The sequence below is a fragment of the Leclercia sp. UBA5958 genome (genome assembly GCF_002430365.1).
GTDB classification, from domain to species: Bacteria; Pseudomonadota; Gammaproteobacteria; order Enterobacterales; family Enterobacteriaceae; genus Enterobacter; species Enterobacter pneumoniae.
The window spans coordinates 285,303-397,868 of sequence record NZ_DJCE01000004.1 but is presented as its reverse complement, the minus strand read 5'-3'; the positions used below and the strand labels follow the sequence as shown (position 1 = coordinate 397,868).

The window sequence follows — 112,566 nt, the reverse complement described above, 5'->3', positions numbered from 1 at the left end:
GTAGTTCATCATCGCCGGGATACGCCCGCGTGAGACCGCCCCGAAAATCACCGCGGCGCTGATCCCGGCGTTCGGTAGCATCAGGCCAATTTTTTCGCCCTGCTGGCTGTATTTATCCAGGATGCGGCCCACGAACAGGGTTTTGGTCAGCAGTTTGCGATAGGTATCCGGCGCGAAATTGATGTCTTCAATACAATTCTTCTTCGCCCCATAACGATACTGGGCCGAGAGCAGTGATTCATACAGCGTTTCGCGCGGACGCACCGCCATGCGTGCTTCCATCATGATTTGGTGCAACATCTCACCAGCAATTTTGCGGCGATCGCGGGCGCGGGGCGCTTCAGGCATCGGCAAATGAGTAGGCGGCAGAATATGCAGGCTAATACGCGGGAAAAGGCGCTGTTTCACCAACCCTTTCAGACGGCTGAAATAGGTCAGCTCCGCCCCTTCAATACGCAGCGGTACCACGGTTGCCCCGGATTTAGCCGCCACAAACCCCGCGCCGTCATAAATTTTCATCAGCGAGCCGGTAATAGAGATGCGCCCTTCGGGGAAGATCACCACCGGGCGACCCTGCTCAATCAGACGCACCAGATGTTTGATCATCATCGGTTTGGTGGGGTCGAGCGGCACGAAGTCGATCACTTTGGTGAGCCAGCGCATGTACCACTGTTGGCTAACGGAGGTATAGACGGCAAATACGGGGCGCACCGGCAAAAACAGCGCCAGTAAAATACCATCAATAAATGAGACGTGGTTCGGTGTGATCAGTACGCGCTCGGCGCGAAGCGCCTGAGTATCGCCCGTGAGGCGGATGCGGAAAAGAATACGGAAGAGTGTGCGAAAAAACCCAAAAAGCATTTCAACTCCCTTTGCCCTGACAATGTATGGGATGACTATAAATTGTGGCAGATTACACGAGAAGTGCGGCAGGGGCGACAGCTATATCCGGACAAAAAAAAACCTGCGCATCTGCGCAGGTTGGTGCAAGAGATGAGTACGCAGTACGTACCAAGAATTCTCACCAATCAATACCTCTGGGATCTTGATTGTGGCTGTTGGGCACGGGCTTCGCCAGCGTGAAAACGCAAGCGAATGAGCCTAAGTGCAACCAGGTGTGAATATTTCCGCCGCCTGTTACATATTGAGTTACAAGCAAAAAAAAACCTGCGTAAGAACGCAGGCTGGTGTAACGCGGTTCATCAACTGACGTTGATTCCACCTATCAATACCTCTGGGATCCTGAATGTAGCAAGGGGGGCCGGACGCCAGCCAGCGAACAATCGCAACAGCCTGCGCCAAAGTGTAAGCAAAGATTCATAATCACACGCTCCTGAAACGCCTTGCCGTGTAACGATTACACTGTTTTCGTTGATAACTCCTGCTTTTGTGATCGCCACGATTTTCCCAGGCTTGAATAGACCTCGCTTTTCCGCAACACTGTTAGGTGTGTAAACGCTTACCCAATACTGAAGGTGTTAAATGGCGACAATTAAGGATGTGGCCCGGCTGGCTGGAGTATCTGTCGCCACTGTCTCGCGCGTTATCAATGACTCCCCGAAAGCCAGCGAGGCCTCTCGTCAGGCGGTACTGACGGCGATGGAGTCCCTCAACTATCACCCTAATGCCAATGCCCGCGCCCTTGCTCAGCAGTCTACCGACACCGTCGGTCTGGTGGTGGGCGATGTCTCCGATCCGTTCTTTGGTGCCATGGTGAAAGCCGTGGAACAGGTTGCCTACCAGACCGGTAATTTCCTGCTGATTGGCAACGGCTACCACAGCGAGCAAAAGGAGCGCCAGGCCATTGAACAACTTATTCGCCATCGCTGCGCGGCGCTGGTGGTGCACGCCAAAGTATTGCCCGATGAAGAGCTCATTCATTTGATGAAGCAGATCCCCGGCATGGTGATTATCAACCGCATCATCCCGGGCTATGAGAAGCGCTGCGTGGCGCTGGACGACCGCTACGGCGCCTGGCTCGCTACCCGCCACCTTATTCAACAAGGCCATACGCGCATCGGCTATCTCTGCTCTAACCATCAAATTTCAGACGCTGACGATCGTCTGCAAGGCTATTACGACGCGCTGCGTGAAAACGGCCTGCCCTGCAATGATCGGCTGGTCACGTACGGCGAGCCCGATGAGAGCGGCGGGGAGCAGGCGATGACCGAGCTGCTGGGACGCGGACGTAATTTTAGCGCGGTGGCCTGTTATAACGACTCGATGGCCGCCGGGGCGATGGGGGTGCTGAACGATAATGGCGTTGAGGTGCCGGGCGAGATCTCGCTGATTGGTTTCGACGACATTTTAATATCGCGCTATGTGCGGCCAAGGCTGACCACCGTGCGCTATCCGATTGTTACCATGGCAACCCAGGCTGCAGAGCTGGCCCTTTCCCTTGCTGAGAAACGCCAGCCGCCAGAAATCACCCATGTCTTTAGCCCGACGCTGGTGCGCCGTCACTCCGTTACGCCACCCGCCGAGGCGGTGAGCGAATAACGGTAGAGGTGCACCGTTTTGTCCGGGTACTCCAGCCCATCGCCGATATACTGCCAGCCGTAACGTTCGTAAAAGTCACGGCAGGCAGACCAGAGATGCAGCTCGTGATACCCGGCCTCTGTCGCCCAACGTCTTACATAATCCTGTAGTTGTCCCGCCAGCCCTTGTCCGCGTGCGGCTTCATCCACATACAGCGCTGCCAGCCAGGGGTAAAGATCCTGACGGCTAATCAGATCGCAGCGCCAGAGCCCCACCGTGCCCAGCAGACGCTCGCCGTCGGTGGCGATAAAGGTCAGCGGCAGTGCCCCGGGCGTTTGGCTGTGCTGGACGATACTGGCGAAGAACGCCTGCGGTAATCCCTCACCAAAGGCCTGCCACAACCACTGCGCGACCTGCCCCGCGTGCTGGGGGGCGGCGTACAGAGGCTGAATAGTCATACCAGCTTGCCCTGGAAAAGGGGCACCGATTCAAACAGATAGCCGTCAAAATCCGGTGCGTCTTCGTCAGAAAGCTCCAGCAGGCTCTTTTTGACGTTTTCCAGATGCTGAAACATGGCCTGCCAGGCGCCCATCACGTCGCGGCGACGCAATGCCGCCAGGATCGTCTGCCGATCCCCGAGCCACTTCAGACGATAGGCGCGACTGGCAATATGCACATTAAATTGTTGCCACAGTGGACTGCTGTCCATGTGGTGCCAGACGCTTTCGACCGTTGCCAGCAGCATCTGGTTTTGCGTGGCGCCCGCCAGCACCAGGTGGAACATCTTATTGTTGTCCTGGCTATTATCGTTAGCCGCAATCGCCCGCTGCTCCTGCTCAATGATCCGCCGCAGGTTGTCGATATCGGCGCGGGTGGCCATTTTAGCGGCGAAAGCGGCGATATTGCTTTCGAGTAACTGCCGGGCCTGCAGGATTTCAAACGGGCCGACGTCGCTATTGAGGAAACGCTCTTCTTCGTTTTCGTGCTCTTCCGGTATGCGCATCACATACACGCCAGACCCCTGGCGAATATCCACCGTCCCCTGTAGTTCAAGCATCAGCAGCGCTTCACGGACGATGGTACGGCTCACCCCATAGGTTTCCGCGATATTACGCTCCGGCGGCAGGCGCGATCCCACGGGATAGTGCCCCTGGATGATCTGCAGGCGCAGATCCTCGCCAATCTCCTGGTACTGCTTCTTTTCCGCCGGGACGACAGCCTTATCCACGTTATCACCTGTACTCTTTGTTAATGCGTCGGCCGGGCATCCTCCCGGCCAGTTTGTGCGCTATGTTACCAGAACTGGCACGCTCTTCGCCTACTTCCATTCTTCGTCGAGAGTGAGCGCCAGCACACGCTCATCACGTAGCTGTCGGAACCAACTCGCCGACTTCTTGGGCCGCCGGGCGCGCTGATTATCGAGATCGATCTCAATCAGACCGTAGCGGTTTTTAAAGGCATTCATTGGCGAGACATTATCGGTAAACGCCCACAGCATGTAGCCGTGACAGTTCGCTCCCTCTTCCCGCGCCAGTAGCGTGTAATAAAGATGTTCGCTGATGAACGTGATCCGGTAATCATCTTCTATGACTCCGTCACGGTTGCGGAACTGACTCTCGTTCTCGACCCCCATCCCGCTTTCGGCAACGAACCACGGGATGTTGCGATAGTCGTTTTTGATGCGCATTGCCATGTCATAAATAATGCGCGGATAAATCTCCCAGCCGCGGGATTTATTCATGCGCCGCCCCGGCAGCTCAAAAGGCTCGTAATAATAGGCCGGATGGAAAGGTGTCTCAGGATGCCAGGCCCTGGAGGGCGCCTTAACCCGGTGCGGGTAGTAAAGGTTGATGCCCAGCTCATCGACGGTGTTATCCGCAATTAGCGCCAGCTCCTGCTCATTGTATTCCCACTGCACATCGTGCTGTGCCAGTAGGGAGAACAGCGCCTGCGGGTAACGCCCGTGAACCAGCGGATCGAGAAAGACCCGGTTGTAGAAGAGATCGTAAATTTCTGCCGCCCGCACGTCATGCGCTGCGCGTGAGCGCGGATAGGTCACCTCCGGGTTGAGTATGCAGCCCACGCTTCCGCTGTAGCCTTTTTCGCGAAACAGTTTCACCACCTTTGCCGTCGCCAGCACTTTGTGATGGTTCCACTGCATCCAGGTGCCGGTGTTCTGCTCGTAGGGCCAGCGCAGCGCATCCAGATAGACGCGGGTCTGTACAACGATCGGCTCGTTAAAGGTGAACCAACGCTTCACGACCTTGTGATAACGGGCGAAGACCTGCTCTGCATAACGGGTGAAGAGCTCCACCACATGCTTCGATCCCCAGCCGCCGTAGGTCTCCAGCAGGGTGCCAGGCAGTTCGTAATGTTCGAGGCAGATCATCGGCTCAATGCCCTGGCGATGCATCTCGGCGAACAGTTCATCGTACCAGGCGGCGTAGGTCTCATCGACCACGGCGTTTTCATAGTCGATTAAAAAGCGCGACCAGTTGATGGACGTGCGGTAATGGGTCAGTCCCGCCTGTTTCATCAGCGCCACGTCTTCCCTGAAGCGGTTGATGAAGTCGGTGGCCACCGCCGGGCCATAGCCGTTATGCCAGACGTGGCGATCATTTTTGTACCAGAGGTCAATCCAGGAGTCTTGTCCCTCTCGCTTGCCGCTCCAGCCTTCAGTCTGCCAGGCGGAGGCCGCCGCCCCCAGGATAAAATCCTGAGGGATGCTAATGCGTTTTATGCTCATGAAATCCTCATGCGTTATGGGTCGCCTGCTGGTTCTGGGCCTGCTGTGCGGCAATCTCTGCGCGGCGGGAGGCGATTTTCACAAAGGGCAGATAAATAAGTATCGCGGTCACAATGCAGATCAGCTGGGTGATCACCGCCCCCATCGAGCCCGCCGTGGAGAGCCAGGCGTTAATCAGCGGCGGCGTCGTCCAGGGCACCATCACCACGGCTTTGCCGGCAAAACCGGTTACGGTGGCGAAATAGCCGATAGAGCCCGTCACCAGTGGGGTGATGATGAACGGGATCGCCAGAATCGGGTTGAGCATGATTGGCATACCGAAGATCACCGGTTCGTTGATATTGAAAATGCCCGGGCCAATCGAGAGCTTGGCGATCTCTTTCATCTCTTTACGTTTGGTGGCGATCATCACCGCGATCAGCAGCCCGATCGTCAGGCCGGAGCCGCCGATGCTCATATAGACATCCCAGAACGGCATGGTAATGATATTGGGTACCTCTTTGCCCTGCTCAAACGCGCTCATGTTAACCGTGATAGCCCCCAGCAGAAGCGGCTCGCGGATCGGTTTGATCATCTGGTTGCCATGAATGCCGATCACCCAGAACAGCTGGGCCACAAACATCAGCAGCAGAATGCCCGGCAGGCTTTGCACCACGCGTTCAAGCGGCTGTTGCACCACCTGATAAACCGCATCGTACAGATACATACCGGTCAACTGATGGAAGACAAAGCCGAAAGTGGCAATAGAGGTGGTGGTGATGATCGCCGGGATCAGCGCAGAAAAAGAGGCAGAAACGTTAGGCGGTACGGTGTCGGGCATTTTGATCTTCAGCCCGGGACGGGTCTCCAGCCAGCAATAGATCTCTACCGACAGAATCGCGATAAACATGCCGAGGAACAGGCTGCGGGTGTCAGAGAATTGGCGCAGCAGTACATCTTTCACCACGTGCATTTCACCATCCACCAGCATCTCTACCGTCGTTGGCGTAACGCAAATAAAGCAGATGACCGCCAGCAGCCCTGGAAAGAGCGATTTAATGCCGTTGATCCGCCCCAGTTCGACACCGATCAGGAACACAGCGCCGATATTCAGGAAGTTAAGGGTGGCGTAGTTAAGCGCACTGGTGATGGGCTTTAGCGCCGCCAGGAACGAGAGCGACTGAAAGCTGGCCAGGCCGTTTTTCGGATCCAGCACCATATTGGAGATCAGCACCGAAAACGCCCCAACGATGATGACCGGCATTAAGGTGATGAAAGCGGATTTTATCGCCATGATGTAGCGATAACTGTTGAACTTGGTGGCGAAACTGCCCAGAGAATCGATCAGTTTTTCCTGTAAGGCCATAGGGGTAATACCTCAGTAAAAGGGCTTTTATTGAATAAGGTGTACAGCCGGATACTATTGGCATACCAAAAATAGCTTTCAGCGTCATATTGTTCTGTGACTTGGCTCGCAACGCGGTAAGAGGTATCCCAGATTGTGATTTAGATACACTTTGGTATACCACTTATCGCCCGCGATGCCGCGGGTGGCAAAAAGCGTGATCATGATGGGGGTTTTGCCCTACCCGCCCGGCTTAAGCGCCGGAACGTCTGTGATAAACTGCTTTTATAACGGGAAAGCAGGAATAACGAATGGCAACAATGCTGGATGTCTCACTGCGTGCGGGCGTATCAAAAGCCACTGTATCGCGCGTGCTGAACGGCACAGGTCAGGTCAAAGAGAGTACGCGGCAGCAAGTGTTTAAAGCGATGGAAGAGCTGGGTTATCGCCCTAATTTTCTTGCCCGCTCGCTGGCTAACCGTACCAGCAACAGTATTGGCCTGGTGGTTTCCACCTTTGACGGATTCTATTTTGGCCGCCTGTTGCAACAAGCCTCGCGTCAGACAGAAACGCATGGCAAGCAGCTGATTGTTACCGATGGCCACGACACGCCCGAGCGGGAGCAGGAAGCCGTGCAGATGCTGGCGGATCGTCAGTGCGACGCCATCGTCCTTTATACCCGGTATATGAGCGAAAAAGCCATTATGGCGCTGATCAACAGCGTGAAGATGCCGCTTATTGTCATCAACCGTGACGTCAGCCAGGCCCGCGATCGCTGCGTCTTCTTCGAGCAGCAGGATGCGGCGTATAAAGCCGTGGATTATCTGATTCGCCAGGGGCATCGGGAGATCGCCTGTATGACGGTACCGATCCATACGCCGACCGGGAAAGCGCGTCTGATGGGGTATCGTAAAGCGCTGGAAGAACATGGCATTGCGTGGGAGGAGAGCCGGGTGAAATATGGCGACGCCGGGATGACGCGGGGCTATGAACTCTGCCGCGAACTGCTTACCGAAAACGTGAAGTTTACCGCCCTGTTTGCCTGTAACGACGATATGGCGCTGGGTTCATCAAAAGCGCTGCACCAGGCGGGGCTGCGTATTCCTCAGGATGTCTCTCTGTTCGGCTTTGATGACGCCCCCTGCGCGAAATGGCTGGAGCCCGCCCTGTCGACCGTCTATCTGCCGATCGACAATATGATCACCACGGCTATCGATCAGGCGATCCGGCTGGCGAATGACCAGCCGATCGAGGCGATCCCGCCCTTTACCGGCACGCTCGTCATCCGGGACTCCGTCGCGCCAGGGCCGGAGTATGATCAGAAGAGTTCCAGCGCCAGCAATTCCTGAATCGTCTGACGGCGGCGGATCAGGCGTGCCGCGCCGTTATCAAACAGCACTTCCGGCAGTAGCGGGCGGCTGTTGTAGTTAGAAGACATCGACGCACCGTAGGCCCCCGTATCATGCAGTACCAGATAATCTCCCGGTACCACGGCGGGCAGCGAACGGGTTTCGACCTTGCCGCCTTCCAGCTGGGTAAAGACATCACCGGATTCACACAGCGGCCCGGCAACCACGGTTTCTACCTGCTCTGCCTGGGTTAAATCGCGCCCGTCGCCGGCCAGCGCGGTAATGTGATGATAGCTGCCGTACATTGCCGGGCGCATCAGATCGTTGAATCCTGCGTCGATCAGTACGAAGTGGCGGCTACCCATTGTCTTGACGCTACGCACCTGTGCCACCAATACGCCGGACTCAGCCACCAGGAAACGCCCTGGTTCGATCTCCAGCTTTACCGGATGGCCGAGGTGAGCGGCAATTTTGTCACGTGCGGCGCTCCACAGGCCGTAATAGTGATCGGTATCGATCGCCTCTTCCCCTTCACGATACGGAATAGAGAGGCCGCCGCCCGCGGAGATCGCTTCCAGATCCTGCCCGAAATCCATGACCTGACGCACCATGGCACCGCATACCTGCTCCAGATGGCCGTAATCGACGCCAGAACCAATGTGCATGTGAATGCCCACCAGCTTCAGGTTGTACTGTTGCAATACCTCCAGCGCCGCCGGCAGATCGCTATACCAGATGCCGTGTTTACTGTTCTCGCCGCCGGTATTCGTTTTCTGACTGTGACCATGGCCAAAGCCGGGGTTAACGCGCAGCCAGACGCGATGGCCAGGCGAAACCTCGCCTAACTGGGCAAGCATATCTACCGAGCCCGCGTTAACCGGGATCTGCAGTTCATGCACGCGGGCCAGGGTTTCGCTGTCGATCAGATCGGCAGTAAACACAATGGCATCGCCATCGGCTTGCGGATCATAACCCGCCGCCAGGGCACGTTCGATCTCCCCCAGCGATACGGAGTCGACTTTGACACCCTGCTCGCGCATCAGGCGCAGGATATGGATGTTTGAGCACGCTTTCTGAGCGAAACGCACCACATCAAACTGATGCAGCGCGGCGATTTTTTCGCGAACGATCTGTGCGTCGTAAACCCAGACCGGGCAGCCAAACTCCGCAGGCAGGCGCAGCAGATTCTCGGCGTTGAGGGCTATGTCTGTGTTGTGTAACGAGCGTGGCATGGTCTTCTCCGGTACAGGTTTTTTATGATTACGCCACAGTGTGAACCGAATAAAAAATATCGTTTTATCGTCAGTCTATGCAAAAATGATATGGATAACTTTTTGCCACAGGTCACCGTTATGCCCGCCGTTAACCTACGCCATATCGAAATCTTCCACGCCGTGATGACCGCCGGTAACCTGACCGAGGCCGCACGTCTGCTCCACACCTCGCAGCCCACGGTCAGCCGCGAGCTGGCGCGCTTTGAAAAGGTAATTGGGTTGACGCTCTTTGAGCGAAGCCGAGGGCGTCTGCATCCTACGGTGCAAGGGCTGCGGCTCTTTGAAGAGGTCCAGCGATCCTGGTACGGGCTGGACAGGATTGTCAGCGCCGCCGAAAGCCTGCGTGAATTCCGCCAGGGAGAGTTGTCGATCGCCTGTCTGCCGGTTTTTTCCCAGTCCTTTTTACCGACGCTGTTACAGCCCTTTCTGACGCGCTATCCCGACGTCAATCTCACTATCGTGCCGCAAGAATCCCCGCTACTTGAGGAGTGGCTTTCCGCCCAGCGACACGATTTGGGGCTGACGGAAACCTTGCTCACCCCTGCCGGAACAGAACGTACTGAACTGCTGTCGCTGGATGAGGTGTGCGTGCTGCCCGCAGGGCATCCGCTCAGTCAGAAGAGCGTGCTCACCCCCGCCGATTTTCAGGGTGAGAACTACATTAGCTTGTCGCGCACCGACAGCTATCGCCAGCTGCTGGATTCGCTCTTTAGCGAACATCAGATTAAACGCCGGATGGTGGTGGAAACCCACAGCGCAGCATCGATTTGCGCCATGGTGCGCGCAGGGGTAGGAATTTCGGTAGTCAATCCGCTCACGGCGCTGGAGTATGCGGCGAGCGGAGTGGTTATCCGCCCGTTTAGCCTCTCGGTGCCGTTCACGGTGAGTTTGATCCGCCCGCTGCACCGCCCGGCCTCCGCCCTGGTGGAGGCATTCAGTGGCTGGTTACAGCAGGGGGCAAAACAGTTTACGGCCGATCTTCTCAGGACAACATAAATTCCACCGCATCTGCCGCGTGGATCGCCGCCGTATCGAAGACCGGAATGGGGCTGTGCTCAGCAGGCACCAGCAGGCCAATCTCGGTGCAGCCGAAGATCACCCCTTCCGCCCCCTGCGCCGCCAGTTTCTCGATCACGCTCAGATAATAGTCGCGCGAGGCATCACTAAAGGTGCCGAGGCAGAGCTCTGCAAAGATGATCTCATTGATGCGCGCGCGGTCTGCTTCATCGGGGATCAGCGTTTCAATGGCAAACTGCGACGTCAGACGGCCCCGGTAAAAGTCCTGCTCCATGGTATAGCGGGTGCCCAGCAATGCCACGCGCGACATGCCGGATGTCGTAATCGCCCGCCCGGTCGCATCGGCAATATGCAGAAATGGCAGCGGGCAACGCGCTTCAATATGCGACGCAACTTTGTGCATGGTATTAGTACAGAGCAGAATGGCTTCGGCCCCCGCCTGCTGCAGGCCCAGCGCCGCGCTGGCCAGCATCTCTCCGGCTTTATCCCAGTCGCCGCTTGACTGACAGGCTTCGATCTCATGAAAGTCCACGCTATGCAGCAGCAGACTTGCAGAGTGCAGACCACCCAGGCGCTGCTTTACGCCCTCATTGATTAAACGATAATAGGGAATGGTTGATTCCCAACTCATTCCGCCCAACAGACCGATCGTTTTCATTCTGCTCCCCTTTCTGGTTTTCCTCAGTGAAGCAAACTTGTGATCGAGTTTCCAGTTCCTTGGTTCAATGTTTTCTTTTTATACGGGCTGAGATAAGTTAATTGAAACAACGTTTCACTCTATATCAGGATACAACCATGTTTATTTTTCATAAAGAGACCCGCCTGGACGATTTGGGCAACGGCGTGACGCGCCGCATTCTGGCTCACGACGGCAAAATGATGGCAGTAGAGGTGAATTTTGAGGAGGGGGCAATTGGCCCGATGCACAACCATCCGCACGAGCAGCTGACCTATGTGCTGTCTGGCGAGTTTGAGTTCACTATCGGTGATGAAAAACATATCGTGACCGCTGGCGATACGCTCTATAAAGAACCGCATGTGATGCACGGCTGCGTCTGCCTGAAGCCCGGTACGCTGCTGGATACCTTCACGCCGGTGCGCGAAGACTTTCTGAAGTAAATAAGAGGGCGCGGTTAAGCGCCCTTTTCTTTCCTGGCCTTTATGCCGCTACCGGCTCGGGCAGTGGAATACGGGAACTTAATGCCTGGTTCAACAGTACGCTACCGCAAGCGAATAGCCCACCCAGTAATCCCGCCAGCAGTACAATGAGCGCTTTACCCGGGCCGTCTTTATTCACCGGCATAGAAGGGGAAAGCTGATATTTAAACGGCTCTACGTTCACATCTTCGATAGAAAGGTTTTCGAGCTGTTGCAGATAGTATTGACGGTTCTGGAAGTCCGCATTGAGTTCAGCCACGTCCTTGATGTTTTTTTCAATCTGCAGTTTCTGCGCGATACCGTCAGCGCCTAACGCCACTGAGTAGTCAGGATCATCCTTCACCGCTTGCCCGTTACTGTAGACCGGCTTTTTGATGCCCGCCGCGTTAGCAACCTCCAGCGAGTAATGCAGGCGCTGAAGATTGGTGTTGTGAATATTGGTCAGGCGCACCCTATCAAGCTGCAGCTGCTCTTTTACCACTTTGGTTTTCAGCGCGATCTGGTTGCGTATGTTCTGCATTGTCTCCTGCTCGACGATGCGAGAAACGTAGTTGATATAGCCTTCCAGCACGGTCTGTGCATCGGCTGCTGTTGGCGCGGTAAAGCTCAACGTCCACGAAATATAGGGCGCTTTATCCGCATCTTTTGCGGAGGTGTTATCGGCTGCTTTCATTCTGTCAGCGATGCTGACCACCGCGCGATGCAGCGTCAGGGGATCCACCTCTGTGCCTTTCAACTGCCCCACTACATAGGGTGAACTCGCCATGTACTCTTCGAGAAGGGACTGCGACTGGAATTTTTTAATGAACAGTTTGAACACTTCCGGTCGGTCCACCTTAACGTCAACATCAAGGACTTGTAACGCAACCATCATCTGGCGCAGCGGGTTCCACTGTGTCTGTTCTGCCGGGGTGATAACGGCTTTACTGGTCCATTTCTGCGGGAGTAAAAACGCGATTGCCAGGCCGGCCAACGCAAACGCGAAGGTAATTGCCACAATGCGCTTTTTGGCTGCAAAAAGGGTCTGTAACAACTCCAGAAGGTCTATTTCTCGGGTATTGACTGCCGGGGAGGCATAACGAGGGAAATCGAGGTCCGTGTGTTTGTTGGTATCCATAGATGACATAACCGTTTTTCTTTTAAAGGTGCAGTGCATTTCTGCCTGGCAAATTACGGGGATCCCGATGATACAAGAACCTAAGAATAATCTGAACGCCTGAATGGTATATCTGTCGATGGGCTATCAAATTTAGTAGCCCATCCAACAAAAGGATTGCTGCTATAAAACCTCTCCGTTATGCCCCACCCTCCTCTTCCTTTTGGCGAGTGCAATTTTTTGAAATGACGCAAAAATGCCAGCCCCATCACCTTATTGAAACAGCGTTTCGACATCGATCACATTTCCATCATTAACCGAATGACGCGGAAATAAATAGCAATAAAATAAAATAAAACGATGTTTTAGTATTCAAGAAAGACAGTTCGTAAGTTTTGAAAACCAGACACTTCAGTGCGAGGTGCATTCTGAAAATACCCTATTAATCAGCATGTAATGGGTGACTAACCTTCGCATCGCCCTAAAAATTTTCCCTCATGCTAAGGAACACAGGCGTGAGAAGTCTTTACAAATGCAGATTCCGTTTTTTAAACCATTGATCGCCAGGTAGGTATGTATGAATGAAAACAAGCTGCTGGGGTTAGCATGGATATCGCCCTACATAATTGGGTTGATACTCTTTACTGCTTTCCCATTTGTTTCATCTTTCTTCCTCAGTTTTACTGATTACGATTTGATGAGCCCGCCGGTATTTAACGGCATTGAGAACTATCGCTACATGTTTACCGAAGACACCCTCTTCTGGAAATCCATGGGCGTGACCTTCGCGTATGTATTTTTAACCATCCCGTTAAAGCTGGCCTTTGCCCTTGGCATCGCTTTTGTCCTGAACTTTAAATTACGCGGCATTGGATTCTTCCGAACCGCTTACTATATTCCGTCGATCCTGGGCAGCTCCGTCGCGATTGCCGTTCTGTGGCGCGCCCTGTTTGCCATCGATGGGCTGTTAAATAGCTTTATCGGCGTATTTGGCCTCGATCCGGTCAACTGGCTTGGTGAGCCGTCGCTGGCGCTGATGTCCGTCACCCTGCTGCGCGTATGGCAGTTCGGCTCCGCGATGGTCATCTTCCTTGCCGCTCTGCAAAACGTGCCGCAATCCCAGTACGAAGCGGCAATGATCGACGGCGCATCTAAGTGGCAGATGTTCATGAAAGTGACCGTACCGCTGATTACCCCGGTGATCTTCTTTAACTTCATTATGCAGACGACCCAGGCGTTCCAGGAATTTACCGGGCCGTATGTCATCACCGGCGGTGGGCCGACTTACTCGACCTATCTGTTCTCGCTCTACATCTACGACACCGCATTCAAATACTTTGACATGGGTTATGGCGCCGCACTGGCCTGGGTCCTGTTCCTGGTCGTTGCTGTCTTCGCCGCTATCGCCTTTAAGTCTTCGAAATACTGGGTGTTCTACTCCGCCGATAAGGGAGGCAAAAATGGCTGATATTCAACAACTCTCCACGGCGAGAAGCATCGCAGAACGCGAGGTGGCCCGTACGCTGCGTCGTGAAAAAATTAGCGCCAGCATTCGCTATGTGATCCTGCTGTTTGTTGGCCTGCTGATGCTCTACCCACTGGTGTGGATGTTCTCGGCGTCGTTCAAACCGAACCACGAGATCTTTACCACCCTGAGCCTGTGGCCTGCCCATGCCACCTGGGATGGTTTTGTGAATGGCTGGAAAACCGGCACCGAGTACAACTTCGGTCATTACATGCTGAACACCTTTAAGTATGTGATCCCCAAAGTGATCCTGACCATTATCTCCTCCACCATCGTGGCGTACGGCTTTGCCCGCTTCGAGATCCCCTGGAAGAAGTTCTGGTTCGCGACGCTGATCACCACCATGTTGCTGCCAAGCACCGTGCTGCTGATCCCGCAGTACCTGATGTTCCGTGAAATGGGCATGCTGAACAGCTATATGCCGCTGTACCTGCCGCTGGCCTTCGCCACGCAAGGGTTCTTCGTCTTCATGCTGATCCAGTTCCTGCGCGGCGTGCCGCGAGACATGGAAGAGGCGGCGCAGATTGACGGCTGTAACTCTATTCAGGTGCTGTGGTACGTGGTGGTACCTATCCTGAAGCCGGCCATCATCTCCGTGGCACTGTTCCAGTTCATGTGGTCCATGAACGACTTTATCGGGCCGCTGATCTATGTCTACAGCGTGGATAAATACCCGATTGCACTGGCTCTGAAAATGTCCATCGACGTCACCGAAGGGGCGCCGTGGAACGAAATTCTGGCAATGGCGAGCATCTCCATTCTGCCATCCATCATTGTCTTCTTCCTGGCACAGCGCTACTTCGTACAGGGCGTAACCAGCAGCGGAATTAAAGGTTAAGAGGGAAATATCATGGCTGAAGTTATCTTCAACAAACTGGAAAAGGTTTACTCCAACGGCTTCAAAGCGGTACATGCTATCGACCTGAAAATCGCTGAAGGTGAGTTCATGGTGATCGTCGGCCCTTCCGGCTGCGCGAAGTCCACCACGCTGCGTATGCTGGCCGGTCTGGAGACCATTAGCGGCGGCGAAGTGCGCATCGGCGACAAGATCGTCAATAACCTGGCGCCAAAAGAGCGCGGGATTGCGATGGTGTTCCAGAACTACGCCCTTTACCCGCATATGACCGTGCGCGAAAACCTGGCCTTTGGCCTGAAGCTGAGCAAACTGCCAAAAACGCAAATTGAGGCGCAGGTGAATGAAGCGGCCAAAATCCTTGAACTGGAAGAGTTGCTGGATCGCCTGCCGCGCCAGCTCTCCGGGGGCCAGGCCCAGCGTGTGGCGGTAGGCCGTGCGATTGTGAAAAAGCCGGACGTGTTCCTGTTTGACGAACCGCTCTCCAACCTGGATGCCAAACTGCGTGCCTCAATGCGTATTCGTATTTCGGATCTGCACAAGCAGCTGAAGGCCTCCGGCAAACCGGCGACCACCGTCTACGTAACGCACGATCAGACCGAAGCGATGACCATGGGCGACCGCATCTGCGTGATGAAACTGGGTCATATCATGCAGGTAGATACCCCGGACAACCTCTACCACAAGCCGAAAAACATGTTCGTGGCCGGTTTTATCGGCTCGCCGGAAATGAACATCCGCGCCAGCAAACTGGTGCACCAGGACGGCCAGCTCGCCCTGACCATCGGCGACCAGACCATGCCGCTAAGCGCTGAACTGAAAGAGAAAGTCGAGAGCCACGTTGGCCAGGACATTTTCTACGGGATTCGCCCGGACTTTGTCTCGCTCTCTGATGAGCCCTTCCTTCAGGGCGGCTGCTGCGGCGAGATGGTTCGCGCCGAAAACATGGGGCACGAATTCTTTGTTTACCTGAAAGTCGCCGACTATGAACTGACAGCCCGCATTCCTTCCGACGAAGCTAAGCCCATGATTGAAAAGGGGCTTCATCGTAAGGTGTATTTTAAGTTCGACATGAATAAGTGTCATATCTTTGACGCGAAATCTGAACAGAACATCTCTCTCTGACTGGAGTTATAAAAATGAAAAAAGTGCTTTTAAGCGCAGCAATCTCCGCTACCCTGGGTCTGACTGCTTTGCCATCGATGGCGCAGGATGTTGATTTACGTATGTCCTGGTGGGGCGGTAATGGCCGCCATCAGGTGACGCTGAAGGCGATTGAAGAGTTCCACAAACAGAATCCGGACATCAACGTTAAAGCCGAATACACGGGGTGGGACGGACACCTCTCCCGTCTGACGACGCAAATCGCAGGCGGCACCGAGCCGGACGTGATGCAGACCAACTGGAACTGGCTGCCGATCTTCTCTAAGACCGGTGAGGGCTTCTACGATCTGAACAAAATGAAAGATGTGATCGACCTGGCGCAGTTCGATCCTAAAGAGCTGCAGTCCACCACGGTAAACGGCAAGCTGAACGGGATCCCTATCTCCGTGACCGCGCGCGTCTTCTATTTCAACGATGAAACCTGGAAAAAAGCCGGTGTCACCTACCCAAAAACCTGGGATGAGCTGATGGCGGCGGGTAAAACCTTCGAAAGCAAACTGGGCAAACAGTATTACCCGGTTGTACTGGAGCACCAGGACACCCTGGCGCTGCTGAACTCTTATATGACTCAGAAGTACAACATCCCGGCGGTTGATGAAAAGGCGAAAAAATTCTCCTACAGCAAAGAGCAGTGGGTGGAGTTTTTCCAGACCTACAAAAAGCTGGTTGATAGCCACGTGATGCCAGACACCAAATACTATGCCTCATTTGGTAAGAGCAACATGTATGAGATGAAGCCGTGGATCCAGGGTGAATGGGGCGGGACCTATATGTGGAACTCCACCATCACCAAGTATTCCGACAACCTGAAGCCACCGGCAAAACTGGAGCTTGGTAGCTACCCAATGCTGCCGGGCGCAACGGACGCGGGTCTGTTCTTTAAACCGGCACAGATGCTCTCCATCGGCAAATCGACGAAGAACCCGGAAGCGGCCGCTAAGTTGATTAACTTCCTACTCAACAGCAAAGAGGGTGTCCATACTCTGGGCCTGGAACGTGGCGTACCGCTGAGTAAAGCGGCAGTGCAGTACCTGACGGAAGACGGCACCATCAAAGAGAACGATCCTTCCGTAGCGGGTCTGCGCCTGGCGCAGTCACTGCCTGCCAAACTCTCTGTATCGCCATACTTTGACGATCCGCAGATCGTGGCGCAGTTCGGCACCTCTCTGCAATACCTCGATTACGGCCAGAAAACCGTGGAAGAGACTGCCGCTGACTTCCAGCGTCAGGCTGAACGTATTCTGAAGCGCGCCATGCGCTAACAAGGACTTACTTTGAATACCCTGACGCCTATGCGTTGGGGTATTTTTTTATGGAGAAAACACCATGAAAGGCAAAATCATCCCGCTGAGTTTTCAGACGCGTCAGGACAGTGAGACCGGACACGAGGTCATACGGATGACGCCCCCGCATATTATTTGCCACCGTAATTACTTCTATCAAAAGTGCTTCACCCGCGATAGCAGCAAACTGCTCTTTGGCGGCGCCTTTGAAGGGCACTGGAATTACTATCTGTTGGATATCCCCGGTCAGCAAGCCATGCAGCTCACCGAGGGGCCTGGAGATAACACCTTTGGCGGCTTTTTATCGGCTGACGATAAATCGCTCTGGTATGTCAAAGAGACCCGCGAACTCCGGCGCGTCGACCTGGAGAGCCTTGAAGAGTACGTGGTGTACGAGGTCGATGACGACTGGGTCGCCTACGGCACCTGGGTGGCCAACAGCGACTGCACGAAGCTGGTCGGGATTGAAATTAAAAAGAGCGACTGGCAACCCCTCACCGACTGGAGCAAGTTTCGGGCATTTTACTTCACTCAGCCGGAGTGCCGCTTAATCAATATCGATTTACGCACCGGCGAAAGGACAGTGATTTTGCAGGAGAAGCGCTGGCTTGGGCATCCCATTTATCGTCCGTTTGACGACAATACCATCGCTTTTTGCCATGAGGGCCCGCGCGATGCTATCGATGCGCGTATGTGGCTGATCAACCCCGACGGTCGCAACCTGCGCAAAGTGCGCCAGCACGCCGCAGGAGAGAGTTTTACCCATGAATTCTGGGTGCCGGACGGATCCGCTCTCTATTATGTGGCGCACAAAGAGCATGCAGCCCAGCGCTATCTGTGCAGTGCCGATCCTGCCACCTTAGAGAACCGCGAACTGATGGCCATTCCCCCCTGCTCTCATCTGATGAGCAACGACGATGGCTCGCTGATCGTCGGCGACGGCTCGCCGCACAACACGGGCGATATCAACCTGAACGATCCTTTTATCTGGGTATTCGATATTAAGAAGGGAACACAAAAAGCCATTTGCCAACATAACAGCAGCTGGAAAGTGCTGGACGGCGACCGTCAGGTGACGCATCCCCACCCCTCGTTCTCGCCGGATAATAAGTGGGTGTTGTACACCTCAGATACGGAAGGAATGCCTGCGCTCTATCTGTGTGCGGTTTAACTTGCTTGCCCCTCTCTATGCGAAAAAGAGGGGCAAACTGAACAGACATTACACGCCGATGTCGCGCAGTTTCTCTCCTGACATCAGTTTGCGTTCGATATGTTCCAGCGTCACCCCTTTGGTTTCAGGAATAAGCCAGAAGGTGATGCCAATAAAGGCCACGTTTAATGCCGTGTAGAGCCAGAACGTTCCCGCCGCACCAATGGCATCCAGCAATGTCAGGAAGGTTGCCCCGATGATCATGTTGGAGACCCAGTTAGTGGTGGTAGAGCAGGTGATGCCAAAGTCACGGCATTTCAGTGGCTGAATTTCAGAACATAAGATCCATACCACCGGCGCGGCGCTCATGGCATAGCCTGCAATACACATCATGGTCATGCCCACCGAAAGCCAGGAGAGCCCGCTCGATGCGGTACCGTTATCGAACTGCATCAGGCAGTAGCCGAGGATCAGCGTACCTATTGCCATCACGCTAAAGCCAATCTTCAGCGCCGGCTTACGCCCGGCTTTATCGACGGTGAACACGGCGATAAAGGTGGCAAACATAAAGGTCAGCCCGACCACCAGGGTAGCAATCATCTGCTGTTCTGTGGTAGTGAATCCGGCCATTTTGAAGATACGCGGGGCGTAATACATGATGATATTCATGCCGGTAAACTGCTGCATTGCCTGCAATAGCATGCCGAGGAATACCGCGCGGCGAACGTTGCGGTTAACCTTAAACAGCGACCAGCCGCCCTGCTTCAGCTTCAGACTTTCGCGGATCTCATTCAGCTCTTCGCGCGCTTTTTCAGAGGTGTCTCGCAGCATGCGTAGCACCTCTTCTGCCTCCACGTGGCGCCCTTTCTGCGCCAGCCAACGCGGGCTGTTCGGCAGGAAAATCACTAATACGATCAGCAGCAGCGCCGGTAACGCCAGCACCCCTAACATGGCGCGCCAGTTACCGCTGTAGCTAAAATAGGTATCCGACAGGAATGCCAGCACGATGCCCAGCGTCACCATCAGCTGATACATACTGATCATTTTCCCGCGCACGTTTTCACTCGCCATTTCCGAGAGGTAGAGCGGCGCCGTATAAGATGCAATCCCCACCGCCACGCCCAGCAGCACGCGGGCGAGCAACAGCACTTCAACCTGTGTGGCAAAGGCAGAGCCAACGGACCCGGCAACAAACAGAATTGCCCCCACCATCAGGCTGTATTTACGCCCCAGACGGAATGAGAGCCAGCCATTAAATAACGCACCTATCGCTGCGCCCAGCATCATGCTGCTCACTACCCACTCCTGCAGGCGGCTGCTGAGGGTGAAATGCTCGGTAATAAACGGCAACGCACCGGCGATCACGCCAATATCGAGCCCGAACAGCAGGCCTGCCACGGCAGCCGCAATCGAGACAAACTGATTCATGCGCCGGGTGTCGCGCAGCGCAGCCGGCATAAGGGTAGAGTCATTTATCGATGTCATAATTTCCTGCCAGAACCGAAAAATCGTTAACTGAAATTACGAGATAAGGGGAATAAGTGTCAGGCGGGAATGGGTGAAGTTATGGACTAATTAGCTATGGCATGGCGTTATGTGATGGACATTACAATTTCAAATGATTATGAAAAATCTTAATTTCCCGTTAATTAGCTAATAAATAAACAATAAATGTGTGACGCCTGTCGTGCCTGTTTTTTGAGTATGGATTAATTATCTTTCTTGATATGGATAATCAACATTACAGGCAAAAAAAACCTCCGCCCATGGGCAGAGGTTTTTTATAACGTGACGCGAAAATTAACGTGCCAGCCAGCCACCATCAACCGCAATGGTATAGCCGTTGATATAGTCAGATGCACCGGAGGCCAGGAATACCACCGGCCCCATCAGATCCGATGGCAGACCCCAGCGGCCTGCCGGAATACGCTCAAGAATGGCAGCACTGCGCTCTTCGTCAGCACGCAGCTGCTGGGTATTGTTGGTTGCCATGTAACCTGGCGCGATGGCGTTCACGTTAATGTTGTGCTGCGCCCATTCGTTGGCCAGCAGTCGGGTCACGCCCATTACGCCACTTTTCGATGCGGTGTAAGAAGGCACACGGATACCACCCTGGAAGGAGAGCATAGAGGCGATATTGATAATCTTGCCGCCGTTGCCCTGAGCGATAAAGTGCTTCGCCGCCGCCTGAGACATGAAGAACACACTCTTGATGTTCAGGTTCATCACGTCATCCCAGTCCTGCTCGCTGAAGTTAATCGCGTCTTCACGGCGAATCAGACCCGCGTTGTTTACCAGAATGTCGATTTTACCGAACTCAGCAACGGCGCGATCCAGCAGCTCAGGAATAGCGTCGATTTTACGCAAATCGGCAGTCAGGCTCAGGAAGCGACGACCCAGCGCAGTAACGCGCTCAATGGTTTCTGTCGGCTCAACGATGTTAATACCAACGATGTCGCAGCCCGCTTCTGCCAGACCTAACGCCATACCCTGGCCCAGCCCCGTGTCACAACCCGAAACAACGGCCACTTTACCTTGCAGAGAAAATGAATCCAGAATCATGTTTTTTCCTTAATCGTTCAGCGCCTGTCATAACAGGCAGAGTTATGCATAACTGCCCGCAGTTAGCGCAAATCTTTAACAGCGACGTGGTCCATGTCATCAAAGACCTGGTTCTCACCCACCATACCCCAGATAAAGGTGTATGCACGGGTACCAACGCCTGAGTGAATGGACCAGCTTGGCGAGATAACGGCCTGCTCGTTGTGCATCACGATATGGCGCGTCTCTTGCGGCTGTCCCATCATGTGGAATACGCAGGCGTCGTCTTCCATGTTGAAGTAGAAGTAAACTTCCATGCGGCGCTCATGGGTATGGCACGGCATGGTGTTCCAGAGGTTGCCCGGCTCAAGCTCGGTCAGCCCCATGCTGAGCTGGCAGGTTTCCAGCACATCGGGAACGAAATATTTATTGATGGTGCGACGGTTGCTGGTGAGGTTATCCCCCAGCGTGACCGGAGCGACGTCTGCCGGGGTCACTTTTTTGGTGGGATAGGTGGTATGCGCAGGGGCGCAGTTGTAGTAGAACTTCGCGGGTTTGCTGTTATCTACGCTGGCGAAGACCACCTCTTTGGCACCCTTGCCTACATACAGCGCGTCGCGATGACCAATTTCGTAGCACTGGCCATCTACGGTGATGGTACCTGGCCCACCAATGTTGATCACGCCCAGTTCGCGACGCTCGAGGAAGTAGCTTACGCCCAGCTGTTTGCCCACTTCGCCGCCCACGGAGACGGTTTTTGCCACCGGCATAATGCCGCCAACAATGATGCGGTCAATGTGGCTGTACACCATGGTGTACTCATCCGCGACAAACACTTTCTCAACTAAAAACTCATTACGCAGCCCCTGGGTATCCAGCGTTTTTGCGTGCGCACTGTGGATGCTTTGTCTGACTTCCACATTAACCTCCAACGTATTCTGGCTAGTTAGCCTGGATAATTAACAAAACGATGTTCCGTTTTCATGATGAGCACATATTATCTTCTGTGAAATGGGTTTTCAATTGTATTCGAAACGTTGTTTCACTTTTTCTGCATGTTAATCTCAGAAGTGTAGTTTCGATCACGATTGTCAGGCTAGCGGCCCTACAGCGCTGTTTAAGGTGGTTTTTAAATCACTTTAAAAACATGAAGATAGAATAGATAAGGGTTCTTACCAGGTTATTCAGCACAAAAATTATTATCAGCAATAACATGAAACTGAATGATACAAATGTCTCCATATTGTCCAGAAGTGCGCCACCAGTCACACACATTGAAACGATGTTTTGATAATTTAATACCCAGTTTTTAAACCATTATCTTCAGGGCCTTTGCCCTGCCGTCGACATCAAGGAGCGCATCATGGCAAAAGGTATGCGGGTCAAGCTGAACTATGACGTCAGCCGCGATCCGGATACAGGCGTGGAAGTCACCCGCCTGACCCCCCCGGAAGTAACGTGCCACCGTAACTACTTCTATCAAAAATGCTTTTTCAATGATGGCAGCCATCTGCTGTTTGCCGGAGAGTTTGACGGCCACTGGAACTACTACCTGCTGGATATCAACAAAGCCGAGGCCGTACAGCTGACCGAAGGGGCCGGTGATAACACCTTTGGCGGCTTCTTGTCACCCGACGATACTTCGCTCTACTACGTGAAGAACGATCGTACCCTGCGGGAAGTGAATCTGCGCACGCTCGACGAGCGTGAAATTTATCGCGTGAGCGATGACTGGGTCGGATACGGCACCTGGGTGGCGAACAGCGATTGCACGAAACTGGTTGGCATTGAAATCGCCAAAAGCGACTGGACGCCGCTCAATGACTGGAAGATCTTCCACGACTTTTTCCACAAAGGCCCACACTGCCGTCTGCTGCGCGTGGATCTGCAAACCGGCGAAAGCCGCGTCATCCATGAAGAGAAAAACTGGCTCGGTCACCCTATCTATCGTCCGTTCGATGACAACACCGTTGCGTTCTGCCACGAAGGTCCGCACGACCTGGTCGATGCCCGCATGTGGCTGGTCAACGAAGACGGAAGTCATGTGCGTAAAGTGAAGGAGCACGCTGAAGGCGAAAGCTGCACCCACGAGTTCTGGGTGCCAAACGGTTCTGCCCTGATTTATGTCTCTTATCTGAAGGGCGAACAGGGCCGCACGATTTATCGCTTCAATCCGGATACCGGCATTAATGAAACCGTGATGCAGATGCCCGCCTGTTCTCACCTGATGAGTAACTTTGATGGCACGCTGCTGGTAGGCGACGGCTCTGGTACGCCGGTGGATGTGAAAGACACCAGCGGCTATACCATCGATAACGATCCTTATCTGTATGCGTTCGACGTGGCGAAGAAAGGTTATTTCCGCATCGCGCGTCACGATACCTCCTGGGCCACGGTAGCAAATAGCCGCCAGGTGACCCATCCGCACCCCTCCTTTACGCCGGATGACAGTGCGGTCCTGTTTAGTTCCGATAAAGACGGTAAACCCGCTCTTTATATCGCGAAACTTCCTGAGCAACCTGAAATGTTGCAATATTAATTGAGTTAGTGTTTCTGTAACTGGCCTTGCCCTCCTTCGCGGAGGGCTTTTTTTATTTCTACAGCCACCCGCAAGATATTTCAGCCACAAAAAAGCCGGCGCATGAGCCGGCTTTTCTTTCCCTGATGCTGTCTGGTTAGAATGAATATGCCACACCTAAACGGAAACGGGTTTGACGTTCATCCGTTGTTTTAACACCGACGTTACCCACTTCAGCGTATGGCGCCCAGTTTTTATCCCACTTATATGCCAGCTTCACGTTATATTCTTGAGAATAATCTTTATTGTTATTGCGAATGGTGCCTTCAGAGCTTTTCGCATAAACATAATTGAGCTCGGTGCGCCAGTCGCCCATTACCCAACCGATCCACGCATCACCACGATTGACTTTATCGTCTTCACGGTCTGGCGTAGAAGGATAACGGTTATATTCATAACGGTAACGTGCGGCCATGTAGAATCCGCTATCAAAGCTATATTGCGCATGCAGATAAGGTTTATAGACGGTATTACTCTCTTTGCTTTCCAGCGTCAGGCCCGGCGTTATCGCAATATTCTTGTTTGCTTTCCAGCGCCAGCTAATTTGCTCTTCGTGGCCATTGCCCACGATATCTGCAAAAGGCTGATCGGCTTTATCACCACCTGATTTCCATTTCGCTTCAACAGAGAAACCAAAACCATTATCAAAACGATGTGATACGGACACGCGGTCTGCGTTAGTTCCTGTATCGATATACTCATGACGCAAATCTACGGTAACAGCCTGAGCCGCGAAAGACGCACCAATGAGAGAAGCAAGGACCAGAGATTTTTTAAACATGGGACACCCTCAATTAAAATGATGTTTCGTTTTTATGGAATTGAATTTTATTTTTTAAATAACGATATTTTAGTGATCCTGATCGTAATTATTTGTTTCATTTTTTTTGGCAACGATGGACGTGACAACCATCAACAAAAGAAGATGATTAAGGGGAAATTTAATGGTAAGGATCACAAAAGGAGGGTATTAACGCACGGGATTAATGACACTTAAATTATTAGAAAATTGAGAATTGACTTATGCGGATAAAAATAAGATTCATTTCACAAAAAAAGCCCCCAAAATTGGGGGCTGTGTAGCAGGAGATATTACTGCGCTGGGGTTATCTTTCGATGGCGAGCGCCACACCCTGGCCGCCGCCGATACATAATGTGGCCAGCCCTTTACGGGCATTGCGCTTCGCCATCTCATGAACCAGCGACACTAAAATACGACAGCCTGAAGCGCCAATAGGGTGACCGAGGGCAATTGCCCCGCCGTTAACGTTGACCCGGAGAGGATCCCACTCCAGCATCTTACCCACCGACAGCGCCTGCGCGGCAAAGGCCTCATTGACTTCAATCAGATCCACGTCGCTGAGTTGCCAGCCTGCACGCTCCAGACAGCGGCGGGTGGCATAGACCGGCGCAATCCCCATCAGGGCAGGATCGACCCCCACGCTGGCAAAGGCTTTTATACGCGCCAGCACCGGCAAATTCAGCTCTTCCGCTTTACTCTCACTCATCATCATCACCGCTGCAGCACCGTCATTGATTGACGACGCATTGCCGGCGGTCACGGAACCGAGCATTTCAAAGGCCGGAGCCAGCATAGCCAGCCCTTCGGCGCTGGCATCCACACGCGGTTGTTCATCGGTATCGACGATAAAGGGTTCGCCGCCAGCGCGGGTTGCGGCAACCGGTACAATCTCATCGCGAAAACGCCCGGAATCAATAGCCGCGCGGGCCTTTTGCTGAGAGCTGAGCGCATAGGCATCCTGTAACTCACGCGTGATGCCATATTCCCGCGCCAGGTTCTCTGCGGTCACGCCCATATGGTAATCGTTGAAGGCATCCCACAGGCCATCGTGCACCAGGCTATCGATAAGCTGACTGTTGCCGAGCTGCGCACCGGTGCGGCTGTCGGTCAGAACATGCGGGGCACGGCTCATGTTCTCCTGACCGCCCGCAATGACCACGTCGGCTTCGCCGCACTGGATCGCCTGCGTGGCCAGGTGCAGTGCCTTCAGGCCCGAACCGCATACGTCGTTAATGGTGATCGCCGAGACGGTATTCGGGAGTCCCCCTTTTAACGCCGCCTGCCGCGCGGGATTTTGCCCGGCTCCTGCGGTCAATACCTGACCGAGGATCACTTCATCAATTTCATGGGCAGCAACGCCGCTACGTGCCACCAGCGCGTTAACCACCACGCTACCCAGCTCAACCGCAGAGTGACGCGCCAACGCTCCCTGAAAACAGCCAATAGCTGTACGCAATGCACCCACAATGACGACGTCTTTCATCTCAACCTCTGCGCAAAATGACACCGGCAATAGTAGAGGATTGTTATCAACTATTAATGTAATTGTTTAAAAATAGTGAGTTTTATCACAAAGGATTTGTGGCTTAACGCCGCAGGACATTAAGAAGAGTAATCATTATCAAGGTAATTATAAGAGAACGTATTTGCATTATCTCAGCAGAAAGATAAGTTAGAAATTGCAAACACGCGTTCACACTGGAGTAACAAATGGTCGACTGTATCATTCCAGAAATAAAAGAATCAGAAGACGAAATTATTGCCATCCGCCGTTATTTACATGCCAACCCAGAATTAAGCCTCGAAGAGTTTAATACCAGTAATCTGGTTGCCCGCCAGCTAGCATCGTGGGGCTACCAGGTTACCCGTGATATCGGTAAAACCGGCGTTGTGGGTTCGCTCAGCAAAGGCCAGGGCAGTAAAACTATCGGCCTGCGGGCCGATATGGATGCGCTGCCGATTTTTGAAACCACCGACCTCCCCTGGGCCAGTACCGTACCCGGCAAAATGCACGCCTGCGGTCACGACGGACACACCGCCATTTTACTGGCGACGGCAAAATACCTCGCCTCAGACGCCTGTCAGTTTAACGGCACAGTGCACCTTATTTTCCAGCCGGCCGAAGAGGCAATTGGCGGGGCGGATTTAATGATTAAGGATGGGTTGTTTGACCGCTTCCCCTGCGACCGAATTTTTGCCCTGCACAATATGCCCTGGCTGCCGACCGGTAAATTCGGCTTCTATGAAGGCAACTTTATGGCCTCTGCCGATACCGTCAAAATTACCCTTAACGGCTACGGTGGACATGGCGCGCACCCTGAGCGTAGCGTCGATCCCATTCTGACGGGCGCCGCGTTGGTGATGGCGTTGCAAAGCATTGTTTCGCGAAACGTACCGCCGGGAGAAACCGCCGTCGTTACCGTAGGGACCTTCAACGCGGGTATTGCTTCCAACGTGATCCCGGATAGTGCCCAGATGGAACTGACAGTACGTTCCATGAAACCGGAGATCCGTGAGCTACTGATTCGCCGTATTAAAGAGATTGCCGATCTCACCGCCCGTAGCTATGGCGCCCGCTGTGAAATCGAGATTTATGACTCCTACCCGGTATTAATTAATGATGCCGAACAGACTGCTTTTGCCCGCCAGCTGGCCATCGAGTTTTTTGGTCAGGATGCAGTGCTGGATAGCGTATCGCCTTCTAACGGCAGCGAAGACTTCGCTTTTATGTTGCAGGAACGCCCTGGCAGCTATTTCTTACTCGGCAACGGCGAGAAAGGGGAGAAAGGCGGCTGCATGGTGCATAACCCGGGCTACGACTTTAATGACGAAATCATCACCACGGGTGCCTCTTTCTTTGCCCGTTTAGTGGAAAACTATTGCCGTTAAGAGAGTACATAAAAATGAAAAAATATTTATTACCGCTGCTGGCATTGATGGCTGCCTCATCCGTGTTCGCGGGTGAGACCCGGGAGCTCCGCTTTGGCGTAGATCCGACCTTCGCCCCTTTTGAGTCGAAAAATCCTCAGGGCGACGTGGTTGGGTTTGATATCGATCTGGGTAATGCGATTTGCGCAAAGTTACAGGCGAAATGCGTCTGGGTAGAAAATAATTTCGACGGGATTATTCCCTCCCTGAAGGCGCGTAAATTCGATGCCATTTTATCGGGGATGTATATCACCGAGAAACGCAAAGAGCAGATTGCCTTCAGCGACAAGATATACAGCGGACCCGCTTTCCTGGTCGCCCGTAAAAATAGCCTGCCCGACAACAGTCTGGACCAGCTGAAAGGTAAAACCATTGGCGTTGAGCAGGGTTCCGCCCAGGAGACTTACGCCAACCAGAAGTGGCGCGGTGAGGGAGTTAACGTGGTGGCGTATCAGGGGGCCGACCAGGTTATCCGCGATCTCGAATCCGGGCGAATTGACGGGGCTGTCCTCTCGGGCGTTATGGCTGAGTACAGTTTTCTGAGCAAACCCCAGGGCAAGGCATTTGGTTTTGTTGGCGGCGCGCTTCAGGACGATGCCCTGTTTGGCGCCGGGGCGGCCATTGGTCTACGTAAAGAGGACGATAAGTTGCGCCAGGAGCTGAACGGGGCGATTGCCGCGATCCTGGCGGATGGTACCTACAAAAAGCTCGCCGACCGCTATTTCAGTTTTGATATCTATACCGGTAAGTAATGTTTTCCCGCTCGTCACAAACGAATGGGCGGGCCTTTTCTGCCGGACGATGTCCCGGGATCGGCCTTCTCCTGTAAGTAATGCCGCAGCCAGTTCCCCGCCATTCCCGGCGGGGAACGTTTATTCCATACCACATCAATGGCCACCGATCGCGGCCATCCTGCGACATTGAGCTGCACCAGGGTTTTTGCCGGCGCGAACTCCTCTACCAGCGCGCAGGGTAATTCGCACCAGCCGAAGCCCTGTACCGCCATGCTGAGCAACATCAGATAGTTAGGTGCAGACCAGACCGGTCCCTGAGCCAGCGCTGGCTGGCGCTCCAGATAGGTGTTCAGGCGCAGCTCTCGCCAGCCGTGCAGTTCATCGGCATTGATGCGCGTCTGCGCCGCCAGAGGGTGGCCGGCAGAGGTATATATCGCCATGTGCGTCTGCATGGGCAGGCGGGTGGCACCAATATCGGTAGGATAGTGCTCACGCGCCTCGGTCAGGCCAATCTGCGCCCGCTCTTTTTGCAGCAGATCGATCACGTCCTCTTCTTCCCCAATCAGACATTCGAATTCGGTGTGCGGAAAGCGCTCGTCAAAACGGTAGAGCATCTCTTCAAGCACATCCGGGTGCAGGGTGTCAGAAAGTACAAAGGTCAGCCGGGGTTCAGTTTCATCGCTGAGCGAGACCGCCAGTTCATCGAGACGAGCGCTGGCGGCCAGGATCGACTGGACATAGCCCAGCACCTGCCTTCCCTGAGCAGTCAACACCGGCTGTCGTGCACTGCGATCAAACAGTGTAAAACCGAGATCGTCCTCCAGGTGGGCGATGGCCGTGCTGATAGTGGACTGACTTTTTCGTAGACGGCGGGCCGCAGCGGAGAAGGATCCCGCCGCCACCGTCTCGACAAACGCCGTTAATGCTTCAGGAGAGTAGCGCATGGTGTATCTACTTTATCGATGGAATCCAACTTTTATATATCAGTTTAAACGATAAAAATAGCGACATTATTTTGCCCATACAGGCACGCTAACGAGGTATCAGGTTATGCAGCACAACGATGTTCAACGCAGAAAACTGCCGGAACGCATCTTTCACGCCGTCTGTTTTGAGGGGATTGCCACGGCGATCCTCGCGCCGACAACCGCCTGGCTGATGCAGCGCCCGGTGCTGGAGATGGGAGGATTAACCCTGCTTCTCGCCACCACCGCGATGATCTGGAACATCATTTATAACGCCGGGTTCGACGCACTGTGGCCCCGGCATAAGGTGCCGCGCACGACCAAAGTGCGCGCCCTGCACGCGCTCGGTTTTGAAGTCGGATTTATATTTATCGGCGTCGGTATCGTATCGATGGTGCTGGGCGTGAGTCTGCTTCAGGCGTTTATGTTAGAGATAGGGTTCTTCATTTTCTTCCTGCCCTACACCATGTTCTATAACTGGGCATACGACACGCTACGCGATCGTATTATCCGCCGCCGCGAGCTGCGACGCGCCGCAGCAAACTAACGTCCCCACCGGCCGGAAATGCTTTCCGGCCCCGCTTACCTAACGTCAACTGCGCCGTCTCCCCATAATTATGGTAAATTAGTCTCCTTTTTGTTGTTTTTATAGTTGATACGTTTTTCTAATGTCGAAAATTTGGTCTAAAGAAGAGACCCTCTGGAGCTTTGCCCTGTATGGCACTGCCGTGGGCGCAGGAACCCTGTTCTTGCCTATCCAGCTCGGGTCCGCAGGCGCTATCGTCCTGTTTATCACCGCTCTTGTGGCCTGGCCACTCACTTACTGGCCTCATAAAGCACTGTGCCAGTTCATCCTCTCCTCAAAGACAAAAGGCAATGAAGGGATCACCGGTGCGGTAACGCACTACTACGGAAAGACGATCGGCAATCTGATCACCACGCTCTATTTCGTGGCTTTCTTTGTGGTCGTGCTGATCTATGCCGTGGCGATCACCAATTCGCTTACTGAACAGCTGGCAAAACGCATGACGGTAGACCTTACCGTGCGGGTGCTGGTGAGCCTTGGCGTGGTACTGGCCCTTAACCTCATCTTCCTGATGGGACGTCATATCACTCTGCGGGTAATGGGTTTTCTGGTCTTCCCGCTGATCGCCTATTTTCTGCTGGTCTCGATTTATTTGACCGGCAGCTGGCAACCCACCCTGCTCACCAACCAGATGAGCTTCGATAAACAGACGCTGCATCAGGTGTGGATATCGATCCCGGTCATGGTATTTGCCTTTAGCCACACGCCGATCATTTCAACCTTTGCCGTTGACCGTCGGGAAAAGTATGGCGATGCCGCCATGGGACACTGTACCCGCATCATGAAGGTGGCCTATTTGATCATCTGCCTGAGCGTGCTGTTCTTTGTCTTTAGTTGTCTGCTGTCGATTCCGCCGGCCTATATCGTGGCCGCCAAAGAGCAAGGCGTGACCATTCTCTCTGCGCTGTCGATGATGCCTTCATCGCCGTCCTGGCTGGGTATTTCCGGGATTGTGGTCGCCATTGTGGCGATGTCGAAATCCTTCCTTGGCACCTATTTTGGCGTGATCGAGGGGGCGACGGAGATAGTGAAATCGTCGTTGAACCAGGTGGGGGTCAAGAAAAGCCGGGCCTTTAACCGCGCGCTCTCTATTATGATCGTGTCGTTGATTACGTTCGTGGTGTGCTGCATTAATCCGAACGCCATTTCGATGATTTATGCCATTAGCGGGCCGCTCATCGCCATGATTTTGTTCATCATGCCGACGTTATCAACCTACCTGATCCCGTCCCTGAAACCCTACCGCTCGGTGGGCAATCTGCTGACGCTGATTGTCGGCGTGATGTGCGTATCGGTGATGTTTATCGCCTAAATCGCCATGCCATAGACGTGCAGCACGCTGGTCTGGTCCGGCGTGCTGAACACGTCGTCGCGCAGATGGCGCATGCCCTGCGCTTCATAAAACCGCCTTGCCCTTTCGTTGCCCTGCAATACCTCAAGACAAAAGTAGCGACTGCCGCTGGCTTTCGCGCGGGTTAACACCTCTGTAAAGAGTAATTGTCCAAAGCCATGACCGGTGGCGGCCTGGGTGAAATAGAGTTTATTCAGCAGCGTACCCGGCTCCGCGGGCTGCTGTTGCCGGGTGTATTTTGCAAAACCGATGGGCTTATCGGTGATGGCCAGCAGCCAGCGCACATCAGGGTCGTTCAGGCTGGCCGTAAGGGTCGAGACAGAATACTCCTCCTCCAGCCATGCCAGCATCGCCTGTTGCGAATGCCAGTAGTGGGCAAAGTGGCTAAGGTAGGTTGTTTTGCCTAATGCGGATAGCACGGCGATATCCTCAACCGTGGCTTCTTTGATCTGTAAATCCATGCTTCCCCCTGATATCCCTGAAAGAGTACCGGGGGGCATAGCACTGAGGCAACTATCAGATTTTGCAGGATAAGGTCTGTGAATGCGACATCAGGCGCGGATACTGTCGTACTCGCGATTATTATCAAATTCATGCTTAGCAAACGGACAGAGAGGAATGATTTTGCGATTCTCTGCACGCATTTTTTCGACTACTTTCGCCACCAGCTGTTTGCCCACCCCTTGCCCCTTCAGACTCGGATCGACATCCGTATGTTCAATGATGCTCAGGTGCTCGCCCGTAGGCACAAAGACGATTTCCGCGACCTGGTTACCTGCGGCATCATTGACATAAAACTTGTTGTGGCCTTCCTGAATTTCCATAATTTCTCGCTTATTTATGACGGTATTTAAGGGCGCCGCTCGGGCAGGTGTCGATGACGCGCACCACGGTATCTACATCCACTTCATCAGGGATGATCCAGGGTTTACGTTTAAGATTGAAGAGCTTTGCACTTCCACGCACGCAGTTGCCTGCATGCTGGCAGATACCGGTATTAAAATAGACATCAATTTTTTCACCGGTATAGGCGCGATACCCCGCTTCCAGGAGTTCGTTATCCATGACATTGCCTCTGTAATTATTATTGATTCGGCAGTAAGAATAGCGCTACGGCTCATTGAGAAGCAAAATGAAAAAGGGTGCCTCAGGCAGTTCAGATAGAAGAGTGGCGTTTTAAAAAGAGAGTGGAAGAAGATGCGCTTTTTTTCGTTTAAAGCTGTGATTGTTCAGGCTGACAGAGCGTTAAGCGGCTGATTATTTGTCGGGTGATGCAGGAATAAAGAGATTTTTTAAGAAAAGAGAAAGCTGGAGCGGGCGAAGGGAATCGAACCCTCGTATAGAGCTTGGGAAGCTCTCGTTCTACCATTGAACTACGCCCGCTTTGAGGTGCGTAAAGCATTATAGGCTTTACGCACACGCTGACAAGCCTGCTAACAGCTAAGTGGCGATTAAATAACCATTTAGCACTTCGGTTTTCCGCCCGGGGCGGGCAGATAGCGCTGGGGATCGATAGCCGTGGCGCGATAGCGGATCTGGAAATGCAGCGCCACCGAATTGGTCCCGGTACTGCCCATGGTGGCGATCTTCTGTCCGGCCTTCACGTTTTGCCCGTTATTCACCAGCATGGAATCATTATGCGCATAGGCGGTAATGTAATCCTCACCATGTTTAATCATAATCAGGTTGCCATAGCCACGTAGCTGATTACCCACGTAGACCACTTTGCCGGCACCCGAGGCATAAACCGGTGAACCGCGCGTGCCTGCGATATCTATTCCTTTGTTTCCCCCTTCTGCGGTGGAATAGGGAACAATCACTTTTCCACTGGCAGGCCAGACCCAGCAGCGCTGCCCAACCGGTGGCCAGGAAGAGGTCGGCACCGCATAGGACGGCGTGACGGCAGTTTTTCTGCTGCTCTTGCCAGACGATTTTTTCGAACCCGCGCTGCTGCCGTTCACGTTCAGCTTCTGCCCGATTTCGATGGTATACGGCGGAGAGATATTATTCAGACGCGCCAGCTCCTTCACGCTGGTGCCCGTCATCCGCGATATGCGATAAAGGGTATCGCCGCGTTTAACGGTATAAACCGCACCGGAATAACTGCCCCCCGAAGATTTACTGCCCGAACATCCCACCAGCAAAAGTGTGAGCGTCAGGCAAGTAAGCGCGAAGAGGTTTTTTCTCGTCAGGCTTCCTGCAAACAAAACAGTTCCTTATTCAACGTGAATGGCCGCCATATGATAGCAGCCCCCTTCCCGATGCCCAATCTTTTCACGGCAGCTGAACTCGTCTGCGGCCAGACGAGGTAACGGTATACTGGCGGATAGTGCCCGATGCGCTGTTATCTCCCCGCGGCAGGCAATAAAAAAGCCCCGACGCGGTAAACGTCGGGGCTTGTTTGTGTCTCTGTCAGGCTTACTTCACCGGACGCATCGCCGGGAAGAGGATCACGTCACGGATGGTGTGGCTGTTAGTAAACAGCATTACCATACGGTCGATACCAATGCCCAGGCCCGCCGTTGGTGGCAGACCGTGCTCCAGCGCGGTCACGTAGTCTTCGTCAAAGAACATCGCTTCGTCGTCGCCGGCGTCTTTCGCGTTAACCTGATCCTGGAAACGCTGCGCCTGATCTTCGGCATCGTTCAGCTCGCTAAAGCCGTTACCGATTTCGCGGCCACCGATAAAGAATTCGAAGCGGTCAGTGATTTCCGGGTTCTCGTCATTACGACGCGCCAGCGGAGAAACTTCAGCCGGGTATTCAGTGATGAAGGTCGGCTGAATCAGGTGCGCTTCCGCCACTTCTTCGAAGATCTCGGTCACGATACGACCCAGACCCCAGCTCTTCTCCACCTTGATACCGATGCTCTCGGCAATGGCTTTCGCCGAGTCGAAGTTATCCAGATCGGCCATATTGGTTTCAGGACGGTATTTCTGAATCGCTTCGCGCATGGTCAGTTTTTCGAACGGCTTACCGAAGTCAAAGACCTCTTCACCGTAAGGCACTTCCGTGGTGCCCAGAATATCCTGCGCCAGGGTACGGAACAGGGATTCGGTCAGCTCGATCAGATCTTTGTAATCTGCGTACGCCATATAGAGTTCCATCATGGTGAACTCTGGGTTATGACGCACGGAGATGCCTTCGTTACGGAAGTTACGGTTGATTTCGAACACGCGGTCGAAACCACCCACCACCAGTCGCTTCAGATACAGTTCCGGCGCGATACGCAGGTACATGTCGAGGTCGAGGGCATTGTGATGGGTGATGAACGGACGCGCAGAGGCGCCGCCAGGGATCACCTGCATCATCGGGGTTTCCACTTCCATAAAGTCGCGATTCACCATGAACTGGCGAATACCGGCCATGATCTGAGAGCGAATTTTGAAGGTCTTGCGGGATTCATCGTTAGAGATGAGGTCCAGATAGCGCTGACGATAACGCGCTTCCTGATCCTGCAGGCCGTGGAATTTGTCCGGCAGCGGGCGCAGGGCTTTGGTCAGCAGACGCAGCTCGGTGCAGTGAATAGAGAGCTCGCCGGTCTTGGTTTTGAACAACTTGCCTTTCGCGCCCAGAATATCGCCCAGGTCCCACTTCTTGAACTGCTCGTTGTAAATGCCTTCCGGCAGGTCATCACGAGAAACGTACAGCTGAATACGGCCGCCCACGTCCTGCAGCGTCACAAAGGAGGCTTTACCCATAATACGGCGGGTCATCATGCGGCCAGCAACGGCCACTTCGATGTTCAGCGCTTCCAGCTCTTCGTTCTCTTTACCATCAAAGTCAGCGTGCAGTTGGTCTGAGGTATGGTCACGACGAAAATCGTTCGGGAACGGCACGCCCTGCTCACGCAGCGCAGCCAGCTTCTCACGGCGGGTTTTCAGTTCATTGTTAAGATCGACGACCGCGTCAGCGCCCTGTGCTTGTTGTTCAGACATGTTGGTTCCTCATAACCCTGCTTTCAAACTTGCTTCGATAAATTGGTCCAGGCTGCCATCCAGCACCGCCTGCGTGTTACGGGTTTCAACACCGGTACGCAGATCTTTAATGCGGGAGTCATCAAGGACATAAGAACGAATCTGGCTGCCCCAGCCGATGTCAGATTTGTTATCTTCCATCGCCTGCTTCTCAGCATTTTTCTTTTGCATCTCCAGCTCATAAAGCTTCGCTTTCATCTGCTTCATGGCCTGGTCTTTGTTCTTATGCTGGGAACGGTCATTCTGGCACTGCGTCACCAGCCCGGTTGGGATGTGGGTAATACGCACCGCAGATTCTGTACGGTTAACGTGCTGACCACCCGCGCCGGATGCGCGATAAACGTCGATACGCAGATCCGCCGGGTTGATGTCAATATCAATATCTTCGTCAACTTCCGGGTAAACAAACGCGGAACTGAAGGAGGTATGGCGACGGCCGCCGGAGTCGAACGGGCTCTTACGCACCAGACGGTGCACGCCGGTTTCAGTACGCAGCCAGCCGTAAGCGTAATCGCCGATGATCTTGATAGTCACGGATTTCAGACCCGCCACTTCGCCTTCAGACTCTTCGATGATTTCAGTTTTGAAACCACGCGCTTCCGCCCAGCGCAGGTACATACGGGTCAGCATGCTGGCCCAGTCCTGTGCTTCGGTACCGCCGGAGCCCGCCTGGATATCCAGGTAACAATCTGCGCTGTCGTATTCGCCAGAGAACATACGACGGAATTCGAGCTGTGCCAGCTTCTCTTCCAGAACGTCGAGCTCGGCTACGGCTTCGTTAAAGGTTTCTTCGTCGTCGGCTTCAACAGCCAGCTCCAGCAGCCCGGAAACATCTTCCAGACCCTGAGACATTTGGTCGAGGGTATCAACAATGGCTTCGAGGGAGGAACGCTCTTTACCCAGCGCCTGTGCGCGTTCAGGTTCGTTCCAGACGTCCGGCTGTTCCAGCTCGGCGTTTACTTCTTCGAGACGCTCTTTCTTGGCATCGTAGTCAAAGATACCCCCTAAGAACGTCAGAGCGCTCCGTGAGGTCCTGAATGCGGTTTTTTACCGGGTTAATTTCAAACATGGTCTGTTTTCTTTTCTGGACTAGTCAAAATGCGGTGATAAGAGCGGGATTGTACCCAATCCACGCCCTTTTTTATAGCGATTACTGCCGTTAAATTGGCCAGATATTGTCGATGATGATCTGCAGGGAGCGGTTGCCACGAAACTCGTTAATATCGAGTTTATAAGCCAACTCCACTTCACGCACGCCGTTGTCCGGCCAGATAGAGGTATCAACATTAAAGGCGATGCCATCCAGCAGCGGACCGCCGCCAACAGGCTCGACCATAACTTTCAGGTGGCGTTCGCCGACAATGCGCTGCTGCAGCAGGCGGAAGCGGCCATCGAACAGCGGTTCCGGGAACATCTGCCCCCAGGGCCCTGCATCGCGCAGCATTTGTGCCGTTTCCATGGTCATTTCGGCTGCCGGAAGTTCTCCGTCCGAGACCACCTCGCCCTGCAGTAACGCGGGATCCAGCCACTCGGTCACCAGCGCGCCAAACAGCTGCTGGAATTCCTCAAACTTTGCCTCTTCCAGCGACAGGCCCGCCGCCATCGCGTGGCCGCCGAACTTAATCATCAGGTCCGGATGAAGCGTGTGGAGTCGCTCCAGAGCATCGCGCATATGCAGCCCCTGAATGGAGCGGCCGGAACCCTTCAGCGTGCCATCCCCCGCGGGGGCAAAGGCAATGACAGGACGATGAAAACGCTCTTTGATACGCGACGCCAGAATGCCGACGACACCCTGGTGCCATTCCGGGTGATACATCGCCAGCCCGCCCGGCAGCGTCTCGCTGCTGCGCTCCAGTTTCTCGCACAGAGTCAGCGCTTCGGCCTGCATCCCCTGCTCAATCTCTTTGCGGGTCTGGTTCAGCGCATCCAGTTCATTGGCCAGCATGCGCGCTTCGCCGATGTTATCGCACAGCAGCAGCGCCACGCCGACGGACATATCATCCAGACGCCCCGCCGCATTCAGCCGCGGCCCCAGGGCAAAGCCCAGATCGCTGGCAGCCAGCTTTAACGGATCGCGCCCGGAGATCTCCAGCAGCGCTTTAATACCCGGCCGGCATTTGCCCGCACGGATGCGGCCTAACCCCTGCCAGGTGAGAATACGGTTGTTAGTATCCAGCGGTACCACGTCTGCCACGGTACCCAGCGCCACCAGATCGAGATATTCAGCGAGGTTAGGTACGGCGATGCCGCGAGATTCAAACCAGCCTTTATCACGCAGCAAGGCACGCAGGGCCAGCATCAGATAAAACGCCACCCCGACACCCGCCAGCGATTTAGACGGGAAGGCGCAGTCGCGCAGGTTTGGGTTGATGAGCGCTTCTGCCGCCGGGAGCGTATCGCCGGGGAGGTGATGATCGGTGACCAGCACCGGGATCCCAAGTTCATGCGCGCGATCCACGCCGCTATGAGAGGAGATCCCATTATCCACGGTCATGATCATTTGCGCGCCGCGCGCGTGGGCTTGATCCACCACTTCCGGGCTCAGGCCGTAACCATCTTCAAAACGGTTCGGCACCAGGTAGGCCACATTGTCGCAGCCCATCGCCCGCAGGCTCAAGACGCTCAGCGCCGTACTGGTAGCGCCATCGGCGTCAAAATCGCCCACCACCATAATGCGGGTGCCTTCACGAAACGCGTTGTAGAGCATTTCAACGGCTTTATCGATACCGCTCAGTTGCTGCCAGGGAAGTATCCCTTTTACGCTGCGTTCCAGATCGTCAGGTTTTTTTACGCCACGGCTGGCGTACAACCGACGCAACAGGGGCGGCAGATCCGCAGGCAGATCTGCATTTTCATCCACTTCACGTCGGCGGAGCTGTATCGTTGATTTCACGCGAATTATTTACCGCCAAACTGTTTCTGGTGTGCATCAAGGAAAGCTTTCATCTCTTTCGGCCCCTGATAACCCGGCACTACATAGCCGTTATTCAGCACAATGGCCGGGGTGCCGGTCACACCGAACTGAACGCCCAGCGCATAGTGATTCGCGATGTCGATATCGCAAGAAGCCGGCTGAATGCCTTTGCCGCTCATGGCGTCATCAAAGGCTTTGTTGCGATCTTTCGCACACCAGATGGCTTTCATATCCTGTTCTGGCTGGCTCTGGACGCCCGCGCGCGGGAAGGCCAGATAACGCACGGTGATCCCCAGCGCGTTGTAGTCTTTCATCTCTTCATGCAGCTTGTGGCAGTAGCCGCAGGTGATGTCGGTGAAGACGGTGATAACATGTTTTTCCTGCGGCGCTTTGTAGATGATCATCTCTTTTTCCAGCGCATTCAGGTTTTTCATCAGCATCTGGTTGGTGATATTCACCGGCTGCGCGCCGCTCACATCGTACAGCGGCCCCTGAAGGAAATGTTTGCCATCTTCGGTGACGTACAGCACGCCGCCGCTGGTCATGACGGTTTTCATTCCGGCAATGGGCGCAGGCTGAATGTCGCTGCTGGTGACGCCAAGCTTAGCCAGCGACTGTTTAATCGCTGCATCATCCGCATGCGCCAAACCCGATAACGAAGCTGCCAGCAGAGTGAACAGCGCTAATGACTTTTTCATAATCCTTCCTTAAACAATTCGGCACTCACGCGCGTGGGTGGTGCTGTTGATGTAGCTGCCGCAAGCGTTCCGTGGCGACGTGCGTATAGATTTGCGTCGTGGAAAGATCGCTATGACCAAGCAACATCTGCACCACGCGCAAATCGGCCCCGTGGTTTAACAAATGCGTTGCAAAGGCGTGACGCAGAACGTGCGGTGACAGTTTTTCACTGTCGATGCCTGCCAGTGTGGCGTAATGTTTGATGCGATGCCAGAAGGTTTGCCGCGTCATTTGCTGGGCGCGCTGGCTAGGAAACAGCACATCGTTAGAGACACCGTTCAGCAGCCAGGGGCGACCGTGCTCAAGCCAGTTTTCCAGCCAGTACACCGCCTCTTCGCCCAGCGGAACCAGTCGCTCTTTATTCCCTTTACCGATTACCCGCACCACACCCTGACGCAGGCTGATATCGCTCATCGTCAGCCCGACCAGCTCAGAGACGCGCAGACCTGTCGCATACAACACTTCAAGCATCGCTTTATCGCGTAACTCCAGCGGCTGGTCAACAACGGGTGCCTGTAATAATCGCTCAACTTGCGCTTCGCTCAGATCTTTGGGCAGGCGTTGGGGCAGCTTAGGCGACGCCAGCGAGGCGCTGGGATCGTCCGGGCGAATTTTCTCGCGATAAAGATATTGAAACAGCCGACGCACAGCGCTGAGCAGCCGCGCAGAGCTGGTGGCTTTGTATCCCCCCTCAACGCGCTCGGCAAGCAGGGCCTGCAAATCGTCGCTTTGCGCAGTCGCCAGTTCGCGATCGTGATGATGCAGCCACGCCGCCAGCATCGTCAAATCGCGCCGATAAGCACTGAGAGTATTTTCAGCCAGATTCTTCTCAAGCCAGAGCGCGTCGAGAAATTGTTCGATGAGTGCGAGATCCTTTTCCACTTCCGCCCCTTTAGTTCTGCTGTCGGTGCATTATGCCTGAAGGCGTATCGTTTCTGGTACACTAGTTCGCAACGTCAAAGCAAGTATTGAGACATTTTAGCGATGAATATTGGTCTGTTTTATGGTTCCAGCACCTGCTATACCGAAATGGCTGCTGAGAAAATTCGCGACATTATCGGCCCTGAGCTGGTCACCCTCCATAACCTCAAAGACGATGCGCCGACCCTGATGGAGCAGTACGACGTGCTGATCCTCGGCATTCCAACCTGGGACTTTGGCGAACTGCAGGAGGACTGGGAAACGGTGTGGGATCAGCTGGACTCACTGAATCTGGACGGCAAAATTATTGCGATGTACGGCATGGGCGACCAGCTGGGTTACGGCGAATGGTTCCTGGATGCGCTGGGCATGCTGCACGATAAACTCGCGCCAAAAGGGGTGACCTTTATCGGCTACTGGCCGACGGAAGGCTACGAGTTTACCAGTCAGAAACCTATCACCGCAGAAGGGCAGCTGTTTGTCGGTCTGGCCCTTGATGAAACCAACCAGTACGACCTAAGCGAAGAGCGGCTGCAAAACTGGTGCGAGCAGATCCTCGGCGAAATGGCAGAGCAGTTTAGCTAAATCGCTACCGTCCTTGCGTCGGCTGTTGCTGAGCAATCATCCGACGCAGGTCTCGCCACTCGCCTTCATCCATGCTATCCGCCGATACCCATAAATGGTGGCAGCGCTGCTCTTCGCTTGCACGCAGACGCAGCATCATGCCGGCGTTAATCATCCACGGCGAGCCGACGATCTCCCACTCTTTCCCCTGCCAGCGCAGGCGAGAATCCATAAACAGTTTAATTTCACCCTGACGGGCGTTGATCCGCCGCTGGCTTCGAACGCTGTCAAAGACCACTAACGAGAGAAGTAGCAGCCAGAGCGGGGTATAGCTCAGCGGCCATGGCATTAACAGAATGGCGGCCGCAACCAACCCGTGGAGTAAAAGAGACATCCACTGTGAGCGCCACGAGACGCGTAAATCAGATTGCCACAGGACCACGTTCCCGATTCCGTGTTTGAATTAAAAGCACCATCCGTTGCAGCTCGCTGTCGGCTGGTTCGCCATGATTCATCAGCCAGTTGAATAAATCTGGATCATCACACTCCAGCAGGCGGATAAACAGCTGTTTATCTTCATCGCTCAGGCTGTCGTATTCATGTTCGAAGAACGGCATGATGGAGATGTCGAGTTCACGCATACCGCGACGGCATGCCCAGTGAATGCGGGCTTTATTATTAATATCCATGTCATTTTTCCTGCATAACGTTGGGTTCAGACACTGCTCCACGCCAGAGTTTTCCCTGCGTGAGGCAAAATCTAGTGTAACGTGTTTTCTGTCGATTCTTTACTGGAATATTACGCATAGGAAGAGGCTGCGCAGAAAACAGAGGCAAAACTGAAGCGGCTCGCACGCTCTTGCGTAACCTTTCGCAGAACGCGTTGAAGGCACGAATAGCCTGTTGAAACCGCTTGCATTGACTACAGTCTCTTTTACCATTAGGCATCAATAAAGCGTTAAGCAAATCAGGACATCACTATGGCATTTACCCCTTTCTCTCCGCGCCAGCCTGTCGCCTCTGCGCGTCTGCCGCTGACGCTGATCACCCTCGATGACTGGGCGCTGGTTTCCGTTACCGGCCCGGATAGCGAAAAATATCTGCAGGGCCAGGTAACTGCGGATGTGGGTCAACTGACGGAGCACCAGCATCTGCTTGCGGCTCACTGCGATGCAAAAGGTAAAATGTGGAGTAACCTGCGCCTGTTCCGTCGCGGCGAGGGCTTTGCTTTTATCGAGCGCCGCAACCTGCGCGATGCTCAGCTGACTGAGCTAAAAAAATACGCGGTCTTCTCCAAAGTTACTTTTTCGCCGGACGACGAGGTCGTGCTGCTGGGCGTGGCCGGTTTTCAGGCGCGTGCTGCCCTGACGAATCAGTTTGCAGAGCTGCCGGATGCCAGCAAACCGCTGACCACCGATGGCGTTACGTCTATTTTGTGGTTTGAACATCCCGCTGAACGCTTCCTGCTGGTCACCGACGTCGCCACGGCCGAGCGCCTGACCGAAGCGCTGCGCGGCGAAGCGCAGCTGAACGGCAGCCAGCAGTGGCTGGCATTGAACATTGAAGCCGGTGTGCCCGTCATCGATAGCGCCAACAGTGGGCAATTTATTCCGCAGGCCACGAATTTGCAGGCGCTGGGCGGCATCAGTTTCAAAAAAGGGTGCTATACCGGCCAGGAGATGGTGGCGCGGGCGAAGTTCCGTGGCGCGAATAAACGTGCGCTCTGGTATCTGGCGGGCACCGCCAGCCGCGTTCCGGAAGCCGGCGAAGACCTTGAAATGAAGATGGGTGATAACTGGCGTCGTACCGGTACGGTTCTGGCCGCCGTTCAGCTTGATGATGGCCGCCTGCTGGTGCAGGTCGTGATGAATAACGATATGGAGCCTGACAGCGTGTTCCGTGTACGTGATGACGCCAACACATTAAGCATCGAGCCGCTGCCTTACTCTCTGGAAGAGTAATAGCCCTGACAGACGACGAGTAAAAAAAAACGGTAACCCGAAGGTTACCGTTTTTTGTTATGAGAGCGCGCGCGCCGCACCGCGGTTACACCTGCCCCACATATAAATAAATCGCCAGGAAGTGACAGACACTTCCCCCCAGCACGAAGCCGTGCCAGATAGCGTGGTTGTAAGGGATGCGTTTGCAGACGTAGAAAATAACCCCTAGCGAATAGATTACGCCCCCTACCGCAAGCAAGGTCACGCCGCCTGCCGACAGTTTCACCGCCAGCTGATAGACCACAATCAGCGACAGCCAGCCCATGGTCAGATAGGTGACCAGTGATAGAACTTTGAAGCGGTGAGCGATGGTCAGTTTAAACAGGATGCCCAGCAGCGCCAGACTCCAGATAACAATCATTAACCCACGCGCAAGCGGAGAACCCAGCCCCACCAGCAGGAAAGGTGTATAGGTGCCGGCAATCAACAGATAGATGGCGCAGTGGTCGAATTTCTTCAGCCAGATCTTGGCTCGCTGGTGTGGAATAGCGTGATAAAGCGTGGAGGCCAGGAACAGCAAAATCATGCTCCCGCCGTATAAACTGTAGCTGGTAATAGCCATCGCACTGGCGTTAGCATCCACCGCCTGCACCAGCAGCAACACCAGACCGACAATACCAAAGACGAGGCCGATGCCGTGGCTGATGCTGTTGGCTATCTCCTCAGCCAGTGAATATCCCTGTGCGAGTAATGGTTTATTAACCATAGAGGTCTCCAGGAGAACATAAAAAAATAACGTATCGCCAGACTATGCTAACTGAGAATGATTCCAGTGAACACCTGTTAGCTAAAATAAAGTCTGATTTTCAGATAAGTTATATTTATCATATTGTTACATATAAACCTCACCGCACAGCTGTTCACTCTACTTTAAAGACATTCAAATTCAATGAGATAAAACTGCGTCTGCCCGGGATAGATGTCGGTGATGACCTGCTTTAGCTCAGACAAGGTCATGTTTTCTTGTCGAGCATGTTGTTCATCAAGCGTATCCAGCGTCACGGTCGCGGTGCCGGTCACCTTGATGGTGCAGAAATAGCCATCATCTTCATAGCGGCCAACGCGCAAAATATCACCTGTTTTAAAATGCGACTCGCTTTTATCGCGAAGGGTAATGGTCTTACGCCCGGCCAGAATGTCATCCTGAAAGCGTTGAAAAAAAGTGATGTCATTTGGCTGCATGGTATGATTCCTTAACGATGACGTCTGCGATGAGAGTTTTGCCACAGTGAGTATGTTCACCCACGCCGCGATTGCCAGTCTCAATAATCTGGAGATGATGGTCTACAACTTTGTCATCAAAAACCGCGACAAAGTCATGTATATGACCATTCGCGAGCTGGCAGATGCCGCGGGCGTGTCCACGACCACCGTGCTGCGTTTTTGCCGCAAGCTTAACTGTGAAGGTTATTCTGAATTTCGGGTACGCTTTAAACTCTATTTAGAGCAGAACGAACCTCAACAAGCTAATTTTGGCGCCAGCGAAATTATCAGCTTCTTTAAAGGTGTCAATAACGAAGAGTTTGATGCCCTGCTTGACGAGGCTGTAGATATTATTTTATCTTCGGAACGAATTATATTTGTCGGCGCGGGCACCTCTGGCTCCCTGGCAAAATATGGCGCACGCTTTTTCTCAAATATCGGAAAATTCAGCAACCATATCGACGATCCTTATTTCCCCGTCACTAACGATATGGCTAAAAACGCTCTGGCTATTGTCCTCTCTGTCTCGGGCGAAACCGAAGAGATACTGCGCTTCGCCAGCCAGTTCAGCCTGCATCACTGCAAGGTACTCTCCATTACCAGTCACGAGCACTCTCGCCTGGCGAAGCTGGCCGACTTTAATCTCTCCTGGCATGTGCCTCAAACGCGCATCGGCGGCGTCTACGATATTACCACTCAGATCCCGGTGATTTATATTCTGGAATCTTTAGGCCGTAAACTGGCGAAGAAACTGACAGAATAAAACATCCTGTTTTTTTGATGTAACAAATCACATTTAGCGCGAATTGTTATATCGTGACTTTTAATTCCCCTTTGTTAGACTCGAAAACAGAACGTAATTAACGAGATTAGCAAAGATGAAAAAACTCACCTTACCAAAAGACTTTTTATGGGGCGGCGCGGTTGCGGCGCATCAGGTCGAAGGCGGCTGGAACAAAGGCGGCAAAGGGCCGAGCATTTGTGACGTGCTGACTGGCGGTGCCCATGGCGTACCGCGTGAAATCACCCAGCAAGTGGTGCCGGGGAAATACTATCCGAACCATGAGGCGGTCGACTTTTACGGCCACTATAAAGAAGACATTAAGCTGTTTGCCGAAATGGGCTTCAAATGTTTCCGCACCTCCATCGCCTGGACCCGTATCTTCCCGAAAGGGGATGAAACCCAGCCAAACGAAGAAGGGCTGAAGTTCTACGATGAGATGTTCGATGAGATGCTGAAGTACAACATCGAGCCGGTGATCACCCTCTCCCACTTCGAAATGCCGCTGCATCTGGTGCAGGAATACGGCGGCTGGACCAACCGTAAAGTGGTCGATTTCTTTGTGCGCTTCTCTAAAGTGGTCTTCGAGCGCTACAAAAATAAGGTCAAGTACTGGATGACCTTTAACGAAATCAATAACCAGCGTAACTGGCGTGCGCCGCTGTTTGGCTACTGCTGCTCCGGCGTGGTCTATACCGAGCATGCTAATCCGGAAGAGACCATGTACCAGGTGCTGCATCACCAGTTCGTGGCCAGCGCCCTGGCGGTGAAGGCCGCGCGTCGCATTAACCCGGAGATGAAAGTCGGCTGCATGCTGGCGATGGTGGCGCTCTATCCGTTCTCCTGCAAGCCAGAAGACGTGATGTATGCCCAGGAATCCATGCGTGAGCGTTATGTCTTTACCGATGTTCAGCTGCGCGGCTACTACCCGTCTTACGTGCTGAACGAGTGGGAACGCCGCGGCTTCTCTATCAATATGGAAGCGGGCGACGAGCAGATCCTGCGCGAAGGCACCTGCGACTATTTAGGCTTTAGCTACTACATGACCAACGCCGTGAAGGCAGAGGGCGGTACCGGCGATGCAATTTCCGGCTTCGAAGGTAGCGTGCCGAACCCGCACGTCAAAGCCTCTGACTGGGGGTGGCAGATTGATCCGGTGGGCCTGCGCTACGCGCTCTGCGAGCTGTATGAACGCTATCAGAAACCGCTGTTCATCGTGGAAAACGGGTTCGGCGCCTACGATAAAGTGGAAGAGGACGGCAGCATCAACGATGACTACCGCATCGACTATCTGCGCGCCCACGTCGAAGAGATGATAAAAGCCGTCACCTACGATGGTGTAGATCTGATGGGCTATACCCCCTGGGGCTGCATCGACTGTGTGTCGTTCACCACGGGTCAATACAGCAAGCGTTACGGCTTTATCTATGTGAACAAGCACGACGACGGTACGGGCGACATGTCGCGCTCCCGTAAGAAGAGCTTTGAGTGGTATAAAACCGTCATCGCCAGTAACGGCGAAACGCTTTAAGCCCCACGGGCACATGGCCTCTCCCCTGTGGGGAGAGGTTCTATTTCCCGCCCGCTAATTCAAGAAAACTGCCCGTCACGTACGACGCCTTCTCGCTCAGCAGCCAGACAATCGCCTGTGCCACCTCTTCCGGCTGCCCACCGCGCTGCATCGGCAACATCGACTTCACCCGATCGACACGCCCCGGCTCACCGCCAGAAGCATGAATATCGGTGTAAATCAGCCCCGGACGGACGCAGTTCACGCGGATTCCCTGCGCTGCCACTTCCAGCGCTAAGCCGGTGGTCAGCGAATCCACGGCCCCTTTCGACGCGGCATAATCCACATACTCGCCCGGTGCGCCAAGGCGAGAGGCGGCAGAAGAGACGTTAACAATCGCCCCGCCTTTACCCCCGTGGTTGTGCGCCATGCGTTTGACCGCCTCACGGCAGCAGAGGAAATAGCCGGTGACGTTGGTCGCCAGCACCCGATTAATGCGCTCGGCAGAGAGATTCTCAATCGTGCTCTGTTCAAACAGAATGCCGGCATTATTGACCAGGGCGGTGAGCGGTTCTCCTTCACGATCGAGACTTTCAAACATTGCCAGCACCTGCGCTTCATCGCTGATATCGGCGCGCAATGCAAACGCCCTGCCGCCTGCGTCCTGTATGGCATTAATGACCTGCGTGGCGGCGTGGATGTTGTGATGGTAGTTAACCGCCACGGTATAACCTTCACGGGCCAGCTGCAGCGCGGTAGCTTTGCCAATCCCCCGGCTGGCGCCGGTAACCAGTGCGATTGCCATTGTTCACTCCTTAAAAAAAAACCGGGTAGCGCATGCGCTTACCCGGTTTGTTAATCAGTGGGGGATTACTGGTATTCGCTCATCGGCACGCAAGAGCAGAACAGATTCCGGTCGCCGTAGACATCGTCCAGACGTTTAACCGTCGGCCAGTATTTGTTTGCCACACCCGCCGGGAAGACCGCCAGTTCGCGGGTGTAACCGTGGTTCCACTCCGCCACCAGTTCGTTCTGGGTATGCGGGGCATTTACCAGTGGGTTATCGGTAAGCGTCCACTCACCCGATTTCACGCGGTCAATCTCACTGCGGATCGCCAGCATCGCATCGATAAAGCGGTCCAGCTCGACTTTGCTTTCAGACTCGGTTGGCTCAACCATCAGGGTTCCGGCAACCGGGAAGGACATGGTTGGCGCATGGAAGCCGTAGTCGATCAGACGTTTAGCAATATCCAGTTCGCTGATGCCGGTCTCTTCTTTCAGCGGACGGATATCCAGAATGCACTCGTGTGCTACGCGGCCATCACGGCCCGTGTAGAGCACCGGATAGGCATCTTTCAGACGCGTCGCAATGTAGTTCGCGTTGAGGATGGCGACCTGGCTTGCCTGCTTCAGCCCTTCGGCACCCATCATGCGGATATACATCCAGCTGATTGGCAGGATAGAAGCGCTGCCAAACGGTGCCGCAGAGACCGCGCCCTGACGGGTCAGCATGCCTTCGATCTGCACCACGCTATGGCCCGGAACAAACGGCGCCAGGTGCGCTTTCACGCCAATCGGCCCCATACCTGGTCCGCCGCCACCGTGTGGGATGCAGAAGGTTTTATGCAGGTTCAGGTGGGAGACGTCCGCGCCGATAAAGCCAGGGGTCGTGATACCCACCTGGGCATTCATGTTTGCGCCATCCAGGTAAACCTGGCCGCCATACTGGTGCACGATTTCGCAGACTTCGCGGATAGTCTCTTCGTACACACCGTGAGTGGACGGGTAAGTGACCATGATGCAGGAGAGCTTGTCACCGGTCTGCTCGGCTTTCGCCCGCAGATCCGCAAGATCGATGTTGCCGTTCTTATCGCAAGCGACCACCACCACTTCCATACCCGCCATCTGAGCAGAGGCTGGGTTGGTGCCGTGCGCGGAGCTTGGGATCAGGCAGATATCGCGATGCCCTTCGTTGCGGCTTTCATGATAGTGGCGAATCGCCAGCAGGCCCGCGTATTCACCCTGCGCGCCGGAGTTCGGCTGCATGCAGAGCGCGTCGTAGCCGGTCAGCTTCACCAGCCAGTCAGAGAGCTGGTTGATCATCTGATGGTAACCTTCCGCCTGATCTGCGGGGCAGAACGGGTGCAGCTCGGCGAATTCCGGCCAGGTGATCGGGATCATCTCGGCCGCGGCGTTGAGCTTCATGGTGCATGACCCCAGCGGGATCATCGCCTGGTTCAGCGCCAGATCTTTGCGCTCCAGAGAGTGCATATAACGCATCATCTCCGTTTCGCTGTGGTAACGGTTAAAGACCGGATGGGTCAGGATGTCGTCGTTACGCAGCATGCTTTCCTGGATGGAGCGGCTATCGTGCGCCACCTCTTTATCCAGCGTGTCGATGTTCAGGCCATGGTCTGCACCCAGCAGGACATCGAACAGCGCCGCAACATCGTCGCGGGTCGTGGTTTCGTTCAGCGTAATACCCACCGCGTTCAGGATGTCGCTGCGCAGGTTAATCTCTGCGGCCTCGGCGCGCGCCAGCACGGCGGCCTTGTCGGCAACCTCAACACACAGGGTGTCGAAGAAGTGGGCGTGACGCAGCTTTTGCCCTTTTTGCTGCAGACCCGCCGCCAGGATATCGGCGAAGCGATGAATGCGGGAAGCAATGCGCTTCAGGCCAGCCGGGCCATGGAAGACGGCATACAGGCTGGCGATGTTGGCTAGCAGTACCTGAGAGGTACAGATGTTGGAGTTCGCTTTCTCGCGGCGGATATGCTGCTCGCGCGTCTGCATCGCCATGCGCAGCGCGGTATTACCGGCCGCATCTTTAGAGACGCCGATAATACGGCCCGGCATGGAGCGTTTGAATTCATCTTTTGCGGCAAAGAAGGCCGCGTGCGGGCCACCGTAGCCCATCGGAACGCCAAAGCGCTGGGCAGAGCCGAAGACGATGTCCGCCCCCTGTTTACCCGGCGCCGTGAGCAGTACCAGCGACATAAAATCGGCCGCTACGCTGACCACGATTTTACGGGCTTTCAGCTCGGCAATAAGATCGCTGTAATCGTGGACTTCACCGGTGGTGCCCACCTGCTGCAACAGCACGCCAAAGACATCCTGATGATCCTTCACCTTTTCGGCATCATCCACAATGACGTCAAACCCGAAGGTTTCCGCACGGGTACGTACTACGTCCAGGGTTTGCGGATGGATATCGGCCGCGACGAAGAAGCGGTTTGCGCCCTTCAGTTTGCTGACGCGTTTTGCCATTGCCATGGCTTCGGCAGCGGCGGTGGCTTCATCCAGCAGTGAGGCAGAAGCAATATCCAGCCCCGTGAGATCCAGCGTCACCTGCTGGAAGTTCAGCAGCGCTTCCAGACGGCCCTGAGAGACTTCCGGCTGATACGGCGTATAGGCGGTATACCAGCCCGGATTTTCCAGCATATTGCGCAGAATAACCGGCGGCAACTGTACCGGGGTGTAGCCCATGCCAATGTAAGACTTAAAGCGCTTGTTAAGGCCGGCAATCGCCTTCAGCTCCGCCAGCGCGGCAAATTCCGTCGTGGCATCGCCTACCTGCGGCGGTGTGGCAAGCTGGATGTCTTTTGGCACGATCTGGCCGATCAGGGCGTTTAATGAATCTGCGCCAACCGTGTTCAGCATCTCCTGCTGTTGCTGAGCATCCGGCCCGATGTGACGTTCAATAAAGGCGCCACGATTTTCAAGCTGGCTTAAAGTCTGTGTCATGAGCGATGGTTCCTGAAACGTGCAGTGAATGTGTATTCTCCCTCTCCCTGAGGGAGAGGGCTGGGGTGAGGGTGTCGTCTGTTCCCCTCACCCTACCCTCTCCCCAAAGGGAAGAGGGAAAAGGCTTACTCGTCTTCTAACAGTGCTTCGTACGCGGTGGCATCCAGCAGCGCGGCAACTTCCGCTTCATCGCTGGCTTTGATTTTAAAGATCCAGCCGCCCGCGTAAGGTTCGCTGTTTACCAGCTCCGGGGAGTCGCTCAGCGCGTCATTCACGGCAACGATTTCGCCGCCAACCGGCGCGTAGATGTCAGAAGCGGCTTTCACAGACTCCGCCACCGCACAGTCATCGCCTGCGCTAACGGTCGCGCCCACTTCCGGCAGGTCAACAAAGACCATGTCACCCAGCAGCTCTTGCGCATGCTCGGTGATGCCTACCGTGTAAGTGCCGTCCGCCTCTTTGCGCAGCCACTCGTGTTCTTTGCTGTATTTCAGTTCTGCTGGCACATTGCTCATTGAAGTTCTCCTGATAAAAATAATTAGACGACCGGCTTACCGGCGCGAACAAAAATCGGTTTAGTGACGGCAACCGGCATCTCGCGATTGCGGATCTGTACAACGGCAGTTTCGCCAATGCCCGCCGGTACGCGTGCCAGCGCAATGCTGTAGCCCAGGGTCGGCGAGAAGGTGCCGCTGGTGATCACCCCTTCGCGATGATTGCCATCGGCATCGGTGAAGCGCACCGGCAGTTCACCGCGCAGCACGCCTTTGTCTTTCATGACCAGGCCAACCAGCTGTTCGGTGCCCTTCTCACGCTGCATCTCCAGCGCTTCGCGACCGATAAAGTCACGGTCAGCCGGTTCCCAGGCAATGGTCCAGCCCATATTCGCAGCCAGCGGAGAGACGCCTTCGTCCATCTCCTGGCCATATAAATTCATACCGGCTTCCAGACGCAGCGTATCGCGCGCCCCCAGGCCTGCCGGTTTCACGCCAGCTTCTACCAGCGCACGCCAGAAATCTGCGGCTTTCTCGTTAGGCATGGCAATTTCATAGCCCGCCTCGCCGGTGTATCCGGTGGTGGCAATGAACAGGTCACCTGCCTGCACGCCAAAGAACGGCTTCATGCCTTCGGTGGCGTTACGCTGCTCATCGCTAAACAGCGTCGCGGCTTTCGCCTGGGCATTCGGCCCCTGAACGGCAATCAGCGACAGATCGTCACGGACGGTAATGTCGATGGCGTAAGGTTCGGCGTGTTGGGTAATCCAGGAGAGGTCTTTTTCGCGGGTGGCGGAGTTTACAACGAGGCGGAAGAAATCTTCAGTGAAGTAATAGACGATGAGGTCATCAATCACGCCGCCGGAGGCATTGAGCATGCCGGTATAGAGCGCTTTTCCCGGCGTCTTCAGTTTGGCGACGTCGTTGGCCAGCAGATAACGTAAAAACTCCCGGGTGCGGCTGCCGTGCAGATCGACAATGGTCATGTGGGAAACGTCGAACATGCCGGCATCGGTGCGCACGGCGTGGTGCTCATCAATTTGTGAGCCGTAGTGCAGCGGCATCATCCAGCCATGGAAATCCACCATGCGCGCGCCACATAACGTGTGCTGTTCGTACAAAGGAGTCTGTTGAGCCATCTTTTCCTCGTTGAATAAGCAGGGCTATCTTTGCGTTTCATGCGGTTTTATCCCCACGAAACCCGGCATCGGCACCACTCCTGGATGTCGACGCAAACGTTCTCTTTGACCTGAACTTACCACCGAAAACGGCGGCAAACCATAAGCGAAAATGGGCCATCACATTAGCTTATGACCAAAAAGGTGCCGAAAGCCTACAGAGTTATTCACTAGAATTATGCGATACAGGCCGCACAAATCCAGCATCACACCCGCCGCATTCTGTTAAAAATGATATTTAATCTGGAAAAACGGGATGATTTTCCGCAACATAAAAATCACCACATTAGTTTTATTAATGCGAAAAAGCGGGTGAAATTAGATTATTTCAAACGAGGAGAAACACCCGGCCAGCAGGCCGGGAAAGGAAAGTGTGACGGGGGTCTTATTTAGCGCAGCCAGTCCGGCAGGTCGTTCAGACCCATTGCCTGGCGTAAAAGTTGGGGTTTCACGCCCGGAAGGGTATCGGCCAGCTTCAGGCCCAAGTCGCGCAGCAATTTTTTGGCCGGGTTAGCACCGGCAAAGAGTTCGCGAAAACCCTGCATCCCTGCCAGCATCATGGCGGCGCTATGTTTGCGGCTACGCTCATAGCGGCGCAGATAGAGATGCTGGCCAATGTCTTTACCCTGCTGATGCAGACGACGCAATTCAGCAACCAGCTCCGCGGCATCCATAAAGCCGAGATTGACCCCCTGCCCGGCCAGCGGATGAATGGTGTGGGCAGCATCCCCCACCAGCGCCAGACGATGCGCGGCAAACTGGCGGGCATAACGCCCCGTCAGCGGGAAGACAACACGTTCGCTTTCGACGCTGCAGAGCCCCAGGCGGTTATCAAACGCCACGCAAAGGGCCTGGTTAAAGGCCTCTGGTGTAGCATCGCGCATGGCCTGTGCCGCATCGGGAGAGAGCGACCAGACGATGGAACAGAGATGGGGATCGCTGAGCGGTAAAAAGGCCAGAATGCCGTCATTGTGGAAAATCTGCCGCGCCACGGCCTGATGCGGCTCAGCGGTGCGGATCGTCGCTACCAGCGCATGGTGATGGTAGTCCCACCAGGTCAGGGGGATATCGGCTTTGTTACGCAGCCAGGAGTTGGCGCCATCGGCTCCCACCATCAGGCGTGCCGTGAGCATGTCGCCGCTTTGCAGGGTGAGAAACGCCTCATTTTCTCCCCAGGCTACCTGCTGGATTTGCGCCGGCGCCAGTAGCGTGACATCGCTGCACTGTTCAGCTTTTTGCCACAGCGCCTGATGAATCACTGCATTTTCAACAATGTGGCCGAGATGGCTATAGCCCAGGCTCTCGTCATCAAAGGCAATGTGACCGAAGCTGTCTTTCTCCCACACTTCCATACCGTGATAGCAACTGGCGCGGCGCGCAACGATATCAGACCAGACGCCAAGGCGGGTAAGCAGCTTTTCGCTGGCGGCATTGATGGCCGACACGCGCAATTCGGGTGCCGCATCGGCGGCTATGGGCTGAGGCGGCTGCTGTTCGAGTACCGCCACGCGCAGGCCGCTACCCTGTAAGCCACAGGCTAACGCCAGCCCAACCATCCCACCACCGACAATGGCAACATCAACATTCTGCACTTGTTAACTCCTTAGCGAGCGACCCAACCGAGAGTCCTCTGCGCCAGCACGTCGCGTGCCGGAATGAATAATTCCATCGCCATCAGCCCTAAGTTGCGCCCCGCAACCAGCGGGGCCCAGCGGTTAGCGAACAGATGCACCAGCCCATCGGTAACGCCGATGGTCGCCTCTTTATCGCGCTGACGACGGTGTTGATATTGGCATAACAGGGGATACGCCCCGCAATCTTCTTGTCCGAAAAATGCCTGCGCCAGCGTTTCGGCGAGGGTCATCACGTCGCGCAGCCCCAGATTAAAGCCCTGCCCGGCAATCGGGTGCAGGGTCTGGGCGGCGTTACCCACCAGTGCTACGCGATGGGAAATAGCCTGACTGGCGGTGGTGAGCGCCAGCGGATAATGTGCGCGCTGCCCAACATGGGTAATGCGCCCTAACCGCCAGCCGAAAGCCTGTTGTAATTCGTTGCGAAAACGTTCGTCAGACCAGCCTTTGATCTCGTCCGCTTTCTCCAGCGGATGGCTCCAGACCAGCGAACTGCGCCCCTCAGACATGGGCAGCATCGCCAGAGGGCCGTATTCGGTGAAACGTTCAAAGGCACGGCCCTGATGCGCCACGGCAGTGGCAACGTTGGCGATAACCGCCAACTGGTGATAAGGCTGCTGCTGCCACTGGATACCACACTGCTGGCCCAGCGCTGAACGCGAGCCATCGGCGGCCACCAGCAACTCACCCGTGAGAGAGCTGCCATCATCAAGCGTCACGCTGACCTGATCGTCACTACGCGTGAAATGGGTAACACGTGCCGGACAATGCAGCGTCACGCCCGGCGCCTCTTTTAACAGACGGAAAAGCCGCAACCCCACATCATGGAGCTCGACTACCTGTCCAAGGGCATCGATACGATAATCCTGCGCTTCAAGGGTGACGAACCCGGCGTGGCCGCGATCGCTCACGTGCACGGTTTTGATCGCCGTCGCGCAGTCGGCAATCGCCTGCCAGATACCGATGCGGGCAAGGTGCTGACAGGTACCCTGCGCGATAGCGATAGCACGGGCATCGAAACCCGGATGGTCGTTACGCTGTGGTGCGACGGCTTCAATAAGATGGACGGGTAATTGCCCCCGGGTAAGCCGGGAGATCGCCAGCGCCAGCGTCGCGCCGGTCATGCCGCCGCCTACGATGATGACGCTCATGCGCGCGCCGCCGCCATCAACGCTTCGATATCGTCGGCTTTTTTCACCACCGTCGCCGTCAGGTTTTCATTACCGGTTTCGGTAATCACAATATCGTCTTCAATACGAATACCGATGCCGCGATATTGCGCCGGGACATCGGCATCCGGGGCAATGTACAGACCCGGCTCAACGGTGAGCACCATTCCCGGCTCCAGCACGCGGGAGCGGTCCGGGCCATAGAAGCCGACATCGTGGACATCCAGCCCCAGCCAGTGGCTAAGTCCGTGCATAAAGAAGGCGCGATGTGCGTTCTCTGCAATGAGCTGCTCCACGTCACCTTTGAGGATTTCGAGATTGACCAGCCCGGTGACCATAATACGCACCACTTCACCGGTCACCTCCTGAATGGTGGTGCCAGGGCGGAAGAGGATCAGCGCCGTCTCCAGCGAATCGAGGACAATATCGTAAATCGCACGCTGGGCAGGGGTGAACTTACCGTTAACCGGGAAGGTACGGGTAATGTCTCCCGCATAGCCTTTATACTCACACCCTGCATCGATCAGCACCAGATCCCCATCGCGAAGTTCGGATTCGTTTTCAGTGTAATGCAGAATGCAGCCGTTTTCGCCGCCGCCAACGATAGTGTTGTAAGAGGGGAAACGCGCGCCGTGGCGGGTAAACTCGTGCAGAATTTCCCCCTCCAGCTGATATTCAAACATCCCGGGGCGGCAGCGTTCCATGGCGCGGGTATGCGCCAGGGCGCTGATCTCACCGGCGCGACGCATTACCTCCAGCTCCTCGGGCGATTTAAACAGGCGCATCTCATGCACGACAGGGCGCCAGTCAGTCACAGACGCTGGTGCCTTCAGGTTCTGCCGTGAGCCTTTGCGCAGCGTATCGAGCGCAGTAAATACAATCTCATCGGCATACGCATACTCGCCCTGGGCGTGGTAGACCTCGTCCAGACCATTGAGCAACTGCGCGAGCTGTTCATTGATCTCACTGAAGGCCAGCGCACGGTCTACGCCCAGTTTTTCTGGTGCTGCCTCCTGCCCCAGCCGACGGCCAAACCAGATCTCGGCCGTCAGGTCGCGTACCCGGTTAAACAACACGCTGTGGTTATGGGTGTCATCGCTCTTAATCAGCACCAGCACGGCTTCGGGCTCGTTAAAGCCAGTGAAGTACCAAAAATCGCTGCTCTGGCGATAGGGGTACTCGCTATCGTTGCTGCGTGTGGCTTCCGGTGCGGCGAAAATAAGCGCGGCGCTGCCTGGCTTCATGGTCGCCAACAGCGCCTGACGGCGGCGAAGATACTCTTGCTGAGTCATGACACCCTCCAGTGGTTGTTCTTAATGTAAGGTTGGCTTCTTAACTTCCGGTGCTGTCGGTTTCACGCGCGTAAATGCGTCATGGCACAGCAGCGATGCTACGCGTACATACTCAATGATCTCTTCGAGAGACATCTCCAGCTCTTCCTGGTCTTCGTCTTCGTCATAGCCTAACTGGGCGATATTACGCAGATCATCGATGGCTTCACCCGCCTCACCGGTCACTTTATCCAGCTTCGGCTGCGTTACCCCCAGGCCAAGCAGGTAGTGGTTAACCCAACCGGCCAGCGCGTCGGCGCGCTCAAAGACGCTGACCTCATCGCCTTCAGGCAGATAAAGCTGAAAAAGGAAGCCGTCATCTTCCAGTGAATCGCTGGTCGCGGCGTGCATTTTTCGCAGGGCCTCGGCCAGCTCGTGGCCAAAAGCCAGCCCTTCGTTAGTCAGGTCGTGAACCAGCGGCAGCCATGAGCTGTCGTTGTTTCCGCCACACAGCATCCCGCTGATCAGACCGTGCATTTCAGCCGGGGTGAGCCCCACGCCCTGCTGGTTCAGTAACTGGCCAAATTCGTTGTAGCCAGGCATTTCGTTCTGTATAGACATGCGCATTCGTCATCATTGGGAGGAATATTCATGATATGCTACCACTTTGGACCCTGGTGACACCAGAAAAGGGCTTGTATCTCCGCACCAGGGTAGCTATAGTGTCGCCCCTTCGCAGGCCCCGGGCCGGATGTGAAGGTAGCGCAGTCAAACAGCAGGAAGGTGGCATGTCTGCACAACCCGTCGATATCCAAATTTTTGGCCGCTCGCTGCGAGTGAATTGCCCGCCTGAACAAAGGGATGCTCTGAATCAGGCTGCGGATGATCTGAATCAGCGGTTGCAAGATCTAAAAGAACGCACTAGAGTCACCAATACTGAGCAACTGGTTTTTATTGCCGCGTTGAACATCAGTTATGAACTGACTCAGGAAAAAGCGAAGACCCGCGATTACGCGGCGAGCATGGAACAACGTATTAAAATGCTCCAGCAGACCATTGAACAGGCGTTACTTGATCAGGGCCGCATTACCGAAAGAACGGGGCAAAACTTTGAATAACGCTTCACAGTTGACTATGGTAGAGTGACTGTGAAGAAAAAATTTCTCTGAGATGTTTGCATGTGGGCCAGTCCCCTGAGCCGATATTTCATACCACAAGAATGTGGCGCTCCATGGTCGGTGAGCATGCTCGGTTCGTCCGAGAAGCCTTAAGACTATGACGACACATTCACCTTGAACCAAGGGTTCAAGGGTTACAGCCCGCGGCGGCATCTCGGAGATTCCCTCTCTTCCTACTACCTCTTCATTACCCATGACGCAACTTCCTGAAGTCTCTTCATCCCGACAAGCCATTCGTCAAGCTATTCGCCAGCGCCGTCGCGCATTATCCGCCGAACAGCAAACCCTTTTTGCCCAACAAGCCGCCGCCCGCATGATGGCCTGGCCACCCGTATTGATGGCCCATACCGTGGCACTGTTTTTGTCGTTTGATGGCGAACTGGATACCCGACCGCTTATCGATGCGCTGTGGCGCGCCGGCAAGAAGGTCTATTTGCCCGTATTGCACCCCTTCAGCCCAGGCCATTTACTCTTCCTGCACTACCATCCCCACAGCGAGCTGGTGGTGAATCGTCTGAAAATCACCGAGCCAAAACTGGATGTTCGTGACGTGCTGCCTCTGAGCGAACTGGATGTATTGATTACGCCTCTGGTCGCCTTTGATGAGCACGGCCAACGGCTGGGGATGGGGGGCGGTTTTTACGATCGTACCCTGCAAAACTGGCAGCAATATGGCCTGCAGCCTGTGGGTTATGCTCATGATTGTCAGAGAGTGGAAGCGCTGCCGGTTGAGAAATGGGATATTCCGCTGCCTGCGGTGGTTACCCCGTCTAGGGTGTGGGAGTGGTAGAGATGTCGGGTAAGCGCGAACGCTACCCGACAAACTTGCAGGATTAGTACAGCAGACGGGCGCGAATGGTGCCCGGAATCGCCTTCATGCTCTGCAGCGCTTTCTCCGCCACATCTTCATCTGCTTCAATATCGATAACCACGTAGCCCATCTGGGCGTTAGTTTGCAGATACTGAGCCGCGATGTTCACGCCCTGCTCGGCGAAGATCTGGTTGATGGCGGTAAGCACGCCTGGTCGGTTTTCATGGATGTGCAGCAGACGACGGCCACCGTGAAGCGGCAGAGACACTTCCGGGAAGTTCACGGCAGAGAGCGTCGAACCGTTATCGGAGTATTTGCTCAGCTTGCCCGCCACTTCCAGACCGATATTCTCCTGCGCTTCCTGCGTTGAGCCACCAATGTGCGGCGTCAGGATCACGTTGTCGAATTCGCACAGCGGAGAGGTAAAGGGATCGCTGTTGGTTGCCGGTTCAGTCGGGAAGACGTCGATGGCGGCACCCGCCAGGTGTTTACGCTTCAGGGCATCGCACAGAGCCGGGATATCGACCACGGTACCGCGTGCGGCGTTGATCAGCAGTGAACCGGGCTTCATCAGCGCCAGCTCTTCCGCACCCATCATGTTTTTGGTGGAGGCATTTTCTGGCACGTGCAGGCTCACCACGTCGCTCATATTCAGCAGGTCGGAGAGATGCTGAACCTGAGTCGCGTTGCCCAGCGGCAATTTGCTCTCGATATCGTAAAAGAAGACGTTCATCCCCAGAGATTCCGCCAGAATACCGAGCTGAGTACCGATATGGCCGTAGCCGATGATGCCCAGTTTCTTACCGCGCGCTTCGAAAGAGCCGGACGCCAGTTTGTTCCAGATACCGCGGTGTGCTTTGGCATTCGCTTCCGGAATACCACGCAGCAGCAACAGCAGTTCGCCAATAACCAGCTCGGCAACAGAACGGGTGTTTGAGAACGGTGCGTTAAACACCGGAATACCGCGTTTCGCCGCAGCGCCGAGATCAACCTGGTTAGTGCCAATACAGAAGCAGCCGATAGCAACCAGCTTCTCAGCGGCGGAGATAACGTCTTCGGTCAGTTGGGTACGGGATCGCAGGCCAATGAAGTGTGCATCACGGATCGACTCTTTCAGCTGTTCAGTGTCCAGCGCACCTTTATGAAACTCAATGTTGGTGTAACCCGCCGCACGAAGGCTATCCAGTGCTTTTTGATGCACCCCTTCGACCAGCAGAAATTTAATTTTGTCTTTCTCCAGTGATACCTTTGCCATTTACCCGACCCTGTCTGATTGTCTGAACTGATGTTGTGCTGGATTTAAATCCGCTCCAGCCAACATATCAAAAAAAACTATTGCAGCAATATGAACGTTTGCGTCGGCTCTCTGAAGAAAAGTCATCCAGAGCAAAATGGCAGAGGAAAATGCTGGAGATGATAATGAAAGCGGCAGGATTGTCAGACGAGACCGAAAAACGTGATACAAGTCACCGAATTTGGCTTTTGCAAAATATTTAGCGGGGGGGCAACGCCCCCCACCAGATCATTTTGTGATGGTTTTGACGCCATCTGCGGTACCGATCAGCGCGACATCCGCGCCGCGATTGGCAAATAATCCTACCGTGACGACGCCCGGAAGCGCGTTGATCGCGTTTTCCATTGCGATAGCATCCAGAATTTCCAGACCGTGAACATCCAGAATCACGTTGCCGTTATCCGTAACCACGCCCTGACGGTATTCCGGACGACCACCCAGCTTCACCAGTTCGCGCGCCACAGCGCTGCGCGCCATCGGGATCACCTCAACCGGCAGGGGAAATGCACCCAGAATATCCACCTGCTTGGAGGCATCAGCAATACAAATAAACTTGTCAGCTACGGAGGCGATAATCTTCTCACGCGTTAGCGCCGCGCCGCCGCCTTTGATCATCTGCATATGACCATTGATCTCATCTGCACCATCGACATAGATCCCCAGACGATCCACTTCGTTGAGATCAAAAACGGTGATGCCCAGGCTTTTCAGTTTTTCGGTCGAGGCGTCAGAGCTAGAAACCGCGCCCTCGATCTGACCTTTCATCGTCCCCAGCGCATCAATAAAGTGTGCTGCGGTCGACCCCGTACCCACGCCAACAATGGTGCCCGGCTGCACATACTGGAGAGCGGCCCATCCTACTGCTTTTTTCAGTTCATCCTGTGTCATGATCTCATGCCTGTGGTGTCAATGCGTGACGCGCATTATAGAGCAAACACCTTGCCGGTGTGATCGGCGCGGTCACCAATTTCGTCTGTATCAAACATAAATTTATGTCATAGTGCGACGTAATGAATTTCCTGGGAGCCAGCCAAAGCAATGAAACGTCCGGACTACAGAACACTTCAGGCGCTTGATGCCGTTATTCGTGAACGCGGTTTTGAACGCGCGGCGCAAAAGCTGTGCATTACGCAATCCGCCGTATCACAACGTATCAAACAGCTGGAGAACATGTTCGGGCAGCCGCTGCTGGTTCGTACCGTACCACCGCGCCCAACCGAACAGGGGCAGAAGCTGCTGGCGTTGTTGCGTCAGGTTGAGCTGCTTGAAGAGGAGTGGCTGGGCGACGAGCAGACCGGCTCTACCCCACTGCTGCTGTCACTGGCGGTAAACGCCGACAGTCTGGCGACCTGGCTGCTGCCCGCGCTGGCGCCGGTCTTATCCGATTCGCCCATTCGTCTGAACCTGCAGGTTGAAGATGAAACCCGCACCCAGGAGCGTCTGCGTCGCGGGGAAGTGGTAGGCGCAGTCAGTATCCAGCCTCAGGCGCTGCCAAGCTGCCTGGTAGACCAGCTGGGGGCGCTGGATTACCTGTTCGTCGGGTCAAAAGCTTTTGCCGACCGCTATTTCCCGAACGGCGTGACCCGTGCCGCGCTGCTTAAAGCCCCTGCCGTGGCGTTCGACCATCTGGATGATATGCACCAGGCATTTTTACAACAGAACTTCGACCTGCCGCCAGGCAGCGTGCCGTGCCATATTGTTAACTCGTCAGAGGCCTTTGTGCAGCTGGCGCGTCAGGGCACCACCTGCTGTATGATTCCACACTTGCAGATTGAGAAAGAGCTGAACAGCGGCGAGCTTATCGACCTGACGCCAGGTCTCTATCAGCGCCGGATGTTGTACTGGCACCGTTTTGCGCCGGAAAGCCGCATGATGCGCAACGTGACGGATGCGCTGCTGGCCCACGGGCATAAGGTATTAAGACAGGATTAAACGTGAAAACCCTCTCCGGCTGGAGAGGGTTTAAGTGAAGCGTAAATCGTTACTGCGCTTTAGCCGCCGTATCCTGCTGCTGGCCCTGCGCAGGCTCAAGCTGGAACACCACATCAACCTGATCATCAAACTGAATCGTTGGCTGCTCGTAGGTTTCCTGTGCGGAGACCGGTGCTGAATCGGCCTTCATCATACGAACCATCGGGCTCGGCTGGTAGTTAGAGACGTGGTATCGAACGCTGTACACTGGCCCCAGCTTACTGTTGAAACCGGAAGCCAGCTGCTGAGCCTGACGCACGGCATCATCAATCGCCGCTTTACGTGCTTCGTCTTTGTATTTTTCAGGTTGCGCAACGCCCAGTGAGACGGAGCGAATCTCGTTCAGCCCCGCTTTCAGAGCGCCATCCAGTAGAGAGTTAAGTTTATCGAGCTGACGCACGGTCACTTCCACCGTACGCACGGCACGGTAGCCTTTCAGAATGCTTTTACCGTTCTGGTAATCGTAATCTGGCTGGGTACGCAAGTTGGCTGAGTTGATATCCTTTTTACCTACGCCGTTCTGCTCAATGAAAGAGAGATATTGCGCAACACGGTCGTCAGCCTGCTTCTTGGCTGTCGCGGCGTCTTTTGCCGCCACGTTCACTTCAATGGCCAGGGTGGCGATATCCGGTACCGCATCCACGCTTGCCGTACCTGAGGTAACAATATGCGGGCTGTCAGGCAATTCGCTGGCCTGAACAGATACGGCGGCAAAACCCATTAATGCCGCCAGGGCGATTGCATTCAACTTCACTTTCATTCCTCCATGCTGCGAAAGAGTGCCCATGTAGCAGGGCGCATGCCAGCAAGCTTAGCGGCTGCTGGCCTATTGTCCATAAGACAACGCTTAGTTGAATAGTTCACGGACGTGATAAATACCCTCTTTCGCCAACTGGAAGGCGATAAACCACATCACCAGCCCCACCAGGATGTTGATAATGCGCTGGGCTTTGGCGGTGCGCAGTCGCGGAGCCAGCCAGGCGGCGAGCAGCGCCAGACCGAAGAACCACAGGAATGAGGCGCTAATTGTCCCCAGCGCAAACCAGCGCTTCGGCTCTACGTCGAGCTGCCCCCCCAGACTGCCCAGTACGACAAAGGTATCAAGATAAACGTGCGGATTAAGCCAGGTGACGGCCAGCATAGTGACAATCAACTTCCAGCGTCCCTGCTTCATTACTTCGGCGGTCGCCAGTTCCAGATTACTGCTCATCGCGGTTTTCAGGGCGCCAAAGCCATACCAGAGTAAAAACGCCACCCCGCCCCAGGTCACCAGCGCCATCAGCCACGGTGACTGCATTAACAGGGCGCTGCCGCCAAAGATCCCCGCACAAATGAGCAGCAGATCGCTCACGGCACATAGCAGCGCAATCATCAGGTGATACTGGCGACGTATCCCCTGATTCATCACAAAGGCATTTTGTGGGCCGAGGGGAAGTATCATGGCCGCGCCTAGTGCAAGACCTTGAAAATAATAGGATAACATTCTTAATGTCTCATGCTGTTGTCTTAAGTGCAGACTATACTGCCAGAGCTTCATTAGTTGAAATTGATATTATTAATTGTTAATTAAAATAATTAATGGCAGTAGTGATTATTGTATAACAGAATCAATTCCGTTTATTTAACTCACCAGGGATTGGTATGAAACCTCATCGTAGATTGTTTTGTCTGTCGTTAGTTCTCACTGCCCTTTTCATGTCCTGCGCTGTTGGCCACGCGCAAACTGTGTTGCGCTACACCGATCACGAACCCTATGGCAACATGCGAACACGAGCCCTCAACGAGATTTTTTTCCATGCAGTTGAGCGTGAATCTCAGGGAAAGGTAAAAATAGAAGCTCACTGGGGAGGTGAGATATCCACCAGCTACAATGCGCTTACCACCGTTGCCGAAGGCAAAATAGCGGATATGGGTATTGTGGTTCCGGAGTATTCACCCGCCCAACTCCCTCTGCATCAGATTTTCAAAAGCTTCCCTGTTGGGCCGGATACGGGCGCAGCTCAGGTCGCCTTTTTTAAACACATATTTTTGCAGAATCCACAGTTCAGCCGCGAGCTGAACAACAACAACCTGATCAATCTGCAATTTTTCCTGGGCTATCCAGCCGGATTTTTCAGCACGGTACCGTCGCTACGGTTCGATGCGCTGGAGGGAACCCGCTGGCGCACAGCCAGCTTTTGGCACCAGGCGTGGCTCAGGAACGCGGGAGGAACGCCAATCTCAATGCCCTGGAACAACAACATTAGCGGGGCGTTGCGCAGCGGGCAGCTTGATGGTCTTCTGGTAAATCTTGATAGCGCCTGGGACATTCAGGCCCAGCGCGCAGCGCCGTGGGTAAGTTACTCTCCCGCGATGTGGCTGGGACATGTTTATCTATTAGCGATTAATAAAGAGGTGTGGGCGGCGCTGGATGCAAAAGATCAGGCTGCCATTCAACGGGCGGCGGCATCAACGGAAAAGCAACTGGGCACGCTACTCGACAAGAGTGTTCGTTCCCTGGGTAAGCGGATGGCAAAAGAGGGGGCTCACCTTCACATCCTGAGCCGTGCAGAGCTCGCGCGTTGGCAGGAAGCCACGAATTATCAACAGGTACAGGCAGAATGGATTCAGATTCAAGAAGAGAAAGGCAATAAAGATGCCGCTCTGATAATGCGTGCCGTGGGATTAGCGCTTAAGGATGCCTTGCAAAAATAGCCTTTAAACGACGCCCCCGCGATGCGTGGGCGTCATTAGACAGGTGTCAGTTACTCACTCGCGTTCTCTTTCACTCGCTTAAAGTTAACGTCCATCTGCGGATACGGGAAGCTAATACCGTTGGCATCGAAATCACGTTTGATGCGCTCCAGTACGTCCCAGTAAACGCTCTGCAGATCGCTGCTGTTACTCCAGACACGAACCACAAAGTTAATTGATGAGGCACCCAGCTCGTTGAGACGCACCGTCTTTTCACGATCGTTCAGAATACGATCGTCGGAGTCGATGATGTTGGTGAGCAGCTGTTTCACTTTATCAATATCAGAATCATACGCGACACCAATAATAAACTCGTTACGACGTACCGGTTCGCGTGAGAAGTTGATGATGTTATTAGCGATGATTTTACCGTTCGGGATGACCACGATACGGCCATCTACGGTACGCATAGTGGTAGAGAAGATCTGCACCTGCAATACCGTACCTGCCACCCCACCCAGATCAACGTACTCGCCGGAGCGGAACGGGCGGAAGGTTACCAGCAGCACGCCAGCCGCCAGGTTCGACAGGGAGCCCTGCAACGCCAGGCCAATCGCCAGACCGGCGGCACCCAATACGGCGATAACCGATGCCGTTTGCACCCCCACGCGGCCAAGCGCGGCGATCAGCGTAAAGGCAATAATACCGTAACGAACCAGCGCGGAGAGAAAGTCCGCAACCGTGGCATCAATGTGACGCGCGCGCATTACGCGGTTAACCGCATTCGAAATGATTCGTGCGACAATCATCCCGATGATGATGATCGCAATCGCCGCAACGATGTTTACCGCATAACTCAGCAGTAGCGCCTGGTTACGCACCAGCCAGGAGCCAGCGTTATTGATGCTATCTACAACACCGAGATCTTCCATTTATCTATCCTTATGCTCATTCAACGTCAGAACCCTCCCACAGAGGGACAGGCAAGTGAGTAAAGGGTAAACAAAAAGCCAGGGTTTTGCCAAACAGATCACAAAATCAGGGTTTACAGCTTATTGAAAAAGCATAAAAAAAGGCCCGCACAGGCGGGCCTTTCTGAGGCTGTTAGCAGCGCAAATTACAGAACGTCAACCGCGTTCAGCTCTTTGAAGGCCTGCTCCAGACGCGTCACCATGGATGACTGGGCAGCACGCAGCCATACGCGCGGATCGTAGTATTTCTTGTTCGGCTGGTCTTCGCCTTTCGGGTTACCCAGCTGACCTTGCAGATACGCTTCGTTGGTTTTGTAGTATTGCAGGATACCGTCCCAGGTTGCCCATTGGGTATCGGTATCGATGTTCATTTTGATCACGCCGTAGCTGACGGAATCTTTGATTTCCTGAGCAGAAGAACCGGAACCGCCGTGGAAGACGAAGTTCAGGCTGTTGTGCGGCAGGTTGTGTTTCTTAGAAACGTATTCCTGAGAATCACGCAGGATGGTCGGGGTCAGAACCACGTTACCTGGTTTGTAAACGCCGTGCACGTTACCGAAGGACGCTGCGATAGTGAAGCGTGGGCTGATTTTGCTCAGCTCGGTGTAAGCGTAATCAACATCTTCTGGCTGAGTGTACAGGGCAGAAGCGTCCATGTGACTGTTGTCCACGCCGTCTTCTTCACCACCGGTGCAACCCAGTTCGATTTCCAGAGTCATGTCCATTTTGGCCATACGCGCCAGATATTTGGAGCAGATCTCGATGTTCTCTTCCAGAGACTCTTCAGACAGGTCAATCATGTGAGAAGAGAACAGTGGCTTGCCGGTAGCTGCGTAGTGTTTTTCACCCGCATCCAGCAGACCATCGATCCACGGCAGCAGTTTCTTCGCGCAGTGGTCAGTGTGCAGGATGACTGGAACACCGTAATGTTCAGCCATCTGGTGTACATGGTGTGCACCAGAGATAGCACCCAGGATAGCCGCGCCCTGAGGAACGTCAGTTTTCACGCCTTTACCTGCGATGAACGCAGCACCACCGTTGGAGAACTGAACGATAACCGGTGCTTTAACTTTCGCAGCGGCTTCCAGTACGGCGTTGATGGAGTCGGTACCCACGCAGTTAACAGCAGGCAGAGCAAAGTTGTTTTCTTTAGCTACCTGGAACACTTTCTGAACGTCATCACCGGTGATTACGCCAGGTTTTACGAAATCAAAAATTTTAGACATGTTGCGAGTCCTGTATCTTCGGCCTTGGAAAGGGATGCGTGCTTTAAAGCGCGCTAATAATTGGGCAGGTTACCCTGCCCTTAAATGGCTTACTTCTTCGCGCGCTCTTCGAGCATTGCTACTGCCGGCAGAACTTTGCCTTCCACGAATTCGAGGAATGCGCCGCCGCCAGTGGAGATGTAGGAGATTTTGTCGGAAATACCGAACAGGTCGATTGCCGCCAGGGTGTCACCACCGCCTGCGATGGAGAACGCTTCGCTGTCAGCAATCGCGTTAGCCACGGTTTCTGTACCTTTACGGAAGTTCGGGAATTCGAACACGCCAACCGGGCCATTCCACAGAATGGTTTTGGCGTTTTTCAGGATCTCTGCCAGACGCTGTGCAGAGACGTCGCCGAGGTCCAGAATCTGCTCTTCATCTTTAATATCAGAGACAGATTTCAGGGTCGCGGTCGCGGTTTCAGAGAACTCGGTCGCCACGCGAACGTCGGTTGGAACCGGGATATCGCAGGTAGTCAGCAGGCGTTTCGCTTCATCAACCAGATCGGCTTCGTACAGGGATTTACCCACGTTGTGGCCCTGGGCCGCGACGAAGGTGTTTGCAATACCACCGCCAACGATCAGCTGGTCCGCGATTTTGGACAGAGAGTCCAGAACGGTCAGTTTGGTAGACACTTTAGAACCGCCGACGATAGCAACCATCGGACGTGCTGGTTCTTTCAGGGCTTTACCCAGTGCTTCCAGTTCGTCAGCCAGCAGTGGGCCTGCACAGGCGACATCAGCGAATTTACCGATACCGTGGGTAGAGGCTTGCGCGCGGTGAGCGGTACCAAAAGCATCCATAACGAATACGTCACAGAGTGCAGCATATTTTTTGGACAGCGCTTCGTCGTCTTTCTTCTCGCCTTTGTTAAAGCGAACGTTTTCCAGCACTACCAGCTCGCCTTCAGCCACTTCAACGCCATCCAGGTAATCTTTTACCAGGCGCACCGGGCTGGACAGTTTGTCTTTCAGGTAATTAACAACCGGCAGCAGAGAAAACTCTTCATTGTACTCGCCTTCGGTCGGACGACCCAGGTGGGAAGTTACCATCACTTTAGCGCCTTGTTTCAGGGCCAGTTCGATGGTCGGCAGAGAAGCACGGATACGCGCGTCACTGGTCACTTTGCCGTCTTTAACCGGTACGTTCAGATCTGCACGGATGAAAACGCGTTTACCAGCCAGATCCAGATCGGTCATCTTAATTACAGACATGGTGAATCCTCTCGTTGATTCTTAAAGTTTTGCAGGCGCTTTACGCGCCTTACCTGAAACCTTTAGCGGCCATTGCTAACGTGGTGTCGAGCATCCGGTTAGCAAAGCCCCATTCGTTGTCGCACCAGACCAGCGTTTTGATTAAGTGCGCTCCACTGACCCGCGTTTGGGTGCCATCGACAATGGCACTGTGCGGATCGTGGTTGAAATCAATTGAGACCAACGGTAATTCCGTATAGTCAACTATACCATGAAATGCTTGCTGTGCCGCTTTTTGCAGCAACAGGTTGACTTCACAGGCTTTTACCGGTTTTTTCACGGTAACGCTGAGGTCAATTGCCGTCACGTTGATGGTCGGTACGCGCACGGCAATGGCTTCAAAACGGTCGTTAAACTGCGGGAAAATGCGCGAAATACCGGCGGCCAGTTTGGTATCTACCGGGATAATCGACTGGCTCGCAGCACGCGTGCGTCGCAGGTCAGGATGATAGGCATCAATAACCTGCTGATCGTGCATGGCAGAGTGGATTGTGGTGACGGTACCCGACTCGATGCCATACGCATCATCTAACAGTTTAATGACCGGAATAATGCAGTTGGTGGTGCAGGAAGCATTGGAGACAAGGCGGTGTTCAGCTTGCAGTTCATGGTGATTCACACCAAAGACCACAGTAGCATCGAGATCGTTGCCGCCAGGATGAGAGAAAAGAACCTTTTTCGCGCCCGCCGCAAGATGCGCTTCGCCATGCTCGCGGCTGCCGTATACGCCGGTGCAGTCGAGCACCACATCTATGCCCAGCTCGCGCCAGGGCAGCGCATCAAGGCTGCGTTCATGCAGAACCCGAATGGCATCGTCACCGACAAAAAGCTGCTCTCTTTCCTGACGAACGTCCCAGGCAAAGCGCCCATGGCTGGTGTCATATTTCAACAAATGCGCCATGCCAGCAGCATCGGCCAGTTCATTGATTGCCACCACGGTGATTTCCGCACGGCGCCCGGATTCATATAAAGCACGAACCACGTTGCGTCCGATGCGACCGAAGCCATTAATCGCTATGCGTACGGTCATAAGTCTCCTGCAAGGCTATCCTTGATTCGAGGTGGCTGACAGAGTAATGCAGCGACGCTCAGAGGGGAATGCTTGCCTGTCACAAACTGCAACTGATTGGTCATTTGTCGAACACATAATCGACTGAAACGCTTCAGCCAGAATAAGCGAAACGTGGAATAAAAGGAACGTTCCAGCGGAGTGATTCGCCATTTATCTGACTTGCGTCACATTTTCTCCGTTAAAAGCGCGTCCAATTATTCCAGTCAGGCAAACCTGTATTCCCCTCCTGCCGTCATCTGCAATACCACATCAGCCTGGCGACTCTGGCTAAGCACACGATCGACGTTTGGCCCATCTGTGCGCAGATAAAATGCCTGCGCCTCGTCTGGTGATAACCCCCCTGCTATCTTGCGCTGCACCAGCCGTTCACGCAGCGCCGATGGCGGGGCTGTGATAAATACCGATAAATCACAAAATACTTCCAGCGCTTTCCATTTCTCGTCATCGAGCAGGAGCCAGTTGCCTTCAACGATCGCAATACTCGCCGTTACCGTAATAGCCGCTTCGACAGGATCGTGTTTTTGTCTGTCATACTGCGGCCAGTGTGCGATTGGCTCGCGAAGCTGAGCCAAATTTGCGGCAAGTTTATCAACGTTAAAGGTCTCCGGAGCGCCTTTAAACGTGCGTAAATGGTTGGCGTCCAGCCAGGCGTTGTAGTGATGGAAACCGTCCATCGGCAGCGTCTGGATGCTGGGCAGGTCGGGAGCTTGCCGGGAGAGGTACTCCCAGAACGTTGTGAGCGTCGATTTACCTGTGCTCTGAACCATAAAAAAACCAGGCGACTTTTGGTCTGCCTGGCTTTGCGATTTCAGCCCCGGGCGTATAACGCGCCGGGGAAAATATCAATTACAGCAACGCTTTCGCTTTCGCGACTACGTTCTCAACGGTGAAGCCGAACTCTTCGAACAGCTGCTCCGCTGGTGCAGACTCACCGAAGGTGGTCATACCAACGATAGCGCCGTTCAGGCCCACGTATTTGAACCAGTAGTCTGCGATACCGGCTTCCACCGCCACGCGAGCGGAAACCGCTTTAGGCAGTACGGATTCACGGTATGCCGCATCCTGCTTGTCGAACGCATCAGTAGACGGCATGGACACCACGCGCGCCTTCACGCCTTCGGCAGTCAGTTTTTCCCATGCCGCTACGGCCAGCTCAACTTCAGAACCGGTAGCGATGAAGATCAACTCAGGCTGGCCTGCGCAATCTTTCAGTACGTAACCACCACGCGCGATGTTAGCCAGCTGCTCAGGAGTACGCTCCTGCTGTGCCAGGTTCTGACGGGAGAGGATCAGCGCGGTCGGGCCGTCCTGACGCTCAACGCCGTATTTCCACGCTACCGCGGATTCAACCTGGTCACATGGACGCCAGGTAGACATGTTCGGGGTCACGCGCAGGGAAGCTACCTGCTCAACCGGCTGGTGAGTTGGGCCATCTTCGCCCAGACCGATAGAGTCGTGGGTGTAGACCATCACCTGACGCTGTTTCATCAGCGCAGCCATACGCACGGCGTTACGCGCGTACTCAACGAACATCAGGAAGGTTGAGGTGTACGGCAGGAAACCACCGTGCAGGGAGATACCGTTAGCAATCGCGGTCATGCCGAATTCGCGCACGCCGTAATGAATGTAGTTACCGGCAGTGTCTTCGTTGATTGGCTTAGAGCCGGACCAGATAGTCAGGTTAGACGGTGCCAGGTCAGCGGAGCCGCCCAGGAATTCTGGAAGCCAGGGACCGAACGCTTCAATCGCATTCTGAGACGCTTTACGGCTCGCGATTTTAGACGGATTAGCCTGCAGTTTAGCGATGAATTCGTTGGCTTTCGCATCGAAATCAGATGGCATTTCGCCTTTCATACGACGGGTGAATTCAGCGGCTTCCTGTGGGAAAGCTTTCGCATAGGCAGCGAATTTCTCGTTCCATGCGGACTCTTTCGCCTGACCCATTTCTTTCGCATCCCACTGTGCATAGATCTCAGACGGGATTTCGAAGGCAGGATGTTTCCAGCCCAGCGCTTCACGGGTCAGCGCAATTTCTGCGTCGCCCAGCGGCGCGCCGTGGGAGTCATGGGTGCCAGCTTTATTCGGGGAACCGAAACCAATGATGGTTTTGCACATCAGCAGGGATGGTTTATCCGTCACCGCACGTGCTTCTTCTACTGCGCGTTTAATCGAGTCAGCATCGTGGCCATCAACGCCACGCACCACGTGCCAGCCGTAGGCTTCGAAACGGGCTGCGGTATCGTCAGTGAACCAGCCTTCAACGTGACCATCGATAGAGATGCCGTTGTCATCGTAGAACGCAACCAGTTTGCCCAGCTTCAGGGTACCGGCCAGGGAGCACACTTCGTGAGAAATGCCTTCCATCATGCAGCCGTCACCCAGGAATGCGTAGGTGAAGTGGTCAACGATGTCATGGCCCGGACGGTTAAACTGCGCTGCCAGCGTTTTTTCGGCAATCGCCATACCGACTGCGTTAGCAATACCCTGACCCAGCGGGCCGGTGGTGGTTTCTACGCCAGCGGTGTAACCCACTTCCGGGTGACCTGGAGTTTTAGAATGCAGCTGACGGAAGTTTTTCAGCTCTTCGATTGGCAGATCATAGCCAGTGAGATGCAGCAGGCTATAGATCAGCATTGAGCCGTGGCCGTTGGACAGCACGAAGCGGTCGCGGTCAGCCCATGCTGGGTTCTGCGGGTTATGGTTCAGGAAATCACGCCACAGGACTTCGGCAATATCAGCCATGCCCATTGGGGCACCCGGGTGGCCAGATTTGGCTTTTTGTACTGCGTCCATGCTCAGCGCACGGATAGCATTTGCAAGCTCTTTACGTGAAGACATTTTGACTCCAGATCGGACTGTTAAAGGCCATACCCTTGACGACAGCGCGTTTTGGGCTACGCCGGAAAAAAGTGCCAACAATGTAACCCAAGCGACAAAGCATGTACATGGACCATTCTTTTGCCTGTTAAGAAATCTCTGGAACACGCTCGCATGTTGCGCAATCTTCTCGCCCGGCGTGATTTATATTCTTTATACTGAGTGAAACTCCGGCTTCGCTGCCCTGGAGTACTTTCAGAATTTATCGAATTCAACGAGTACGGAAGCAACATAATGAAAATGCGTGCAATAGTGCTGGCTCTGGGTACCACTCTGCTTTTGAGTGGCTGTCAGAACATGAACTCCAACGGTCTGATGAGCTCCGGTGCCGAAGCCTTTCAGGCCTACAGCCTGAGCGATGCTCAGGTTAAAGCCCTCAGTGATGAAGCCTGTAAAGAGATGGATGGCAAAGCCACCGTCGCGCCGGCTAATAGCACCTACTCGCAGCGTCTGACCAAGATTGCTTCCGCACTGGGCGATAACATCAACGGCCAGCCGGTAAACTACAAGGTATACATGGCGAAAGACGTGAACGCCTTCGCGATGGCGAATGGCTGTATCCGCGTCTACAGCGGGCTGATGGATATGATGACCGATAACGAAGTCGAAGCGGTGATCGGCCATGAAATGGGTCACGTGGCGCTCGGTCACGTGAAGAGAGGCATGCAGGTTGCGCTGGGCACCAACGCCGTGCGCGTGGCCGCCGCTTCTGCAGGCGGCATCGTCGGTAGCCTGTCTCAGTCACAGCTGGGCGATCTGGGCGAAAAACTGGTGAACTCTCAGTTCTCACAGCGTCAGGAGTCGGAGGCCGATGACTACTCCTACGATCTGTTGCGCAAACGCGGCATCAACCCATCCGGTTTAGCCACCAGCTTCGAAAAACTGGCCAAACTGGAAGAGGGTCGTGCAAGTTCTATGTTTGACGATCACCCGGCCTCCGCAGAACGTGCACAGCATGTACGCGACAGAATGGCGGCTGACGGCATCAAATAAAACAAAAAGGAGGCGATATCGCCTCCTTTTTATTTCGCACCAATTGCCAATATTACCGCACAGATTGTTAATATCCCCAGATAGCAATCAAAGCGGGTTATTCGATATTTCAGCTTGTCTCAGTGAAATATATTAAGAGCAAATGACTCTGCCATTTTTATCGCTGCCTGTATCCCTTCTGTCGAAATATAAAATAGTCTACCCCCTGCACCGGAGAACCACGCGGACAGTGGCCCGGCGCGTTACAGCGCGTCACATAACCATTGCAATCATTTATCTTTCAGGTAACTATCAAATACGCAGCAACGCAATTTGATATTATTTAGAAAGAGAAGTTCCTTCCGTGAAAAAAGAATTATCGTTAATCGCATTAGGTTTATTTTCGGCCCTTCCCGCCGTTGCAAGCCAGCAATCTGACAGCCAGGGTTTTATTGACGACAGCCATCTGGACCTGTTTTTCCGTAACGCATACATCAGCCGCGACTACCATCAAAGCCAGAAGGACAAGGCCGAATGGGGTCAGGGGATCGTTGCGACTTTTGAATCCGGTTATACCGAAGGGCTGGTAGGCTTTGGCGTCGATGGCATTGCGCAGTACGGCGTGCGTCTCGACGGTGGCCGCGGCAAGAGCGGCGCGGGTGGTATCGACTTCTTCAGGCAGGAAGATGATGGCCGCGCGAAGTCCGAACTGGCAAAATTTGGCGCGACTGCCAAAATGCGCATCTCCAATACCGTGCTGAGCTACGGCAACCAGCGTCCTGCGTTACCGATTGTCACCTCCGACAGCTCGCGCCTGCTGTTCGAAAGCTATACCGGCGCGCTGTTAACCTCTAAAGAGATCGACGGTCTGGAAGTTAACGCGGGTTACTTTACCGACGAGCAGCGTAAGAGTGACGATCGCCACGATAGCGGTCTGAAGAGCCTTACCTTCGGCGGTGCAAGCTATCAGTTTAACGATCAGTTCAGCGGCGCGCTGTACGCCTCTCACAATGAAGAGGTGATGAACAAGCAGTACCTGGGTCTGAACTTCAAACAGCCGTTCAGCACTGGCCAACAGCTGGTACTCGACTTTAACGGCTATAACTCTCGTCTGGATCAGGGCTATGCCAACGACCTCAACACGGGTCGCAGCAATAGCATCTGGAGCCTGGCGGCCAGCTATATCTGGGACATTCATACCTTTAAGGTGGCATACCAGCAGAGCAGCGGCAGCACCGGTTATCACTATGGTAGCTATCGCGATCGCGACGGCGTGGGCGACGGCGGCAACACCATCTGGCTGGCGAACTCCTACTGGTCTGATTTTAATGGTGAAGACGAACGCTCGTGGCAGGCCTCTTACGGTCTGGACTTCGCAGGCCTCGGCTTACCGGGTCTGAGCTGGACCACGGCCTACGTGCGTGGCGATAACATCAAAACGTCTGAAACCAGCAACGGTAAAGAGCACGAGTGGTTCAACCAGGTGCAATACCAGGTACAGGATGGCCCCGCAAAAGATCTGAAGCTGAAACTGCGCTATTCCGTCCTGCGCGTCTCCAGCAACGCCAGCGACTATAACGTCGGCGGCAACGAGCTTCGCGCTTACGTGGAATATCCGTTTAACGTGTTTTAAGTTTGTCCCCCCTCACCCTAACCCTCTCCCAAAGGGAGAGGGAACGCGATCACCCTCTCCCTTTGGGAGAGGGCCGGGGTGAGGGGAATCAACCCGCACCTCAGCTAACGTTGCTATATCCTCTAATCAATACAGCGACTTCTGCGGCGGCCCGGCAAACTTCAGCGCGCCAATCTGCCCCATGCGCACCTCTACCACCGACGGCCCCGGCATTGACAGCGCCTCCGTCATCACCGCGTCAAAATCCTCGGCCCGCTCCACGCTCCACGCCTGCAGGCCAATCGCCTGCGCCAGCAGGGTAAAGTCCGGCGTATGCAGTTCGTTGTAGTACTGACGCCCACCGAAATACTTATCCTGGATCCCGCGCATTACGCCATAGCCGCCGTCGTTCATGATCAGCAGCGTCACGTTCGCTTTCTCCTGGGCAAGCGTTGCCAGTTCACCCAGATTAAGGCTCAGGCCGCCGTCGCCCACCAGCCCCACCACCTTGCGTTGCGGGTTGGCAATCGCGGTGCCGATCGCCATCGGCAGCCCCATGCCAATCGCCCCCGCCAGAGAGTGAATGTTCATCAGCGGGCCGTTAGCGCGGAACAGACGGCTGCCCCACAGGCTGCCGGAAACGGTGATATCCCGCACCAGCAGGCCGTCGTTCGGCAGGGCGTTGTCGATAGCATCGTTCAGCCTGGCATAGGCGCCGCACTGCTCGCGCAGCCCCTGCTCTGCTGTTGCCACCGCCTGCTGAACCTGCCCATCCCACTGGGCATTGCCCCATTCGCGCCCCTGCGCTTTGTTCGCCAGCGCCGTCAGCAGCGCAGAACAGTCGTCGACCAGGGTGTTATCCATTAGATAGTTACGGCTCGCCGCCGCCGGATCGATATCAATCTGCACGCGGGGATGCGGCAGCTCGAGCGTCCACGAGCGGGTTTCGTTACTGCGCAGGCGCGAGCCTGCCACCAGCGTAAAGTCGCACCGGGCAATCAGCGCCTCGACTGACGGTGAATTGTGGAACGCCCGCAGGCTGGCGCGATGGCTGTCCGGCAGCACGCCGCGCGCGTGGGTGCTGGAGATCACAGTGACGCCCGCATCCGCCAGCTTATGCACGGCCTCAGCGCTTCCCAGCGCCCCCCCGCCCAGCCACAGCAGAGGCTGTTTCGCCTGCTTAAGCTGCGCCCAGAGCGCCTCGACCACAGCCTTATCAACGGTGTCCGGCGCGGTGGATTTTACCGGTGCCGTCACCAGCGAGGCCGGGATCTTCGCCCCCTGGATATCAATCGGAATTTCCACCGAAACCGGCCCGCACGGCGGCGTCTGTGCCTCCTGAATCGCCTTATGGAGAATAGCGACCGCCTGGTGAGCATTGCTGATGCGCCAGGCCCGTTTCGAGCTGGCCTTCAGGAAGGTCAGTTGATCGCGGGTTTCGTGAATAAACCCGGTGTCGGCATCCAGCCAGGCTTTTTCGACCTGGCCGGTCAGGTGCAGCAGCGGCGTACAGGCGTTCATGGCTTCTACCAGCGCCCCCACCGCGTTGCCCGCCCCTGCGCCGGTGCTGGTCAGCGCCACGCCAAGGCCGGAAAAGCGTCCGTGGGCGTCGGCCATGGTGACGGAACCCGCCTCGCCGCGCGCGGGCACAAAGCGGATGTTGCCCCGCTGCCCCACCGCATCCGCGATCGGCAGGTTGTGAATAGAGATGACGCCGTAGATGGCCTCAACCTGATACTGCTCCAGCGTTCTGGCGATGGCGTCGCCGACGGTTATCATTTCGCTCATTGCTCACCCTTTCTCAGTCGCACCAGTGGTTGACGCTGTTACCCGTCGCCAGATAAATGCTCTTTTGCTGCATCCAGCCTTTCAGCCCCTGAATGCCCTTTTCGCGGCCCAGACCGCTCTCTTTAAAGCCCCCAAACGGGGTCGAAATCGCAAACACTTTGTAGGTGTTGATCCACACGGTGCCCGCTTCCAGTTGCTCGCTCAGGCGCAGGGCGCGTCCGGTATCGCGCGTCCAGATGCCCGCCGCCAGGCCGTACACCGAGTCATTGGCCTCGCGGATCAGCCCTGCCTCGTCACTGAACGGCATCGCCACCAGCACCGGGCCAAAGATCTCCTCCTGACAGGCGCGGGCGGAGTTGCTCAGCCCCTCAATAATCGTTGGCTGGAAGAAGCTGCCGCTGGCAAGTGCCGGATCGGCCGGGATCTCCCCGCCGCACAGGACGCGGCCCCCTTCGCGTTGCGCCAGCTCTACGTAGGCCTGCACGCTCTCGCGATGTTTGTCGTTGATCAGCGGGCCGATATGCGTACCGTCGGCAAACGGATGGCCGACGCGCAGGCCGCGCGTGAGTTCCAGCAGCCGCGCCATCAGCGGAGCGTAAATGCTCTCGTGGATAAACAGCCGTGAACCGGCAATGCACGCCTGCCCCGCCGAGCTGAAAATGCCGTAGCAGATCCCGCGCGCGGCCTGCTCGACGTCCGCATCGTCCAGCACAATGGTCGGGGATTTTCCGCCCAGCTCCAGCGACGCCGGGATCAGTTTTTCCGCCGCCACGTGCGCTAAATGCCGCCCCGTGGTCGTGCCGCCGGTAAAGGAAATTTTCCGCACGCGAGGATGGCGCGCCAGCGCGTCGCCAATCACCGAACCTTTGCCCGGCAGCACGCTCAGCAGCCCGGCGGGCAGCCCGGCCTGTTCAAAAATACGCGCTAGCTCCAGCGCCATCAGCGGCGTGGCCTCGGCAGGTTTGAGGATCACCGCATTTCCGGCGGCAATGGCCGGGGCGACCTTCTGCATTTCGCTGGCAATCGGTGAATTCCACGGCGTGATGGCCGCCACCACGCCGAGCGGCTCGTAGCGGCTCAGCGTCAGGAGATCGGGCTGGCGCGGGGTAGGCAGCTCGCCTTCCAGCAGTTCGCAGGCGGCGGCGAAATAGCGCGCCGTGCCCGCCGCACTCATCACCAGGCCACGCGCTTCCGCCAGCGGCTTGCCGTTATCGCGGCTCTGCATCTGCGCCAGTTCATCGACGCGGGATTCAATCAGATCGGCCACCTTGTGCAGGATCTTCGCCCGCATATGCGGCAGGCGGTTGCTCCAGTCCGGATCGCGCCACGCGCGTTCGCCTGCCTCGATGGCCTCCTCCAGATCGTCCAGGCTTGCGGCGTTGAGCGTCGCGTTGATTGAGCCATCCGCCGGGAACTGGCTCTGCATCAGGTTGCCGCCGCCGTGGCGCCAGTGGCCACCGATAAAAATCTTCAGATCGTCCATCGTGACTCCTTAGCTCAGGGCCAGCTCGCGGCAGGCGCGCACCGCGCTCAGTGCCGCCAGGGTCGAGGTTTTGGGATTGCTGGCAAGCGGCAGGCCGCTCAGCTCCAGATGAAACTCACCAAACAGCCCTTCGACGTGCAGCGTATGGGTGTTGCGCGTCGTCGCCGGGTCGACCATCAGCTGCACGCGGGTGTCATCCATTCCGACGCCGCCGAGCGCCACGGTCGCCGCCACGTTAGCGTTAGCCGGGAACAGCCGCGCCGCCTCGCGGGCGCTGCCCTCAAAGAACACCTGCGCCTGCGACACAGCGTTAAGATCGATAAGCTGCTCGGCGTAGCTGCAGCGCCAGCTGGCCGGGCTTTTGCGCGACCGATAAGTCACACGCTCCAGGCCGCCCTCTTTGGCGGCGGAGAGCCCGTCGATGCCCGCCACCGCGCCGGAGAGCAGCGTGAGTTTTCCGCCCGCGCTAAGCAGACGCTGTTCCAGCGCGCTGTCCGCCAGCGCGCCGGTGGATATCACAGCCAGATGCCAGCCGCGATGCAGTATCTCTTCGCCGTACTGCGCCACTGCCTGTTGGCTGGCGCACTCCAGCACCAGATCGGGCGCTTCAGCGCAGTCTGCAGGCGAGGCCAGCGCCGCCACCGCACCGCCGAACTGCGCGCGAATGGCCTCGTGGTGGGCCTCGCGCGCCACGATCCAGCCGATGCTGACGCCATCAGGCAGGCGCTCAATCACCGCCTGCGCCATCGCGCCAAAGCCAATTAACATGATTTTTTTCATGATGCGTCCTTACAGGTGACGGCAGAAGCCGCCGGAAACGTCCAGCGCGGCACCGGTGGTAAACGAGGCCAGCGGCGAGGCGAGGAACAGCAGCGCCTGTGCGGGCTCCTGCGGCTTGCCGAGGCGCGCCATCGGTATGCCCCGCTTGCGCGCAATATCCGCCGTCCATTCCGGCCAGCTCTGGCTTTTATCCGTCCGGTTTTCAAAGCGGCGCTGCCACTGGCCGGACTCCACCATGCCGAGCAAAATGGAGTTGACGCGAATACCTTTGCCCACCAGCTCTTTAGAGAGCGTCAGCGTCATATTCAGCAGCGCGGCGCGGGCGGCGGAGGTGGCGATCATGTGCTCCTCCGGCTGCAACGCCAGCAGGGAGTTGACGCAGGTAATCGAGGCGATATCGGACTGCTCCAGCAGAGGCTGAAACGCCTGCACCGGGTTGATTACCCCAAACAGTTTCAGTTCGGCTTCGTGCAGCCACGCCTCGCGCGGGGTGTCGTTGAAGTGCGCCACGTAGCCCTGCCCGGCGTTGTTAATCAACATATCCGCCGCGCCAAAGCGCGCCTGAACCGCCTGCGCGAAAGCCTGCACCTCATCGGCGTTGAGCACGTCGCAGCGGTAAGCGAAGATCTCTCCGTCGGGGTAGTCGTTTTGCAGCGCCGCGTGCGCACTGGCGAGCCGGTCCGGATCGCGGCCGCAGAAGGCCACTTTTGCCCCCTCGCCCAGCAGCAGGCGCAGCGTTCCAAAGCCAATGCCGGACGATCCGCCGGTGACTACCGCTACGCGACCATCAATGTGTGCATTCATCGCCTATCTCCTGGTGAATACGTAAAAGCTGTTGGTTAAAAAACGCCGCGTTATCGAGGTAGCTGGCGTGCCCGGCCTGAGGAATTGTGGTAAACGGCATGCCGTAGCGCAGCGCCAGCCCCTGCACCTGCTCGGGTTGGGTGATGGCATCCTGCTCGCCGCACCAGGCTTCAAAGGTGCCCGAATAGCGCGTCAGCCAGCCGTGGATATCGTCGTGGGCCAGCATCCACGCGGCGGCGAGATAGCCTTCCGGGCGCAGGGCGCGCATGCCCGCCGCAACGGTCGCGATATCCTCCGCGCGCGCGCCGGGGCGCAGTAGCTTCGCCGCACGGGTCTGGGCGAGAATGTCGCCGCCCAGCGCGATCTGCTGCTCGCGGTTGCGCCACACCTGCTCGCGCTGCTCCGGCGCGGCCTGGCCGTAGCCCTGCGCCGCGTCCGCCAGCACCAGATGCAGCACGCGTTGCGGAAACTTCGCGGCAAAGGCGCTGGCAACCAGCGCCCCCAGCGAGTGCCCGACCAACACCGCCTGCCAGACGCCCGCGCGATCAAGCATCGCTGCCAGCGCGTCGGCGTAATCGCCCGCGTTCGCGCGTTCGGTCGAGAGCATCGGGCTTTCGCCATAACCGGGCATGTCCCACGCCAGCACGCGAAAACCGCTCAGCGCCATCTGCTTATGCCAGGAGGCTGCGCCGGAGCTGATACCGTGCAGCAGCATCAGCGGAGTGCCGCTTCCCTGTTCGTGAAAGCCCGTCATACCGCCCCCTTACCCGCGCTTCACTTTAGAGAGGGGATGATCGGCCGGATAGGTTGGGATTTCCGGCTTGTTGGTTCCCAGCATTACGCACATCAGCGCCTCTTCTTCGCCGTGGTTAAACAGCCCGCGGTAGATGCCTGGCGGAACGGAGATCAGGTCGCGCTCGCGCAGCACGGTTTCGGTGTAGTTGTCGCCGTCCTGAATCATCAGGGTGATCTGCCCTTTGAGCATGAAGAAGACCTCTTCCACGTCGTCGTGCAGGTGCAGCGGCCCTTCACACTTCGACGGCAGTACCATGGTGGAGAAGGTGAAGTGGTCGGCCTGAACGGTATTGGTGTCGTTCGCCACGCCGGTTGCGCCGGTGCCGATATAGCGCATCTGCGCGCGGCGGTATTTCGGGTCATAGTCGGCCTGGAACTTCAGGGCGTTCCAGTCGTATTTGCGGCCTTCAAAGCGCGCAATGCGCGACTCGACCCACTCTTCCATGGTCAGATGGTCAGGCTTAATGCCCGGTTTTGCAGTTACGGTTGAATCAGTCATGACACTCTCCTCAGTAACGTCTCAGCAGCGGCAGTAACAGGACGCAGCCCACCGCCGCCATCACCGCCAGAAAAATCAGCCCGGAATCCATGCTGTGGGTGAAGGCGATAAGCGCCCCCATCACCGCGGGCGACAACGCCCCCGCAAAGTTTCCCAGCCCGTTGAAAATGCCGCCCGCCGTCGCGCTCACCCGGGGATGGGTAGCCTTCGCCAGCAGGGCGAAAATGTTCGGCGCACCCGTGCCCCACATAAAGGTGCTAAAGCTTATCGCCGCGATAACCGTCAGGGGCGTATCAAGGTGCATCACCGCCGTCAGCCCGACAGCTGCTCCCGCCATGGAGATAAAACAGGCCGCCGCCCGCTTATCGACGCGGTCCGAAAGCCAGGCACCAATCACTTCGCCCGCCAGCATGGCGATAAACGGCATCGACGACAGCCCGCCCGCGTGCTCCAGATGAATGCCCTTGCCCTTGATCAGGTAGCCCGGCAGCCAGCCGTTGATCCCCCACAGATAGGTGAGAAAGGCGACGTTAAAGACGCAGATTACCCAGAAGTGCGGGCTGACAAACAGCTCGCGCCGCGCCGCACGCCGCTCGTCCCGTGATGCCTGCGTGGTTGTTGGTTTCACGTCGAGGCGAATACCGCGCAGGCCTATGCGCACAAAGATCAGCACCGGCACGGTGAGCATCGCCATGACAAAGAAGGTGCTTTGCCAGCCGAAAGTGTTGAGCAGCCAGAGGGAGAGCGGGAAACCAATTGCCGCGCCCACCGGCGTACCGAGCAGCCACAGCATGGTGGCGCGCGCCTGCAGATGCTGCGGGAAGTTATGGCGCACGATGGCGAACGCCAGCGGGAACAGCGGCCCTTCGGCGATGCCCAGTAGAATGCGCAGAACAATCATCACCGTGTAGTTATGGGTGAAGCCCATCGCCACCATCAGTACGCACCACACCGCCATCATCCCGGTGAGCAGGCGCAGCGGCGGGATTTTGTCCCCCAGCCCGCTGAGCAGAACCGATGAAAAGCCGTAGCTCAGCAGAAATGCGCTCATCAGGATGCCGAGGCGCGTAGTGTCAAAATCGATCCCCATCGCCTGCTGGAAATGGCTATCGGAAAACAGTGCCGCGATACTGATTTTGTCGAAAAACGCCAGCAGCACGCAGGCCAGCAGCGACAGCGGGATAGCCCAGCGTACGGCTTTTTCAGGCGTACGGGTTCCCTCGCCGCTCGCCTCTGCGGGCGCGGCGTTGGTCTCGAATGTGGTCATGTCTCCCCCTACGGGTGCGGGTTAGCTATCGCAGTGACATCAGTGAAAAGGCCGGGTCGCTCAGCGGCACGTCCGATAAGTCTCGTCCCGCCGCCATCCAGCGCTTCGCCAGCTTGACGGTACGCGCGTCGTTAAAGGCCACCAGCTGCGTCAACCGGCCGCCATCGTCCAGCGAGAAGAACAGCGCGTTATCACGAACGACGGTTTTGCCGCCAGGCTGCGGAATGCCGAGGATCTGAATGTTGTGCTGATATTGATCCGACCACAGCCACGGTGCGTCGTCGTAGCCCGGCGCGTCGGGGTTAAGCATTGCTTTCGCCGTCGCCACCGCCTGATTCTGGGCGAAGGCCCACGACTGGATGCACAGCCCGTAGTGGTGATGCTGCGCGACATCGCCCGCGGCAAAGATGGCCGGATCCGACGTGCGCCCCTGCGCGTCCACCACGATCCCACGGTCGGTCTTCAGCCCGGCGTCGCGGGCCAGCTCAAGGTTCAGATCGACGCCGATCCCCACCACCACCGCATCGAAGATTTCGCGTTTGCCGTCGCAGTGGATCACCGGCAGACCGTTGTGATCGTCAAGCTCCAGCGCGCCGCAGCCGGTGCGGATATCCACGCCCTGCTCGCGGTGGATCTTCTCCAGCTGTCGGGAGACCTCGCCGCTCACCGAGCGCATGCACAGGGCAGGCTGCTGCTCGAACAGCGTAACCGCCACGCCACTTTTGCGCGCCGAGGCGGCAATCTCCAGGCCGATCCAGCCGCCGCCGACAATCGCCAGGGTGTTGCTTTGCGCCATACGCTTCTTCAGGCGCTGCGCGTCCTGCCAGTGGCGCAGGGTATAGACCTGCGGATGTTTTCCCCACGCCTCGCCCGGCAGACGCGCCCGCCCACCGGTCGCAATCAAAAGAATGTTGTAACTAAGAAGCTCACCGTTGCTTAAATGCACCCTTTTCGCGGCGCGATCGATCTGCGTGGCGCGCAAGGGGCGGTACCAGGTCAGATTCAGCGCCTGCTGGGCCTCTTCAGCAAACAGGCGCGGCAGCGCGGCATCGGCGTCCAGCAACGCGGCTTTCGAAAGCGGCGGGCGCTCATAAAAATCCCACTCCTCTTCCGCCACCACGCAAATCTCGCCGTCAAAGCCGTCGTCACGCAGGGTTTTCGCCGCCCAGCCGCCCGCCTGGCCGCCGCCGATAATGACAATGCGCGAGGTCATACCGCCTCCGGCTTTTTCTGCTGGCGGCGCGTGTCATGGTCAATCCCGCCCTCTACTGCCCATTCGGTGAAGGAGATCAGGGAGTGTTCCAGCTCGCGCGGCTGCCAGTTTTCGGTCAGGTAGTCGTCGTTGGTGTAGTACTCAAACGCGCCGCCGGTCGGGCTGTTGACGTACCAGAAGTAGGCGGACGACACCGGATGGCGGCCCGGCCCGATGAAGGTACTCCAGTCGTTTTTATTCATCGCAATGCCGCCGCCAATCACTTCGTGAATGTCGCGCACGGTAAAGGCGACGTGGTTCAGGCCGCGCTTGCGATTCGGCAACTGGAGCAGGAAAAGATTGTGATGGCCACCACGCGGGCCACAGCGCAGGAACACGGCGCGGTTGATGTAGCGGTCGGAAACCTGGAAGCCAAGCACCTCGCGGTAGAACTTTTCTACTGCCGCCAGCTCCTCGACGAAGAAGACCACGTGACCGACGTTGATCGGCTGAGCGCGGTCGTACACCGGGCTTGGCGTGTCGATGCGGCGGGCGTCTCCCCACTGGTTAATCGGCTCGACGTTCAGCTCAACCGGCACCTGCTGGCTCACCTGTACGCGCAGGGTCATACCGTTCGGATCAAGACACTCCAGCGCGTCCCCCACCTGGCGAAAGCCGGGCTGCTGCGCCAGCTTCGGGCGCAACGCATCCAGCTCGTCCTGGGTCGCCACCGCCCAGGTCATGCGGCGCAGGGTGTTGCCCGCTTCAAACGCCGGCGGCAGGTCGGAGCTGTCAATTGGGTTGAGCTCAACGCGCGCGCCGCTCAGGGTGGTAAAACGCTTGCCGCTGGCATCGCCCGTCAGGCCAAAATCACGCATAAATTTGGCGCAGTGCGTCAGGTTATCAACGCCAAATTCCAGCTTTTCAATTCCGGTTACACTCATCGTTCGTTGCCTCATCTGGCCCAAATTGGGCGTAAAACATGCCCGACGCAGCAAAGCGCCTGACGTTAACTCACTGATTTAACTGGCCTGTGACAAATATCCTAAGAAGCCAGAGATTTTATCCGCCGCCAGACGGACCTCGTTTTGCAGGCGCTCGCGGTCGGTCCGGGGGATCTCCTCCGACGGCACCAGAATGCTGACCACCGCCGCCACCCGTCCGCTGCGGTCATACACCGGATAGACGATGGAGGAGATGCCGTGGCGGAAGAAAGATTCGCCAATGACAAACCCGCGGGCTTTGTCCTGCTGCACCATCTGCCACAGCGCTTCGCGGTCGTGAAGCTGCCCCGGCGTGTTGCCCGGCAGGCGCTCATGCGGGAACAGGTGTTCAAAGTCAGCGCGCGAAATATCGGTCAGCAGCATGCGGCCAAGCGAGGTGCAGTGCACCGGCAGGCGGGTGCCAATACTTACCTGGTTGATGCGCGAACCGGCTGCGCTGACGCGGGCGACGTAAATAATGTCGCGCCCGTCGCGGATCGCCAGATGGCTGCTGCACTGGCTGACGTCGCGCAACTGTTCAATAACCGGCTGGCCGACCTGCGCCACGTCCAGCGAGGCGATGTACTCAAAGCCCAGACGCAGCACGTTCATGCCGAGCGAGAAAGTATTGGTGCGCGCGTTGCGCTCCAGAAAGCCCATGTATTCCAGCGTCTGCACCACGCGATAGGCGGTGGCTTTTGGCATATCCACCAGCCGGTGCAGCTCGGCAAAGGTCAGATCGCGGTGCTGCTCGCCGAAGGCCAACAGCAGCTGGAGACCGCGCTCCAGCCCCGGCACGAGATACTTCACTTCACGATCGTTTTCCATATTCACCAGGCCTCAGTTAAAGACAAAACCGCCGTTGACCGGAATCAGCTGCCCGGTAATGAACCGCGACAGATCGCTTAACAGCCAGACCACGCTGCCCGTCACATCTTCCGGCTGCTGCGCGCCGGTTAACGCGCGGCCATTTTCGTAGAGCTGATGACGTTCGGCGGGCACATATTCTGTCGCCTCGACGCGGGTTAATCCCGGCGCGATGGCATTGATGCGGATACGTTTTTCACCCAGCTCACGGGCCATCGAGCGGGTCATGGCAATCACCGCGCCCTTGCTGGCGACATAGGCCATCAGGCGCGGCGCGCCCCACAGCGCGGTGTCGGAAGCGACGTTCACAATCCCGGCCCCCTCGCGCAGCAGCGGCACGGCGGCGCGCGTCACCAGCCAGGTGCCCTTGACGTTAATGCTCATCACCCGATCCCAGAGATCCGGATCGTAATCGAGCATGTTTTTGCCCCCCACGCCGGTCGCCATGGCCGCGTTATTCACCAGCCCGTCAATCTGGCCCTGCTCGCCGATGGCGCTGAATACCTGCTCAATGGCGTGCGGATCGGCCAGATCGATAATGTGGGATTCGATCGCATAGCCCTGCTCACGCAGCCCGTGCGCGCTTTCGGCCAGCTCGCCCTTCAGGATGTCACACATCACCACCGCCGCCCCCTGCTCTGCGCAGGCTTTGGCAAAGTGATAGCCCAGCCCGCGCGCGGCGCCGGTCACGACGATGCGCTTCCCGTTCAGCAGGCCGTTCATCAGGCAGCTCCCTGCTGTTCTTCACGCATCGCCAGCTGCTCTTTCGCCGCCTTTTGCATCATGCGGCGCAGGCGGGAGAGACCGACGTCGTGCTGGTACAGATATTCATGGTCGCGGGCGTTTGGGGCGAGGCTTTCGAGTACCACGCGGTCCTGCTCGAGGACTTCCCAGTGCAGTTTCTCCAGGCGGTTGCGGTACATGAAGCGCCACATGTCACGCTGCCAGCCCTGCACCCGGCGGATACGCCAGAAGAAGACGCGGCAGTTGTCGTTATCTTCCGGCACCACCATGCCGACGATAAAGAAGTGGCCGCCCGGCCCGAAACGCTTCTTATAAGGAATGGAGAGGCGCATCCAGCAGGTGCCGCTGTTGCCCAGCTCCACCCAGTCGAAGTTGATGCCGCTCTGCCCTTTTTTCTCAAAGATGAAGCCGGTTTTGGTCGGCTGCAGCACCATCTCCGCCTTGCGGTCCCCTTCCGCCATCGAGTGCGACGACGAGTGCAGATAGGTGCCGTGCATCGGGTCCATCACGTTTTCCAGCGCGTACTGGTAGTTGCATTTCCACCCGGCGGTGCAGAGGAAGTTGCTGAAATTGTCGGTGTCGGCGAGTTCATCCGGGAAGCTCAGTTCATCCGGCTGCTGGTCAGCGGTAACGCCAAACCACAGGAAGATGGCCCCGTGCGCCTCCTGCACGTTGTAGCTGCGCACGCACTGCTGGCCGACCAGCGGGCATTTATCCACCGCGGGTACATCTTTCACCTCGCCGTTACCCGCCACTTCCACGCCGTGATACCAGCAGGCGATGCGGTCGCCGAGATTCCAGCCCATCGACAGCCGCGCGCCGCGGTGTGGACAGCGATCTTCGAGCGCCTGCACCTGGCCGTCTTTGTTACGCCAGACCACAATCTGCTCGCCGAGACGGGTAATGCCCACCGGGGCAGACTGCACTTCCCAGCTCGCCAGAACCGGATACCAGAGGCCGCGCAGACCTTTATCAAGATAGTGTTGTACGGGAGTCGTCATCGCGTTGTCCTCAGTAGCCGTTAACCTGTAAGAATGCCTGGAAGCTGTTCTCGCTCCAGGGCTCGCCCTGCTGGTCGTGCAGGCGTGCGGCGTTCAGACCGTTCACCAGTTCCGGCAGGGTTTCCGCCCCCTGCTCAAACAATTCTTCCAGGGTGGCGATAAGGTGCAGCTCCCAGTTTTCCGGCTCGCGGCTGCGGGTCTGCCAGATAAGATTCCGGTATTCGCCCGGCTTGTGGATCGCACCGTTACCGCCCTCTGCCGGAGGGGTAAACTGGCGGCTTTCCGGCAGCGCCGGGTTAAAATTCAGGGTCTCGCTCATGCCACGGTCTCCTCGACAAAGGTAATCTGGATTTGGTTTTCAAAGACCCGAACCGGGTAGCGGTTGAGGTTGCGACCGCCAGGGCCATGCAGGCACTGGCCGGTTTTGACGTCAAAAACCGCCTCATGCAGCGGGCACTCTACTTTGCCGTCTTCCACAAAACCCTGGCTTAGCAGCGCGTAGGCGTGCGGACATACGTCTTCCAGCGCGTAATATTCACCGTCAATTAAATAAACGCCGATCTCTTTACCCTCGACGTTGCCGCTAAAAGGGAAATCTTCCTGTACTTGTTCTGCGTCACATACGCCTATCCAGCTCATCGCGATCCTCCAGGCTTTTGTTTCATATATGAAACTCTGTTTCTTATTTAATACGGTCAATATAAAAGCGATGAATCTTTCGTCAAGCGACAATGTGACGAATTTGTTAACCAAAAGACAATTAATTAACTAAGTGTGCAAAGGATCACGAAAAAATGCAGCGATATGAAATTTTCATTATTTAGGCGTGAGGAAATACGTTTTAGTAATGGACGTAAATATTCACCAAAAGATATTGACTAATTTTATCATTCGTCATTAGAAATAAATAAAAGGGGTGTGCGCGGAGTTTCACCTGTGAAACTTATTTTAATTTTATTGTTTATAAACAACGAGTTTCACTGGTGAACCATTTTACTTGCGTGACAATCACATTTATAAAAAATCAATCAATAAGGCGAGCATGATGACGGCAAGATGGCAAGGTACGATAGCACTGTTATTGCTAATTATTATTTCGTATGTCGACCGGGTTAATATTTCGGTGATGATTTTAAACCCGGAGTTCGCCGAACACTTTCAGTTAAATGAAAACAGAATGTTACAGGGAATGCTAATGACATGCTTTCTGCTGGGCTATGGTTTTTCCGCGTTACTCTTAACGCCGGTTATTGAAAGCAAACTCCATTATCGCCAGGGGTTGTTAATGAGCATTGCCATCTGGGCAGCGGTGTGTGCCATTTCACCGCTGCTCGGCTCGCTGATGGGAATGCTCATCGCGCGGGTGATTTTAGGCGTTGCCGAAGGGCCGCTCTTTTCGCTGAAAACCCGCTTTATCAGCGATAACTTCTGCGCAGAGGAGATCGGCAAACCCAACGCTGTCACCGCGCTGGGCGTTTCGCTGGGGCTGGCGGTGGGCTTTCCGCTGATTACCTGGCTGATGGCGCACCTCGGCTGGGCCGGATCGTTTTATGCCCTGGCAGCGATCAACCTGGTGCTGGGCGGCGGTGCGATCTGGCATTTTCTGCCCGCGCCGCGCGAGGTGACGACCATCCAAAAACCGGGTTTTATGCAGACCTTTACCCTCGCCTGGCATACGCCACTGCTCGGCCTGATCCTGCTGGTTGAAATCGCCACGCTGAGCTATCTCTGGGGTAGCAGCGCATGGCTCCCCGCCTGGCTGCGCGATGAGCATCACTTCTCGCTGCACGCGACCGGGCTGCTTGCCGCGGTCCCCTTCCTGTTAAGCCTTGGCTCTAAGTTTCTCGGCGGCGTACTGCTCGACAAAATGCGCCCGGAGCAGGCCCCGGTGCTGTTTGTGGTGGGCGGCTTACTAACGGCGTTGTCCGTCATCGCGCTGATGCTGAGCCACCAGCCGCTGTGGCTTGCGCTGTTTATGCTCTCTGCAAATATCTTCTGGGGGCTTCAGGGGGCGGCCATTCCTGCGGTGATCCAGCATCACGCGGCGCGAGAAGCGGTCGGCAGCGCGTACGGCATTATTAATGGCATCGGCAATCTCTGCGCCGCCTTTATTCCGCTGCTGATGGGGATGGTGATGAAATCGATGGGATCGGTGAGCTCTGGCTTTTCGGTGCTGGTGGTTTCGCAGGCGATCACCCTGCTGGCGGGGGGCGTGTTGCTGCTGCGCATGCGTCGCGCAGCAGCACTCAGCGCGTAAAGGTTATTCGCCCTTTTTCGCCGCCTGGATGTAGAGCATTTCCAGCGCCAGGGTCGCCGCAGCCAGGGCGGTGATCTCGGACTGATCGTAAGCCGGCGCGACTTCCACCACGTCCATGCCCACGATGTTCAGATCTTTCAGGCCGCGCACCAGCTTGATGGCGCGGTCAGAGGTCAGCCCGCCGATGACAGGCGTACCGGTACCCGGTGCAAACGCCGGATCCAGACAGTCGATATCAAAGGTCAGGTACACCGGCATATCGCCAACGATCTGCTTCACCTGGGCGATGATGTCGTCCACGCCGCGATCGTTCACCTGGCAGGCATCCAGCACGGTGAAACCGTTGTCTTTATCGAACTCGGTGCGGATACCGATCTGCACGGAATGGTTCGGGTCAATCAACCCTTCTTTCGGCGCGGTGAAGAACATGGTGCCGTGGTCAAATTCACAGCCGTTTGCGTATGTGTCGGTATGCGCATCGAAGTGCACCAGCGCCATTTTACCGAAGTGTTTAGCGTGGGCGCGCAGCAGCGGCAGGGTCACGAAGTGGTCGCCGCCGAAGGAGAGCATGCGCTTACCGGCAGCCAGCAGCTTCTCGGCGTGGGCCTGCAGCTTTTCGCTCATCTCACGCGCGTCGCCGAAGGCATACACCAGATCGCCGCAGTCCACGACGTTCAGGCGCTCACGCATGTCGAAGTTCCACGGGAAACGGTGATGTTCCCAGGCAAGGTTGGTGGAGACCTGACGGATCGCCGCCGGGCCGTGACGGCCACCCGCGCGACCAGAGGTCGCCATATCAAATGGCACCCCGGTGATCACCCACTCCGCGTCACTGTCGTACGGCTGGAAGTTCATCGGAAGGCGTAAAAAACCAAACGCGTTAGATACCAGAGAGTTATCGTACTGATGACCTAAGGTGCTCATGTCCTGACCTCATTTAACGTCGATGTTTAAAAAAGATGAAAAAAAATCCCCTCCGCGTCGTTAAACCCGACGAGGAAGGGATTGATTCGTAAATCGCATATTGGGGCGAATTATCGCCGGTAATACATACGGGTTCAAGTGAGTATAGCATCCTGCCGGAGGGCGCCTTCGCCTTATCGGGCCTACATTCCCGGGCCCGATAAACGGGCATCACACGCCCAGCGGTCTGTTACCCTCTCCCACAGGGAGAGGGAGGTTCACTTACTCGTCTTCCAGATACGTATAGCCGTACAGACCCGCTTCAAACTCTTCCAGGAACTGCTGCTGGAGCTGATCGTCCAGACCGGTGTTCTTCACCTGATCGCGGAACTGGGTCAGCAGTTTTTTCGGATCCAGCTGGACATACTCCAGCATATCGGCCACGGTATCGCCCTCGTCAGAGAGCTCTACTTCTACATTGCCATCCGGGAAGACAAAGACATCCACCGCCTCGGTATCCCCGAACAGGTTGTGCATGTTACCGAGGATCTCCTGATACGCCCCGACCATAAAGAAGCCCAGCATTGGCGGGTTCTCCGGATCGTACTCCGGCATTGGCATAGTAGTGGCGATCCCGTCACCGTCGATGTAGTGATCGATGGCACCGTCTGAGTCACAGGTGATATCCAGCAGCACCGCACGGCGCTCAGGTACCTGATCCAGCCCTTCCAGCGGCAGGACCGGGAACAGCTGGTCAATACCCCATGCGTCCGGCATCGACTGGAACAGTGAGAAGTTGACGTACATTTTGTCCGCCATCCGCTCCTGCAGTTCGTCGATAATCGGGCGATGCGCACGGTTGCTCGGATCGAGCTGTTTCTGCACTTCGTGGCACATGTTCAGATAAAGCTGCTCTGCCCAGGCACGCTCTTGCAGGCTGTACGCCCCGGACGAATAGCCGATATGAATATCATGCAGGTCCATCTGGCTATCGTGCAGCCATTCACGCAGCGAACGACGCGTGCCCGGCTCGTGCATCTCTTGCCAGGTTTCCCACATGCTCTGCAGCGCACGCGAGGCATCTTCCGCCGGCGCGGTCGCTTCAGTGTATTCGTTGCGCTCAACGCCGATAATGTTCGAGACCAGCACCGTATGGTGTGCGGTAACGGCCCGACCCGATTCGGTGATCACGGTCGGGTGCGGCAGACCGTGTTCATCACACGCATCGCCAATCGCCCAGATGATGTTGTTAGCGTATTCATTCAGGCCATAGTTCACCGAGCAATCCGACTGGGAGCGCGTACCTTCGTAGTCCACACCCAGGCCGCCGCCCACGTCAAAGCACTGAATGTTCACGCCCAGCTTATGTAGCTCAACGTAGAAACGGGCCGACTCGCGCACGCCGGTGGCGATGTCGCGGATGTTAGCCATCTGCGAACCGAGATGGAAATGCAGCAGCTGAATACTGTCCAGACGACCATGCTCACGCATGATCTCTACCAGCTGCAGCACCTGGTTTGCCGCCAGGCCAAATTTGGATTTCTCGCCGCCGGAGGACTGCCATTTGCCGGAGCCCTGAGACGCCAGACGGGCACGCACGCCAAGACGCGGTACCACGTTAAGGCGCTCGGCCTCTTCCAGCACGATAGCGATTTCGGACATCTTCTCAATGACCAGATAGACCTTATGGCCCATCTTCTCGCCAATCAGCGCCAGACGGATGTATTCGCGGTCTTTATAGCCGTTACAGACGATCACCGAGCGGGTCATGCCCGCATGCGCCAGTACCGCCATCAGCTCGGCTTTAGAGCCGGCTTCCAGCCCCAGCGGTTCGCCGGAGTGGATAAGGGATTCAATAACGCGGCGATGCTGGTTAACCTTGATCGGATAAACCAGGAAATAGTCGCCGTTGTAACCGTAGGATTCGCGGGCGCGTTTAAACGCGGCGTTAATGGAACGCAGACGGTGTTGCAGGATCTGCGGGAAGCAGAACAGAGCAGGCAGACGCTGTCCCTGCGCTTCACGTGCTTTCACCAGTTGGGCGAGATCGACGCGCGCTTCCGGTACGTCAGGATCCGGGCAGACGCTGATGTGACCCAGTTCGTTGACGTCGTAGTAGTTGTTACCCCACCACGTAATATTGTATGTGCGCAGCATCTTGCTGGCTTCCTGGGAGCTCATCGCAACCTCCTGCATAGAACGTAGTACACCCTGTTCGCCTGCTGACGAAGGCGAAAATGAAGACATGTCGTCAGACATTGCGAACCTCAACTCTTACTAAAAAGTGTAAAACAGTTGACTACTATCGCAGCGTTAAACTGCGATAACAACCCATTAACCGACCAGTTTTCCAGCACAGAATGCTGGAAGCCGGGCCGTGCGACCGGTTTCTTGTTCATATCATTGTAAAACACGTAACCGAACTAAGTATGACAAGGTTCGGCGAAACCACGAGAAAACTCTTGTATTAACAAGAGCGCCCTTGTTCAGACTTCACAAAGCGTAACCGGCCCTGGAATCCTGAGAAGCGCCGAGATGGGTATAACATCGGCAGGTTTGCAGAATAGATTTGTAGAGAACGGGGAGTGCACTCCGGCCAGAAAGGCGGGACTGACAAGGCAGAAAACGACGGTTCATTATCTTGAATCACCTCCACGGGCGCCCCGAAAGACAGACCCACAAGCCAAAGCGAAAAGTTCACTGCTTAACCCGGCTGGAAGTGGCATCCCGATGAGATCATCGAGCGCTATTATGTCGAAGCCGTGCGCGGCGTTTTATACCGAGAAGATGGGTAAAAAGCAAAATATAAATATGCGCATTGCCAGTGGTGTCCGGAAAAATTTCCAGTCGGGTTTTCAACGTAGTGGGAGCTATCTCAAAAAAAGCTGGAAATGGGGCGAAGAAGTGACCTAAAATAGCCGTCCAGATGTTAATCCATCCATACTGATTAACACTCAGACTGCCAGTGTCACTACCTGCACGTTCTGGCGGAAAACTCCGCTATAACGACCTCACACGACAGTTTGAGCTAACTAAATTCTCCTTAGGTGAAATAAAACATGGCAAAACACCTGTTTACGTCCGAGTCTGTATCAGAAGGACATCCTGATAAAATTGCTGACCAAATCTCCGATGCGGTGCTGGATGCGATCCTGGAACAGGATCCAAAAGCCCGCGTTGCCTGTGAAACCTATGTCAAAACCGGCATGGTTCTGGTTGGCGGTGAAATCACCACCAGCGCATGGGTTGATATCGAAGAGATCACCCGTAACACGGTGCGTGAAATCGGCTATGTGCATTCTGATATGGGCTTTGATGCCAACTCCTGCGCCGTACTGAGCGCGATTGGCAAACAGTCTCCTGACATCAACCAGGGCGTTGACCGTGCTGACCCGCTGGAACAGGGCGCGGGCGACCAGGGCCTGATGTTCGGCTATGCGACCAACGAAACCGACGTGCTGATGCCAGCACCTGTGACTTACGCCCACCGTCTGGTGCAGCGTCAGGCTGAAGTGCGTAAAAACGGCACCCTGCCGTGGCTGCGCCCGGATGCGAAAAGCCAGGTAACTTTCCAGTACGATGACGGCAAAATTGTTGGCATCGATGCGGTTGTTCTTTCTACCCAGCACGCGGAAGATATTGATCAGAAATCCCTGCAAGAAGCGGTGATGGAAGAGATCATCAAGCCCGTTCTGCCGACCGAATGGCTGAACTCCGCGACCAAATTCTTCATCAACCCGACTGGCCGTTTCGTTATCGGTGGCCCAATGGGTGACTGTGGCCTGACCGGTCGTAAAATTATCGTTGATACCTACGGCGGCATGGCTCGTCACGGCGGCGGCGCGTTCTCCGGTAAAGACCCGTCTAAAGTTGACCGTTCCGCAGCGTACGCGGCACGTTATGTGGCGAAAAACATCGTTGCCGCTGGTCTGGCTGACCGCTGTGAGATTCAGGTTTCCTACGCAATCGGCGTGGCTGAACCGACTTCCATCATGGTGGAAACCTTCGGTACCGAAAAAGTGCCTTCCGAACAGCTGACTCTGCTGGTGCGCGAGTTCTTCGACCTGCGTCCATACGGCCTGATTCAGATGCTGGATCTGCTGCACCCAATCTATAAAGAGACCGCAGCATACGGTCACTTTGGTCGCGAACATTTCCCATGGGAAAAAACCGACAAAGCAGCCCTGCTGCGTGACGCAGCCGGTCTGAAATAAACGACCGACCTCTCTTCAAGGCCAGCCTCGCGCTGGCCTTTTTTTATCGTCCTGCCCTGGCTTTATGACGTTTTCAACACGACATGAAACCGTTTACACCACCTGTCATCGGCAGCGCTTTCAGAATATTCTCTTTGCATGAATCCCTTTCTTCTGCTGTTACATCCCCTTTAGGTTAAGTCTGAAACTGGCGCAAATACGATGCGCATCAACTATTTTAACTCTATATTTTCAAAGTCTTAATTTACTTTACGATCGCGATCCGGTGTAACCGATTACACCAATGTGACCTGTATCACATAACTTCACGATCTAATAACCTACCCTTTACATCGATAAAATTGATAACCCAACTGGAGGGCATAATGCCTGACAATAAAAAACAGGGGCGTACGTCCAACAAAGCCATGACGTTTTTCGTCTGCTTCCTTGCAGCCCTGGCAGGATTGCTATTTGGCCTGGATATCGGCGTCATTGCCGGTGCATTACCCTTCATCACCGATGAATTCAAAATTAGCGCCCACACCCAGGAGTGGGTAGTGAGCTCAATGATGTTTGGCGCCGCTGTGGGCGCCGTCGGCAGCGGCTGGCTCTCTTTCAAACTCGGGCGTAAAAAGAGCCTGATGATTGGGGCGATCCTCTTCGTGGCCGGTTCACTCTTTTCAGCCGCCGCACCCAATGTGGAAGTGCTGATCCTCTCCCGCGTATTACTGGGTCTGGCGGTAGGGGTAGCCTCTTATACCGCCCCGCTCTACCTCTCTGAAATTGCGCCGGAAAAAATCCGTGGCAGCATGATCTCTATGTATCAGCTGATGATTACCATCGGTATCCTCGGCGCCTATCTGTCCGATACCGCGTTCAGCTACAGCGGCGCATGGCGCTGGATGCTGGGCGTCATTATCATCCCGGCGATTCTGCTGTTGATCGGGGTCTTCTTCCTACCGGATAGCCCGCGCTGGTTCGCCGCAAAACGCCGCTTCCACGATGCGGAACGGGTGCTGTTACGTCTGCGTGACACCAGCGCCGAAGCCAAAAATGAACTGGAAGAGATCCGCGAAAGTCTGAAGGTAAAACAGTCCGGCTGGGCGCTGTTTAAAGAGAACAGCAACTTCCGTCGTGCAGTCTTCCTGGGGGTATTGCTCCAGGTCATGCAGCAGTTCACCGGTATGAACGTCATCATGTATTACGCGCCAAAAATCTTTGAACTGGCGGGTTATACCAACACCACCGAGCAGATGTGGGGAACGGTGATCGTCGGGCTGACTAACGTGCTGGCGACCTTTATCGCCATCGGCCTGGTTGACCGCTGGGGCCGTAAACCGACCCTGACGCTGGGCTTCCTGGTCATGGCGGTAGGTATGGGCGTGCTGGGTACCATGATGCACATGGGTATCAACTCACCGACCGCGCAGTACTTTGCCGTAGCGATGCTGCTGATGTTTATCGTTGGCTTCGCAATGAGCGCCGGTCCGCTGATTTGGGTACTGTGCTCTGAAATCCAGCCGCTGAAAGGCCGCGACTTCGGTATCACCTGTTCCACCGCCACCAACTGGATTGCGAACATGATCGTCGGCGCAACTTTCCTGACCATGCTCAATACTCTGGGCAATGCCAATACCTTCTGGGTTTATGGCGGTCTGAACGTGCTGTTCATTGTATTGACCCTGTGGCTGGTGCCTGAGACCAAACACGTCTCGCTAGAACACATCGAACGTAACCTGATGAAAGGACGTAAGCTTCGCGAAATCGGCGCTCACGACTAATCTTCAAACGGGGAGGATGGCTATTGCGCCTCCCCGCCTCCCGCTTTATGCTCTGCCCCTATGAAAACACCCCGTCTTCCCATCGCCATCCAGCAAGCCGTTATGCGCAGCCTGCGGGAAAAACTCGCCCAGGCCAACCTGAAGCTGGGGCGCAGTTATCCCGAACCGAAGCTGGTTTATCAGCAGCGTGGCACCTCGGCTGGCACCGCATGGCTTGAGCCATACGAGATCCGCCTTAATCCGGTGCTTATGATGGAAAATCAGCAAGCCTTTATCGATGAAGTGGTGCCGCATGAACTGGCCCATCTGCTGGTCTGGAAACATTTTGGTCGCGTTGCCCCGCACGGTAAAGAGTGGAAATGGATGATGGAGAGCGTCCTCGGCGTCCCGGCGCGCCGTACCCACCAGTTCGAGCTGGATTCTGTACGTCGTAATACTTTCCCCTATCGCTGCGCGTGCCAGCAGCATCAGCTGACCGTACGCCGCCATAACCGGGTGGTGCGCGGTGAAGCGACTTACCGCTGCGTAAAGTGTGGCGAGGCACTAACCGCAGAATAGACTGCGAACATTCAGGAACATTCCTGATCTGACTGATTGCATACAAGAACAACATTCGCTACGTTGCGGGCTCGTTTTACTACGGAGTTCACGATGTACCGTAAATGCTCTCTCGCGGTTGCCCTTCTGGCTGCCGCGGTCTCTGGTCACGCGCTGGCCGAAGGTATTCACAGTTTCTCTCAGGCCAAAACCGCCGGCGTGAAGATTAACGCCGATGTGCCCGGTGATTTTTACTGTGGCTGTAAAATTAACTGGCAGGGCAAAAAAGGGGTTGTCGACCTTGAGTCCTGTGGCTACAAGGTTCGCAAAAACGAGAACCGCGCCAGCCGTATTGAGTGGGAGCACGTAGTCCCGGCATGGCAATTTGGCCACCAACGGCAGTGCTGGCAGGACGGCGGACGCAAAAACTGCGCTAAAGACCCCGTCTATCGCCAGATAGAGAGTGATATGCACAACCTGCAGCCCGCGGTAGGCGAAGTTAACGGCGATCGCGGCAACTTTATGTACAGTCAGTGGAACGGCGGTGAAGGTCAATATGGCCAGTGCGCCATGAAGGTCGATTTCAAAGAGAAAGTCGCCGAGCCGCCAGCCCGGGCACGGGGCAGCATTGCCCGGACCTATTTCTATATGCGTGACCGCTACAACCTCACTCTTTCTCGCCTGCAAACCCAGCTGTTCAACGCCTGGAACAAGCTTTACCCGGTCTCCCCGTGGGAGTGCCAGCGCGACGAACGCATTGCAAAAGTTCAGGGGAATCACAACCCTTACGTGCAGCGCGCTTGCCAGGCGCAAAAGAGCTAACCTACACTAGCGGCAACTGATTTAGACAGACACGCCTTCAGGCCAGGGCCTGGAGGCGTGTCTGCATCACCGTATGACACATGGAATTTCTGACTATGCGCACTCCTCGCATCTATCACCCGGACCTGATTACCGCTGGCAGCGAAATTGCCCTCTCTGACGATGCGGCGAACCACGTCGGCCGCGTATTACGCATGGGCGCAGGCCAGGCGATTCAGCTTTTCGATGGCTCGAATCAGGTTTTTGAGGCGGAAATTACCCGCGCGGATAAAAAAAGCGTGCTGGTGCGCGTTGTGCGCGGCGAAATGGATGATCGTGAATCTCCGCTGCATATTCACCTGGGCCAGGTGATGTCGCGTGGCGAAAAAATGGAATTCACTATCCAGAAATCGATCGAACTGGGTGTAAGCCTCATTACGCCACTTTTTTCTGAGCGTTGCGGCGTTAAACTGGATGCTGAACGGCTGAACAAGAAGCTTCAGCAGTGGCAAAAAATCGCGATTGCCGCCTGTGAACAGTGTGGTCGCAACCGCGTCCCGGAGATCCGCCCGGCGATGGATCTCGAAGCCTGGTGCGCTGAAGAGGAGCAAGGGCTTAAGCTCAACCTGCATCCGCGCGCCAGCGCCAGCATCAATACCCTGCCGCTACCGGTTGAGCGCGTACGGTTGCTGATTGGCCCGGAAGGCGGGCTGTCAGCGGATGAAATCGCCATGACCGCGCGCTATCAGTTTACTGATATTCTGTTGGGGCCACGCGTTCTGCGTACTGAGACGACTGCACTCACTGCCATAACCGCACTTCAGGTGCGATTTGGCGATCTGGGTTGAAGCATTAACGGAGAAGAAGAATGATCAAGCTCGGCATCGTGATGGATCCCATCACCAGCATCAACATCAAGAAAGACTCCAGCTTTGCCATGCTGCTGGAAGCGCAGCGTCGCGGCTACCAGCTCCACTATATGGAGATGAGCGATCTTTATCTGATTAACGGCGAAGCCCGTGCGCGCACCCGCATTGTTAACGTCGAGCAGAATTACGACAAATGGTACGAATTTGGCTCCGAGCAGGATCTGCCTCTGGCCGAACTCGACGTGATCCTGATGCGTAAAGATCCGCCCTTCGATACTGAATTTATCTACTGCACCTATATCCTTGAGCGTGCTGAAGAGAAAGGGACGTTGATCGTCAACAAGCCTCAGAGCCTACGCGACTGTAATGAGAAGCTCTACACCGCCTGGTTCTCAGACCTGACGCCAGAAACCCTGGTGACCCGTAACAAAGCACAGCTGAAAGCCTTCTGGCAGAAACACGGCGACATCATCATGAAACCTCTGGACGGGATGGGCGGTGCGTCTATTTTCCGCGTCAAAGAGGGCGACCCGAACATCGGCGTGATTGCCGAAACCCTGACCGAACTGGGCACCCGTTACTGTATGGCGCAGAACTATCTGCCCGCCATTGTGGACGGTGATAAGCGCGTGCTGGTTGTTGATGGCGAACCGGTTCCTTACTGCCTGGCGCGTATTCCGCAGGGTGGCGAAACTCGCGGTAATCTGGCGGCAGGTGGTCGCGGTGAGCCCCGTCCGCTGAGCGAAAGCGACTGGGAAATTGCCCGTCGCGTTGGCCCGCTGCTGAAAGCTAAAGGGTTGATATTTGTGGGTCTCGACATTATTGGCGATCGTCTGACGGAAGTGAATGTGACCAGCCCTACCTGTATTCGTGAAATCGAAGCGGCGTTCCCGGTTTCTATTACCGGCATGCTGATGGATGCGATTGAAACGCGTCTGAAGGGATAATTTCGTTCGAAATACTGTTAGTGACAGCGCCCCTCTTTGTACGCATACTGGGCGCTGTCGCTTTTTAAACCAGGAAACAGAACCTCTGACAATGAATTTACAGCATCACTTTCTTATTGCCATGCCTGCTCTCCAGGATCCGATTTTCCGTCGTTCCGTAGTCTATATCTGCGAATACAGTGATGACGGCGCAATGGGGATCATCATCAATAAACCGCTGGAAAATCTTAATGTTGAAGGCATTCTGGATAAGCTGAAAATTGCCCAGGATGAGCGCGTGCCGGAAATCCGCCTCGACAAACCGGTGATGCTGGGGGGGCCGCTGGCAGAAGATCGCGGATTCATCCTGCATACCCCGCCGGGCTTCTCTTCCAGCATTCGCATCTCTGACAACACCGTCATCACCACCTCCCGCGATGTTCTCGAGACGCTGGGTACCCTGAATCAGCCAGCCGATGTGCTGGTTGCGCTCGGCTATGCGTCCTGGGAAAAGGGCCAGCTGGAACAGGAGATTCTGGATAACGCATGGCTTACGGCACCGGCGGATCTGAACATTCTCTTCAAAACCCCTATCGCCGACCGTTGGCGTGATGCTGCGAAGCTGATTGGCATTGATATCCAGACCATGCCTGGCGTCGCGGGGCATGCCTGATGAGCGGTACCCTGCTGGCGTTTGATTTTGGCACCAAAAGTATCGGCGTAGCCATTGGCCAACGCATTACCGGCACGGCGCGCCCGCTGACGGCTCTTAAAGCGCAGGACGGTACGCCCGACTGGAGCCTCATTGAGCGGTTGCTAAAAGAGTGGCAACCCGATGAGGTCATTGTGGGCCTGCCGCTGAATATGGACGGGACTGAACAACCGCTTACTGCCCGGGCGCGTAAGTTTGCCAATAAAATCCATGGCCGGTTTGGCGTGGCGGTGAAACTGCATGATGAGCGGCTGAGCACGGTGGAAGCCCGCTCCGGCCTCTTTGAACAGGGGGGATTTCGCGCGCTGAATAAAGGCAGTGTAGATTCAGCCTCTGCGGTAATTATTCTCGAAAGCTACTTCGAACAGGGTTTCTGACCCCCTCTCCTCTGATGCCCGGCATGCCGGGCAAATGCGCGCAATATCTCGATCGCCATCACACTTCAGCCGGCCCTTTTTTGCTTTCTGATTAATGTTTCTATAAAAGAAACATTAAGGTGATTTTTGCAGCAACTGCTGGTTAAGCGTATCCAGTTGCTCGAGGCGAGTCTGAATGGTCTGTTCATCAGGGTTCCACATCCCGGCAAAGGCCAGTGCAGCCTGATGTTCGCCGACGGGCCGGGCCATGGAGACTTCGCCATCGTCATGGTGCCACACAACCTGCCCCTGTTCGCGTTGCTGAGCCACATGCGGTGCCAGGTTCTGCCACTGTTCCGGGGTAAAACGCGCCATCAAGGCCTCGTCGCTCTCGGCAGCCAGCAGTGACATGCCGATGACCGAACGCCAGGCAGGGAGCATATGAAAGCCGGCCAGCGCCTGCGTCGCCTGACTGCCGGGAACGGAGTGCCAGATATAGATGACCTGGTCTTCCCACAATACTCCCAACGCCACCACGATATCGCGCGGGGCATGGCGTTCCAGCGCCGGTAGCGCACGGGAGAAGAGCTCTGAGCCACGTATCGCCTGCGCCGCCAGTGCGTGGATCCCAGGTCCCGGCAGATAGCGACGCTGTTCATCCTGCATGGTGAGGCCAATAGAAGCCATGGTCATCAGCAGACGGTTTACGCGGGTGGTGTTAATGCCCATCAGACGCGCCAGCTCCCGGCAGCCAATAGCGCGACCACTGGAGACCAGATACTGCAGACAGCGAATGCCCTCAATAAGGCTTTGGTTCGGTTGTGATGACATAGCCACGTTCATTTTGTGTCGAAAAGTGAGTCGATTCTACCGCCAGTTCAGAAGGATACAAGGTAATGAATATCTATCCCCAACGCGAGGCCAGAACCTTTCCTGGCACCTCTCTGGAAGCTGACCTGCTGGTGGCAGGTGGTGGCCTGGCCGGGCTGTGCGCGGCCCTGGCGGCAGCCCGGGAGGGGCTCAGGGTCGTACTCATTCAGGACCGCCCCGTATTAGGGGGCAACGCCTCCAGCGAAGTACGCCTGTGGGCAAACGGCGCCACCTCGCACATGGGCAACAATAATCGCTGGGCGCGTGAAGGCGGCATCATGGGTGAGATCATGGAGGAGAACCTCTGGCGAAACAAAGAGGGGAACCCGGTGATGTTTGACCTGGTACTGCTCGATCTCGCTAAAAGTCAGCCGGGTCTGACCCTGCTGCTTAATACCGCCGTATATGAGATCACTCAAGAGCAGGCTCGCCTGACCGCCGTCAAAGCCTTCAATGCCATTAATGAAACCTTTTATACCGTAACGGCAAGCCAGTTTTGCGATGCCACCGGGGATGGCGTCCTGGGCTTTCTTGCGGGGGCTGAGTATCGCGAAGGGGCCGAGTCGCCCGATGAACTGGGGGAGAAAATGGCCCCAGGGGAGCATTTTGGACACAAGCTCGGGCACTCGATCTATTTTTACACTAAGCGCACCGCTGAGCCGGTAAATTTTGTCCCCCCCTCCTTTGCGCTTGATGACATCACCGCCATCCCTCGTTATAAGCGACTGACCTCGACCCTCAACGGCTGCGATCTGTGGTGGCTTGAGTGGGGAGGCCGCCTCGACACCGTTCATGAGAGCGAGACCATCAAATGGGAGCTGTGGAAAATCGTCTGGGGGGTCTGGAACTATATTAAAAATTCGGGCGAATTCCCCGATGCGGACAACCTGACTATCGAGTGGGTGGGCGCGATCCCCGGCAAGCGCGAGAGCCGCCGGTTTATGGGCGATCATCTGCTCTGCCAGCAGGACATTATTGAACAGCGCGACCATTACGACGCGGTGGCGTACGGCGGCTGGTCTATCGACCTGCACCCTGCGGACGGGGTGTACAGTACACACGATGGTTGCCGACAGTTCCACAGTAAAGGGACGTACACCATTCCCTTTCGCTCGCTCTACAGCCGCTCTCTGGACAACATGTTTTTGACCGGCAGGTTGATCTCTGCGTCGCATGTTGCCTTTGGCAGCGCAAGGGTGATGTGCACCTGCGGCCTGCTTGGAGAGGTGGTGGGCCGCGCAGCGGCGCTCTGTCATCGTCATCAGCTGACGCCGCAGGCGCTTGCGCAGCCGGGCCGCATTGGTGAACTGCAGCAGCGGTTGCAGACTACGGGCTGTTACATCCCGCGCCAGTGGCTGGAAGACCCGGCCAAAGGCGCCACTGTCACCACCAGCAGCGAGTATCTCCTCCGCGCGCTGGTGCCAAATGGCCAGTGGCACTCCCTGGCGGCGCGCATGGCAATACTGTTGCCCGTTCGCCGTGGTGACATCTTGCCTGCCATGACCTTTGCGCTGCGCACCCGCAGACCGCAGCCGCTCACCGTTACCCTGCTGGGGAGCGAAAAGAGCGGTAATTTTACGCCAGAATGTAGCTACGCCGGGGTGACGCTGGATATCGGACAAGAGGGCGATTACACCTGCAACTTCGACTGGCAGAGTGACCGGGATCAGTACGTTTTTGTCGCCTTCAGCGCCAGCGAAGAGGTGGAGATAGCGCTGACGGATACGCATTTGCCTGGGCTGATGACCGTCTTTAATAGTCTGAACGCCCGGGTAGCGAAACATACTCGCCAGCTGGCGGATGGCGATTATGGCGTGGATGAGTTTGACTTCTGGCTGCCGCGCCGTCATCCGCAACAGATCTTCCCGGCCATCCGTTTGGATACGCCGCTGGAGTGCTACAGCAAGCAAAACCTGCTGAATGGCCGCCTGCGCCCGGAACAGCAAGCCAACGCCTGGTCTCCCGCGGCTGATGACCCTGCACCGCAGGCGGTATGGCAATGGGCCTATCCGCAGGAGATTACCCACCTGACGCTGGTGCAGGATAACGATTTTGACAACGCAATGGAGAGCGTGCAGATGGGCCATCACCGGGCCATTACGCCGCACTGCATTACCCATTATCGCCTGTGGGGAGATAACGTCCTGCTCGCTGAAGTAACAGATAATCATCACTCCGTCTGTGAGCACCGTTTTGCGCACCCGCTCAGGGTGCAAGAGATCAAACTGGAGATCCTTGCCACCGCAGGCGCACTTCCGGCGGTCTATTCCCTGAACGTTCGTTAAACCCGGCCCTGGGCGCGGCGCTCGGCCAGGCTCTGGTCAAAGTTCTGCATCCCCATCTGCTGCCCGGTCTGAATCACGCCGGGCAACTGGTACGTTTTGCCCTCGCGGATCAGGTTCGCCGCCGCGGGGGTATTGACCAACAGCTCATACAGCGCCACTCGCCCGCCCTGGTTATCGTTAACCAGCTTTTGCGCCAGTACCGCACGCAAACTGCCTGCCAACTGGTTACGCACCGGATCTTTCTCCTGCGCGGGAAAGGTATCGACCAGCCGTTCAATGGCCTGCGATGCGCCGCGCGTATGGAGCGTCGCCAATACCAGATGCCCGGTCTCGGCGGCGGTGAGCGCCAGACGAATGGTTTCGCTGTCGCGTAGTTCCCCCAGCAAAATCACATCGGGATCTTCACGCAATGCGCCACGTAATGCCTCGGCGAAGGTGCGGCTGTGTAAGCCTATTTCGCGCTGCTGCACCAGACAGCGCTTGCTCTGGTGGATAAATTCCACCGGATCTTCCAGCGTCAGAATGTGCCCGTCGCTGTGGCAGTTAAGATAATCAACCATGGCGGCCAGCGTGGTCGATTTTCCGCTACCCGTTGCCCCGGTCACCAGTATCAGGCCGTTATCGTTCGCCAGCAGCTCCGGCATTGTACGCGGCGTACCCAGCGCGCGTAGCTGCGGACAACAGTGCGGCAGCAGCCTCAGCGCAAGGGAGCAGCCCTGCGTGTGGGCAAAGGCACTGGCGCGCAGGCGATGCGCCTCCCCTACCGTGATGGCAAAATCGACCTGCCCGCGGGCAATCAACTCGCCCTGCAGCTCTTCGCTGAGCCAGCCATTCAGCAGCGCGGCGACATCCGGCGGGGGAAAAGGGGCTGGCTCAATCTTTCCACGGCGTCGCCAGCGCGGTGGAGCATTACTACACAGGTGTAGATCCGAGACATTATGCTTTACACTAAGGGCCACAATTTCTTCCATATCCACACGAATCTCCTCGGAAAATGAACGACATTGCGCATAACCTGGCACAGGTCCGGGATAAAATCTCAGCCGCAGCAACGCGTTGCGGCCGTGTTTCAGAAGAAGTTACGTTGCTTGCAGTCAGCAAAACCAAACCTGCGAGCGCCATCGCAGAAGCGATTGACGCAGGCCAGCGCGCATTCGGCGAAAACTATGTTCAGGAAGGGGTAGAAAAAATCCGCCATTTCCATGACGCGGGCAGAAGCGATCTGCAATGGCACTTTATTGGGCCGTTGCAGTCGAACAAAAGCCGCCTTGTCGCCGAACATTTCGACTGGTGCCATACGGTCGATCGTCTGCGCATAGCCACGCGGCTTAGCGAGCAGCGTCCAGCCGAAATGTCTCCACTTAACGTGCTGATTCAAATCAATATTAGTGATGAGAATAGCAAGTCAGGAATCGCGCTTTCAGAACTCGATGCACTGGCAGAGGCCGTGGCGCAGTTGCCCGGACTCCAGCTGCGTGGATTGATGGCGATCCCGGCGCCGGAAGCGGATTACGACAGGCAATTTGCCGTGGCACAGCAAATGGCTGTAGCATTTGAGGCGCTCAAAGCGGGCTACCCAACCGTCGACACGCTTTCACTGGGCATGACGGACGATATGGACGCCGCCATTGCGGCAGGCAGTACCATGGTGCGCATCGGCACAGCCATTTTCGGTGCGCGCGACTACACCCAATAATAAGGAAACCTGAGGAACGCCATGAAGACGTTGACTTTCCTGCTCTCGACGGTCATTGAACTCTATACGATGGTGCTTTTGCTGCGCGTATGGATGCAGTGGGCGCGTTGTGATTTCTACAACCCCTTTTCACAATTTGTCGTTAAAATCACCCAGCCGATCATTGGGCCGCTACGCCGTGTTATCCCTCCGATGGGGCCGATTGATAGCGCATCGCTGCTAGTGGCACTGGTGCTCTGCTTTATCAAAGCCATCGTGCTGTTTATGGTGGTCAGCTTCCAGCCTATCATCTGGATTGCCGCCGTACTGATCCTGTTGAAGACCATCGGCCTGCTCATCTTCTGGGTACTGCTGCTGATGGCGATCATGAGTTGGGTAAGCCAGGGCCGTAGCCCGGTAGAGTTTGCCCTGATCCAGCTGGCTGACCCTTTACTTCGCCCGATCCGTAACCTGCTGCCGTCGATGGGCGGGATCGACTTTTCCCCGATGATCCTTGTACTGCTGCTGTACGTGGCCAACATGGGGATCGCCGAGCTGTTACAGGCGACGGGCAACATGCTGCTGCCGGGGCTGTGGATGGCGCTATGAGTGCCGTAAGCACCTGCGCTGACGGGCTGGTTTTACGGCTGTATATTCAGCCGAAAGCCAGCCGCGACAGCATTGTTGGGCTGCATGGCGACGAGCTCAAGGTCGCCATCACCGCCCCGCCGGTTGATGGCCAGGCCAATGCGCATCTGACCAAATATCTGGCTAAACAGTTTCGCGTCGCCAAAAGCCAGGTCATCATTGAAAAAGGTGAACTGGGGCGGCATAAACAGGTAAAAATCCTCAACCCGCAAAATATCCCGACGGAAGTCGCGGCGCTGACAGAACAGGACTAAACCATGCAGAAAGTTGTTCTCGCTACCGGTAACGCCGGTAAAGTGCGCGAGCTGGCCTCGCTTTTAAATGATTTTGGGCTGGACGTGGTCGCTCAGACCGAGCTTGGCGTGGATTCCGCCGAGGAGACGGGTCTGACCTTTATCGAAAACGCCATTCTGAAAGCGCGCCATGCCGCTCAGATTACCGGCCTGCCGGCCATTGCTGACGACTCCGGCCTGGCCGTAGATTATCTTGGCGGCGCGCCGGGGATCTACTCCGCGCGCTATTCTGGTGAAGATGCCACCGACCAGCAAAACCTGGAAAAGCTGCTTGTTGCCCTGAAGGATGTGCCTGACGACCAGCGCACCGCGCAGTTCCACTGCGTGCTGGTTTATCTGCGCCATGCCGAAGACCCCACGCCTGTTGTCTGTCACGGCAGCTGGCCGGGCGTAATTACCCGTGAGGCGGCAGGCAACGGCGGCTTTGGCTACGACCCGATTTTCTTTGTCCCATCTGAGGGCAAAACCGCTGCGGAACTGACCCGCGAAGAGAAAAGCGCGATTTCCCACCGCGGACGCGCCCTGAAACAGTTACTGGAAGCATTACGTAATGGCTAATTTGCCACCTTTGAGTCTTTATATTCACATCCCGTGGTGCGTGCAGAAATGCCCGTACTGCGATTTCAACTCGCACGCGCTGAAGGGCGAAGTGCCGCACGATGATTACGTTGCGCATCTGCTGGCCGACCTGGACGCCGATGTACCTTACGCACAGGGACGTGAAGTTAAGACCATTTTTATTGGTGGCGGTACGCCGAGCCTGCTTTCAGGCCCGGCGATGCAAACGCTGCTGGATGGCGTGCGTGCGCGCCTGAACCTGGCAGCGGATGCTGAAATTACGATGGAAGCCAACCCCGGCACCGTTGAGGCCGACCGTTTTGTCGAGTATCAGCGTGCAGGGGTGAACCGTATCTCCATCGGCGTGCAGAGCTTTAGCGAGCCGAAATTAAAGCGCCTGGGGCGTATTCACGGCCCGGACGAGGCAAAGCGCGCTGCGCATCTGGCAACGGGGCTTGGCCTTCGCAGTTTTAACCTTGATTTGATGCACGGACTGCCGGACCAGTCGCTCGACGAAGCGCTGGATGACCTGCGTCAGGCGATCGAACTTAATCCCCCGCATCTCTCCTGGTATCAGCTGACCATTGAGCCAAACACGCTGTTTGGCTCTCGCCCGCCGGTACTGCCGGATGACGACGCGCTGTGGGATATCTTCGAGCAAGGCCATCAGCTGTTGACCGCTGCGGGCTATCAGCAGTACGAAACCTCCGCCTATGCGAAGCCGGGCTACCAGTGCCAGCACAACCTGAACTACTGGCGCTTTGGCGATTATCTGGGGATAGGCTGCGGCGCGCACGGCAAAGTGACCTTCCCGGAAGGGCGCATCCTGCGTACAGCTAAAATGCGCCATCCGCGCGGGTACATGGAAGGCCGCTATCTGGAACGTCAGCACGACGTCGAGGCAGCGGATAAGCCGTTTGAGTTCTTTATGAACCGTTTCCGCCTGCTGGAAGCCGCACCGCGCGCGGAGTTCTCGCGCTATACCGGGCTGGCGGAGTCGGTGATCCGCCCGCAGATCGACGAGGCGCTGGCGCAAGGGTATCTCACCGAATGTGATGAATACTGGCAGATCACCGAGCACGGCAAACTGTTCTTAAACTCCCTTCTCGAGCTGTTCCTCGCCGAAGATTCCTGAAGACGGCTTCCGGATTTTGCATCCCGTTCTGCCAGCTGAAGAAAAGGCTGGCAGAGTGTGGGGATGGATAAATTAAAAATTTACGCAAAACAGCTCAGGCGTGAGCTGACAATGGAAGAGAGGCACCTCTGGTATCTCTTGCGTGGTCGCCGTTTCTCACGTTACAAGTTTCGCCGACAACATCCCGTGGGTCACTACATTCTTGATTTTGCCTGCTGCGAAGCGCGACTGGCGGTTGAACTGGATGGCGGGCAACATGATGAAAAACAGGACTACGATGAGCAAAGGTCGTTGTGGTTAAACCAAAAGGGGTGGTACGTCATTCGATTCTGGAACAACGAACTCTGGAATAATGAAGAGGCGGTATTAGAAAAAATCCTTGAGACACTGCAAACGCTGCTACCCTCACCCCGACCCTCTCCCTGAAAGGGAGAGGGGGCAAACCATCGCCTCGCCTACGAGGTGAGGGAGCAAACCATCACCTCGCCTACGAGATGAGGGAGCAAACTATCCCCTCGCCCCTTTGGGGAGAGGGTTAGGGTGAGGGGTAAAGAAACTTACTTCAGCGTCCCTACCAGCGCCTTCCTGCTCTCTTCCAGCGACACCACGCGTTTACAGACATCTTTGCCGAAGGCCTGGAAATCCGCTTCCTGATTCTTCCACTCATTCTGAATCGAAGTCTGTAATCCGCCCAGGCTACCCAGCACGCCCTGCAGCGGGTTTCCGCCGCCTTTCAGCACGGCTTTTGCGCCCATCTCGTTGATGCTGTCCTGCAAAATACCGCCCATCGCCTGGTTCACCAGCTGCTGGCCGTCGGCACGCACCTGGTCGATAGCTTTGTAGTGGAAGGTCAGGCCGTCGGGACGGCGTTCAATGATGCGGTTCATCTGCTCTTTCAACTGGGCATCCAGTTTGGTCAGGCGGGTACGCATGTTGCTGCTCTCCCCCACCTCTTTGGCGATGATCTTATCCAGCGCCACGCGGCCCTTTTCTACGCGGGTACGGGCGCCGTCGTCGATCCACGGCAGCGCAGAGCGCAGATCGGCCTGATAATCTTTCGCCTGCTCACGCTGGGCTGCGCTCAGGCTCGCTTGTTTGCCATTAAACATGACGCTGCCATCCGGGGTAATGACCAGATTGCCGTTCTCGCCTTTCACCTGCACGGTTTGCGGGCTCAGGATTACATCGTCACGCGGCGTCACTTCACATTTATATTCCGCATGCGCCGTTAAGGCGGTTGCCATCAGTGCCGCTGCCAGCAGCGTTTTGCGCATCATAAAAACTCCCTCAGACAAAATGGGCCAGCAAATGCTGGCCCCTTATGTTTAATTAGTCCCACCAGACGTCGAAAAGTTCGCTGATGCGTACCTCTTCGTATTTATGGTCTTCTAACCATTTACGGACGATAGCCTGATGTTCTTCCGTGCAACGGCCGATCTCTTGTTTGCAGATCAGACCTTCCCACGCCAGGTAGCCACTGCCATCAAAGGCCAGCTGGTTAGGTTCGATAACCTCTTCGATAAACGCATCAACGTCTTTATCGATCTGTTCTACGCTGGTGCCTTCCGGAAAACGCCATGCAACGGAAAAACCTACTTCCTGGAATTCGTCGATGTGCATTTTCTTACGCAGACGACGGCTACGGTTCTTTGCCATTATTTCACCCTCTCGAACATTAAGTCCCATACGCCGTGACCAAGACGATGGCCACGCTGTTCAAATTTGGTTACCGGCCGGGAGTCCGGACGCGGCACGTAGTCGTTACTTTGCGACTGGTTTTTATACCCGTCGAGACCCGACATGACTTCCAGCATATGTTCTGCATAGGCTTCCCAGTCGGTCGCCATATGGAAAACGCCACCCAGTTTAAGCTTACTCTTCACTAACTCAGCAAAGGGTGCCTGCACAATGCGACGTTTATTATGACGCGCCTTGTGCCATGGGTCAGGGAAAAAGAGCTGAACCATGTTAAGTGAGTTGTCAGGGATCATTTTGTGCAGCACTTCTACCGCATCGTGGCACATCACACGCAGGTTTTCGACACCCTCTTCATGGGCCGTAGCCAGACATGCGCCCACGCCCGGGGAGTGCACTTCAATACCGAGGAAATTTTGTTCCGGGCGCGCTTTCGCCATCGTGACCAGCGAAGCGCCCATGCCAAAACCAATTTCCAGGGTGATGGGCGCGTCGCGGCCAAACAGTTCGACAAAATCGACAGGCTGCTCGCTGAACTCAACGCCCATCACCGGCCAGTAGTTGTCCAGCGCATGTTGCTGACCTTTGGTCAGGCGCCCCTGACGGCGGACGAAGCTGCGAATACGGCGCAGCGGGCGGCCGTTTTCATCAAATTCCGGTGAAATGACGTCGTTTTTCATAAAAGAGTAGTCTGCTTGTGAGTATGTTCGGGAAACGGGCATTATCCAAAGTTAAGGCATCTATGCAAGCATGGGAAAGATCCGGTTTACAGCCGATTGCCGCTGTGCTGCAATTCGCCCCCCTGATATCGCGAATCGAAGACCATGCAAGCCTCTCAATTTTCAGCCCAGGTGCTGGACTGGTACGACAAATACGGGCGTAAAACCCTGCCCTGGCAAGTTGAAAAAACGCCCTACAAAGTATGGCTCTCTGAGGTGATGTTGCAACAAACGCAGGTCGCCACCGTGATCCCCTATTTTGAGCGCTTTATGGCGCGTTTCCCAACGGTAACCGATCTGGCGAATGCCCCCCTTGATGAAGTGCTGCATTTGTGGACCGGGCTTGGCTATTACGCCCGGGCGCGTAATCTGCACAAAGCCGCTCAGCAGGTTGCCACGCTCCATAAGGGTAAGTTCCCGGAAACCTTTGACGAGGTTGCGGCGCTGCCCGGTGTCGGGCGTTCCACCGCCGGGGCGGTACTCTCCCTGTCGCTGGGCAAACATTTTCCAATACTGGACGGCAACGTTAAGCGGGTGCTCGCTCGCTGCTACGCCGTTGACGGCTGGCCCGGAAAAAAAGAGGTCGAAAAGCGTCTGTGGGCGTTAAGCGACGCGGTGACGCCGGCCAAAGGGGTTGAGCAGTTTAATCAGGCAATGATGGATTTAGGAGCGATGGTCTGCACCCGCTCCAGACCAAAGTGCGAGCTTTGCCCGGTCAATAACCTCTGCGTAGCCTATGCCAACCATTCATGGGCTAACTACCCCGGCAAAAAACCTAAGCAAACGCTGCCAGAGCGCACCGGCTATTTTCTGCTGCTGCAGCATGATGAGAACGTCTTCCTGGCCCAGCGTCCGCCGAGCGGGCTGTGGGGTGGATTGTTCTGTTTCCCGCAGTTTGCCGACGAAGCCGGGCTACGCGCCTGGCTGGCGGATCGGCAGATTAATGCCGATAATCTTCGGCAGTTAACCGCGTTTCGCCACACCTTTAGCCATTTCCACCTGGATATTGTGCCAATGTGGCTTCCTGTGTCCTCATTCACCGCGTGCATGGATGAGGGAACCGGTCTCTGGTATAACTTAGCGCAGCCACCGTCAGTGGGACTGGCGGCACCTGTAGAGCGCTTGTTACAGCAATTACGTGTTGGGGCATTAGCGTAGCCCCGGCACGACAAAGAGGAATGATTATGGCCAGAACAATTTTTTGCACCTTCCTGCAACGTGACGCAGAGGGTCAAGACTTCCAGCTTTATCCAGGCGAGTTGGGTAAGCGCATCTATAACGAGATCTCCAAAGAAGCCTGGGCGCAGTGGCAGCATAAGCAGACCATGATCATTAACGAGCAGAAGCTCAATATGATGAACGCTGAACATCGTAAATTACTGGAGCAGGAGATGATCAACTTCCTGTTCGAAGGTAAGGATGTTCACATCGAAGGCTATACGCCGCCGGAAAAATAATGAAGGGCCAGATGGCCCTTTTCACTGCTCACAACACGCACTCCCGGAATGATGAAAAAATTTTTAGCGCTAGCCCTTGTTGCGCCGTTGCTTGTTTCTTGTTCCTCGAAAAATAAAGGCGATAGCTATAACGAAGCCTGGATAAAAGACACTAACGGTTTTGACATTCTGATGGGGCAGTTTGCCCATAACATTGAAAATATTTGGGGATTTAACGAGGTCCTGATTGCCGGACCAAAAGATTACGTTAAATATACCGACGCGTATCAGACCCGTAGCCACATCAACTTTGATGACGGTACGATCACGATTGAAACCATTGCAGGCACTGAACCTGCGGCACGCCTGCGTCAGGCCATCATCAAAACCTTGTTGATGGGTGACGATCCGGGCACTATCGATCTCTATTCTGATGCCGACGACATCACCATCTCTAAAGAGCCGTTCCTGTACGGCCAGGTAGTGGACCAGACCGGCCAGCCGATTCGCTGGGAAGGTCGCGCCTCGAACTTCGCCGATTATCTGTTACAAACGCGCATGAAGAGCCGCACCAACGGCCTGAAAATCATCTACAGCGTCACCATCAATCTGGTACCGAACCACCTCGATAAACGTGCCCATAAGTACATCGGTATGGTGCGTCAGGCATCGCGTAAGTATGGCGTCGATGAGTCGCTGATCCTTGCGATTATGCAGACTGAATCCTCGTTTAACCCTTATGCCGTCAGCCGTTCCGACGCGCTGGGTCTGATGCAGGTTGTGCAGCACAGCGCCGGGAAAGACGTGTTCCGTTCACAGGGGAAATCCGGTACGCCGAGCCGTAGCTATCTGTTCGATCCTGCCAGTAACATTGATACCGGCACCGCCTACCTGGCGATGCTGAACAATGTCTACCTGAGCGGCATTGATAACCCTACGTCGCGTCGTTATGCGGTGATCACCGCCTACAACGGCGGTGCGGGCAGCGTGCTGCGCGTTTTCTCCGGCGATAAGCTGCAGGCGGCGAATATCATCAACAGCATGGCGCCAGGCGATGTCTATCAGACCCTGACCACCCGCCATCCATCCGGTGAATCCCGTCGCTATCTCTACAAAGTGAATACGGCGCAGAAAAACTATCGTCGTCGTTAGTCCACACTTCCTCCTCACCCTGCCCCATCTCCCTGCGGCAGGGTGAGGTGAACGCCACAACGCCCTCCTGGCCATACGAAAATGTTATTTGCATCACAATCCAAACTGCAAATTAATGAGGATTGCATTTTTTTGCGGGAGGTAACAAAACATCAGGCCGTCCACTGATAGAATTGCACCAAATAGCCCCCCTGAATGTTTACACACTAACAATTAGCCCGCTCACTTGTGAGGAAAGCAACATGAACCTTAAGCTGCAGCTTAAAATTTTGTCATTTCTGCAGTTCTGCCTGTGGGGGAGCTGGCTAACCACGCTCGGCTCCTACATGTTTGTCACGCTGAAATTTGATGGCGCATCCATCGGGGCGGTATACAGCTCGCTCGGTATCGCGGCGGTGTTTATGCCGACGTTGCTGGGGATTGTGGCGGATAAGTGGATCAGTGCGAAGTGGTTGTACGCACTCTGTCACCTTGTAGGCGCAGCAACGCTATTTATGGCGGCCGGGGTGACCACGCCTGGGGCGATGTTTGCGGTCATTCTGCTTAACTCGCTGGCCTATATGCCAACGCTTGGGCTGATCAACTCTATCTCCTACTATCGCCTGAAAACGGCAGGTATGGATATCGTGACCGACTTCCCGCCAATCCGTATCTGGGGCACCATCGGCTTTATCATGGCGATGTGGGCGGTGAGCTTCTCTGGGTTCGAACTGAGCCATATGCAGCTCTATATCGGCGCGGCGCTCTCCGTACTGCTGGTGCTGTTCACCCTGACGCTGCCCCATATCCCGGTTTCCAACCAGCAGAAAAACCAGAGCTGGAGCAGCATGCTCGGTCTGGATGCGTTTGCGCTGTTCAAAAATAAACGCATGGCGATCTTCTTTATCTTCTCGATGCTGCTGGGCGCTGAACTGCAAATCACCAACATGTTCGGCAATACGTTCCTGCACAGCTTTGATAACGATCCGCTCTTCTCGGGTAGCTTTATCGTTGAACACGCGTCGGTAATGATGTCGATTTCGCAGATCTCCGAGACGCTGTTTATCCTGACTATCCCGTTCTTCCTGAGCCGCTATGGCATCAAGAACGTGATGCTGATCAGTATCGCCGCGTGGATGCTGCGCTTTGGTCTGTTCGCTTACGGTGACCCGTCTGCCTTCGGCACCGTGCTGCTGGTGCTGTCGATGATTGTCTACGGCTGCGCCTTCGACTTCTTCAACATCTCGGGTTCCGTGTTTGTCGAGAAAGAGGTTCGCCCTGAAATTCGCGCCAGTGCGCAGGGGATGTTCCTGATGATGACCAACGGCTTCGGCTGTATTCTCGGTGGGATTGTGAGCGGTAAGGTTGTGGAGATGTATACCACTAACGGCATTACCGACTGGCAGCCGGTATGGCTAATCTTCGCCGGTTACTCCGTGGTGCTGTTCTTTGCCTTCATGGCTCTGTTCAAATACAAACATGTTCGTACTGCGGATGGCGTTCAGCCCATCGCACACTCATAAGATGTTGCCCCTCTCCCACGGGAGAGGGGCTGTGCATCACTTCAGCACATAGCCGTACAACCGCTTAATTCCGTCCGCATCCTTTTCGCTATAGACCCCCTGTAGCTCCGGCG

112 protein-coding genes, 1 tRNA gene, 1 other RNA gene and 1 pseudogene (2 of these 115 running past the window's edge) are annotated in these 112,566 nt (G+C 55.6%); 45 read left to right on the top strand and 70 right to left on the bottom strand.

Annotation, left to right across the window (positions count from 1 at the left end):
* Positions 1-861 carry the start of a bifunctional acyl-ACP--phospholipid O-acyltransferase/long-chain-fatty-acid--ACP ligase gene (gene aas, locus B2Q93_RS06420; protein ID WP_046887089.1) on the bottom strand. The gene continues 1,299 nt to the left of window position 1, outside the view, so the window shows 861 of its 2,160 coding nt (coding positions 1-861); its start codon is at positions 859-861; the stop codon falls past the left edge of the window.
* A gap of 621 nt (positions 862-1,482) precedes the next feature.
* Between aas and galR the strand changes: the two genes are divergently transcribed.
* On the top strand, positions 1,483-2,499 hold the full coding sequence (gene galR / locus B2Q93_RS06415) for an HTH-type transcriptional regulator GalR (RefSeq protein ID WP_040074193.1): 1,017 nt from the start codon (positions 1,483-1,485) through the stop codon (positions 2,497-2,499).
* Here the strand turns inward: galR and B2Q93_RS06410 are convergent.
* The 4 genes from B2Q93_RS06410 to B2Q93_RS06395 all read right to left on the bottom strand — a co-directional run bounded on the left by B2Q93_RS06410 (position 2,460) and on the right by B2Q93_RS06395 (position 6,569).
* Positions 2,460-2,936, bottom strand: a complete 477-nt coding sequence (locus B2Q93_RS06410; protein ID WP_286791467.1) for a GNAT family N-acetyltransferase — start codon at positions 2,934-2,936, stop codon at positions 2,460-2,462. The genes galR and B2Q93_RS06410 overlap by 40 nt on opposite strands.
* Entirely contained in the window at positions 2,933-3,706 is a 774-nt protein-coding gene (locus B2Q93_RS06405) for a GntR family transcriptional regulator (RefSeq protein ID WP_040074191.1), read from the bottom strand. The genes B2Q93_RS06410 and B2Q93_RS06405 overlap by 4 nt, the downstream gene beginning before the upstream one ends.
* Before the next feature lie 90 nt (positions 3,707-3,796).
* Positions 3,797-5,224: a glycoside hydrolase family 1 protein gene (locus B2Q93_RS06400; RefSeq protein WP_212476441.1), complete on the bottom strand. Its 1,428-nt coding sequence runs from the start codon at positions 5,222-5,224 to the stop codon at positions 3,797-3,799.
* Between the two features lie 7 nt (positions 5,225-5,231).
* A complete protein-coding gene (locus B2Q93_RS06395; protein ID WP_286932256.1) occupies positions 5,232-6,569 on the bottom strand; it encodes a PTS sugar transporter subunit IIC in 1,338 nt (445 codons plus the stop codon).
* Between the two features lie 290 nt (positions 6,570-6,859).
* Between B2Q93_RS06395 and B2Q93_RS06390 the strand changes: the two genes are divergently transcribed.
* Positions 6,860-7,897, top strand: a complete 1,038-nt coding sequence (locus B2Q93_RS06390) for a LacI family DNA-binding transcriptional regulator (RefSeq protein ID WP_207292346.1) — start codon at positions 6,860-6,862, stop codon at positions 7,895-7,897.
* Here B2Q93_RS06390 and lysA read toward each other — a convergent pair.
* A complete protein-coding gene (lysA, locus tag B2Q93_RS06385; protein ID WP_286932255.1) occupies positions 7,867-9,129 on the bottom strand; it encodes a diaminopimelate decarboxylase in 1,263 nt (420 codons plus the stop codon). The genes B2Q93_RS06390 and lysA overlap by 31 nt on opposite strands.
* A 120-nt stretch (positions 9,130-9,249) precedes the next feature.
* Between lysA and B2Q93_RS06380 the strand changes: the two genes are divergently transcribed.
* Positions 9,250-10,167 carry a LysR family transcriptional regulator gene (locus tag B2Q93_RS06380; protein ID WP_212476823.1) on the top strand — a complete coding sequence of 306 codons (918 nt, stop codon included), beginning with the start codon at positions 9,250-9,252 and terminating at the stop codon, positions 10,165-10,167.
* Here B2Q93_RS06380 and B2Q93_RS06375 read toward each other — a convergent pair.
* Positions 10,154-10,846: an aspartate/glutamate racemase gene (locus B2Q93_RS06375; RefSeq protein WP_207292348.1), complete on the bottom strand. Its 693-nt coding sequence runs from the start codon at positions 10,844-10,846 to the stop codon at positions 10,154-10,156. The two genes, B2Q93_RS06380 and B2Q93_RS06375, sit on opposite strands and share 14 nt — an antisense overlap.
* Positions 10,847-10,983: 137 nt before the next feature.
* Between B2Q93_RS06375 and B2Q93_RS06370 the strand changes: the two genes are divergently transcribed.
* The gene (locus tag B2Q93_RS06370; RefSeq protein WP_040074182.1) at positions 10,984-11,307 is read left to right on the top strand and encodes a cupin domain-containing protein; all 324 of its coding nucleotides are present in this window, start codon (positions 10,984-10,986) and stop codon (positions 11,305-11,307) included.
* A gap of 40 nt (positions 11,308-11,347) precedes the next feature.
* On the opposite strand, the gene wzz(fepE) is transcribed toward B2Q93_RS06370, so the two are convergent.
* Positions 11,348-12,472: an LPS O-antigen length regulator Wzz(fepE) gene (gene wzz(fepE) / locus B2Q93_RS06365; RefSeq protein ID WP_046887095.1), complete on the bottom strand. Its 1,125-nt coding sequence runs from the start codon at positions 12,470-12,472 to the stop codon at positions 11,348-11,350.
* 547 nt (positions 12,473-13,019) lie between these two features.
* Between wzz(fepE) and B2Q93_RS06360 the strand changes: the two genes are divergently transcribed.
* From B2Q93_RS06360 to B2Q93_RS06340, 5 genes are all read left to right on the top strand, one after another.
* Entirely contained in the window at positions 13,020-13,910 is an 891-nt protein-coding gene (locus B2Q93_RS06360) for a carbohydrate ABC transporter permease (RefSeq protein WP_040074179.1), read from the top strand.
* On the top strand, positions 13,903-14,805 hold the full coding sequence (locus tag B2Q93_RS06355; RefSeq protein ID WP_040074178.1) for a carbohydrate ABC transporter permease: 903 nt from the start codon (positions 13,903-13,905) through the stop codon (positions 14,803-14,805). Before B2Q93_RS06360 ends, B2Q93_RS06355 begins: the two co-directional genes overlap by 8 nt.
* A 12-nt stretch (positions 14,806-14,817) precedes the next feature.
* Entirely contained in the window at positions 14,818-15,945 is a 1,128-nt protein-coding gene (locus B2Q93_RS06350) for an ABC transporter ATP-binding protein (protein ID WP_046887096.1), read from the top strand.
* Positions 15,946-15,959: 14 nt separating this feature from the next.
* Positions 15,960-17,246 carry an ABC transporter substrate-binding protein gene (locus B2Q93_RS06345; protein WP_207292350.1) on the top strand — a complete coding sequence of 429 codons (1,287 nt, stop codon included), beginning with the start codon at positions 15,960-15,962 and terminating at the stop codon, positions 17,244-17,246.
* A gap of 64 nt (positions 17,247-17,310) precedes the next feature.
* Complete coding sequence (locus B2Q93_RS06340; protein WP_046887098.1) at positions 17,311-18,438, top strand: oligogalacturonate lyase family protein; 1,128 nt, start codon at positions 17,311-17,313, stop codon at positions 18,436-18,438.
* 48 nt (positions 18,439-18,486) lie between these two features.
* On the opposite strand, the gene araE is transcribed toward B2Q93_RS06340, so the two are convergent.
* The 3 genes from araE to kduI all read right to left on the bottom strand — a co-directional run bounded on the left by araE (position 18,487) and on the right by kduI (position 21,878).
* On the bottom strand, positions 18,487-19,902 hold the full coding sequence (gene araE / locus B2Q93_RS06335; protein WP_040074173.1) for an arabinose-proton symporter AraE: 1,416 nt from the start codon (positions 19,900-19,902) through the stop codon (positions 18,487-18,489).
* A 315-nt stretch (positions 19,903-20,217) separates the two neighbouring features.
* Positions 20,218-20,979 (bottom strand): 2-dehydro-3-deoxy-D-gluconate 5-dehydrogenase KduD, encoded by a 762-nt coding sequence (gene kduD, locus B2Q93_RS06330; RefSeq protein ID WP_040074172.1) that lies wholly within the window; start codon positions 20,977-20,979, stop codon positions 20,218-20,220.
* Between the two features lie 62 nt (positions 20,980-21,041).
* Entirely contained in the window at positions 21,042-21,878 is an 837-nt protein-coding gene (gene kduI / locus B2Q93_RS06325) for a 5-dehydro-4-deoxy-D-glucuronate isomerase (RefSeq protein ID WP_040078401.1), read from the bottom strand.
* A 443-nt stretch (positions 21,879-22,321) separates the two neighbouring features.
* On the opposite strand from kduI, the gene B2Q93_RS06320 reads away from it, so the two are divergent.
* Complete coding sequence (locus B2Q93_RS06320; RefSeq protein ID WP_286932251.1) at positions 22,322-23,497, top strand: oligogalacturonate lyase family protein; 1,176 nt, start codon at positions 22,322-22,324, stop codon at positions 23,495-23,497.
* A 136-nt stretch (positions 23,498-23,633) separates the two neighbouring features.
* On the opposite strand, the gene B2Q93_RS06315 is transcribed toward B2Q93_RS06320, so the two are convergent.
* Positions 23,634-24,317: an oligogalacturonate-specific porin KdgM family protein gene (locus B2Q93_RS06315; RefSeq protein WP_040074170.1), complete on the bottom strand. Its 684-nt coding sequence runs from the start codon at positions 24,315-24,317 to the stop codon at positions 23,634-23,636.
* Positions 24,318-24,642: 325 nt separating this feature from the next.
* On the bottom strand, positions 24,643-25,821 hold the full coding sequence (locus B2Q93_RS06310) for an acetyl-CoA C-acetyltransferase (protein WP_286932250.1): 1,179 nt from the start codon (positions 25,819-25,821) through the stop codon (positions 24,643-24,645).
* 227 nt (positions 25,822-26,048) lie between these two features.
* Between B2Q93_RS06310 and B2Q93_RS06305 the strand changes: the two genes are divergently transcribed.
* Together B2Q93_RS06305 and B2Q93_RS06300 are read left to right on the top strand one after the other, a co-directional pair.
* A complete protein-coding gene (locus tag B2Q93_RS06305; RefSeq protein WP_040074164.1) occupies positions 26,049-27,227 on the top strand; it encodes a M20 aminoacylase family protein in 1,179 nt (392 codons plus the stop codon).
* A 14-nt stretch (positions 27,228-27,241) separates the two neighbouring features.
* Entirely contained in the window at positions 27,242-28,018 is a 777-nt protein-coding gene (locus tag B2Q93_RS06300; protein WP_286932249.1) for an ABC transporter substrate-binding protein, read from the top strand.
* 14 nt (positions 28,019-28,032) lie between these two features.
* Here B2Q93_RS06300 and B2Q93_RS06295 read toward each other — a convergent pair whose 3' ends face one another.
* Positions 28,033-28,944: a LysR family transcriptional regulator gene (locus B2Q93_RS06295; RefSeq protein ID WP_046887105.1), complete on the bottom strand. Its 912-nt coding sequence runs from the start codon at positions 28,942-28,944 to the stop codon at positions 28,033-28,035.
* 106 nt (positions 28,945-29,050) lie between these two features.
* Between B2Q93_RS06295 and B2Q93_RS06290 the strand changes: the two genes are divergently transcribed.
* Together B2Q93_RS06290 and B2Q93_RS06285 are read left to right on the top strand one after the other, a co-directional pair.
* Complete coding sequence (locus tag B2Q93_RS06290) at positions 29,051-29,512, top strand: multidrug/biocide efflux PACE transporter (RefSeq protein WP_046887106.1); 462 nt, start codon at positions 29,051-29,053, stop codon at positions 29,510-29,512.
* A gap of 121 nt (positions 29,513-29,633) precedes the next feature.
* Positions 29,634-30,863, top strand: coding sequence for an amino acid permease (locus tag B2Q93_RS06285; protein ID WP_046887107.1), 1,230 nt, complete (start codon positions 29,634-29,636; stop codon positions 30,861-30,863).
* Here the strand turns inward: B2Q93_RS06285 and B2Q93_RS06280 are convergent.
* From B2Q93_RS06280 to xerD, 10 genes are all read right to left on the bottom strand, one after another.
* Complete coding sequence (locus B2Q93_RS06280; RefSeq protein WP_046887108.1) at positions 30,860-31,363, bottom strand: GNAT family N-acetyltransferase; 504 nt, start codon at positions 31,361-31,363, stop codon at positions 30,860-30,862. The two genes, B2Q93_RS06285 and B2Q93_RS06280, sit on opposite strands and share 4 nt — an antisense overlap.
* Positions 31,364-31,453: 90 nt before the next feature.
* Positions 31,454-31,726: a GNAT family N-acetyltransferase gene (locus B2Q93_RS06275; protein WP_040074156.1), complete on the bottom strand. Its 273-nt coding sequence runs from the start codon at positions 31,724-31,726 to the stop codon at positions 31,454-31,456.
* Between the two features lie 10 nt (positions 31,727-31,736).
* A complete protein-coding gene (gene yjdI / locus B2Q93_RS06270) occupies positions 31,737-31,967 on the bottom strand; it encodes a 4Fe-4S mono-cluster protein YjdI (RefSeq protein WP_040074154.1) in 231 nt (76 codons plus the stop codon).
* Between the two features lie 244 nt (positions 31,968-32,211).
* Positions 32,212-32,285 (bottom strand) — tRNA-Gly (locus B2Q93_RS06265).
* Positions 32,286-32,365: 80 nt separating this feature from the next.
* Positions 32,366-33,109: an amidase activator ActS gene (gene actS / locus B2Q93_RS06260; protein ID WP_046887109.1), complete on the bottom strand. Its 744-nt coding sequence runs from the start codon at positions 33,107-33,109 to the stop codon at positions 32,366-32,368.
* Positions 33,110-33,320: 211 nt separating this feature from the next.
* Positions 33,321-34,838, bottom strand: coding sequence for a lysine--tRNA ligase (lysS, locus tag B2Q93_RS06255; protein WP_040074151.1), 1,518 nt, complete (start codon positions 34,836-34,838; stop codon positions 33,321-33,323).
* A gap of 9 nt (positions 34,839-34,847) precedes the next feature.
* A protein-coding gene (gene prfB / locus B2Q93_RS06250) for a peptide chain release factor 2 (RefSeq protein ID WP_154298971.1) occupies positions 34,848-35,946 on the bottom strand; the annotation gives its coding sequence in 2 pieces (ribosomal slippage) (positions 34,848-35,870 and positions 35,872-35,946; 1,098 coding nt in all).
* A 90-nt stretch (positions 35,947-36,036) separates the two neighbouring features.
* Positions 36,037-37,770: a single-stranded-DNA-specific exonuclease RecJ gene (recJ, locus tag B2Q93_RS06245; RefSeq protein ID WP_286932246.1), complete on the bottom strand. Its 1,734-nt coding sequence runs from the start codon at positions 37,768-37,770 to the stop codon at positions 36,037-36,039.
* Between the two features lie 5 nt (positions 37,771-37,775).
* On the bottom strand, positions 37,776-38,489 hold the full coding sequence (gene dsbC, locus B2Q93_RS06240; protein WP_040074147.1) for a bifunctional protein-disulfide isomerase/oxidoreductase DsbC: 714 nt from the start codon (positions 38,487-38,489) through the stop codon (positions 37,776-37,778).
* Positions 38,490-38,514: 25 nt separating this feature from the next.
* Positions 38,515-39,411, bottom strand: coding sequence for a site-specific tyrosine recombinase XerD (gene xerD, locus B2Q93_RS06235; protein ID WP_040074146.1), 897 nt, complete (start codon positions 39,409-39,411; stop codon positions 38,515-38,517).
* A 102-nt stretch (positions 39,412-39,513) separates the two neighbouring features.
* On the opposite strand from xerD, the gene fldB reads away from it, so the two are divergent.
* Complete coding sequence (fldB, locus tag B2Q93_RS06230; protein WP_040074145.1) at positions 39,514-40,035, top strand: flavodoxin FldB; 522 nt, start codon at positions 39,514-39,516, stop codon at positions 40,033-40,035.
* A gap of 4 nt (positions 40,036-40,039) precedes the next feature.
* Here the strand turns inward: fldB and B2Q93_RS06225 are convergent, their stop codons facing one another.
* A complete protein-coding gene (locus B2Q93_RS06225) occupies positions 40,040-40,456 on the bottom strand; it encodes a protein YgfX (RefSeq protein WP_046887112.1) in 417 nt (138 codons plus the stop codon).
* On the bottom strand, positions 40,437-40,703 hold the full coding sequence (sdhE, locus tag B2Q93_RS06220; RefSeq protein ID WP_040074142.1) for an FAD assembly factor SdhE: 267 nt from the start codon (positions 40,701-40,703) through the stop codon (positions 40,437-40,439). Before sdhE ends, B2Q93_RS06225 begins: the two co-directional genes overlap by 20 nt.
* Before the next feature lie 291 nt (positions 40,704-40,994).
* Between sdhE and ygfZ the strand changes: the two genes are divergently transcribed.
* Positions 40,995-41,975, top strand: a complete 981-nt coding sequence (gene ygfZ / locus B2Q93_RS06215; RefSeq protein WP_207292359.1) for a tRNA-modifying protein YgfZ — start codon at positions 40,995-40,997, stop codon at positions 41,973-41,975.
* Between the two features lie 85 nt (positions 41,976-42,060).
* Here the strand turns inward: ygfZ and trhA are convergent, their stop codons facing one another.
* Both trhA and yqfB read right to left on the bottom strand, forming a co-directional pair.
* Positions 42,061-42,720, bottom strand: coding sequence for a PAQR family membrane homeostasis protein TrhA (gene trhA / locus B2Q93_RS06210; protein ID WP_040074140.1), 660 nt, complete (start codon positions 42,718-42,720; stop codon positions 42,061-42,063).
* Positions 42,721-42,884: 164 nt separating this feature from the next.
* On the bottom strand, positions 42,885-43,196 hold the full coding sequence (gene yqfB, locus B2Q93_RS06205) for a N(4)-acetylcytidine aminohydrolase (RefSeq protein ID WP_040074139.1): 312 nt from the start codon (positions 43,194-43,196) through the stop codon (positions 42,885-42,887).
* Positions 43,197-43,248: 52 nt separating this feature from the next.
* On the opposite strand from yqfB, the gene B2Q93_RS06200 reads away from it, so the two are divergent.
* On the top strand, positions 43,249-43,980 hold the full coding sequence (locus B2Q93_RS06200; RefSeq protein ID WP_046887115.1) for a MurR/RpiR family transcriptional regulator: 732 nt from the start codon (positions 43,249-43,251) through the stop codon (positions 43,978-43,980).
* 115 nt (positions 43,981-44,095) lie between these two features.
* Positions 44,096-45,529 (top strand): 6-phospho-beta-glucosidase, encoded by a 1,434-nt coding sequence (locus tag B2Q93_RS06195; RefSeq protein ID WP_286932243.1) that lies wholly within the window; start codon positions 44,096-44,098, stop codon positions 45,527-45,529.
* A gap of 40 nt (positions 45,530-45,569) precedes the next feature.
* On the opposite strand, the gene B2Q93_RS06190 is transcribed toward B2Q93_RS06195, so the two are convergent.
* The 8 genes from B2Q93_RS06190 to B2Q93_RS06155 all read right to left on the bottom strand — a co-directional run bounded on the left by B2Q93_RS06190 (position 45,570) and on the right by B2Q93_RS06155 (position 55,616).
* On the bottom strand, positions 45,570-46,313 hold the full coding sequence (locus B2Q93_RS06190) for an SDR family oxidoreductase (protein WP_046887117.1): 744 nt from the start codon (positions 46,311-46,313) through the stop codon (positions 45,570-45,572).
* 65 nt (positions 46,314-46,378) lie between these two features.
* On the bottom strand, positions 46,379-49,252 hold the full coding sequence (gcvP, locus tag B2Q93_RS06185) for an aminomethyl-transferring glycine dehydrogenase (protein ID WP_286932242.1): 2,874 nt from the start codon (positions 49,250-49,252) through the stop codon (positions 46,379-46,381).
* 125 nt (positions 49,253-49,377) lie between these two features.
* On the bottom strand, positions 49,378-49,767 hold the full coding sequence (gcvH, locus tag B2Q93_RS06180; protein ID WP_040074134.1) for a glycine cleavage system protein GcvH: 390 nt from the start codon (positions 49,765-49,767) through the stop codon (positions 49,378-49,380).
* A gap of 23 nt (positions 49,768-49,790) precedes the next feature.
* On the bottom strand, positions 49,791-50,885 hold the full coding sequence (gene gcvT, locus B2Q93_RS06175) for a glycine cleavage system aminomethyltransferase GcvT (protein ID WP_207292362.1): 1,095 nt from the start codon (positions 50,883-50,885) through the stop codon (positions 49,791-49,793).
* 428 nt (positions 50,886-51,313) lie between these two features.
* On the bottom strand, positions 51,314-52,516 hold the full coding sequence (ubiI, locus tag B2Q93_RS06170; protein ID WP_040074132.1) for an FAD-dependent 2-octaprenylphenol hydroxylase: 1,203 nt from the start codon (positions 52,514-52,516) through the stop codon (positions 51,314-51,316).
* 11 nt (positions 52,517-52,527) lie between these two features.
* Complete coding sequence (gene ubiH / locus B2Q93_RS06165) at positions 52,528-53,706, bottom strand: 2-octaprenyl-6-methoxyphenyl hydroxylase (RefSeq protein WP_207292363.1); 1,179 nt, start codon at positions 53,704-53,706, stop codon at positions 52,528-52,530.
* Entirely contained in the window at positions 53,703-55,016 is a 1,314-nt protein-coding gene (gene pepP / locus B2Q93_RS06160) for a Xaa-Pro aminopeptidase (RefSeq protein WP_286932238.1), read from the bottom strand. The genes ubiH and pepP overlap by 4 nt, the downstream gene beginning before the upstream one ends.
* Positions 55,017-55,037: 21 nt before the next feature.
* Positions 55,038-55,616, bottom strand: a complete 579-nt coding sequence (locus tag B2Q93_RS06155; protein ID WP_154298974.1) for a YecA family protein — start codon at positions 55,614-55,616, stop codon at positions 55,038-55,040.
* A gap of 167 nt (positions 55,617-55,783) precedes the next feature.
* Here B2Q93_RS06155 and zapA point away from each other — a divergent pair, with 167 nt between their 5' ends.
* From zapA to B2Q93_RS06140, 3 genes are all read left to right on the top strand, one after another.
* Complete coding sequence (gene zapA / locus B2Q93_RS06150; protein ID WP_040074128.1) at positions 55,784-56,113, top strand: cell division protein ZapA; 330 nt, start codon at positions 55,784-55,786, stop codon at positions 56,111-56,113.
* A gap of 41 nt (positions 56,114-56,154) precedes the next feature.
* Positions 56,155-56,338: non-coding RNA, 6S RNA (ssrS, locus tag B2Q93_RS06145), on the top strand.
* A gap of 28 nt (positions 56,339-56,366) precedes the next feature.
* Positions 56,367-56,963 (top strand): 5-formyltetrahydrofolate cyclo-ligase, encoded by a 597-nt coding sequence (locus B2Q93_RS06140; protein ID WP_286932236.1) that lies wholly within the window; start codon positions 56,367-56,369, stop codon positions 56,961-56,963.
* Between the two features lie 43 nt (positions 56,964-57,006).
* Here B2Q93_RS06140 and serA read toward each other — a convergent pair whose 3' ends face one another.
* Complete coding sequence (gene serA / locus B2Q93_RS06135) at positions 57,007-58,239, bottom strand: phosphoglycerate dehydrogenase (protein ID WP_040074126.1); 1,233 nt, start codon at positions 58,237-58,239, stop codon at positions 57,007-57,009.
* A 267-nt stretch (positions 58,240-58,506) separates the two neighbouring features.
* Positions 58,507-59,166: a ribose-5-phosphate isomerase RpiA gene (rpiA, locus tag B2Q93_RS06130; RefSeq protein ID WP_040074125.1), complete on the bottom strand. Its 660-nt coding sequence runs from the start codon at positions 59,164-59,166 to the stop codon at positions 58,507-58,509.
* Between the two features lie 150 nt (positions 59,167-59,316).
* Here rpiA and argP point away from each other — a divergent pair, with 150 nt between their 5' ends.
* Positions 59,317-60,210: a DNA-binding transcriptional regulator ArgP gene (gene argP, locus B2Q93_RS06125; RefSeq protein ID WP_040074124.1), complete on the top strand. Its 894-nt coding sequence runs from the start codon at positions 59,317-59,319 to the stop codon at positions 60,208-60,210.
* Positions 60,211-60,259: 49 nt separating this feature from the next.
* Here the strand turns inward: argP and B2Q93_RS06120 are convergent, their stop codons facing one another.
* Together B2Q93_RS06120 and argO are read right to left on the bottom strand one after the other, a co-directional pair.
* Positions 60,260-61,003, bottom strand: coding sequence for an oxidative stress defense protein (locus tag B2Q93_RS06120; protein WP_046887163.1), 744 nt, complete (start codon positions 61,001-61,003; stop codon positions 60,260-60,262).
* Positions 61,004-61,096: 93 nt separating this feature from the next.
* Positions 61,097-61,732, bottom strand: a complete 636-nt coding sequence (gene argO / locus B2Q93_RS06115) for an arginine exporter ArgO (RefSeq protein ID WP_046887124.1) — start codon at positions 61,730-61,732, stop codon at positions 61,097-61,099.
* 158 nt (positions 61,733-61,890) lie between these two features.
* Between argO and dctP the strand changes: the two genes are divergently transcribed.
* Positions 61,891-62,943 (top strand): TRAP transporter substrate-binding protein DctP, encoded by a 1,053-nt coding sequence (dctP, locus tag B2Q93_RS06110; protein WP_046887125.1) that lies wholly within the window; start codon positions 61,891-61,893, stop codon positions 62,941-62,943.
* Between the two features lie 50 nt (positions 62,944-62,993).
* On the opposite strand, the gene B2Q93_RS06105 is transcribed toward dctP, so the two are convergent.
* The 6 genes and pseudogenes from B2Q93_RS06105 to tkt all read right to left on the bottom strand — a co-directional run bounded on the left by B2Q93_RS06105 (position 62,994) and on the right by tkt (position 70,321).
* Positions 62,994-63,854 carry a small-conductance mechanosensitive channel MscS gene (locus tag B2Q93_RS06105; protein ID WP_046887126.1) on the bottom strand — a complete coding sequence of 287 codons (861 nt, stop codon included), beginning with the start codon at positions 63,852-63,854 and terminating at the stop codon, positions 62,994-62,996.
* A gap of 185 nt (positions 63,855-64,039) precedes the next feature.
* Entirely contained in the window at positions 64,040-65,119 is a 1,080-nt protein-coding gene (gene fbaA / locus B2Q93_RS06100) for a class II fructose-bisphosphate aldolase (RefSeq protein ID WP_040074120.1), read from the bottom strand.
* Positions 65,120-65,208: 89 nt separating this feature from the next.
* Complete coding sequence (pgk, locus tag B2Q93_RS06095) at positions 65,209-66,372, bottom strand: phosphoglycerate kinase (RefSeq protein WP_040074119.1); 1,164 nt, start codon at positions 66,370-66,372, stop codon at positions 65,209-65,211.
* Between the two features lie 49 nt (positions 66,373-66,421).
* Positions 66,422-67,441 carry an erythrose-4-phosphate dehydrogenase gene (gene epd / locus B2Q93_RS06090; RefSeq protein WP_040074118.1) on the bottom strand — a complete coding sequence of 340 codons (1,020 nt, stop codon included), beginning with the start codon at positions 67,439-67,441 and terminating at the stop codon, positions 66,422-66,424.
* Between the two features lie 245 nt (positions 67,442-67,686).
* Positions 67,687-68,238: pseudogene (locus tag B2Q93_RS06085) on the bottom strand (nucleoside triphosphate hydrolase); the annotation flags it as partial.
* Between the two features lie 91 nt (positions 68,239-68,329).
* Positions 68,330-70,321 carry a transketolase gene (tkt, locus tag B2Q93_RS06080; RefSeq protein ID WP_040074111.1) on the bottom strand — a complete coding sequence of 664 codons (1,992 nt, stop codon included), beginning with the start codon at positions 70,319-70,321 and terminating at the stop codon, positions 68,330-68,332.
* 273 nt (positions 70,322-70,594) lie between these two features.
* Between tkt and B2Q93_RS06075 the strand changes: the two genes are divergently transcribed.
* Together B2Q93_RS06075 and B2Q93_RS06070 are read left to right on the top strand one after the other, a co-directional pair.
* Entirely contained in the window at positions 70,595-71,353 is a 759-nt protein-coding gene (locus tag B2Q93_RS06075) for a M48 family metallopeptidase (protein WP_040074110.1), read from the top strand.
* Positions 71,354-71,696: 343 nt separating this feature from the next.
* A complete protein-coding gene (locus B2Q93_RS06070; protein WP_286932234.1) occupies positions 71,697-72,965 on the top strand; it encodes an OprD family outer membrane porin in 1,269 nt (422 codons plus the stop codon).
* 126 nt (positions 72,966-73,091) lie between these two features.
* Here the strand turns inward: B2Q93_RS06070 and B2Q93_RS06065 are convergent, their stop codons facing one another.
* The 14 genes from B2Q93_RS06065 to B2Q93_RS06000 all read right to left on the bottom strand — a co-directional run bounded on the left by B2Q93_RS06065 (position 73,092) and on the right by B2Q93_RS06000 (position 85,786).
* Complete coding sequence (locus B2Q93_RS06065; protein ID WP_286932233.1) at positions 73,092-74,732, bottom strand: thiamine pyrophosphate-binding protein; 1,641 nt, start codon at positions 74,730-74,732, stop codon at positions 73,092-73,094.
* Positions 74,733-74,745: 13 nt separating this feature from the next.
* Positions 74,746-76,215, bottom strand: coding sequence for an aldehyde dehydrogenase (locus B2Q93_RS06060; protein ID WP_286932231.1), 1,470 nt, complete (start codon positions 76,213-76,215; stop codon positions 74,746-74,748).
* A gap of 9 nt (positions 76,216-76,224) precedes the next feature.
* Positions 76,225-76,995 (bottom strand): aspartate dehydrogenase, encoded by a 771-nt coding sequence (locus B2Q93_RS06055; RefSeq protein ID WP_286932229.1) that lies wholly within the window; start codon positions 76,993-76,995, stop codon positions 76,225-76,227.
* A 9-nt stretch (positions 76,996-77,004) separates the two neighbouring features.
* A complete protein-coding gene (locus B2Q93_RS06050; RefSeq protein WP_286932228.1) occupies positions 77,005-77,799 on the bottom strand; it encodes an SDR family oxidoreductase in 795 nt (264 codons plus the stop codon).
* Positions 77,783-78,553, bottom strand: a complete 771-nt coding sequence (locus B2Q93_RS06045; protein WP_286932227.1) for an alpha/beta fold hydrolase — start codon at positions 78,551-78,553, stop codon at positions 77,783-77,785. Before B2Q93_RS06045 ends, B2Q93_RS06050 begins: the two co-directional genes overlap by 17 nt.
* A 9-nt stretch (positions 78,554-78,562) precedes the next feature.
* Positions 78,563-79,093: a cupin domain-containing protein gene (locus B2Q93_RS06040; RefSeq protein WP_040074103.1), complete on the bottom strand. Its 531-nt coding sequence runs from the start codon at positions 79,091-79,093 to the stop codon at positions 78,563-78,565.
* A 10-nt stretch (positions 79,094-79,103) separates the two neighbouring features.
* Entirely contained in the window at positions 79,104-80,360 is a 1,257-nt protein-coding gene (locus B2Q93_RS06035) for an MFS transporter (RefSeq protein WP_286932226.1), read from the bottom strand.
* A 25-nt stretch (positions 80,361-80,385) separates the two neighbouring features.
* A complete protein-coding gene (locus tag B2Q93_RS06030; protein ID WP_286932224.1) occupies positions 80,386-81,573 on the bottom strand; it encodes an NAD(P)/FAD-dependent oxidoreductase in 1,188 nt (395 codons plus the stop codon).
* Positions 81,570-82,496 carry a VOC family protein gene (locus B2Q93_RS06025; protein ID WP_286932223.1) on the bottom strand — a complete coding sequence of 309 codons (927 nt, stop codon included), beginning with the start codon at positions 82,494-82,496 and terminating at the stop codon, positions 81,570-81,572. The genes B2Q93_RS06030 and B2Q93_RS06025 overlap by 4 nt, the downstream gene beginning before the upstream one ends.
* A 78-nt stretch (positions 82,497-82,574) precedes the next feature.
* A complete protein-coding gene (locus B2Q93_RS06020; protein WP_212476508.1) occupies positions 82,575-83,363 on the bottom strand; it encodes an IclR family transcriptional regulator in 789 nt (262 codons plus the stop codon).
* 12 nt (positions 83,364-83,375) lie between these two features.
* The gene (locus tag B2Q93_RS06015; protein ID WP_286932222.1) at positions 83,376-84,125 is read right to left on the bottom strand and encodes an SDR family oxidoreductase; all 750 of its coding nucleotides are present in this window, start codon (positions 84,123-84,125) and stop codon (positions 83,376-83,378) included.
* Positions 84,125-85,147: an aromatic ring-hydroxylating oxygenase subunit alpha gene (locus tag B2Q93_RS06010; protein ID WP_040074096.1), complete on the bottom strand. Its 1,023-nt coding sequence runs from the start codon at positions 85,145-85,147 to the stop codon at positions 84,125-84,127. The genes B2Q93_RS06015 and B2Q93_RS06010 overlap by 1 nt, the downstream gene beginning before the upstream one ends.
* A 10-nt stretch (positions 85,148-85,157) precedes the next feature.
* The gene (locus tag B2Q93_RS06005; RefSeq protein ID WP_286932220.1) at positions 85,158-85,466 is read right to left on the bottom strand and encodes a recombinase-like helix-turn-helix domain-containing protein; all 309 of its coding nucleotides are present in this window, start codon (positions 85,464-85,466) and stop codon (positions 85,158-85,160) included.
* Positions 85,463-85,786 (bottom strand): Rieske (2Fe-2S) protein, encoded by a 324-nt coding sequence (locus B2Q93_RS06000; protein WP_013098654.1) that lies wholly within the window; start codon positions 85,784-85,786, stop codon positions 85,463-85,465. The genes B2Q93_RS06005 and B2Q93_RS06000 overlap by 4 nt, the downstream gene beginning before the upstream one ends.
* Positions 85,787-86,192: 406 nt before the next feature.
* On the opposite strand from B2Q93_RS06000, the gene B2Q93_RS05995 reads away from it, so the two are divergent.
* The gene (locus B2Q93_RS05995; RefSeq protein WP_286932374.1) at positions 86,193-87,404 is read left to right on the top strand and encodes an MFS transporter; all 1,212 of its coding nucleotides are present in this window, start codon (positions 86,193-86,195) and stop codon (positions 87,402-87,404) included.
* Positions 87,405-87,407: 3 nt separating this feature from the next.
* Here B2Q93_RS05995 and speB read toward each other — a convergent pair whose 3' ends face one another.
* The 4 genes from speB to B2Q93_RS21325 form a co-directional block, all read right to left on the bottom strand.
* On the bottom strand, positions 87,408-88,328 hold the full coding sequence (gene speB / locus B2Q93_RS05990) for an agmatinase (protein ID WP_040074090.1): 921 nt from the start codon (positions 88,326-88,328) through the stop codon (positions 87,408-87,410).
* Between the two features lie 261 nt (positions 88,329-88,589).
* Positions 88,590-90,566 (bottom strand): biosynthetic arginine decarboxylase, encoded by a 1,977-nt coding sequence (speA, locus tag B2Q93_RS05985; protein WP_072039477.1) that lies wholly within the window; start codon positions 90,564-90,566, stop codon positions 88,590-88,592.
* Positions 90,567-90,574: 8 nt separating this feature from the next.
* Positions 90,575-90,706 (bottom strand): acid stress response protein YqgB, encoded by a 132-nt coding sequence (yqgB, locus tag B2Q93_RS05980; RefSeq protein WP_154298976.1) that lies wholly within the window; start codon positions 90,704-90,706, stop codon positions 90,575-90,577.
* Positions 90,707-90,800: 94 nt separating this feature from the next.
* Positions 90,801-90,944, bottom strand: coding sequence for a hypothetical protein (locus tag B2Q93_RS21325; protein ID WP_422393496.1), 144 nt, complete (start codon positions 90,942-90,944; stop codon positions 90,801-90,803).
* Positions 90,945-91,366: 422 nt separating this feature from the next.
* Here B2Q93_RS21325 and metK point away from each other — a divergent pair, with 422 nt between their 5' ends.
* The 8 genes from metK to ruvX all read left to right on the top strand — a co-directional run bounded on the left by metK (position 91,367) and on the right by ruvX (position 98,506).
* Positions 91,367-92,521 carry a methionine adenosyltransferase gene (metK, locus tag B2Q93_RS05975; protein WP_040074088.1) on the top strand — a complete coding sequence of 385 codons (1,155 nt, stop codon included), beginning with the start codon at positions 91,367-91,369 and terminating at the stop codon, positions 92,519-92,521.
* A gap of 365 nt (positions 92,522-92,886) precedes the next feature.
* Positions 92,887-94,284: a galactose/proton symporter gene (gene galP / locus B2Q93_RS05970; protein ID WP_040074087.1), complete on the top strand. Its 1,398-nt coding sequence runs from the start codon at positions 92,887-92,889 to the stop codon at positions 94,282-94,284.
* 60 nt (positions 94,285-94,344) lie between these two features.
* Positions 94,345-94,842, top strand: coding sequence for a SprT family zinc-dependent metalloprotease (locus tag B2Q93_RS05965; protein WP_040074086.1), 498 nt, complete (start codon positions 94,345-94,347; stop codon positions 94,840-94,842).
* A 93-nt stretch (positions 94,843-94,935) separates the two neighbouring features.
* The gene (gene endA / locus B2Q93_RS05960; RefSeq protein ID WP_286932217.1) at positions 94,936-95,643 is read left to right on the top strand and encodes a deoxyribonuclease I; all 708 of its coding nucleotides are present in this window, start codon (positions 94,936-94,938) and stop codon (positions 95,641-95,643) included.
* Positions 95,644-95,738: 95 nt separating this feature from the next.
* The gene (rsmE, locus tag B2Q93_RS05955) at positions 95,739-96,470 is read left to right on the top strand and encodes a 16S rRNA (uracil(1498)-N(3))-methyltransferase (RefSeq protein WP_040078396.1); all 732 of its coding nucleotides are present in this window, start codon (positions 95,739-95,741) and stop codon (positions 96,468-96,470) included.
* A 20-nt stretch (positions 96,471-96,490) separates the two neighbouring features.
* Complete coding sequence (gshB, locus tag B2Q93_RS05950) at positions 96,491-97,438, top strand: glutathione synthase (RefSeq protein ID WP_040074083.1); 948 nt, start codon at positions 96,491-96,493, stop codon at positions 97,436-97,438.
* A 91-nt stretch (positions 97,439-97,529) separates the two neighbouring features.
* Entirely contained in the window at positions 97,530-98,090 is a 561-nt protein-coding gene (locus B2Q93_RS05945; RefSeq protein WP_040074082.1) for a YqgE/AlgH family protein, read from the top strand.
* Positions 98,090-98,506, top strand: coding sequence for a Holliday junction resolvase RuvX (ruvX, locus tag B2Q93_RS05940; protein ID WP_040074081.1), 417 nt, complete (start codon positions 98,090-98,092; stop codon positions 98,504-98,506). Before B2Q93_RS05945 ends, ruvX begins: the two co-directional genes overlap by 1 nt.
* 114 nt (positions 98,507-98,620) lie before the next feature.
* Here the strand turns inward: ruvX and B2Q93_RS05935 are convergent, their stop codons facing one another.
* Positions 98,621-99,316, bottom strand: coding sequence for an IclR family transcriptional regulator domain-containing protein (locus tag B2Q93_RS05935; protein ID WP_046887146.1), 696 nt, complete (start codon positions 99,314-99,316; stop codon positions 98,621-98,623).
* Positions 99,317-99,381: 65 nt separating this feature from the next.
* Between B2Q93_RS05935 and B2Q93_RS05930 the strand changes: the two genes are divergently transcribed.
* On the top strand, positions 99,382-101,640 hold the full coding sequence (locus B2Q93_RS05930; protein WP_286932216.1) for an FAD-dependent oxidoreductase: 2,259 nt from the start codon (positions 99,382-99,384) through the stop codon (positions 101,638-101,640).
* Here B2Q93_RS05930 and B2Q93_RS05925 read toward each other — a convergent pair.
* Positions 101,637-102,617, bottom strand: coding sequence for a type IV pilus twitching motility protein PilT (locus tag B2Q93_RS05925; protein WP_046887148.1), 981 nt, complete (start codon positions 102,615-102,617; stop codon positions 101,637-101,639). The genes B2Q93_RS05930 and B2Q93_RS05925 overlap by 4 nt on opposite strands.
* Before the next feature lie 17 nt (positions 102,618-102,634).
* Here B2Q93_RS05925 and B2Q93_RS05920 point away from each other — a divergent pair, with 17 nt between their 5' ends.
* The 6 genes from B2Q93_RS05920 (at position 102,635) to B2Q93_RS05895 (ending at position 106,375) form a co-directional block, all read left to right on the top strand.
* A complete protein-coding gene (locus tag B2Q93_RS05920; RefSeq protein ID WP_046887149.1) occupies positions 102,635-103,336 on the top strand; it encodes a YggS family pyridoxal phosphate-dependent enzyme in 702 nt (233 codons plus the stop codon).
* Between the two features lie 21 nt (positions 103,337-103,357).
* Positions 103,358-103,924, top strand: coding sequence for a YggT family protein (locus tag B2Q93_RS05915; protein ID WP_046887150.1), 567 nt, complete (start codon positions 103,358-103,360; stop codon positions 103,922-103,924).
* Entirely contained in the window at positions 103,921-104,217 is a 297-nt protein-coding gene (gene yggU / locus B2Q93_RS05910) for a DUF167 family protein YggU (RefSeq protein ID WP_040074071.1), read from the top strand. The genes B2Q93_RS05915 and yggU overlap by 4 nt, the downstream gene beginning before the upstream one ends.
* A 3-nt stretch (positions 104,218-104,220) precedes the next feature.
* Positions 104,221-104,814: an XTP/dITP diphosphatase gene (locus B2Q93_RS05905; RefSeq protein WP_046887152.1), complete on the top strand. Its 594-nt coding sequence runs from the start codon at positions 104,221-104,223 to the stop codon at positions 104,812-104,814.
* Positions 104,807-105,949 (top strand): radical SAM family heme chaperone HemW, encoded by a 1,143-nt coding sequence (gene hemW / locus B2Q93_RS05900; protein ID WP_046887153.1) that lies wholly within the window; start codon positions 104,807-104,809, stop codon positions 105,947-105,949. The genes B2Q93_RS05905 and hemW overlap by 8 nt, the downstream gene beginning before the upstream one ends.
* Before the next feature lie 63 nt (positions 105,950-106,012).
* A complete protein-coding gene (locus tag B2Q93_RS05895) occupies positions 106,013-106,375 on the top strand; it encodes an endonuclease domain-containing protein (RefSeq protein ID WP_040074068.1) in 363 nt (120 codons plus the stop codon).
* 131 nt (positions 106,376-106,506) lie between these two features.
* On the opposite strand, the gene B2Q93_RS05890 is transcribed toward B2Q93_RS05895, so the two are convergent.
* Genes B2Q93_RS05890 through trmB form a run of 3 tightly spaced genes read right to left on the bottom strand, consistent with a single transcriptional unit; the run spans position 106,507 to position 108,324 of the window.
* The gene (locus B2Q93_RS05890) at positions 106,507-107,226 is read right to left on the bottom strand and encodes a DUF2884 domain-containing protein (protein WP_040074067.1); all 720 of its coding nucleotides are present in this window, start codon (positions 107,224-107,226) and stop codon (positions 106,507-106,509) included.
* A gap of 52 nt (positions 107,227-107,278) precedes the next feature.
* On the bottom strand, positions 107,279-107,605 hold the full coding sequence (locus B2Q93_RS05885; protein WP_040074066.1) for a YggL family protein: 327 nt from the start codon (positions 107,603-107,605) through the stop codon (positions 107,279-107,281).
* Positions 107,605-108,324 carry a tRNA (guanosine(46)-N7)-methyltransferase TrmB gene (gene trmB, locus B2Q93_RS05880; RefSeq protein ID WP_040074065.1) on the bottom strand — a complete coding sequence of 240 codons (720 nt, stop codon included), beginning with the start codon at positions 108,322-108,324 and terminating at the stop codon, positions 107,605-107,607. The genes B2Q93_RS05885 and trmB overlap by 1 nt, the downstream gene beginning before the upstream one ends.
* A gap of 144 nt (positions 108,325-108,468) precedes the next feature.
* Between trmB and mutY the strand changes: the two genes are divergently transcribed.
* The 4 genes from mutY (at position 108,469) to B2Q93_RS05860 (ending at position 112,453) form a co-directional block, all read left to right on the top strand.
* The gene (gene mutY / locus B2Q93_RS05875) at positions 108,469-109,521 is read left to right on the top strand and encodes an A/G-specific adenine glycosylase (protein ID WP_286932210.1); all 1,053 of its coding nucleotides are present in this window, start codon (positions 108,469-108,471) and stop codon (positions 109,519-109,521) included.
* 26 nt (positions 109,522-109,547) lie between these two features.
* The gene (locus B2Q93_RS05870; RefSeq protein ID WP_040074062.1) at positions 109,548-109,820 is read left to right on the top strand and encodes an oxidative damage protection protein; all 273 of its coding nucleotides are present in this window, start codon (positions 109,548-109,550) and stop codon (positions 109,818-109,820) included.
* Between the two features lie 51 nt (positions 109,821-109,871).
* Positions 109,872-110,951: a membrane-bound lytic murein transglycosylase MltC gene (gene mltC, locus B2Q93_RS05865; RefSeq protein WP_286932373.1), complete on the top strand. Its 1,080-nt coding sequence runs from the start codon at positions 109,872-109,874 to the stop codon at positions 110,949-110,951.
* Between the two features lie 242 nt (positions 110,952-111,193).
* A complete protein-coding gene (locus B2Q93_RS05860; RefSeq protein ID WP_046887158.1) occupies positions 111,194-112,453 on the top strand; it encodes a nucleoside permease in 1,260 nt (419 codons plus the stop codon).
* 36 nt (positions 112,454-112,489) lie between these two features.
* On the opposite strand, the gene B2Q93_RS05855 is transcribed toward B2Q93_RS05860, so the two are convergent.
* Positions 112,490-112,566: the final stretch of an ornithine decarboxylase gene (locus B2Q93_RS05855; protein WP_286932209.1), read on the bottom strand. Its footprint extends 2,059 nt past the window's final position; only the last 77 of its 2,136 coding nucleotides appear in the window; its start codon lies beyond the right edge, outside the window — the gene reads right to left on this strand; it ends in the stop codon at positions 112,490-112,492.

What these genes read in the sequence shown, in the direction of transcription:
- galR (WP_040074193.1), top strand. Translation starts at nt 1,483, where the DNA reads ATGGCGACAATTAAGGATGTGGCCCGGCTGGCTGGAGTATCTGTCGCC.
- B2Q93_RS06410 (WP_286791467.1), bottom strand. Translation starts at nt 2,936, where the DNA reads ATGACTATTCAGCCTCTGTACGCCGCCCCCCAGCACGCGGGGCAGGTC.
- B2Q93_RS06400 (WP_212476441.1), bottom strand. Translation starts at nt 5,224, where the DNA reads ATGAGCATAAAACGCATTAGCATCCCTCAGGATTTTATCCTGGGGGCG.
- B2Q93_RS06395 (WP_286932256.1), bottom strand. Translation starts at nt 6,569, where the DNA reads ATGGCCTTACAGGAAAAACTGATCGATTCTCTGGGCAGTTTCGCCACC.
- B2Q93_RS06390 (WP_207292346.1), top strand. Translation starts at nt 6,860, where the DNA reads ATGGCAACAATGCTGGATGTCTCACTGCGTGCGGGCGTATCAAAAGCC.
- lysA (WP_286932255.1), bottom strand. Translation starts at nt 9,129, where the DNA reads ATGCCACGCTCGTTACACAACACAGACATAGCCCTCAACGCCGAGAAT.
- B2Q93_RS06380 (WP_212476823.1), top strand. Translation starts at nt 9,250, where the DNA reads ATGCCCGCCGTTAACCTACGCCATATCGAAATCTTCCACGCCGTGATG.
- B2Q93_RS06375 (WP_207292348.1), bottom strand. Translation starts at nt 10,846, where the DNA reads ATGAAAACGATCGGTCTGTTGGGCGGAATGAGTTGGGAATCAACCATT.
- B2Q93_RS06370 (WP_040074182.1), top strand. Translation starts at nt 10,984, where the DNA reads ATGTTTATTTTTCATAAAGAGACCCGCCTGGACGATTTGGGCAACGGC.
- B2Q93_RS06360 (WP_040074179.1), top strand. Translation starts at nt 13,020, where the DNA reads ATGAATGAAAACAAGCTGCTGGGGTTAGCATGGATATCGCCCTACATA.
- B2Q93_RS06355 (WP_040074178.1), top strand. Translation starts at nt 13,903, where the DNA reads ATGGCTGATATTCAACAACTCTCCACGGCGAGAAGCATCGCAGAACGC.
- B2Q93_RS06350 (WP_046887096.1), top strand. Translation starts at nt 14,818, where the DNA reads ATGGCTGAAGTTATCTTCAACAAACTGGAAAAGGTTTACTCCAACGGC.
- B2Q93_RS06345 (WP_207292350.1), top strand. Translation starts at nt 15,960, where the DNA reads ATGAAAAAAGTGCTTTTAAGCGCAGCAATCTCCGCTACCCTGGGTCTG.
- B2Q93_RS06340 (WP_046887098.1), top strand. Translation starts at nt 17,311, where the DNA reads ATGAAAGGCAAAATCATCCCGCTGAGTTTTCAGACGCGTCAGGACAGT.
- araE (WP_040074173.1), bottom strand. Translation starts at nt 19,902, where the DNA reads ATGACATCGATAAATGACTCTACCCTTATGCCGGCTGCGCTGCGCGAC.
- kduD (WP_040074172.1), bottom strand. Translation starts at nt 20,979, where the DNA reads ATGATTCTGGATTCATTTTCTCTGCAAGGTAAAGTGGCCGTTGTTTCG.
- B2Q93_RS06320 (WP_286932251.1), top strand. Translation starts at nt 22,322, where the DNA reads ATGGCAAAAGGTATGCGGGTCAAGCTGAACTATGACGTCAGCCGCGAT.
- B2Q93_RS06315 (WP_040074170.1), bottom strand. Translation starts at nt 24,317, where the DNA reads ATGTTTAAAAAATCTCTGGTCCTTGCTTCTCTCATTGGTGCGTCTTTC.
- B2Q93_RS06310 (WP_286932250.1), bottom strand. Translation starts at nt 25,821, where the DNA reads ATGAAAGACGTCGTCATTGTGGGTGCATTGCGTACAGCTATTGGCTGT.
- B2Q93_RS06305 (WP_040074164.1), top strand. Translation starts at nt 26,049, where the DNA reads ATGGTCGACTGTATCATTCCAGAAATAAAAGAATCAGAAGACGAAATT.
- B2Q93_RS06300 (WP_286932249.1), top strand. Translation starts at nt 27,242, where the DNA reads ATGAAAAAATATTTATTACCGCTGCTGGCATTGATGGCTGCCTCATCC.
- B2Q93_RS06295 (WP_046887105.1), bottom strand. Translation starts at nt 28,944, where the DNA reads ATGCGCTACTCTCCTGAAGCATTAACGGCGTTTGTCGAGACGGTGGCG.
- B2Q93_RS06290 (WP_046887106.1), top strand. Translation starts at nt 29,051, where the DNA reads ATGCAGCACAACGATGTTCAACGCAGAAAACTGCCGGAACGCATCTTT.
- B2Q93_RS06285 (WP_046887107.1), top strand. Translation starts at nt 29,634, where the DNA reads ATGTCGAAAATTTGGTCTAAAGAAGAGACCCTCTGGAGCTTTGCCCTG.
- B2Q93_RS06280 (WP_046887108.1), bottom strand. Translation starts at nt 31,363, where the DNA reads ATGGATTTACAGATCAAAGAAGCCACGGTTGAGGATATCGCCGTGCTA.
- B2Q93_RS06275 (WP_040074156.1), bottom strand. Translation starts at nt 31,726, where the DNA reads ATGGAAATTCAGGAAGGCCACAACAAGTTTTATGTCAATGATGCCGCA.
- yjdI (WP_040074154.1), bottom strand. Translation starts at nt 31,967, where the DNA reads ATGGATAACGAACTCCTGGAAGCGGGGTATCGCGCCTATACCGGTGAA.
- lysS (WP_040074151.1), bottom strand. Translation starts at nt 34,838, where the DNA reads ATGTCTGAACAACAAGCACAGGGCGCTGACGCGGTCGTCGATCTTAAC.
- dsbC (WP_040074147.1), bottom strand. Translation starts at nt 38,489, where the DNA reads ATGAAAAAGTCATTAGCGCTGTTCACTCTGCTGGCAGCTTCGTTATCG.
- fldB (WP_040074145.1), top strand. Translation starts at nt 39,514, where the DNA reads ATGAATATTGGTCTGTTTTATGGTTCCAGCACCTGCTATACCGAAATG.
- sdhE (WP_040074142.1), bottom strand. Translation starts at nt 40,703, where the DNA reads ATGGATATTAATAATAAAGCCCGCATTCACTGGGCATGCCGTCGCGGT.
- ygfZ (WP_207292359.1), top strand. Translation starts at nt 40,995, where the DNA reads ATGGCATTTACCCCTTTCTCTCCGCGCCAGCCTGTCGCCTCTGCGCGT.
- trhA (WP_040074140.1), bottom strand. Translation starts at nt 42,720, where the DNA reads ATGGTTAATAAACCATTACTCGCACAGGGATATTCACTGGCTGAGGAG.
- yqfB (WP_040074139.1), bottom strand. Translation starts at nt 43,196, where the DNA reads ATGCAGCCAAATGACATCACTTTTTTTCAACGCTTTCAGGATGACATT.
- B2Q93_RS06200 (WP_046887115.1), top strand. Translation starts at nt 43,249, where the DNA reads ATGTTCACCCACGCCGCGATTGCCAGTCTCAATAATCTGGAGATGATG.
- B2Q93_RS06195 (WP_286932243.1), top strand. Translation starts at nt 44,096, where the DNA reads ATGAAAAAACTCACCTTACCAAAAGACTTTTTATGGGGCGGCGCGGTT.
- B2Q93_RS06190 (WP_046887117.1), bottom strand. Translation starts at nt 46,313, where the DNA reads ATGGCAATCGCACTGGTTACCGGCGCCAGCCGGGGGATTGGCAAAGCT.
- gcvP (WP_286932242.1), bottom strand. Translation starts at nt 49,252, where the DNA reads ATGACACAGACTTTAAGCCAGCTTGAAAATCGTGGCGCCTTTATTGAA.
- gcvH (WP_040074134.1), bottom strand. Translation starts at nt 49,767, where the DNA reads ATGAGCAATGTGCCAGCAGAACTGAAATACAGCAAAGAACACGAGTGG.
- gcvT (WP_207292362.1), bottom strand. Translation starts at nt 50,885, where the DNA reads ATGGCTCAACAGACTCCTTTGTACGAACAGCACACGTTATGTGGCGCG.
- ubiH (WP_207292363.1), bottom strand. Translation starts at nt 53,706, where the DNA reads ATGAGCGTCATCATCGTAGGCGGCGGCATGACCGGCGCGACGCTGGCG.
- pepP (WP_286932238.1), bottom strand. Translation starts at nt 55,016, where the DNA reads ATGACTCAGCAAGAGTATCTTCGCCGCCGTCAGGCGCTGTTGGCGACC.
- B2Q93_RS06155 (WP_154298974.1), bottom strand. Translation starts at nt 55,616, where the DNA reads ATGTCTATACAGAACGAAATGCCTGGCTACAACGAATTTGGCCAGTTA.
- zapA (WP_040074128.1), top strand. Translation starts at nt 55,784, where the DNA reads ATGTCTGCACAACCCGTCGATATCCAAATTTTTGGCCGCTCGCTGCGA.
- B2Q93_RS06140 (WP_286932236.1), top strand. Translation starts at nt 56,367, where the DNA reads ATGACGCAACTTCCTGAAGTCTCTTCATCCCGACAAGCCATTCGTCAA.
- serA (WP_040074126.1), bottom strand. Translation starts at nt 58,239, where the DNA reads ATGGCAAAGGTATCACTGGAGAAAGACAAAATTAAATTTCTGCTGGTC.
- rpiA (WP_040074125.1), bottom strand. Translation starts at nt 59,166, where the DNA reads ATGACACAGGATGAACTGAAAAAAGCAGTAGGATGGGCCGCTCTCCAG.
- argP (WP_040074124.1), top strand. Translation starts at nt 59,317, where the DNA reads ATGAAACGTCCGGACTACAGAACACTTCAGGCGCTTGATGCCGTTATT.
- argO (WP_046887124.1), bottom strand. Translation starts at nt 61,732, where the DNA reads ATGTTATCCTATTATTTTCAAGGTCTTGCACTAGGCGCGGCCATGATA.
- dctP (WP_046887125.1), top strand. Translation starts at nt 61,891, where the DNA reads ATGAAACCTCATCGTAGATTGTTTTGTCTGTCGTTAGTTCTCACTGCC.
- B2Q93_RS06105 (WP_046887126.1), bottom strand. Translation starts at nt 63,854, where the DNA reads ATGGAAGATCTCGGTGTTGTAGATAGCATCAATAACGCTGGCTCCTGG.
- fbaA (WP_040074120.1), bottom strand. Translation starts at nt 65,119, where the DNA reads ATGTCTAAAATTTTTGATTTCGTAAAACCTGGCGTAATCACCGGTGAT.
- pgk (WP_040074119.1), bottom strand. Translation starts at nt 66,372, where the DNA reads ATGTCTGTAATTAAGATGACCGATCTGGATCTGGCTGGTAAACGCGTT.
- epd (WP_040074118.1), bottom strand. Translation starts at nt 67,441, where the DNA reads ATGACCGTACGCATAGCGATTAATGGCTTCGGTCGCATCGGACGCAAC.
- tkt (WP_040074111.1), bottom strand. Translation starts at nt 70,321, where the DNA reads ATGTCTTCACGTAAAGAGCTTGCAAATGCTATCCGTGCGCTGAGCATG.
- B2Q93_RS06075 (WP_040074110.1), top strand. Translation starts at nt 70,595, where the DNA reads ATGAAAATGCGTGCAATAGTGCTGGCTCTGGGTACCACTCTGCTTTTG.
- B2Q93_RS06065 (WP_286932233.1), bottom strand. Translation starts at nt 74,732, where the DNA reads ATGAGCGAAATGATAACCGTCGGCGACGCCATCGCCAGAACGCTGGAG.
- B2Q93_RS06060 (WP_286932231.1), bottom strand. Translation starts at nt 76,215, where the DNA reads ATGGACGATCTGAAGATTTTTATCGGTGGCCACTGGCGCCACGGCGGC.
- B2Q93_RS06055 (WP_286932229.1), bottom strand. Translation starts at nt 76,995, where the DNA reads ATGAAAAAAATCATGTTAATTGGCTTTGGCGCGATGGCGCAGGCGGTG.
- B2Q93_RS06050 (WP_286932228.1), bottom strand. Translation starts at nt 77,799, where the DNA reads ATGAATGCACACATTGATGGTCGCGTAGCGGTAGTCACCGGCGGATCG.
- B2Q93_RS06045 (WP_286932227.1), bottom strand. Translation starts at nt 78,553, where the DNA reads ATGACGGGCTTTCACGAACAGGGAAGCGGCACTCCGCTGATGCTGCTG.
- B2Q93_RS06040 (WP_040074103.1), bottom strand. Translation starts at nt 79,093, where the DNA reads ATGACTGATTCAACCGTAACTGCAAAACCGGGCATTAAGCCTGACCAT.
- B2Q93_RS06035 (WP_286932226.1), bottom strand. Translation starts at nt 80,360, where the DNA reads ATGACCACATTCGAGACCAACGCCGCGCCCGCAGAGGCGAGCGGCGAG.
- B2Q93_RS06030 (WP_286932224.1), bottom strand. Translation starts at nt 81,573, where the DNA reads ATGACCTCGCGCATTGTCATTATCGGCGGCGGCCAGGCGGGCGGCTGG.
- B2Q93_RS06025 (WP_286932223.1), bottom strand. Translation starts at nt 82,496, where the DNA reads ATGAGTGTAACCGGAATTGAAAAGCTGGAATTTGGCGTTGATAACCTG.
- B2Q93_RS06020 (WP_212476508.1), bottom strand. Translation starts at nt 83,363, where the DNA reads ATGGAAAACGATCGTGAAGTGAAGTATCTCGTGCCGGGGCTGGAGCGC.
- B2Q93_RS06015 (WP_286932222.1), bottom strand. Translation starts at nt 84,125, where the DNA reads ATGAACGGCCTGCTGAACGGGAAGCGCATCGTCGTGACCGGCGCCGCG.
- B2Q93_RS06010 (WP_040074096.1), bottom strand. Translation starts at nt 85,147, where the DNA reads ATGACGACTCCCGTACAACACTATCTTGATAAAGGTCTGCGCGGCCTC.
- B2Q93_RS06005 (WP_286932220.1), bottom strand. Translation starts at nt 85,466, where the DNA reads ATGAGCGAGACCCTGAATTTTAACCCGGCGCTGCCGGAAAGCCGCCAG.
- B2Q93_RS06000 (WP_013098654.1), bottom strand. Translation starts at nt 85,786, where the DNA reads ATGAGCTGGATAGGCGTATGTGACGCAGAACAAGTACAGGAAGATTTC.
- B2Q93_RS05995 (WP_286932374.1), top strand. Translation starts at nt 86,193, where the DNA reads ATGACGGCAAGATGGCAAGGTACGATAGCACTGTTATTGCTAATTATT.
- speB (WP_040074090.1), bottom strand. Translation starts at nt 88,328, where the DNA reads ATGAGCACCTTAGGTCATCAGTACGATAACTCTCTGGTATCTAACGCG.
- speA (WP_072039477.1), bottom strand. Translation starts at nt 90,566, where the DNA reads ATGTCTGACGACATGTCTTCATTTTCGCCTTCGTCAGCAGGCGAACAG.
- yqgB (WP_154298976.1), bottom strand. Translation starts at nt 90,706, where the DNA reads ATGAACAAGAAACCGGTCGCACGGCCCGGCTTCCAGCATTCTGTGCTG.
- B2Q93_RS21325 (WP_422393496.1), bottom strand. Translation starts at nt 90,944, where the DNA reads ATGAACCGTCGTTTTCTGCCTTGTCAGTCCCGCCTTTCTGGCCGGAGT.
- metK (WP_040074088.1), top strand. Translation starts at nt 91,367, where the DNA reads ATGGCAAAACACCTGTTTACGTCCGAGTCTGTATCAGAAGGACATCCT.
- galP (WP_040074087.1), top strand. Translation starts at nt 92,887, where the DNA reads ATGCCTGACAATAAAAAACAGGGGCGTACGTCCAACAAAGCCATGACG.
- B2Q93_RS05965 (WP_040074086.1), top strand. Translation starts at nt 94,345, where the DNA reads ATGAAAACACCCCGTCTTCCCATCGCCATCCAGCAAGCCGTTATGCGC.
- endA (WP_286932217.1), top strand. Translation starts at nt 94,936, where the DNA reads ATGTACCGTAAATGCTCTCTCGCGGTTGCCCTTCTGGCTGCCGCGGTC.
- rsmE (WP_040078396.1), top strand. Translation starts at nt 95,739, where the DNA reads ATGCGCACTCCTCGCATCTATCACCCGGACCTGATTACCGCTGGCAGC.
- gshB (WP_040074083.1), top strand. Translation starts at nt 96,491, where the DNA reads ATGATCAAGCTCGGCATCGTGATGGATCCCATCACCAGCATCAACATC.
- B2Q93_RS05945 (WP_040074082.1), top strand. Translation starts at nt 97,530, where the DNA reads ATGAATTTACAGCATCACTTTCTTATTGCCATGCCTGCTCTCCAGGAT.
- ruvX (WP_040074081.1), top strand. Translation starts at nt 98,090, where the DNA reads ATGAGCGGTACCCTGCTGGCGTTTGATTTTGGCACCAAAAGTATCGGC.
- B2Q93_RS05935 (WP_046887146.1), bottom strand. Translation starts at nt 99,316, where the DNA reads ATGTCATCACAACCGAACCAAAGCCTTATTGAGGGCATTCGCTGTCTG.
- B2Q93_RS05930 (WP_286932216.1), top strand. Translation starts at nt 99,382, where the DNA reads ATGAATATCTATCCCCAACGCGAGGCCAGAACCTTTCCTGGCACCTCT.
- B2Q93_RS05920 (WP_046887149.1), top strand. Translation starts at nt 102,635, where the DNA reads ATGAACGACATTGCGCATAACCTGGCACAGGTCCGGGATAAAATCTCA.
- B2Q93_RS05915 (WP_046887150.1), top strand. Translation starts at nt 103,358, where the DNA reads ATGAAGACGTTGACTTTCCTGCTCTCGACGGTCATTGAACTCTATACG.
- yggU (WP_040074071.1), top strand. Translation starts at nt 103,921, where the DNA reads ATGAGTGCCGTAAGCACCTGCGCTGACGGGCTGGTTTTACGGCTGTAT.
- B2Q93_RS05905 (WP_046887152.1), top strand. Translation starts at nt 104,221, where the DNA reads ATGCAGAAAGTTGTTCTCGCTACCGGTAACGCCGGTAAAGTGCGCGAG.
- hemW (WP_046887153.1), top strand. Translation starts at nt 104,807, where the DNA reads ATGGCTAATTTGCCACCTTTGAGTCTTTATATTCACATCCCGTGGTGC.
- B2Q93_RS05895 (WP_040074068.1), top strand. Translation starts at nt 106,013, where the DNA reads ATGGATAAATTAAAAATTTACGCAAAACAGCTCAGGCGTGAGCTGACA.
- B2Q93_RS05890 (WP_040074067.1), bottom strand. Translation starts at nt 107,226, where the DNA reads ATGATGCGCAAAACGCTGCTGGCAGCGGCACTGATGGCAACCGCCTTA.
- B2Q93_RS05885 (WP_040074066.1), bottom strand. Translation starts at nt 107,605, where the DNA reads ATGGCAAAGAACCGTAGCCGTCGTCTGCGTAAGAAAATGCACATCGAC.
- trmB (WP_040074065.1), bottom strand. Translation starts at nt 108,324, where the DNA reads ATGAAAAACGACGTCATTTCACCGGAATTTGATGAAAACGGCCGCCCG.
- mutY (WP_286932210.1), top strand. Translation starts at nt 108,469, where the DNA reads ATGCAAGCCTCTCAATTTTCAGCCCAGGTGCTGGACTGGTACGACAAA.
- B2Q93_RS05870 (WP_040074062.1), top strand. Translation starts at nt 109,548, where the DNA reads ATGGCCAGAACAATTTTTTGCACCTTCCTGCAACGTGACGCAGAGGGT.
- mltC (WP_286932373.1), top strand. Translation starts at nt 109,872, where the DNA reads ATGAAAAAATTTTTAGCGCTAGCCCTTGTTGCGCCGTTGCTTGTTTCT.
- B2Q93_RS05860 (WP_046887158.1), top strand. Translation starts at nt 111,194, where the DNA reads ATGAACCTTAAGCTGCAGCTTAAAATTTTGTCATTTCTGCAGTTCTGC.